Origin of the sequence: Bacillus sp. DNRA2 (assembly GCF_012843265.1) — a bacterium.
Taxonomy (GTDB): Bacteria; Bacillota; Bacilli; order Bacillales; family Cytobacillaceae; genus Bacillus_BU.
Window position 1 is genome coordinate 1 of sequence record NZ_JABAIT010000010.1, and the last position, 115,343, is coordinate 115,343.

107 protein-coding genes, 1 tRNA gene and 3 other annotated features (1 of these 111 running past the window's edge) are annotated in these 115,343 nt (G+C 39.2%); of the genes, 11 read left to right on the forward strand and 97 right to left on the reverse strand.

Annotated features, from left to right (window positions below; translation table 11 throughout):
* Nucleotides 1–152: 152 nt before the first annotated feature.
* From yihA to HHO41_RS10330, 25 genes are all read right to left on the reverse strand, one after another.
* Nucleotides 153–737: a ribosome biogenesis GTP-binding protein YihA/YsxC gene (gene yihA, locus HHO41_RS10210; protein WP_169098150.1), complete on the reverse strand. Its 585-nt coding sequence runs from the start codon at nt 735–737 to the stop codon at nt 153–155.
* A complete protein-coding gene (gene lon, locus HHO41_RS10215) occupies nt 724–3,060 on the reverse strand; it encodes an endopeptidase La (RefSeq protein ID WP_169098152.1) in 2,337 nt (778 codons plus the stop codon). The genes yihA and lon overlap by 14 nt, the downstream gene beginning before the upstream one ends.
* 238 nt (nt 3,061–3,298) lie before the next feature.
* Nucleotides 3,299–3,448, reverse strand: a complete 150-nt coding sequence (locus HHO41_RS10220; RefSeq protein WP_169098154.1) for a hypothetical protein — start codon at nt 3,446–3,448, stop codon at nt 3,299–3,301.
* 220 nt (nt 3,449–3,668) lie between these two features.
* A complete protein-coding gene (gene lonB, locus HHO41_RS10225) occupies nt 3,669–5,354 on the reverse strand; it encodes an ATP-dependent protease LonB (protein WP_169098156.1) in 1,686 nt (561 codons plus the stop codon).
* 162 nt (nt 5,355–5,516) lie between these two features.
* Nucleotides 5,517–6,782 carry an ATP-dependent protease ATP-binding subunit ClpX gene (clpX, locus tag HHO41_RS10230; RefSeq protein WP_169098158.1) on the reverse strand — a complete coding sequence of 422 codons (1,266 nt, stop codon included), beginning with the start codon at nt 6,780–6,782 and terminating at the stop codon, nt 5,517–5,519.
* A gap of 437 nt (nt 6,783–7,219) precedes the next feature.
* Nucleotides 7,220–8,518, reverse strand: coding sequence for a trigger factor (gene tig / locus HHO41_RS10235; RefSeq protein WP_169098161.1), 1,299 nt, complete (start codon nt 8,516–8,518; stop codon nt 7,220–7,222).
* Nucleotides 8,519–8,692: 174 nt separating this feature from the next.
* Nucleotides 8,693–9,718, reverse strand: a complete 1,026-nt coding sequence (locus HHO41_RS10240) for a tetratricopeptide repeat protein (RefSeq protein ID WP_169098163.1) — start codon at nt 9,716–9,718, stop codon at nt 8,693–8,695.
* 272 nt (nt 9,719–9,990) lie between these two features.
* On the reverse strand, nt 9,991–10,572 hold the full coding sequence (gene leuD / locus HHO41_RS10245) for a 3-isopropylmalate dehydratase small subunit (RefSeq protein WP_169098165.1): 582 nt from the start codon (nt 10,570–10,572) through the stop codon (nt 9,991–9,993).
* Nucleotides 10,573–10,626: 54 nt separating this feature from the next.
* Nucleotides 10,627–12,039 (reverse strand): 3-isopropylmalate dehydratase large subunit, encoded by a 1,413-nt coding sequence (gene leuC, locus HHO41_RS10250; protein ID WP_169098167.1) that lies wholly within the window; start codon nt 12,037–12,039, stop codon nt 10,627–10,629.
* A gap of 116 nt (nt 12,040–12,155) precedes the next feature.
* Nucleotides 12,156–13,268, reverse strand: a complete 1,113-nt coding sequence (leuB, locus tag HHO41_RS10255; protein ID WP_348981257.1) for a 3-isopropylmalate dehydrogenase — start codon at nt 13,266–13,268, stop codon at nt 12,156–12,158.
* Nucleotides 13,269–13,389: 121 nt separating this feature from the next.
* Entirely contained in the window at nt 13,390–14,937 is a 1,548-nt protein-coding gene (locus HHO41_RS10260) for a 2-isopropylmalate synthase (RefSeq protein ID WP_169098171.1), read from the reverse strand.
* Nucleotides 14,924–15,943 (reverse strand): ketol-acid reductoisomerase, encoded by a 1,020-nt coding sequence (gene ilvC / locus HHO41_RS10265; RefSeq protein ID WP_169098172.1) that lies wholly within the window; start codon nt 15,941–15,943, stop codon nt 14,924–14,926. Before ilvC ends, HHO41_RS10260 begins: the two co-directional genes overlap by 14 nt.
* A 38-nt stretch (nt 15,944–15,981) precedes the next feature.
* Nucleotides 15,982–16,500: an acetolactate synthase small subunit gene (gene ilvN / locus HHO41_RS10270; RefSeq protein WP_169098195.1), complete on the reverse strand. Its 519-nt coding sequence runs from the start codon at nt 16,498–16,500 to the stop codon at nt 15,982–15,984.
* Entirely contained in the window at nt 16,497–18,215 is a 1,719-nt protein-coding gene (ilvB, locus tag HHO41_RS10275) for an acetolactate synthase large subunit (protein WP_169098197.1), read from the reverse strand. Before ilvB ends, ilvN begins: the two co-directional genes overlap by 4 nt.
* An 82-nt stretch (nt 18,216–18,297) precedes the next feature.
* Nucleotides 18,298–18,554: a binding site (T-box leader), on the reverse strand.
* A 383-nt stretch (nt 18,555–18,937) separates the two neighbouring features.
* Nucleotides 18,938–19,011: transfer RNA gene (locus HHO41_RS10280), tRNA-Arg, on the reverse strand.
* A gap of 136 nt (nt 19,012–19,147) precedes the next feature.
* Complete coding sequence (locus tag HHO41_RS10285) at nt 19,148–19,660, reverse strand: metallophosphoesterase family protein (RefSeq protein WP_169098200.1); 513 nt, start codon at nt 19,658–19,660, stop codon at nt 19,148–19,150.
* Nucleotides 19,660–20,268: an XTP/dITP diphosphatase gene (locus HHO41_RS10290; protein ID WP_169098202.1), complete on the reverse strand. Its 609-nt coding sequence runs from the start codon at nt 20,266–20,268 to the stop codon at nt 19,660–19,662. The genes HHO41_RS10285 and HHO41_RS10290 overlap by 1 nt, the downstream gene beginning before the upstream one ends.
* Before the next feature lie 63 nt (nt 20,269–20,331).
* On the reverse strand, nt 20,332–21,072 hold the full coding sequence (rph, locus tag HHO41_RS10295) for a ribonuclease PH (protein ID WP_169098204.1): 741 nt from the start codon (nt 21,070–21,072) through the stop codon (nt 20,332–20,334).
* Nucleotides 21,073–21,200: 128 nt separating this feature from the next.
* On the reverse strand, nt 21,201–22,274 hold the full coding sequence (locus HHO41_RS10300) for a GerMN domain-containing protein (RefSeq protein WP_169098206.1): 1,074 nt from the start codon (nt 22,272–22,274) through the stop codon (nt 21,201–21,203).
* Nucleotides 22,275–22,417: 143 nt separating this feature from the next.
* Nucleotides 22,418–23,230 carry a glutamate racemase gene (gene racE / locus HHO41_RS10305; protein ID WP_169098208.1) on the reverse strand — a complete coding sequence of 271 codons (813 nt, stop codon included), beginning with the start codon at nt 23,228–23,230 and terminating at the stop codon, nt 22,418–22,420.
* A gap of 11 nt (nt 23,231–23,241) precedes the next feature.
* Nucleotides 23,242–23,691, reverse strand: coding sequence for a MarR family winged helix-turn-helix transcriptional regulator (locus tag HHO41_RS10310; RefSeq protein WP_169098210.1), 450 nt, complete (start codon nt 23,689–23,691; stop codon nt 23,242–23,244).
* A gap of 172 nt (nt 23,692–23,863) precedes the next feature.
* A complete protein-coding gene (locus tag HHO41_RS10315) occupies nt 23,864–24,088 on the reverse strand; it encodes a helix-turn-helix domain-containing protein (protein WP_042459328.1) in 225 nt (74 codons plus the stop codon).
* 241 nt (nt 24,089–24,329) lie between these two features.
* On the reverse strand, nt 24,330–25,091 hold the full coding sequence (sdhB, locus tag HHO41_RS10320) for a succinate dehydrogenase iron-sulfur subunit (protein WP_169098212.1): 762 nt from the start codon (nt 25,089–25,091) through the stop codon (nt 24,330–24,332).
* 7 nt (nt 25,092–25,098) lie between these two features.
* Nucleotides 25,099–26,856, reverse strand: a complete 1,758-nt coding sequence (gene sdhA / locus HHO41_RS10325; protein WP_169098214.1) for a succinate dehydrogenase flavoprotein subunit — start codon at nt 26,854–26,856, stop codon at nt 25,099–25,101.
* Between the two features lie 71 nt (nt 26,857–26,927).
* Nucleotides 26,928–27,536: a succinate dehydrogenase cytochrome b558 subunit gene (locus HHO41_RS10330; RefSeq protein ID WP_169098216.1), complete on the reverse strand. Its 609-nt coding sequence runs from the start codon at nt 27,534–27,536 to the stop codon at nt 26,928–26,930.
* Nucleotides 27,537–27,950: 414 nt separating this feature from the next.
* Here HHO41_RS10330 and HHO41_RS10335 point away from each other — a divergent pair, with 414 nt between their 5' ends.
* On the forward strand, nt 27,951–28,406 hold the full coding sequence (locus HHO41_RS10335; protein WP_248278422.1) for a YslB family protein: 456 nt from the start codon (nt 27,951–27,953) through the stop codon (nt 28,404–28,406).
* A 42-nt stretch (nt 28,407–28,448) separates the two neighbouring features.
* Here the strand turns inward: HHO41_RS10335 and uvrC are convergent, their stop codons facing one another.
* The 15 genes from uvrC to HHO41_RS10410 form a co-directional block, all read right to left on the reverse strand.
* The gene (gene uvrC, locus HHO41_RS10340) at nt 28,449–30,221 is read right to left on the reverse strand and encodes an excinuclease ABC subunit UvrC (protein ID WP_169098220.1); all 1,773 of its coding nucleotides are present in this window, start codon (nt 30,219–30,221) and stop codon (nt 28,449–28,451) included.
* A 177-nt stretch (nt 30,222–30,398) separates the two neighbouring features.
* Nucleotides 30,399–30,713 (reverse strand): thioredoxin, encoded by a 315-nt coding sequence (gene trxA, locus HHO41_RS10345; protein ID WP_169098222.1) that lies wholly within the window; start codon nt 30,711–30,713, stop codon nt 30,399–30,401.
* A gap of 196 nt (nt 30,714–30,909) precedes the next feature.
* Nucleotides 30,910–31,887: an electron transfer flavoprotein subunit alpha/FixB family protein gene (locus tag HHO41_RS10350; RefSeq protein ID WP_169098224.1), complete on the reverse strand. Its 978-nt coding sequence runs from the start codon at nt 31,885–31,887 to the stop codon at nt 30,910–30,912.
* 69 nt (nt 31,888–31,956) lie between these two features.
* Nucleotides 31,957–32,730 (reverse strand): electron transfer flavoprotein subunit beta/FixA family protein, encoded by a 774-nt coding sequence (locus HHO41_RS10355; RefSeq protein ID WP_169098226.1) that lies wholly within the window; start codon nt 32,728–32,730, stop codon nt 31,957–31,959.
* Nucleotides 32,731–32,823: 93 nt separating this feature from the next.
* Entirely contained in the window at nt 32,824–33,597 is a 774-nt protein-coding gene (locus HHO41_RS10360) for an enoyl-CoA hydratase (protein WP_169098228.1), read from the reverse strand.
* Between the two features lie 39 nt (nt 33,598–33,636).
* Nucleotides 33,637–34,221 carry a TetR/AcrR family transcriptional regulator C-terminal domain-containing protein gene (locus tag HHO41_RS10365; RefSeq protein ID WP_169098230.1) on the reverse strand — a complete coding sequence of 195 codons (585 nt, stop codon included), beginning with the start codon at nt 34,219–34,221 and terminating at the stop codon, nt 33,637–33,639.
* Nucleotides 34,222–34,391: 170 nt separating this feature from the next.
* On the reverse strand, nt 34,392–36,098 hold the full coding sequence (locus HHO41_RS10370; RefSeq protein WP_169098232.1) for an AMP-binding protein: 1,707 nt from the start codon (nt 36,096–36,098) through the stop codon (nt 34,392–34,394).
* Nucleotides 36,099–36,264: 166 nt separating this feature from the next.
* Nucleotides 36,265–36,672: a DUF350 domain-containing protein gene (locus HHO41_RS10375; RefSeq protein WP_169098234.1), complete on the reverse strand. Its 408-nt coding sequence runs from the start codon at nt 36,670–36,672 to the stop codon at nt 36,265–36,267.
* 31 nt (nt 36,673–36,703) lie between these two features.
* Nucleotides 36,704–39,061 carry an endonuclease MutS2 gene (locus HHO41_RS10380; RefSeq protein ID WP_169098236.1) on the reverse strand — a complete coding sequence of 786 codons (2,358 nt, stop codon included), beginning with the start codon at nt 39,059–39,061 and terminating at the stop codon, nt 36,704–36,706.
* 87 nt (nt 39,062–39,148) lie between these two features.
* Nucleotides 39,149–40,867 (reverse strand): DNA polymerase/3'-5' exonuclease PolX, encoded by a 1,719-nt coding sequence (gene polX, locus HHO41_RS10385; RefSeq protein WP_169098238.1) that lies wholly within the window; start codon nt 40,865–40,867, stop codon nt 39,149–39,151.
* 98 nt (nt 40,868–40,965) lie between these two features.
* Nucleotides 40,966–41,496: a CvpA family protein gene (locus HHO41_RS10390; protein WP_169098240.1), complete on the reverse strand. Its 531-nt coding sequence runs from the start codon at nt 41,494–41,496 to the stop codon at nt 40,966–40,968.
* A gap of 13 nt (nt 41,497–41,509) precedes the next feature.
* Nucleotides 41,510–41,761, reverse strand: a complete 252-nt coding sequence (gene zapA / locus HHO41_RS10395; protein WP_169098242.1) for a cell division protein ZapA — start codon at nt 41,759–41,761, stop codon at nt 41,510–41,512.
* 140 nt (nt 41,762–41,901) lie between these two features.
* Nucleotides 41,902–44,316 carry a phenylalanine--tRNA ligase subunit beta gene (pheT, locus tag HHO41_RS10400; RefSeq protein ID WP_169098244.1) on the reverse strand — a complete coding sequence of 805 codons (2,415 nt, stop codon included), beginning with the start codon at nt 44,314–44,316 and terminating at the stop codon, nt 41,902–41,904.
* Nucleotides 44,317–44,334: 18 nt separating this feature from the next.
* Nucleotides 44,335–45,378: a phenylalanine--tRNA ligase subunit alpha gene (pheS, locus tag HHO41_RS10405; protein ID WP_169098246.1), complete on the reverse strand. Its 1,044-nt coding sequence runs from the start codon at nt 45,376–45,378 to the stop codon at nt 44,335–44,337.
* Nucleotides 45,379–45,441: 63 nt separating this feature from the next.
* Nucleotides 45,442–45,709, reverse strand: a binding site (T-box leader).
* 117 nt (nt 45,710–45,826) lie between these two features.
* Nucleotides 45,827–46,585 carry a TrmH family RNA methyltransferase gene (locus HHO41_RS10410; RefSeq protein WP_169098400.1) on the reverse strand — a complete coding sequence of 253 codons (759 nt, stop codon included), beginning with the start codon at nt 46,583–46,585 and terminating at the stop codon, nt 45,827–45,829.
* 126 nt (nt 46,586–46,711) lie between these two features.
* Between HHO41_RS10410 and sspI the strand changes: the two genes are divergently transcribed.
* Nucleotides 46,712–46,921 carry a small acid-soluble spore protein SspI gene (gene sspI, locus HHO41_RS10415; protein ID WP_169098248.1) on the forward strand — a complete coding sequence of 70 codons (210 nt, stop codon included), beginning with the start codon at nt 46,712–46,714 and terminating at the stop codon, nt 46,919–46,921.
* A gap of 73 nt (nt 46,922–46,994) precedes the next feature.
* Here sspI and HHO41_RS10420 read toward each other — a convergent pair whose 3' ends face one another.
* From HHO41_RS10420 to HHO41_RS10440, 5 genes are all read right to left on the reverse strand, one after another.
* A complete protein-coding gene (locus tag HHO41_RS10420; protein ID WP_169098250.1) occupies nt 46,995–48,080 on the reverse strand; it encodes a M42 family metallopeptidase in 1,086 nt (361 codons plus the stop codon).
* Nucleotides 48,081–48,152: 72 nt separating this feature from the next.
* Nucleotides 48,153–48,647: a dUTP diphosphatase gene (locus HHO41_RS10425; protein WP_169098252.1), complete on the reverse strand. Its 495-nt coding sequence runs from the start codon at nt 48,645–48,647 to the stop codon at nt 48,153–48,155.
* Between the two features lie 21 nt (nt 48,648–48,668).
* Nucleotides 48,669–50,282, reverse strand: coding sequence for an aminotransferase class V-fold PLP-dependent enzyme (locus HHO41_RS10430; RefSeq protein ID WP_169098254.1), 1,614 nt, complete (start codon nt 50,280–50,282; stop codon nt 48,669–48,671).
* Nucleotides 50,266–50,838, reverse strand: coding sequence for a glycerol-3-phosphate acyltransferase (locus tag HHO41_RS10435; RefSeq protein WP_169098256.1), 573 nt, complete (start codon nt 50,836–50,838; stop codon nt 50,266–50,268). Before HHO41_RS10435 ends, HHO41_RS10430 begins: the two co-directional genes overlap by 17 nt.
* 139 nt (nt 50,839–50,977) lie before the next feature.
* Nucleotides 50,978–51,235, reverse strand: coding sequence for a DUF1294 domain-containing protein (locus HHO41_RS10440; protein ID WP_169098402.1), 258 nt, complete (start codon nt 51,233–51,235; stop codon nt 50,978–50,980).
* A 93-nt stretch (nt 51,236–51,328) separates the two neighbouring features.
* Here HHO41_RS10440 and HHO41_RS10445 point away from each other — a divergent pair, with 93 nt between their 5' ends.
* Nucleotides 51,329–52,240 carry a nuclease-related domain-containing protein gene (locus tag HHO41_RS10445; protein WP_169098258.1) on the forward strand — a complete coding sequence of 304 codons (912 nt, stop codon included), beginning with the start codon at nt 51,329–51,331 and terminating at the stop codon, nt 52,238–52,240.
* A 305-nt stretch (nt 52,241–52,545) separates the two neighbouring features.
* Here HHO41_RS10445 and rplT read toward each other — a convergent pair whose 3' ends face one another.
* From rplT to HHO41_RS10540, 20 genes are all read right to left on the reverse strand, one after another.
* Nucleotides 52,546–52,905 (reverse strand): 50S ribosomal protein L20, encoded by a 360-nt coding sequence (gene rplT / locus HHO41_RS10450; RefSeq protein ID WP_169098260.1) that lies wholly within the window; start codon nt 52,903–52,905, stop codon nt 52,546–52,548.
* Between the two features lie 31 nt (nt 52,906–52,936).
* Entirely contained in the window at nt 52,937–53,137 is a 201-nt protein-coding gene (rpmI, locus tag HHO41_RS10455) for a 50S ribosomal protein L35 (RefSeq protein WP_147532583.1), read from the reverse strand.
* 16 nt (nt 53,138–53,153) lie between these two features.
* Complete coding sequence (gene infC / locus HHO41_RS10460; protein ID WP_169098262.1) at nt 53,154–53,657, reverse strand: translation initiation factor IF-3; 504 nt, start codon at nt 53,655–53,657, stop codon at nt 53,154–53,156.
* A 154-nt stretch (nt 53,658–53,811) separates the two neighbouring features.
* Nucleotides 53,812–53,944 (reverse strand) — a sequence feature (ribosomal protein L20 leader region).
* Nucleotides 53,945–54,094: 150 nt separating this feature from the next.
* On the reverse strand, nt 54,095–56,026 hold the full coding sequence (gene thrS, locus HHO41_RS10465; RefSeq protein ID WP_169098264.1) for a threonine--tRNA ligase: 1,932 nt from the start codon (nt 56,024–56,026) through the stop codon (nt 54,095–54,097).
* Nucleotides 56,027–56,149: 123 nt separating this feature from the next.
* Nucleotides 56,150–56,281 (reverse strand): hypothetical protein, encoded by a 132-nt coding sequence (locus HHO41_RS22635; RefSeq protein WP_282434281.1) that lies wholly within the window; start codon nt 56,279–56,281, stop codon nt 56,150–56,152.
* A gap of 157 nt (nt 56,282–56,438) precedes the next feature.
* Nucleotides 56,439–57,311 carry a putative sporulation protein YtxC gene (ytxC, locus tag HHO41_RS10470; RefSeq protein WP_169098266.1) on the reverse strand — a complete coding sequence of 291 codons (873 nt, stop codon included), beginning with the start codon at nt 57,309–57,311 and terminating at the stop codon, nt 56,439–56,441.
* 135 nt (nt 57,312–57,446) lie between these two features.
* Entirely contained in the window at nt 57,447–58,379 is a 933-nt protein-coding gene (gene dnaI, locus HHO41_RS10475) for a primosomal protein DnaI (RefSeq protein ID WP_169098268.1), read from the reverse strand.
* 17 nt (nt 58,380–58,396) lie between these two features.
* Nucleotides 58,397–59,821 (reverse strand): replication initiation and membrane attachment family protein, encoded by a 1,425-nt coding sequence (locus HHO41_RS10480; protein ID WP_348981258.1) that lies wholly within the window; start codon nt 59,819–59,821, stop codon nt 58,397–58,399.
* A gap of 174 nt (nt 59,822–59,995) precedes the next feature.
* Entirely contained in the window at nt 59,996–60,454 is a 459-nt protein-coding gene (gene nrdR / locus HHO41_RS10485; RefSeq protein WP_169098270.1) for a transcriptional regulator NrdR, read from the reverse strand.
* Nucleotides 60,455–60,651: 197 nt separating this feature from the next.
* On the reverse strand, nt 60,652–61,686 hold the full coding sequence (locus tag HHO41_RS10490; protein ID WP_169098272.1) for a glyceraldehyde-3-phosphate dehydrogenase: 1,035 nt from the start codon (nt 61,684–61,686) through the stop codon (nt 60,652–60,654).
* A 187-nt stretch (nt 61,687–61,873) separates the two neighbouring features.
* Nucleotides 61,874–62,488 (reverse strand): dephospho-CoA kinase, encoded by a 615-nt coding sequence (coaE, locus tag HHO41_RS10495; protein WP_169098274.1) that lies wholly within the window; start codon nt 62,486–62,488, stop codon nt 61,874–61,876.
* A gap of 23 nt (nt 62,489–62,511) precedes the next feature.
* Nucleotides 62,512–63,147 carry a sporulation membrane protein YtaF gene (ytaF, locus tag HHO41_RS10500; RefSeq protein WP_169098276.1) on the reverse strand — a complete coding sequence of 212 codons (636 nt, stop codon included), beginning with the start codon at nt 63,145–63,147 and terminating at the stop codon, nt 62,512–62,514.
* 80 nt (nt 63,148–63,227) lie between these two features.
* A complete protein-coding gene (mutM, locus tag HHO41_RS10505; protein WP_169098278.1) occupies nt 63,228–64,061 on the reverse strand; it encodes a DNA-formamidopyrimidine glycosylase in 834 nt (277 codons plus the stop codon).
* A 74-nt stretch (nt 64,062–64,135) separates the two neighbouring features.
* Nucleotides 64,136–66,769 (reverse strand): DNA polymerase I, encoded by a 2,634-nt coding sequence (polA, locus tag HHO41_RS10510; RefSeq protein WP_169098280.1) that lies wholly within the window; start codon nt 66,767–66,769, stop codon nt 64,136–64,138.
* A 224-nt stretch (nt 66,770–66,993) separates the two neighbouring features.
* Nucleotides 66,994–68,766 carry a two-component system histidine kinase PnpS gene (gene pnpS / locus HHO41_RS10515; RefSeq protein WP_169098282.1) on the reverse strand — a complete coding sequence of 591 codons (1,773 nt, stop codon included), beginning with the start codon at nt 68,764–68,766 and terminating at the stop codon, nt 66,994–66,996.
* Nucleotides 68,747–69,484, reverse strand: a complete 738-nt coding sequence (locus tag HHO41_RS10520) for a response regulator transcription factor (RefSeq protein ID WP_169098285.1) — start codon at nt 69,482–69,484, stop codon at nt 68,747–68,749. The genes pnpS and HHO41_RS10520 overlap by 20 nt, the downstream gene beginning before the upstream one ends.
* Before the next feature lie 249 nt (nt 69,485–69,733).
* The gene (mdh, locus tag HHO41_RS10525; protein ID WP_169098286.1) at nt 69,734–70,672 is read right to left on the reverse strand and encodes a malate dehydrogenase; all 939 of its coding nucleotides are present in this window, start codon (nt 70,670–70,672) and stop codon (nt 69,734–69,736) included.
* Nucleotides 70,673–70,842: 170 nt separating this feature from the next.
* Nucleotides 70,843–72,111 carry an NADP-dependent isocitrate dehydrogenase gene (icd, locus tag HHO41_RS10530; protein ID WP_169098288.1) on the reverse strand — a complete coding sequence of 423 codons (1,269 nt, stop codon included), beginning with the start codon at nt 72,109–72,111 and terminating at the stop codon, nt 70,843–70,845.
* Nucleotides 72,112–72,292: 181 nt separating this feature from the next.
* Nucleotides 72,293–73,408: a citrate synthase gene (gene citZ / locus HHO41_RS10535; RefSeq protein ID WP_169098290.1), complete on the reverse strand. Its 1,116-nt coding sequence runs from the start codon at nt 73,406–73,408 to the stop codon at nt 72,293–72,295.
* A 481-nt stretch (nt 73,409–73,889) separates the two neighbouring features.
* Nucleotides 73,890–74,357 carry a DUF441 domain-containing protein gene (locus HHO41_RS10540; protein WP_169098292.1) on the reverse strand — a complete coding sequence of 156 codons (468 nt, stop codon included), beginning with the start codon at nt 74,355–74,357 and terminating at the stop codon, nt 73,890–73,892.
* A gap of 110 nt (nt 74,358–74,467) precedes the next feature.
* On the opposite strand from HHO41_RS10540, the gene ytvI reads away from it, so the two are divergent.
* The gene (gene ytvI, locus HHO41_RS10545; protein WP_169098294.1) at nt 74,468–75,586 is read left to right on the forward strand and encodes a sporulation integral membrane protein YtvI; all 1,119 of its coding nucleotides are present in this window, start codon (nt 74,468–74,470) and stop codon (nt 75,584–75,586) included.
* Nucleotides 75,587–75,634: 48 nt separating this feature from the next.
* Here ytvI and HHO41_RS10550 read toward each other — a convergent pair whose 3' ends face one another.
* From HHO41_RS10550 to dnaE, 8 genes are all read right to left on the reverse strand, one after another.
* Complete coding sequence (locus HHO41_RS10550; RefSeq protein WP_169098296.1) at nt 75,635–76,021, reverse strand: FxsA family protein; 387 nt, start codon at nt 76,019–76,021, stop codon at nt 75,635–75,637.
* A gap of 120 nt (nt 76,022–76,141) precedes the next feature.
* Entirely contained in the window at nt 76,142–77,902 is a 1,761-nt protein-coding gene (gene pyk / locus HHO41_RS10555; protein ID WP_169098298.1) for a pyruvate kinase, read from the reverse strand.
* A 29-nt stretch (nt 77,903–77,931) separates the two neighbouring features.
* Entirely contained in the window at nt 77,932–78,891 is a 960-nt protein-coding gene (gene pfkA / locus HHO41_RS10560) for a 6-phosphofructokinase (RefSeq protein ID WP_169098300.1), read from the reverse strand.
* 301 nt (nt 78,892–79,192) lie between these two features.
* The gene (accA, locus tag HHO41_RS10565; RefSeq protein WP_169098302.1) at nt 79,193–80,170 is read right to left on the reverse strand and encodes an acetyl-CoA carboxylase carboxyl transferase subunit alpha; all 978 of its coding nucleotides are present in this window, start codon (nt 80,168–80,170) and stop codon (nt 79,193–79,195) included.
* Nucleotides 80,155–81,033 (reverse strand): acetyl-CoA carboxylase, carboxyltransferase subunit beta, encoded by an 879-nt coding sequence (gene accD / locus HHO41_RS10570; protein WP_169098304.1) that lies wholly within the window; start codon nt 81,031–81,033, stop codon nt 80,155–80,157. The genes accA and accD overlap by 16 nt, the downstream gene beginning before the upstream one ends.
* A gap of 155 nt (nt 81,034–81,188) precedes the next feature.
* Nucleotides 81,189–81,824 carry a FadR/GntR family transcriptional regulator gene (locus HHO41_RS10575; protein WP_348981259.1) on the reverse strand — a complete coding sequence of 212 codons (636 nt, stop codon included), beginning with the start codon at nt 81,822–81,824 and terminating at the stop codon, nt 81,189–81,191.
* Nucleotides 81,821–83,059: an NADP-dependent malic enzyme gene (gene ystJ / locus HHO41_RS10580; RefSeq protein ID WP_169098306.1), complete on the reverse strand. Its 1,239-nt coding sequence runs from the start codon at nt 83,057–83,059 to the stop codon at nt 81,821–81,823. Before ystJ ends, HHO41_RS10575 begins: the two co-directional genes overlap by 4 nt.
* 140 nt (nt 83,060–83,199) lie before the next feature.
* Nucleotides 83,200–86,559: a DNA polymerase III subunit alpha gene (dnaE, locus tag HHO41_RS10585; RefSeq protein ID WP_169098308.1), complete on the reverse strand. Its 3,360-nt coding sequence runs from the start codon at nt 86,557–86,559 to the stop codon at nt 83,200–83,202.
* A gap of 148 nt (nt 86,560–86,707) precedes the next feature.
* Between dnaE and ytrH the strand changes: the two genes are divergently transcribed.
* Complete coding sequence (ytrH, locus tag HHO41_RS10590; protein WP_169098310.1) at nt 86,708–87,079, forward strand: sporulation membrane protein YtrH; 372 nt, start codon at nt 86,708–86,710, stop codon at nt 87,077–87,079.
* Nucleotides 87,076–87,582: a sporulation membrane protein YtrI gene (gene ytrI / locus HHO41_RS10595; protein ID WP_169098312.1), complete on the forward strand. Its 507-nt coding sequence runs from the start codon at nt 87,076–87,078 to the stop codon at nt 87,580–87,582. The genes ytrH and ytrI overlap by 4 nt, the downstream gene beginning before the upstream one ends.
* A gap of 88 nt (nt 87,583–87,670) precedes the next feature.
* Here ytrI and HHO41_RS10600 read toward each other — a convergent pair whose 3' ends face one another.
* On the reverse strand, nt 87,671–88,597 hold the full coding sequence (locus HHO41_RS10600) for a DHH family phosphoesterase (RefSeq protein ID WP_169098314.1): 927 nt from the start codon (nt 88,595–88,597) through the stop codon (nt 87,671–87,673).
* A gap of 109 nt (nt 88,598–88,706) precedes the next feature.
* Between HHO41_RS10600 and HHO41_RS10605 the strand changes: the two genes are divergently transcribed.
* A complete protein-coding gene (locus HHO41_RS10605; protein ID WP_169098316.1) occupies nt 88,707–89,012 on the forward strand; it encodes a YtpI family protein in 306 nt (101 codons plus the stop codon).
* Nucleotides 89,013–89,070: 58 nt separating this feature from the next.
* Here the strand turns inward: HHO41_RS10605 and HHO41_RS10610 are convergent, their stop codons facing one another.
* The 3 genes from HHO41_RS10610 to HHO41_RS10620 all read right to left on the reverse strand — a co-directional run bounded on the left by HHO41_RS10610 (nt 89,071) and on the right by HHO41_RS10620 (nt 91,550).
* Complete coding sequence (locus HHO41_RS10610) at nt 89,071–90,390, reverse strand: CBS domain-containing protein (protein WP_169098318.1); 1,320 nt, start codon at nt 90,388–90,390, stop codon at nt 89,071–89,073.
* 120 nt (nt 90,391–90,510) lie between these two features.
* Entirely contained in the window at nt 90,511–90,759 is a 249-nt protein-coding gene (locus HHO41_RS10615) for a hypothetical protein (RefSeq protein WP_169098320.1), read from the reverse strand.
* Nucleotides 90,760–90,869: 110 nt separating this feature from the next.
* Nucleotides 90,870–91,550 (reverse strand): metal-dependent hydrolase, encoded by a 681-nt coding sequence (locus tag HHO41_RS10620; protein WP_169098322.1) that lies wholly within the window; start codon nt 91,548–91,550, stop codon nt 90,870–90,872.
* A 171-nt stretch (nt 91,551–91,721) separates the two neighbouring features.
* On the opposite strand from HHO41_RS10620, the gene HHO41_RS10625 reads away from it, so the two are divergent.
* Nucleotides 91,722–92,810, forward strand: a complete 1,089-nt coding sequence (locus HHO41_RS10625) for a M24 family metallopeptidase (RefSeq protein WP_169098324.1) — start codon at nt 91,722–91,724, stop codon at nt 92,808–92,810.
* Nucleotides 92,811–93,122: 312 nt separating this feature from the next.
* Here HHO41_RS10625 and ald read toward each other — a convergent pair whose 3' ends face one another.
* Nucleotides 93,123–94,235: an alanine dehydrogenase gene (gene ald / locus HHO41_RS10630; RefSeq protein ID WP_169098326.1), complete on the reverse strand. Its 1,113-nt coding sequence runs from the start codon at nt 94,233–94,235 to the stop codon at nt 93,123–93,125.
* 113 nt (nt 94,236–94,348) lie between these two features.
* Nucleotides 94,349–94,507, reverse strand: coding sequence for a hypothetical protein (locus HHO41_RS10635; protein ID WP_169098328.1), 159 nt, complete (start codon nt 94,505–94,507; stop codon nt 94,349–94,351).
* A 117-nt stretch (nt 94,508–94,624) separates the two neighbouring features.
* Between HHO41_RS10635 and HHO41_RS10640 the strand changes: the two genes are divergently transcribed.
* Nucleotides 94,625–95,077 carry a universal stress protein gene (locus HHO41_RS10640; protein WP_169098331.1) on the forward strand — a complete coding sequence of 151 codons (453 nt, stop codon included), beginning with the start codon at nt 94,625–94,627 and terminating at the stop codon, nt 95,075–95,077.
* Nucleotides 95,078–95,127: 50 nt separating this feature from the next.
* On the opposite strand, the gene argH is transcribed toward HHO41_RS10640, so the two are convergent.
* Together argH and HHO41_RS10650 are read right to left on the reverse strand one after the other, a co-directional pair.
* The gene (gene argH / locus HHO41_RS10645) at nt 95,128–96,504 is read right to left on the reverse strand and encodes an argininosuccinate lyase (protein ID WP_169098333.1); all 1,377 of its coding nucleotides are present in this window, start codon (nt 96,502–96,504) and stop codon (nt 95,128–95,130) included.
* On the reverse strand, nt 96,501–97,706 hold the full coding sequence (locus tag HHO41_RS10650; protein ID WP_169098335.1) for an argininosuccinate synthase: 1,206 nt from the start codon (nt 97,704–97,706) through the stop codon (nt 96,501–96,503). Before HHO41_RS10650 ends, argH begins: the two co-directional genes overlap by 4 nt.
* Before the next feature lie 254 nt (nt 97,707–97,960).
* Here HHO41_RS10650 and HHO41_RS10655 point away from each other — a divergent pair, with 254 nt between their 5' ends.
* Complete coding sequence (locus HHO41_RS10655) at nt 97,961–98,281, forward strand: hypothetical protein (protein WP_169098337.1); 321 nt, start codon at nt 97,961–97,963, stop codon at nt 98,279–98,281.
* A 160-nt stretch (nt 98,282–98,441) separates the two neighbouring features.
* On the opposite strand, the gene HHO41_RS10660 is transcribed toward HHO41_RS10655, so the two are convergent.
* From HHO41_RS10660 to ezrA, 14 genes are all read right to left on the reverse strand, one after another.
* Nucleotides 98,442–98,957 carry a MogA/MoaB family molybdenum cofactor biosynthesis protein gene (locus HHO41_RS10660; protein ID WP_169098339.1) on the reverse strand — a complete coding sequence of 172 codons (516 nt, stop codon included), beginning with the start codon at nt 98,955–98,957 and terminating at the stop codon, nt 98,442–98,444.
* The gene (locus HHO41_RS10665) at nt 98,954–99,799 is read right to left on the reverse strand and encodes an EcsC family protein (protein ID WP_169098341.1); all 846 of its coding nucleotides are present in this window, start codon (nt 99,797–99,799) and stop codon (nt 98,954–98,956) included. Before HHO41_RS10665 ends, HHO41_RS10660 begins: the two co-directional genes overlap by 4 nt.
* A 102-nt stretch (nt 99,800–99,901) precedes the next feature.
* On the reverse strand, nt 99,902–101,107 hold the full coding sequence (locus HHO41_RS10670) for an acetate kinase (protein ID WP_169098343.1): 1,206 nt from the start codon (nt 101,105–101,107) through the stop codon (nt 99,902–99,904).
* A 258-nt stretch (nt 101,108–101,365) separates the two neighbouring features.
* Nucleotides 101,366–102,352 carry a class I SAM-dependent methyltransferase gene (locus tag HHO41_RS10675; RefSeq protein WP_169098344.1) on the reverse strand — a complete coding sequence of 329 codons (987 nt, stop codon included), beginning with the start codon at nt 102,350–102,352 and terminating at the stop codon, nt 101,366–101,368.
* A gap of 123 nt (nt 102,353–102,475) precedes the next feature.
* A complete protein-coding gene (gene tpx / locus HHO41_RS10680; RefSeq protein ID WP_169098346.1) occupies nt 102,476–102,976 on the reverse strand; it encodes a thiol peroxidase in 501 nt (166 codons plus the stop codon).
* Between the two features lie 143 nt (nt 102,977–103,119).
* Nucleotides 103,120–103,620: a GerW family sporulation protein gene (ytfJ, locus tag HHO41_RS10685; RefSeq protein ID WP_169098348.1), complete on the reverse strand. Its 501-nt coding sequence runs from the start codon at nt 103,618–103,620 to the stop codon at nt 103,120–103,122.
* Between the two features lie 17 nt (nt 103,621–103,637).
* On the reverse strand, nt 103,638–104,339 hold the full coding sequence (locus tag HHO41_RS10690; RefSeq protein WP_348981260.1) for a DUF2953 domain-containing protein: 702 nt from the start codon (nt 104,337–104,339) through the stop codon (nt 103,638–103,640).
* Nucleotides 104,340–104,415: 76 nt separating this feature from the next.
* A complete protein-coding gene (locus HHO41_RS10695; protein WP_248278426.1) occupies nt 104,416–104,880 on the reverse strand; it encodes an RDD family protein in 465 nt (154 codons plus the stop codon).
* A gap of 50 nt (nt 104,881–104,930) precedes the next feature.
* Nucleotides 104,931–105,941 carry a signal peptide peptidase SppA gene (gene sppA / locus HHO41_RS10700; RefSeq protein WP_169098354.1) on the reverse strand — a complete coding sequence of 337 codons (1,011 nt, stop codon included), beginning with the start codon at nt 105,939–105,941 and terminating at the stop codon, nt 104,931–104,933.
* A 248-nt stretch (nt 105,942–106,189) separates the two neighbouring features.
* Complete coding sequence (gene mbcS / locus HHO41_RS10705; RefSeq protein WP_169098356.1) at nt 106,190–107,776, reverse strand: acyl-CoA synthetase MbcS; 1,587 nt, start codon at nt 107,774–107,776, stop codon at nt 106,190–106,192.
* 162 nt (nt 107,777–107,938) lie between these two features.
* Complete coding sequence (locus HHO41_RS10710; RefSeq protein ID WP_169098358.1) at nt 107,939–108,145, reverse strand: alpha/beta-type small acid-soluble spore protein; 207 nt, start codon at nt 108,143–108,145, stop codon at nt 107,939–107,941.
* Between the two features lie 95 nt (nt 108,146–108,240).
* Entirely contained in the window at nt 108,241–109,464 is a 1,224-nt protein-coding gene (thiI, locus tag HHO41_RS10715; RefSeq protein ID WP_169098360.1) for a tRNA uracil 4-sulfurtransferase ThiI, read from the reverse strand.
* A gap of 1 nt (nt 109,465) precedes the next feature.
* Complete coding sequence (locus HHO41_RS10720; protein ID WP_169098362.1) at nt 109,466–110,608, reverse strand: cysteine desulfurase family protein; 1,143 nt, start codon at nt 110,606–110,608, stop codon at nt 109,466–109,468.
* Between the two features lie 316 nt (nt 110,609–110,924).
* Nucleotides 110,925–112,625, reverse strand: a complete 1,701-nt coding sequence (gene ezrA, locus HHO41_RS10725; protein WP_169098364.1) for a septation ring formation regulator EzrA — start codon at nt 112,623–112,625, stop codon at nt 110,925–110,927.
* A 304-nt stretch (nt 112,626–112,929) separates the two neighbouring features.
* Between ezrA and hisJ the strand changes: the two genes are divergently transcribed.
* The gene (gene hisJ / locus HHO41_RS10730; RefSeq protein ID WP_169098366.1) at nt 112,930–113,733 is read left to right on the forward strand and encodes a histidinol-phosphatase HisJ; all 804 of its coding nucleotides are present in this window, start codon (nt 112,930–112,932) and stop codon (nt 113,731–113,733) included.
* 25 nt (nt 113,734–113,758) lie between these two features.
* Here the strand turns inward: hisJ and refZ are convergent, their stop codons facing one another.
* Nucleotides 113,759–114,382, reverse strand: a complete 624-nt coding sequence (gene refZ / locus HHO41_RS10735) for a forespore capture DNA-binding protein RefZ (RefSeq protein ID WP_169098368.1) — start codon at nt 114,380–114,382, stop codon at nt 113,759–113,761.
* Between the two features lie 282 nt (nt 114,383–114,664).
* Nucleotides 114,665–115,343: the end of a sensor domain-containing diguanylate cyclase gene (locus tag HHO41_RS10740; RefSeq protein WP_169098370.1), read on the reverse strand. Its footprint extends 1,148 nt past the window's final position; 679 of the gene's 1,827 nt are visible here — the last part of the coding sequence; its start codon lies beyond the right edge, outside the window; it ends in the stop codon at nt 114,665–114,667.

The following is a 115,343-nucleotide window of genomic DNA, read 5'->3' on the forward strand; positions in this document are numbered from 1 at the left end:
TGGAATTTAAAAAAGATGACCCCTATTCAATTTAGGAATCATCTTCTAGTTGCTTAACCTCTTTTTTTATTGTGTCCTTGACATGGGTGCCATTTTAGATCCTTGTGATTCCAGCCCTCTTTGTTTTTGGTTGAGTTTTTATGAACTGATCACTAACGCATGTAGCTTTCTAAAATCGACCAAGCTTTGTCTTTCCCTTCACCTGTTTCAGAGGAAAACATCACCAAGTGATCATCCTCATGAAGCTCCAACGTTTCCTTGGTTACTTTTACATGCTTTTGCCATTTCCCTTTTGGGATTTTATCAGCCTTTGTCGCGACAATAATACAAGGGATATTGTAATGCTTTAGAAAATCATACATCATTCGATCATCAACTGTTGGTGGATGACGCAAATCAACAAGCAAAACTACTGCCCTAAGCTGCTCGCGTGACGTGATGTAGGTTTCAATCATCTTCCCCCATGCTTCTCGCTCTTTTTTGGACACCTTCGCATAACCATAACCTGGAACATCTACAAAGTAGAAGGACTCATTAATGATAAAAAAGTTTAATGTTTGTGTTTTTCCCGGCTTTGAAGATGTTCTCGCTAACGCTTTGCGGCCCAGCATTTTATTAATAAATGAGGATTTACCCACATTCGAACGCCCTGCTAAAGCAATTTCCGGAAAATCCCCCTCAGGATACTGCGCCGGCCTGACCGCACTTATTACTATATCTGCACTAGTTACTTTCATTTCCTTCTCCAATCAATGCATGCTTCAACACTTGATCAATGCTTGATACAAGCACAAATTCAAGTTCGCCTCGTACGCTTTCAGGTATATCATCAATATCCTTTTCGTTATCTTTAGGCAAGATGATTTTCGTTAAACCAGCGCGATGAGCACTTAATGTTTTTTCTTTTAACCCGCCAATCGGTAGAACCCGACCACGGAGGGTAATTTCACCTGTCATACCCACTTCTTTGCGAATTGGCTTACCAGTAAGAGCTGATACAAGTGCAGTAGCAATGGTTATACCAGCAGATGGTCCATCCTTCGGAACAGCGCCCTCTGGTACGTGAATATGGATATCATATTTCTCATGGAAATCATTATCAATTCCAAGCTCAATTGCTTTAGAGCGAATATAACTAAAGGCTGCTTGAGCTGATTCCTTCATGACATCTCCAAGCTTACCTGTAAGAACAAGCTTTCCTTTACCAGGTGACAATGATACCTCAATTTGCAATGTATCCCCGCCAACGGTTGTATAAGCTAAACCTGTCGCAACCCCAACCTGATCCTCAAGTTCAGCTTGCCCATAACGGAAGACTGGTTTTCCTAAGAATTCCTCAATCGTTTTATCTGTTACAACAACCTTTTTCTTTTCACCAGATACAATAATTCTCGCTGTTTTCCGGCAAATCGTTGCTAATTGTCGTTCAAGACTTCTAACCCCAGCTTCCCGTGTATAGAAGCGAATAACCTTTAATATTGCCTCGTCACGAAGCTGTAGTTGGCTTTTTGATAAACCGTGATCGACAACTTGCTTAGGCAATAAATGATCCTTCGCAATATGAAGTTTCTCGATTTCCGTATAACCAGCAATCGTAATGATTTCCATACGGTCACGTAATGGTCCTGGAATCGTTGCCAGATTATTTGCTGTTGCAATGAACATAACCTTCGAAAGGTCATATGTTTCTTCAATATAATGGTCGCTAAAATTATGATTTTGCTCAGGATCCAATACCTCGAGCATCGCCGCAGATGGGTCACCACGGAAATCACTAGACATTTTATCAATTTCATCAAGTAGGAACACTGGGTTAATCGTTCCTGCTTTTTTCATCCCTTGAATGATTCGTCCTGGCATCGCGCCGACATATGTGCGACGGTGACCGCGAATTTCAGATTCATCACGAACTCCGCCTAAGGAGATACGGACAAAATTACGATTCATTGAAGTTGCAATCGAACGCGCTAAGCTTGTTTTACCAACTCCTGGAGGACCTGCTAAACAAAGAATTGGACCTTTTAGTGAATTGGTAAGCTTTTGGACTGCAAGGTATTCTAAGACACGCTCTTTTACCTTTTCAAGGCCATAGTGATCTTTATTAAGAATTTTTTCGGCTTTGTGGATATCTAGGTCATCCTCAGTTGCTGTTGTCCAAGGCAACGAAATAAGCCACTCAATATAGTTGCGAATGACAGCACTTTCTGCAGAACTAGTTGGAACTTTCTCATAGCGATCGAGTTCTTTAAGAGCCGTCTCTTTCACTGCTTCTGTCATGCCTGCATTCTCAATTTTTTCAGTAAGTTCGGCGATTTCACCCGTTTTACCCTCTTTATCGCCTAACTCTTTCTGAATCGCTTTCATTTGCTCACGCAAATAATATTCCTTCTGAGTTCGTTCCATCGAGCGTTTAACACGCTGACCGATTTTTTTCTCTAAGTTTAATACTTCCTTCTCATTATGAATGATATCAATGACTCGATTCATTCTTTCCTTCACATTAATTGTTTCGAGAATCTCTTGTTTATCTTTCAGTTTTAACGGAAGGTGAGATGCAATAATATCAGCCATTCTTCCTGGTTCTTCGATATCAGTAACCGATGAATAAGTTTCCGCTGATATCTTCTTCGATAGTTTTATGTATTGTTCAAAATGTTCAAGCATCGTTCTCATTAATGCTTGGTCTTCAACATCCTTGGTCGGATTATCCTCATATGTTTTCAGGCTGGCAACATAGTGAGTCTCTTCGTCGTGTAAAAGAACGATTTCCGCCCGTTTTAGCCCTTCAACTAGCACACGAATCGTGCCATTTGGAAGCTTGAGCATTTGTTTAACCCGTGTCAATGTTCCAATATGGAATAAATCTTCTTCAGTTGGCTCATCAATTGATACATCTTTTTGTGTTGTCAAAAAAATCAAATGGTCATCTACCATTGCTTTTTCAAGGGCTTGCACCGATTTTTCCCGACCTACATCTAAATGCAGGACCATTGATGGATATACGAGTAACCCTCGAAGAGGCAGGAGGGGAACGATGAGCTCTTCAGTTTTGGTAGTCATACAATAACACCTCCAATTGCAATACTTAAACCCATACTTTTATCATAATTCAGTTGAAGTCTTTGTACAATCTTAACGTATTAAATAAATGGAATCAAAGAAAAACTTCGGTTCGTCACTTGTTGGCAAACCGAAGCCAAAAAATTTTTGAGTTGATTTGGTGAACTCCGTGTTTTTTTGTTTACTGTTACCGCTCTAATCTTTTTTTCTCAGGACAGGCACGATAGCTCGTTTCTCGTTACCGTGCGGCTCTTTTTTGAACGATATTGGGCACGTTAACTCGGCTATTGTTACCATTCGGGCCTTTTTCGTGCGAAATCGGGCACGATAGCTCGGCTTTCGTTACCACTAGCGCCTTTTTCGCGCGATATCGGGCACGATAACTCATTTATCGTTACCCTACGGCTCTTTCTTGAACGATATCGGGCACGTTAACTCGGCTATCGTTACCGTTCGGATTTTTTTCATGCGATATCGGGCACGTTAACTCGGCTATCGTTACCGTTCGAATCTTTTTCGTGCGATTTCGGGCACGATAACGATCTCATCTCGTCAATGATGACCATTCATGTCTTTTTCGTGCGATATCGGGTACCAAAACTTGCAACCTACACACTTTCCTTCTTCGATAAATCGATAGCTGCGGTAATAATTTGATCCCTAGTGCTTTCAATATCTTTAGCAACATCTTTCACAAACGTGTGTTCAAATACTTGATGTAAATGGGCCACAGGAATAATTTCAATACCCTTAATTTCATGAAGCATTGATTGCATATTTTCTTCAGGAATAATTACCGTCTTAGCACCGGCCTTCAACGCTGCCTTTACCTTTGGATAAACCCCGCCAATTGGCTTAACGTTACCATGGATACTTATTTCACCTGTCATCGCAACCGTGTGATCAACTGGAAGCTTGTAAATTGCTGAATAAATGCCTGTTGCCATCGCAATTCCAGCTGATGGGCCATCAACTGGGACACCACCAGGGAAATTCACATGAATGTCGTACTCATCCGCTGGTACACCAATCGAGCGAAGAACGGTAATAACATTTTCAATAGAGCCTTTGGCCATACTTTTACGACGAATGGACTTGCCCTGGTTCCCAATGCTCTCCTCTTCGACGATTCCGGTAATATTGATGGAACCTTTGTCCTTAGCAGGCATGACAGTCACTTCGATTTCTAATAAGGAACCAGAATTTGGGCCGTGCACAGCCAGACCGTTCACTAAGCCAATTATCGGATTTTTATTAATCTTTTTATCCATTCGCGGGCTAAGCTGACTTGATTGGATAATCCATTCAAGATCTTCATCCTTAATAAACTTTCGGTCCTCTTGAATCGCTATTCCAGCAGCAATTTGAATCATATTAACTGCTTCACGGCCATTTCGCACATATGTAGAAAGAATATCTAAACCTTTGTCGCTAATCGTTAAACTTACCTTATCAGCAGCTTTTTGGGCGACAGTTGAAATTTCATCATGGGTTAGCTCTCTAAAGAACACTTCCATACAACGAGAACGAATCGCCGGTGGTATTTCATTTGGCGTTCTTGTAGTAGCGCCAATTAAACGAAAATCAGCAGGAAGACCATTTTTAAAAATATCATGGATGTGGCTAGGTATTTGTGGATTTTCCTCATGATAATATGCACTCTCGAGAAAAACCTTACGATCTTCCAACACCTTTAACAATTTATTCATTTGAATTGGATGGAGCTCGCCAATTTCATCGATAAACAGAACACCACCATGAGCATTCGTAACAGCCCCTTGTTTTGGCTGAGGTATGCCAGCTTGTCCCATAGCACCGGCACCTTGATAAATTGGATCATGGACTGAACCAATTAATGGATCAGCAATTCCTCTCTCATCAAAACGTGCCGTCGTGGCATCGAGTTCGATAAATACTGCGGATTGATTAAATGGAGATTTCCCATTTTTCTTAGCTTCTTCAAGCACCAGTCTTGCTGCAGCTGTTTTTCCAATCCCTGGTGGTCCATAAATAATGACATGCTGCGGGTTCGGTCCACATAATGCTGCTTTCAATGATTTAATTCCGTCCTCCTGACCAACAATATCTTGAAAGCTGGTTGGGCGAACCTTTTCTGAAAGGGGTTCAGTTAATGAGATTGCCCGCATTTTCCGAAGCTGCTCCATTTCCTTTCGTGATTCCCGGTCTATCGAAACTTTTTGGCTCCGCTGATTTTTTAATAGGTTCCAAAAATAGATACCGATTATGACGCCGAAAAAAAGCTGTATGAATAAGGCAATCCCCGTCCAATTCATCGTATTCCCTCCTGGAGTTATTAGTAGCTTATAATAATAGCTAGTATTTCCGAGGGTAAGAAGTAATAAACAAGATTTTTTTTGAAATAAATGGATGGCATTTTAACGAAAAAACCAACCAATCAATAATCTGATTGGTTGGCTAGTTAGAGTTAAGTATTTTTATGCAGATGTTTTGCGTTGTTCTTCAACAACTGTACCGTCTTCTAGAACTAGCTTAGGAACGCTGTTTCCTATAACGGTTTCACTGGTGATGATACATTTTGTAATATCATCACGCGAAGGAAGATCAAACATAACATCTAGCATGATTCCTTCGATAATCGAACGAAGACCACGCGCACCTGTCTTACGCTCGATTGCCTTCTTAGCGATTTCCTTTAATGCATCTGGCTCGAATTCTAACTCAACGTCATCAAGCTCAAGCATTTTTTGGAATTGCTTAACAAGAGCATTCTTAGGCTTAGTTAAAATTTCGATTAATGCATCTTCGTCTAATTGCTCAAGGCTAGCAATGACTGGAAGACGACCGATGAATTCCGGAATGAGACCGAAACGTAATAAATCCTCAGGTAGAACCTTTGAAAGAAGCTCTTTTTGAGCAATTTCCTGCGTTTTTGGATCTGCCCCGAAGCCAATTACTTTTTGACCTAGACGGCGCTTAATAATTGGTTCAATACCATCGAATGCACCACCACAAATAAATAAAATATTAGTGGTATCAATTTGGATGAATTCTTGATGAGGGTGCTTTCTACCGCCTTGCGGAGGAACACTTGCAACCGTACCTTCTAAAATCTTAAGAAGCGCTTGCTGTACACCTTCACCGGAAACATCACGGGTAATTGATGGATTTTCCGACTTACGGGCAATTTTATCAATTTCATCAATGTAGATAATGCCTTTTTCAGCCTTCTCTACATCATAATCAGCTGCCTGGATTAATTTTAACAGAATGTTCTCAACGTCCTCACCAACGTAACCTGCTTCAGTTAATGAGGTTGCATCAGCAATCGCAAAAGGAACGTTTAGAATTCGCGCTAATGTTTGTGCTAATAATGTCTTACCGCTGCCAGTAGGACCAATCATACAAATGTTACTTTTTGACAATTCAACATCATCAATTTTGCTGTTGGAATTAATACGCTTGTAATGATTGTAAACAGCTACTGAAAGTGATTTCTTCGCTTGATCCTGTCCAATTACATATTCGTCTAATATATCGCGAATTTCCTTGGGCTTAGGTACGTCTTTAAACTCAACTTCTTCTTCTGTACCAAGCTCTTCTTCAACGATTTCAGTACATAACTCAATACATTCATCACATATATATACACCTGGTCCAGCAACTAACTTGCGGACTTGATCTTGCGTCTTACCACAGAAGGAACACTTTAATTGCCCTTTTTCATCATTAAACTTAAACAAATGACTTCACCCCTCGATAAAAACTTTTTCGTATATAGTTTGGATCAAATCAATCGAACTTAGATTAGCCTATTTTTTAAATATTCCTACAGTTATGTATATTGGATTGTAACACACTTTTCATACGGACAGGAAATGATAACACTTGAACTGCTAAAGTTTTCATTTCAGGGAGGCTAATCCAAGTTCACCAAAACAATAATATGTACTAATTAAGCATTTCCAGAAAACAGCCTCTTCAGTCGGGTTACAAAAAATCCATTAAAAAAATTTATGGGAAAACCCTGAATTATATTCCAATTTCCCATTATTCTGCAGAAGGGATTTTCACCATACCTCTATTATAATATATGTATGTGTATTTTGTATAAAACAAGGCACGATAAAATCGCGCCTTGTTTATTATTATATAATTTGTATGAAATTTACTTTTTTGATTACTCTTGTGTTGCAGCTACAGTTTTGCTGTTTTCAACTAAGAACTCAACAGTTTTTCTTAATGAAAGATCACCTTTGATTTCTTCAGTTCCACCAAGAGCTTTTTGGATGTCTTCTACAGACATTTTGTACATTTCAGCCATTTTTTCAAGCTCAGCAGTTACATCTTCTTCAGTTGCAGCGATGTTTTCTGCTTTTGCGATAGCTTCTAAAGTTAAGTTACCACGAACGCGTTGTTCAGCTTCAGGCTTCATTTGCTCACGAAGAGCTGCTTCATCTTGACCAGAGAATTGGTAGTAAAGGTCAAGATTCATACCTTGCATTTGTAAGCGTTGTTCGAACTCGCTTAACATACGACCGATTTCAGTGTTTACCATAACTTCTGGCACTTCCATCTCAGCATTTGCAGTTGCTTTTTCAACAATAGTGTTTTGGATGTAGTGCTCTTCTTGATGTTTTTTATCATGAGCTAAACGATCCTTGATTTTTGCTTTTAAAGCATCAAGAGTTTCCACTTCTTCATCAGCATCTTTAGCAAACTCATCATCAAGTTCAGGAACTACTTTACCTTTGATTTCATGAAGTTTTGTTTTGAAAACAGCTGGTTTACCAGCAAGCTCAGCTGCATGGTACTCTTCAGGGAATGTAACCTCAACATCTTTTTCTTCGCCAGTAGCTACTCCGACTAATTGCTCTTCAAATCCAGGGATGAATGAACCTGATCCAAGCTCTAATGAATAGTTTTCAGCAGTGCCGCCTTCGAATGCTTCACCATCAACAAACCCAGCAAAGTCGATAACAACTGTGTCACCAAGTTCAGCAGTACCTTCTTCTTTAACTACTAATTCAGCGTGACGCTCTTGAAGTTTCTTGATTTCTGCATCTACTTCTTCATCAGTTACGTTAGTATCAAATGCTTCGATTTCAAGACCTTTGTATTCGCCAAGCTTAACTTCTGGCTTAACTTGTACAGTTGCTTTGAAAATAAAGTTTTTGCCCTTTTCGATTTGTTCAACATCGATTTCTGGACGATCGATTGGCTCGATACCAGTTTCTTCGATAGCGTTTGTGTATGCTTCAGGAAGAAGATAGTCAACCGCATCTTGATATAATGATTCTACGCCAAAACGTTTTTCGAACATTTGACGAGGCATTTTTCCTTTACGGAAACCTGGTACATTAACTTGCTTTACTACTTTTTTGAATGCAGCGTCTAAACCTTGGTTTACTGTTTCTGCATCTACTTCAACTGTAAGAACCACTTGGTTCCCTTCTAATTTTTCTAACTTAGCAGACATACTGTTTTTTCCCTCCAACAATCTATTCTCATTTTTCATACGGAACGAATGGATATGAATTTTTCATGACTGGCAATCGAAATCCATAAAAATAAATTTTTTGTGTATTTTTTCGCACAATACAACCACTATATTATACCATAGGATGTTTTTGTTTCAACAGGCAAGCCTAAATTATGGGGAAGAAATTTCTTCAATCGTACTAATCTGCTCTATAGCACCAAGGATATCAGTGTCTTTAACCTCATAAAAATTAGCAATTTCTTCAAGTTCCAATTCTTGTCCAAAATAGGAAGATGCGACAAAATGGAAGGCTGAAGCCCAAATATGAGGCTCCTCGTTTTCAATACGGAACGGGTAAATTAGGAAGAAATACCGCTCCATTAATTGTTTAATACTATCAAGCAATATTGGATCGTCATTCTCCAGCTTTTCAGATGATATCTTTATACAAGCAAGAAAATCAGGATGATTATGTACTTCAAAAAGACTCTCCGGAATCAAAGCCAAATCTCGCGAATACTTTCTCACGATAACTTCTTTATCATATTCTTGTTCCTTTAACACAGTTAGCAGAATCGTTTTAAAAAATGGGTCCCCCTGGTCCGAAGATAGGAATTCACTGATTTCTAAAATGGATGCCCGAACATTACTATTCGCAAGTTGCCCTGCTACATGAACCTGCTCTCCTGGGTCCTTAATCGAAAACAATTCGAGCTGGAAATCTTTAATTGGGTTGGTTAGAGTTTCATTTGCTATTTGTGTTTCAGGTTGTGTTTCCGCCATTTTACGGCTAAAATGAAGCATTTTCATGAAGTGCTCCAGCTTTTCAGCAGGTACTTCTCTTTCCTCCAACAAAGCTTCTATTGTTATGACAATTTCTGCATAGTTATTTTGTTGAACGAGAATCATTATGTACATGTCAACGATTGTAAAGTATTCTCCAATTCCTAATTGAAGCATATGTTTTGCACGCTGGTTGGCCACGGCCAAATTGCCTGCTTCAAAATTCGCCACCACAAGGCCGAGATTAATATCCTCATCGTCTGGATTTAGTTCATTAGCCTGGCTAAGCAAGTTAATGGCTTCAGAAAAATTTTTACGCTGAAGTTGATCCAAGCCCTTTTCCAGTAGGCGCTTTTCTAAGTTCGGAAAAAGGATAATGTTATTGTCTTTATTTGACTGGTCCCTCTTATTCATGAAGGTTCTCCCTTAATTCACGTTTGAGGTTAGTGTAGCATGTGAAGTTAAAAATTACAAAAAGGAGCTTAGAAAAGCGCAAGGCGCCCGGTTATCGGCGACAAGCACAAGACGAGCCGGCCGGAAGGTTGCCTTTTACCTTCAGGACGGATTGGCTTGTGACCTCGAGCCGATGGCGCCTGGAGCTGGACACTAAAACTAGTTCAAAGCCACGCTTTCTTAAATAGTAAAAAAAAGACTCACAGACTCGGCTGTGAATCTTTTTTTGAATATTAATGTGCTGCTTCGTATTTGGAGATTTCTTCATCAAGTTGCAAGGTGATGCCAATTTCATCCCATCCATTTAGAAGCATGTGCTTCCAATATGGATGAATTTCAAATGATGCTGTAAATCCAGCTTCATCCTTGATTTGTTGTGAATCAAGGTCGATTGTTAGATTGTACGGCTGTTTTTTCGCAGCTTCTAACAAGTATTTAATTTCCTCTGGTGTTAGCTTAATAGGCAGCATTCCGTTTTTTAAGCAATTTTGATGGAAGATATCCGCGAAGGATGTTGAAATCACTACTTGGAATCCATAATCCAATAATGCCCACGGCGCATGCTCACGAGACGATCCGCAGCCAAAGTTTTCGTTTGTAATCAGAATGGAAGCTCCTTGGTTTTCAGGAAAATTTAATTCAAATTCAGGATTTGGTTCTCCATCCGATTTGAAACGCCAATCGAAAAAGAGAAATTGTCCGAATCCTGTTTTTTCGATTCTTTTAAGGAATTGTTTAGGAATGATTTGGTCAGTATCTACATTGACACGGTCAAGTGCAACGGCTTTACCTGTTAATTGTTTAAATCCGCTCAAAATAGCGCCTCCTCTCAGTCTATGCTCAAGTTAATGTTATTTTTAAAATAAGGCTTATTGTACTTCTGTTGCCGCGAGTTTGCGGACATCTGCGAAACGGCCATGAATTGCAGCATTAGCTGCCATTGCAGGGCTTACTAAGTGAGTGCGTGCTCCAGAACCTTGTCTTCCTTCGAAGTTACGGTTTGATGTGGACGCACAATGTTCTCCTGCAGGTACAATATCAGCATTCATGCTTAAGCACATTGAACAGCCAGCGTGTCTCCACTCAAAGCCAGCCTCTGTGAAGATTTTATCCAAACCTTCTGCTTCAGCAATTGCTTTCACTTGTTGAGAACCAGGTACTACCAGCGCTCTCACATTCTGATGTACATGTTTGCCTTGAACGACAGTAGCCGCAGCACGTAAATCTTCGATTCTAGAATTTGTACATGAACCGATGAATACGTGTTGAATTTCAATCTCCTCAATGGATTGACCTTCTTTAAGTCCCATATATTGAAGCGCACGTTCAACCGCTTTTCGATCGTTTTCTGTTTCACATTCAGTTAATAATGGAGTTCTGCCATCAACTGGAGCTGTCATAGATGGGTTTGTTCCCCAGCTTACCATCGGTGCAATATCCGCACCTTCGATTTCGATGACTTTGTCATACTCTGCATCCTCGTCAGAAGCAAGCGCAGACCATTTTTCAACTAATGCGTCGAATTCTTCGCCACTTGGAACATATTTTCTTCCTTTTAAATAGTTGAAAGTAATTTCATCAGGGCTTACAAGACCCGCTCTTGCGCCACCTTCAATTGACATATTGCATACTGTCATGCGCTCATCCATTGACATGCTGCGAATTGCTTCGCCGCAATATTCAATGACATAACCTGTCCCAAAATTAATGCCATATTTAGCAATAATATAAAGGATAACGTCCTTTGACGTTACGCCTGGAGTTAATTTTCCATTAACTTGAAGCTTTAACGTCTTAGGTTTTGTCTGCCATAATGTTTGTGTCGCTAATACGTGCTCCACTTCACTTGTACCAATACCGAACGCTAAAGCACCAAACGCGCCATGTGTAGAAGTATGGCTGTCTCCACAAACAATTGTTTTACCAGGCTGAGTTAATCCTAGTTCAGGACCGATAACGTGAACAATCCCTTGGTCTGGGCTGTTCAAATCGGCTAGTGTAATCCCGAATTCAGCACAGTTACGCTCTAATGTTGTAATTTGGTTTAACGCTACCTTATCCTTGATTTCAAACGGATTATCAGTTGGAACGTTATGGTCCATTGTCGCGAATGTTTTATCTGGTCTTCTTACTTTACGATTTTTTAATCTTAGTCCAGAGAACGCCTGCGGTGAGGTTACTTCATGAACAAGATGCAAGTCGATATAAATAAGATCTGGTTTTCCCTCTTCTTGATGAACGATGTGGTTTTCCCAGATTTTTTGAATGATTGATTTACCCATCTGCTTTCCTCCTTACTACGAAAAGCGCAAGCGCCTTCTATTTAAACTAGAAGCGCACTGACCCGGAATGTCAAAAGTCACTCCCAGGCCAGCTGCGCCAACCTTTTAACTTAGTCTTATGAATAGCAATTTTGGATTTTTAAAAGTGCTTCTGTGTCCATGATTGATGCTTTGATTTCATCGATCATTTCAGTTGTTGAAAGGCGTTTACAGCCTTCAAATGCAATGTCACCTGTACGATAACCGTTATCAAGCACTTGGTTTACAGCTGCTTCAACTGCATCTGCTTCTTCAGTTAAACCGAAGGAAACACGTAGCATCATCGCTGCAGACATAATCGCTCCGATTGGATTGGCAAGATTTTGGCCAGCAATATCAGGAGCAGTACCGTGAATTGGTTCAAATAAATATGGTCCATTTTCAGAAATACTTGCAGATGGCTGCATTCCTAGTGATCCAGTGATAACAGATGCTTCATCACTTAAAATATCACCAAACATATTTTCCGTTACTACAACATCAAATTGTTTTGGATTTCTAATGATTTGCATAGCGGCGTTGTCGACTAGCATATGCTCAAGTGTTACTTCTGGGAAATCTTTTGCAATTTCCTCAGCAACCTCACGCCATAATCTACTAGTTTCTAACACATTTGCTTTATCAACAGACGTAACCTTTTTCTTACGAGTGCTTGCTAATTCGAATGCTGTCCGGATAACACGTTCAATTTCACGACGTGAGTAGTAAAGTGTATCAAGTGCACCTGGCTCGCCATCGCGCATTGTTCGCTCACGAGGTGTACCGAAATAAATTCCGCCAGTTAATTCACGGACCATTAAAATATCAATATCTTCAATTACTTCTTTACGAAGCGGTGAAGCATCAGCTAAACTGCGATAATACATTGTCGGACGAAGGTTTCCGTACAATTCTAATTCCTTACGAATTTTCAATAACCCCTGCTCTGGACGAAGTTCAACCGCAATATTATCCCACTTTGGTCCACCAACTGCGCCAAGTAAAACAGCGTCGCTATCTTTACAAAGCTTAATTGTTTCTTCCGGTAATGGAGTACCGTCAGTATCTACTGCATTTCCACCAATTCTCCCAAACGAAAAATGGAATTGATGATTGAAACGCTCACCAACTGCTTGTAGTACAGCAATTGCACCGTTGGTTACCTCTTTTCCAATTCCGTCACCAGGTAAAACCGCAATACGTTTTTCCACGGTTTCCATCCCCCTCTAATAAAAATAGTAAAATATATGCTTAAAAGGATGTTTAGCTGCACAAAGATAACTTTGGCAGCTAAACGAATTGATACAAATAAGGCTCGCCAGCTGGCAAGTTTTATGAATGAGATCCTTCTGTCACTTGAGTTTGCTCTGCAAGATAGATCACACGGTTTACAGCATTTATATATGCCTTTGCAGATGCTTCAATAACATCTTGCGCTAAACCGCGTCCACTTGATTCCTTGCCTGCATAGTTCAATTTCACAAATACCTGTGCTAACGCATCACGGCCTGCACCAACAGATTGAATCCGATAGTCTAATAAATGGACTTGTTCCTTTACGCAACATTCCAATGTATTATACAGAGCTTCAACGCTACCAGCGCCACTACCAGATTCTTCAATGATTTCATTGTTACGACCCGATAATGTAACTGTCGCAGTATGAACCTGATCAGCTGTATTTTGAATTTGAACAGATTTTAGTTCATAGAATTGGTCTTGGTCCTTAGAAAGCTGATGATCAAGAACGATGGCGACTAAGTCATCATCTGTCATTTCTTTCTTACGATCAGCCAACTCTTTAAAAATCGTAAATAGTTGCGGAATTTCCTCTTCCGCTACATTTAAACCAAGCTCTTGCAAGCGTATCTTGAACGCATGGCGACCAGAGTGCTTCCCAAGAACTAATGAATTAGATTTCACCCCAACTAATTCAGGTGAAATGATTTCATAGGTTGATTTTTCCTTTAACACACCATCTTGGTGAATCCCAGACTCATGTGCAAAGGCATTTCGACCTACAACCGCTTTGTTTGGAGGAATTGGCATTCCAGTTAATTTACTGATTAACGTACTTGTTCTGAAGATTTCATTTAAAGTGATTCTTGTTTCTGCTTTATAAAAATCACCACGAATGTAAAGTGCCATAATGACTTCTTCAAGTGAAGCATTACCAGCCCGTTCACCGATACCGTTAAATGTACCTTCAACTTGTGTAGCCCCGTTTTCAACAGCTGCTAAAGAGTTAGCAACAGCCATACCTAAGTCATCGTGGCAGTGAGTAGATAAACTTACCTTATGAACAGAAGGCACATTCTCCATCACATATTTAAACATTGCACCATATTCAGCAGGTGTTCCATAACCAACAGTATCTGGCAAATTGATTACATTAGCACCCGCTTGAATGACAGCTTCAATTATTTCAGCTAAGTATGGTAACTCAGTACGGCTCGCATCTTCTGCAGACCATTGAATAATTGGGAATTTTTGAGCTGCATATTTTACAGCCGCAACAGCAGTTTCGATAACCTGCTCTTTTGATTGTCTTAATTTATATTCCCGATGAATCGGGGAGGTTGCAATAAATGTATGCAACCTCGGGAATGCTCCATCCTTAAGGGATTCCCAGGCAGCATCAATATCGCCAACCACTGAACGAGCTAATCCTGTGACAGAACAACCACGAATAGTTTGAGCAATTTTCTGAACTGACTGGAAGTCACCTTTGGAGGCAGCGGGAAAGCCGGCTTCAATTATATCCACGTTTACTCGCTCGAGTTGACGAGCAATCTCAAGCTTTTCGGATAGATTTAAATTCACACCGGCAGATTGCTCACCATCTCTTAGCGTAGTATCGAAGATTTTAATTTTTGGCACCGGCAACCACTTCCTTGTTTTTTGGGTTAACGAATGGCATCATTGCACGTAATTCTTTACCAACTTTTTCAATTAAGTGTTCGTTTTCAGCACGGTTGATTGCTGTAAATTCAGGACGACCTGCTTGGTTTTCTAAAATCCAACCTTTTGCGAAACGGCCTTCTTGAATGTCCTTTAATACTTCTTTCATTTCAGCTTTAACAGCGTCAGTTACGAGACGACGACCTGTTACGAAATCGCCCCATTGAGCTGTATCAGAGATTGAATAGCGCATGTTCGCTAATCCACCTTCGTACATTAGGTCAACGATTAATTTTAATTCGTGTAAAGTTTCAAAGTATGCCAATTCTGGTTGGTAACCAGCTTCAACAAGTGTTTCGAAGCCTGCTTTAACAAGTGCAGAAGTACCACCACAAAGAACTGCTTGCTCACCGAATAGGTCAGTTTCAGTTTCTTCTTTAAATGTAGTTTCAAGCCCACCCGCTCTTAATGAACCAATTGCATGTGCATAAGCTAAGGCTAATTCTCTTGCTTCACCAGTTACATCTTGATAAATTGCGAATAATGCTGGAACGCCGGCACCTTCAGTGTATGTACGGCGAACTAAGTGCCCTGGGCCTTTAGGTGCTACTAATAATACGTCACTTTCTTTAGGAGCAACGATTTGGTTGAAGTGGATGTTAAATCCGTGAGCAAACATTAATGCTTGCTTTTTAAGATTTGGTTTGATTTCTTCGTTATATACTTTTGGTTGAAGTTCGTCTGGAAGAAGGATCATTACTACATCAGCTTTAGCTGTTGCTTCACCAACTGATAATACTTCAAAACCATCTTCTACAGCTTTATCCCAAGATTTACCTGGACGTAATCCGATGATAACGTTAACGCCGCTTTCTCTCATGTTTTGAGAGTGTGCGTGACCTTGTGAACCGTATCCAATAACTGCTACAGTTTTTCCTTGTAAATATGATGGGTTTGCATCTCCGTTATAGTACATTTTTGCCATTGTAATCTTCTCCTTTTAATCTCTAGAATTTTTGTTTTTTAAAGAATAGAAATATTTCTTTGATTATTAGAGGCACGCTGTGTTCCGCGCGGGAATGCAGTCGTACCGGTTCTAGCTAATTCTTTAATACCATAAGGTCTGATTAATTCGATGAACGCTTCAATTTTGTCAGGTTCACCAGTAATTTGGATCACTAAGCTATCTTTACTAACATCAATAACAGATGCGCGGAATGGCTCAATCAACGAATAAATTTCACTTCTTGTACTTGGACTTGAAACCACTTTGATTAGCGCAAGCTCTCTTGACACGATAGATTGTTCAGACATATCGGTTACTTTAATGACATCAACCTGCTTGTTTAATTGCTTGGTAATTTGCTCGATTACTCCATCGTTATCAACATTTACTACACAGGTAATTCTGGAGATATCCTCTTGCTCAGAATGACCAACTGTAATGCTTTCAATATTGTAGTTACGCTTGGAGAACAGGTTAGTAATGCGGTTTAGTACCCCAGGTCGATTCAAAACGGTTAATGAAATAATTCGCTTCATTCTTTAACACCTACCATTTCGTGAAGTCCTTTACCAGGTGCAATCATTGGGTAAACTTTTTCCATTGGTGAAATACGGAAATCTAGTAGTACTGGTTCTGGGCTGACAAGTACTTCTGTCAGGATGCGTTCAGCTTCCTCTTCAGAGGTAATAGTGTAACCCTTAATGCCATAAGCATCTGCCAATTTTACAAAGTTTGGCTGTGCCGGAATTTGGCTGTAAGAATATCTTTCCTCATAAAATAATTCTTGCCATTGCTTAACCATTCCAAGTGACTCGTTATTTAAGACAACGATTTTGATTGGTAGCTTAAGTTCAGAAATAACCATCAATTCCTGTGAACACATTTGGAAGCCACCATCACCAGAAATCGAAAGAACGGTCGCTTTTGGATCAGCCAATTGTGCGCCAATACTTGCTGGAAGACCAAAGCCCATTGTGCCCAAACCACCAGAGGTAACCCAGCGATCCGCTTTATTAAATTTATAGTATTGAGCAGCCCACATTTGATGTTGACCAACATCTGTAACAACGATTGCTTCACCTTTTGTTTTTTCATAAAGCATTTCGATGATTCGTTGTGGCTTTAACTCTTTATCAGTTTCATAAAAATATGGATATTTTTCTTTCCATGTGTTAAGTGTATCCATCCATTCCTGATGTTCAGGTTTTTCACCATTCTGAGCAATCAATTGCTTTATGGCAGCCTTAGCATCGGCAACAATCGGAATCTCCGTTGGAACGTTTTTGCCAATTTCAGCAGGATCAATATCGATATGAGCTACAAGTGCATTTGGAGCAAAAGTAGCAAGATTACCAGTTAAACGGTCATCAAATCTCGCTCCGATATTAAGTAATAAATCCGCTTCATATAAAGCCATATTAGCTGTGTAACAGCCGTGCATTCCAGCCATACCCATAAATAATGGATGTTCAGCAGGGAAACCGCCAAGACCAAGTAGAGTGTGTACTACTGGAATTTGTTGTTGCTCTGCATATTGCTTTAAAAGCTCTGAAGCTTTTGAATGGAGGACACCAGCACCAGCCAAAATAACTGGCTTCTTCGCATTTGATACTGCTTCAACTAATTTGCGAATTTGCAAGTAATTCGGTTGAAGGTTTGGTTGATAACCTGGAAGATTCACCTCAACTTCTTCAGGAATATCACCAACTACAGTTGCTGCAATATCCTTCGGTACGTCAATGATAACTGGACCAGGACGACCAGTTTGAGCAATATAGAAAGCTTCTTTTATAATTCTTGGAATATCTTCAATATTGCGAATTTGATAGTTATATTTAGTTATTGGAGTTGTAATCCCTAAAATATCAGCTTCTTGGAATGCATCTGTTCCAATAACACTTGTTGCTACCTGACCTGTGAAAACCACGAGCGGCAAGGAATCCAAAAATGCATCTGCTAACCCTGTAACAATATTCGTCGCTCCAGGACCAGAAGTTGCAATGACAACACCAGGTTTCCCAGTAATGCGAGCGTATCCTTCAGCTGCATGAATTCCACCTTGTTCATGCTTAGGCAGAATATGACGAATATTAGCATCGTAAATTTTGTCGTAAATTGGAAGTACTGCACCGCCTGGGTATCCGAAAATGACTTCAACATTTTCCTTTTTTAACGCTTCTAGTAATAGATCAGCACCCGTTAAGGTTTTCTTGATTGCCTTCGATTCAGTAAAGGCTGCTCCTTGCAACATCGTGAGTTGACCTCCTCTTTTCAAATCCTTTTTTTCATATAAAAAAGCCTTCTCATCCCTCAATTCGCCTATTGATGCTAGGCAAAGGGATGAAAAGGCTTTGCAACCTGTTCCACGGTACCACCCTTGTTCACGCTTGTTACAGCGTGCGCTTATGAACGTAATTCTGTTCCTTTTTAATAACGAGTGTGTGTGACACCCGATCAGTCCTAATTGATTGCTCGTTCAGACCGATACTCAGAGGTGAGTTCATCCTATGCAGGATTACCGGCTTCCAGCTTTCCCGGCTCTCTGTAAATCCCGTTCCATAAAATTACTTATCCTCATCATCGTGATTAATTATTCAATTAATAATTAGTTTACTCAACTTGAGCCAAATAATGAAAAATTCAGAAAACAAAATTTGCGATAATTCCACAAATTTCGCACTTAATATTTTTAGGATTTGAAATATTTTGTTTATATATTTGAGGATAATGTTACCTTCATTTTTAGTCTGAGTCAATAACATTTTCAGTAATTTTTTGAACATTATAGTATGTTCAGAATAATGAATCCGCTTACATTGTTGGTATATTCACATTCTTCTGAGATTAAAATTTTTTACTATGATTTACATTAAAAGGGAATGTTGACGATAAAAGGCAGCTGATCTGGTAGAACTAGTTATTTTTAGACAAAAATTAAAAACGTCATATCGAGATGATATGACGTTTTGCTAGCGTCCCAGGAGAGATTCGAACTCCCGACCGACGCCTTAGAAGGGCGTTGCTCTATCCAGCTGAGCTACTGGGACATATTAAGTTTTCCTTTGCCTTTCAGCGAGGACATTTTTTATTATATTGTGTAGTAATTAAAAAGTCAACACAAAAATAAAAAAATCGGAAGAAAGGTAATCTTTCCTCCTTATTATATTAAAATTAACCATTATTTTAAAGAAGAAAACGCTGCTTTAATGCCGCTATTTCTCCTTTATCAAGATCATAAACAGAAACTTCAAGCTGATTTTCCACTTGCTCTAAAATACAATAAGTACGCTCCTTGCGGCCACGAGGTAGTCGGATACTTCCAGGATTGATAAATAAGATATCATCTATTTGTTCCATCCCAAGCATGTGTGAATGTCCAAAGCACACAATGTTCGCACCAAGCTCCTGGGCACGATAATACAGATTCATTAAGGTTGATTTTACCGAAAATAAATGGCCATGTGTGACGAAAATCTTCAGCCCTGCAAATTCAACGACTTGCTCATCTGGGTATTTCATCTCATAATCGCAATTTCCACGAACGGTGACAAACCCCTCTATTTCAGGCTGATCAAAAAAGAGCTCAGAATCCCCACAATGAATCATCACATCAACCTCATGTTGATGTTTTTTCTTAATATGATCAAGCTCTTCAACAAATCGATGACTGTCGCTTACAATTAGCGCTTTGGTCATTAGATTTCAGCCCTTTCAAATAAAGACTCAAATTGCTCATCCAGCTTCTTAAGAGCTTTACCGCGATGGCTGATTTGATTTTTCTCCTCACTCGAAAGCTCTGCCATACCTCGATTCGCTTCTAATGAAAAGAAAATAGGGTCGTAGCCAAATCCATTTGTTCCGATACGCTCATGAAGAATTCTTCCCTCGACCGTTCCGCTAACGGTTTTAGTAAGTTTGCCTGGAACAGCGATGGCAAGGGCACAATAAAATCTGGCAGTACGATTTTCGTCTGGTACATCTGCAAGTTCTGCCAGAACCTTATCATTATTTGCTTCGTCGCTTTTTGCTTCGCCAGCATAGCGAGCTGAATAAACACCAGGACGACCGTCTAAGGCATCAATAACCAGGCCGGAGTCGTCAGCAATGACTATTTTATCAAGCTGCTTTGAGATCGTCTCCGCCTTTAAAATCGCATTTTCTTCAAAGGTAGTACCCGTTTCCTCCACGTCCGCAAGTTCCGGAAAATCAAGCAAGGTTCGCACCTGATAACCTCTTTTAGCAAACATTTGTTGAAACTCTTTTGTTTTTCCCTTATTTTTTGTCGCAATAATAATTTCCTTCATTCCGCATCCCCTCCTATGCCTTAATACAAGGAATATCTCCTGTTAAATAATCAGCATTAGAAATTAACCTATTTTACTTACTATACTATCGCCAAGGGCTTGCTTCTGGATTTCAAACAATTCCATTAAGCCGCTTTGTGCTGATTCAATCATTTTTTGTAGTTGATGATAAGAGAAAGTGGACTCTTCACCTGTACCTTGTAACTCCACGAATTCACCTTTTCCAGTCATAACGACATTCATGTCCACATAAGCCTGTGAATCTTCTATGTAATTTAAATCGAGAACGTTACTTCCATCTGGTAAAACACCAACGCTTGTTGCTGCTAAGTAATCTTTGATCGGATAACTCGGCAAGCGCTTCTCTTCAACAAGCTTTTGAATGGCCAAAGTCATTGCCACAAACGCACCAGTAATGGATGCCGTTCGGGTACCACCATCTGCTTGAATCACATCGCAATCAATCCAAATTGTTCGCTCACCTAGAGCTTCCAAGTCTACAACTGCTCGAAGCGCACGTCCAATTAAACGTTGGATTTCCATCGTTCTACCGGTGACCTTACCTTTAGATGCTTCACGGATATTCCGCTGCTCTGTGGCACGGGGCAGCATTGAATATTCAGCCGTAATCCAGCCCTTAGCTTGACCCCTTAAAAACGGCGGAACACGTTCCTCGATGGTTGCTGTACAAATCACCTTGGTATCACCAACAGAAATCAGTACAGAGCCTTCTGGATGCTTTAAATAATTTGTTTCAATTGTTACTGGTCTAAGCTGCTTAGGTTCACGTCCATCAAAACGCACGTTTCTTCCTCCTTATTTCTCATCTGCTAGCTTTCGTGTCCTTTGGTAATTTCTATTGAAATAAATAGGAGTTGGCCAGATGCCAACCCCTTCACGATGCCAATATATAGTATATCAAAAATTGTTTTTTAGTAACTACCTGTATTCACATTTTCAGGACGAGTTACTGGTGCAGAAAGCTTTTCTCCTTCTTCCGTAACTAGTTCCGCCTTACCTTTTACAAGAATTGAGACACTTTCAATTCCCTTTTGTTCAGTCAAAGAAAGTACAAGGGAATTTAATAGATGGTTAGAAATAATTTTTTCCTTGAAGCCTCCGAAAATCGCTTCATTAAAGTTTAAAGTGACTTTGCCATTTTCGATTTTAGGCTTATCTAATAATTCTACTCCCGCTGCAAATTCTGATTGAAGATCTGTCGTATAGCTTGGTCCTTTTACTAGTTCATTTACAGCTGCCTCAATGTTATTCTTCACCTTGTTATCAACACGACGTGTTACTGGCACATAATAATAATTTCCTGTTTCACCACCAACAAAATATACAGTTACAGCTTTTGTATTAGAAATATCAACGACATCCTCGGCATCTATATTGATACCATTTGCTCGGCTTTGTTTTGCACTAATTGGTGTACCGTTAACTGGCATTTCCTTTAATACCTTGCCGTTCATTTGGAGTTTGACTGAATCGACAGAATCAAACTGGGTTAATGTCCAAGTAACTGCTTCAAGGATTTGTTGTTCCTGCTCTTTCTTATAATTAGCAAATTCCTTTGAGAAATCTACTACCGCAACCTTATCTTTAATATCTACTGATACTTGAGTATCTGCAGGAATTACCGCTTGGAATCCATTTGGCAACATCTCAGATACAGGTCCGTTGACAACTAGATATTCAAGAGCTTGCTTAGCAATCCCTTCTTTTTGCTCTAGCGCCATTGTTTGCGGAACTACATAGCCGTCTTTATCAATTAAATAGAGCTCGGTCATGACCGTTTTCTCAGCAGCTTCTTTTTTATCTTTGTCGTTCTTTTCTACTGAGGCCGATTCTTTTTTGACAGCTTTACCGCTGTCCTCATATGTGACCGTTTCCGGAGGATCGATTTGCTTTTTTTCCTCACCGCCCAACAAACCGCACCCAGTTAACGTTGTTGCTAATAGAATGACAGTAGAAAAGAATAACGTCCTTTTATTTAAAGACATCATAAATACCTCCTAAGACAGTTTGTACTAAATGTATACGAGCCATTTTTGTTTTTAGACCGTCTTAGCTAAGAATTTTTTACGACAGTGTTAATTTCATAAGTTGATTAGAGCGAAAATAAACCAAAAAAACGGCTTGAATACTATGATTCAAACCGTCTTCCTAATTTTATTGTTTCGACTACCTCAATTGGTCTTTCGAGCCATTCGGTCGCTATTTTAGCAAAAATCGTACTGGAACCTGTAGTATAAAATTCGTGCTGTGGCTCCTCGTCATTTGTATTCAAAATGTCTTTGTAAGAAAGAATCGTACTTACTTCTCGTGCTGTTTCTTGACCCGAACTAATGACACTAACCCCTTTTCCCATGACATTTTTTATAACAGGCTCAAGCAACGGGTAATGCGTACATCCTAAAATAAGCGTGTCCAAGTCACAATTTCGCAAAGGCTGTAATGTTTCAGCCACAATTTTTTTGGCGACAGGACCAGAGTACTCACCGCTTTCCACTAATGGAACAAATTTTGGACAGGCAAGACTTTTCACTTGAATTTGCTTATTTAACGCCTTTAAGGCTTTGTCATACGCTTTACTTTTTACAGTACCTTCTGTTCCGATAATCCCGACTTTATTATTATGGGTATGTTTTAGCGCAGCCCTTGATCCTGGAGATATAACGCCGATTACAGGAATAGTCAACTTATTGCTGATTTGATCCAGCACAACAGCAGTCGCAGTATTACAAGCTATAACCAACATTTTTATATTTTTTCGCAACAAAAAATGGGTCATTTGCCAAGTGAAAAGTTGTACCTCTTCGCTTGGTCGTGGCCCATATGGACATCTTGCTGTATCACCTAGATAGATGATTTTTTCATTCGGGAGTTGACGCATTACTTCCTTTACTACTGTTAAACCGCCGACCCCAGAATCTATTATACCAATTGGAGTATTCAAAACTTATCGCCTCATTCTTCGAGCATACCTTGGTGGAATTTCGTCATTAATTTTTTTAAGGTTTCAATTTCATCATACGTAAAATTGATTAATACTTGTCTCATATATTGCTGACGTTGTTCAAGGATTTCATTCATGATTTTCTTGCCACTATCAAGTAAATGAATCCTTACAACACGACGATCATTTTCATCTTTTATTCTTTGAACAAATTGATTTTTTTCAAGCCGATCAACTAAATCAGTAGTCGTACTGCAGGCTAAAAACATTCTACCTGATAATTCCCCAATCGTCATCTCCCCAGCTTCAAATAACCACTGCATAGCAGCAAATTGAGGTGGTGTAATTGAGTAATTATGAAGGATTTCTCTACCCTTTTGTTTGATGATATCACATATGTACCGAGATTCCTTTTCAACGTCTACAATAATTCCCAACTTTACTTTATCATCAAACTCCATATTATTCCTCTCCTATTGAAAAATTTGACGATTCGACGTTTTTCTTTAATTCTCTCTCTTTTATTATATAACTTCAAGATGCAATAAAAGGTAAAAAATGAAAAAATTTTTCGATCTCAGTCACTTTTTTAAATATGTTAACCGGCCCCCTGTGAAGGAAAGCCGGTCTTCATTAAAGTTCTAGCTCTCCCATACGAAGGAGCTCTACAACCGCTTGCGAACGCCCCTTAACGCCAAGCTTTTGCATGGCATTAGATATGTGATTACGAACCGTCTTTTCGCTTATAAATAATTCACTAGCGATTTCTTTTGTGGTTTTATCTTGAACTAACAGTTCGAACACTTCTCTTTCACGTTTGGTGAGTAATGGCTTGTGAGTATAATCATTCTCCTTCAAGTACTGTAACCCTCCTTGCCTTCGCCAGCTATGAACCGCGGGGTGGGTATATATTTAGTCACAATATCATATGAAATATAAAGTTATGGAGTGACTACAATTCTTGAAGAAGAATAGTTTTTATAAAAAATAATTATAACTAATAATATCCAAATATTACCATAATATTCTAGTACAATTGTCTCATATATTATTTTTAAGAAAAAAACCCTTTTCCATTTCTGGAAAAGGGTATCGTTTGTTAAACTTGATCGCTTCCGAAGAAATTACGGAATGCTTGAACAGTAGTGTCACGGTTCAATGATGCGATTGAAGTTGTTAATGGAATACCTTTCGGACAAGCTTGAACACAGTTTTGTGAGTTACCACAATTTGTTAAGCCACCTTCATCCATAATTGCATTCAAACGCTCTGCACGGTGCATTGCACCAGTTGGATGCGCATTGAATAAACGAACTTGAGATAATGGTTGTGGTCCGATAAATGCTGATTTGCTATTAACATTTGGACAAGCTTCCAAACAAACACCACAAGTCATACATTTAGATAATTCATAAGCCCATTGACGTTTCACTTCTGGCATACGTGGTCCAGGACCTAAGTCGTAAGTACCATCAATTGGAATCCATGCCTTAACCTTTTTCAAGGAATCGAACATACGGCTACGATCTACCTGTAAGTCACGAACGATTGGGAACGTACCCATTGGTGCAAGTCTTACTGGTTGTTCTAATTGATCAATTAGAGCTGTACAAGATTGGCGTGGTTTTCCGTTGATTACCATTGAACACGCACCACATACCTCTTCCAAACAGTTCATATCCCAAGCAATTGGAGTTGTTTTTTCTCCTTTTACATTGACAGGGTTACGACGAATCTCCATCAAAGAGGAAATAACGTTCATATTCGGACGGTAAGGAATTTCAAATTCTTCCGTATAAGGGGAAGAATTAGGCCCATCTTGTCGAGTGATAATAAACCGAACTGTTTTTTGATCTGCCATAATTTAATTACTCCCCTTTCTTTTTACTATAGTCACGCTTACGTGGCTTGATTAATGAAACATCAATATCCTCATAACTGATTTCCGGAGCAGAATTAGAATCCACAAACTTAGCTATAGTAGTTTTCATGAAGTTTTCATCGTCACGGTTAGGGAAGTCAGGCTTATAGTGCGCACCACGGCTTTCGTTACGATTCAAGGCTCCTAGCGTAATGACACGAGCTAGTTGTAGCATGTTTTCTAACTGGCGAGTGAACGCTGCGCCTTGGTTGCTCCATTTAGCTGTATCATTGATATTGATATTTTTATATCTTTCAAGTAACTCAACAATTTTATCATCAGTCTGTTGAAGTTTATCATTGTAACGAACAACAGTTACATTAGCTGTCATCACTTCGCCAAGCTCTTTATGGATAACATAAGCATTTTCAGTACCGTTCATAGACATGATGTTGTTCCATTTTTCTTCTTGTTCTTTAACATGTTTATCAAATACTGAAGAAGAAACAGAGTCAACACTCTTTTCAAGGCCATCAATGTATTTCAAAGCATTAGGTCCAGCTACCATACCGCCATAAATAGCTGATAGTAATGAGTTAGCACCTAAACGGTTTGCACCGTGCTGAGAATAATCACATTCTCCGGCTGCAAATAGACCAGGAATATTTGTCATTTGATCGAAATTAACCCATAATCCACCCATTGAATAGTGAACTGCTGGGAAAATCTTCATTGGGACTTTACGTGGATCTTCACCCATGAATTTCTCATAAATTTCAATGATACCGCCAAGCTTAATATCAAGCTCATGTGGATCTTTATGTGAAAGGTCAAGATAAACCATGTTCTCGCCATTAATACCAAGCTTTTGGTTAACGCATACATCAAAAATTTCACGTGTAGCGATATCACGAGGTACTAGGTTTCCGTAAGCAGGATATTTTTCCTCAAGGAAATACCAAGGCTTACCATCTTTATAAGTCCATACACGACCACCTTCACCACGAGCAGATTCACTCATTAAGCGAAGTTTGTCATCACCAGGGATTGCAGTTGGGTGGATTTGGATAAACTCACCATTTGCATAATGAACACCTTGTTGGTAAACAATAGCAGCTGCAGAACCTGTATTGATTACAGAGTTTGTTGACTTACCAAAGATGATTCCAGGACCACCTGTTGCTAAAATAACTGCATCAGCACCAAATGATTTAATTTCCATTGTAGATAGATTTTGCGCAGTAACACCGCGGCAAATTCCATCGTCATCGATAACAGCTCCTAGGAATTCCCAACCCTCGTATTTCGTTACAAGACCATCAACTTCGTGTCTTCTAACTTGCTCATCAAGAGCGTAAAGTAACTGTTGTCCAGTTGTTGCACCTGCGAATGCGGTACGGTGATGCTGTGTTCCACCGAAACGACGGAAATCTAGTAAACCTTCTGGAGTACGGTTGAACATTACTCCCATACGGTCTAGCATATTAATGATTCCAGGCGCAGCATCACACATTGCTTTAACTGGCGGCTGGTTTGCAAGGAAGTCTCCACCATAAATGGTATCATCAAAGTGAATGTATGGTGAATCTCCTTCCCCTTTTGTATTTACAGCTCCGTTAATACCACCTTGGGCACAAACAGAGTGAGATCGTTTAACTGGAACCAATGAGAATAATTCTACTGGTGTTCCATGTTCTGCTACTTTAATAGTTGCCATCAAGCCGGCTAACCCACCACCGACTACGATTACCTTTCCTTTACTCATCGTGGTTCACTCCCTTAAATCCTAGTAAAGTTGATTTCCATATTGGTCTACTAAACTATTAAACATTAACCTTATACGAAAGCTAGTAAAGCGCGTACACCAACAATGGATAAGGCAACGAAAATTCCGAGCGTTACATATGTAGAGATGCGTTGTGAACGTGGTGAAACTGTAATGCCCCAGCTAACAAAGAATGCCCATAGTCCATTAGCAAAATGGAAAATAGCTGAAACGACACCGACAATGTAGAATCCTAACATGATTGGATTTGATAAAATATCAGCCATCATGTCAAAATTTACCTTAGCGCCCATTGCAGCTGCAATGCGGGTTTCCCAAACATGCCATGCTAGGAAAATAAGGGTGATGACCCCGGATACCCGTTGTAGTACGAACATCCAGTTTCTGAAGAAACCAAAGCGTCCTACGTTATTTTGTGCTGTAAACGCAATATAAAGCCCGTAGATTGCATGAAATAATAATGGCAAAAAGATAACAAACGTTTCTAAAAACCACTTAAATGGTAGGTTTTCCATAAAATGAGAAGCATCATTAAATGCGTCTGCCCCTTTGGTTGCAAAATGGTTGACGATTAAGTGCTGCGTCAGAAAAAGACCTACCGGAATTACCCCTAGTAATGAATGCAATCTGCGATAAAAAAATTCTCGATTCTCTGCCATGAGCTTACCCCCCCTAATGATATATAATGGCGTTACGAGTTCTGAACCATTAAAAAAACGAAAAAGAAAGCAGAATATTGTCGTTTTCAAAAATGATTCAGGAATTTCTAACAATTTTGTAACAAATCTATTTTAACCCTGTCTTTACAAAGCGTCAAGAAAACGTATTCAATATTTTGTTGAAAAATAACTTTTTTTAGAATAATTTGTTTTTCAGAAATTTCAGAAAATGGATGAATGTTGTCTTAAAATGCAAAAACTTATCTGGTTTTCAGAAGCGCTCGGTATGCTTTATGTAGAATTGTGCGATGAGAGTGGTAGGAAAACGTTGGAACTCATATAAGTTGGGTTAAAATCTCATGACTGTGTAACCTAATAATGTATATAATAGACCTAGAGAAAGAGGGGAGAACATTGAGTGAACTTACAATTCAAGAAAAATTAGTCGAAAAAGAAACATTATCTGTCCCGGTTTTCGGATATAACTTAATACGGGAGGATTTACTAACGGATTTGCTCGGCAAGGATACGCCTGAGCATTTATACTGGGCCGGTAAAAGATTAGCACGAAAATATCCGCTGCAAACGATTGACGAAATTATCGCATTTTTTTATAAAGCTGGTTGGGGATCGCTGTCAATCAAATCAGAATCTAAACACGAAATGTTGTTTGAGTTGGAAAGCGTAGTGATTGCTGATCGGCTAAAAGCAAATCCCAATAGCACCTTCCATCTTGAGTCTGGTTTCCTAGCACAACAAATACAAGCGCAAAAGGGTGTGTTATCCGAAGCATTTGAACACCCGCGCAAAAAGGATGCAAAGGTCCAATTTACCGTAAAATGGGACTCGAAAGACAAAATCGATATGTAAACTCATATAAATAGGCTGACTTTTTGAGTCAGCCTTTATACTTTACGAATTTATCTTATCGAGTAGTTCTTTTGCGACAGGAGCAGGAATACCTAAGGCGACAATGGCTTCGATGCTGGTCTCTTTGATCTTCTTTACTGAACCAAAAGTTTTAAGTAGCAATTTTTTCCGCTTTTCACCGATTCCCGGTATATCATCGAGCAGCGATTGGAATGCATTTTTGCCGCGTAGCTGACGGTGAAATGTAATCGCGAAGCGGTGGACTTCATCCTGAATCCGTTGTAACAAGTAAAATTCCTGGCTATTTCGTTCTAGCGGGACAATTTGCAATGGCTGACCGTATAAAAGCTGTGATGTTCTATGCTTGTCATCCTTTACCAATCCACTAATTGGAATGTCCAAGCCGAGTTCATTTTCCAGGATATCTCGAACTGCCTCAACATGCCCTTTCCCCCCATCAATCATAATCAAATCCGGGAGCGGCAGATTTTCTTTCAACACTCTGGTATATCTCCGTCTTGTAACCTCTCGCATTGATTCATAATCATCTGGACCCGTTACCGTTTTAATTTTATATTTACGATATTCGCGTTTGTTTGGCTTACCATCAATAAAGACAACAAGTGCTGATACCGGATCTGTCCCTTGAATATTAGAATTGTCGAAAGCTTCAATTCTGTGCGGTGTATATATTCCCAAGCTCTCACCCAGATTTTCAACTGCTTTAATTGTTCTTTGCTCATCCCGTTCAATTAAAGCAAATTTCTCTTTTAAGGCAATGTCGGCATTTTTTTCAGCTAGCTTTACCAAATCCTTTTTTGGACCACGCTGAGGCACCAAAATCTTAACATTTAAAAGCTGTTCCGCAATATTCGTATCAACTGATTCCGGTACGAGGATTTCCTTAGGCTTGAAATGATTCGCTTTTGTGTAAAATTGCCCTAGATAAGTGAGAATCTCCTCTTCAGGTTTATCATAAATGGGAAACATCGAAACATCGCGTTCGATCAGCTTGCCTTGTCGGATGAAGAAGACTTGAACACACATCCATCCCTTGTCGACCCGATAGCCAAATACATCCCGATCGGTAAAATCGGTCATCGTCATTTTTTGCTTTTCCATAATCGTTTCAATGTGGATAATTTTATCGCGAAACTCCTTCGCTCTTTCAAAATCAAGCTGTTCAGCGGCCTCAATCATTTTTTCACTTAAATCCTTCTTTATGTCTTTATAGCCACCGTTTAAAAATCTGCTGATTTCATCTGTTAACGTTTTGTACTCTTCTTGACTGACTTCTTTTATGCATGGTGCTAGACATTGCCCCATGTGGTAGTATAAGCAAACCCTGTCAGGCAATGTCGAACATTTTCTGAGGGGATAAATTCGATCCAATAACTTCTTTGTTTCATTTGCAGCTTGCACATTCGGGTATGGACCAAAATATTTGCCTTTGTCTTTTTTTACCTTTCTCGTGGTAATCAGGCGAGGATGACGTTCAGCTGTTAGCTTGATAAATGGATAGCTCTTATCATCTTTTAACATTACGTTATATTTTGGATCATATTTCTTAATTAAATTGATTTCCAGTAAGAGTGCTTCAATATTGGAAGAGGTAACAATATATTCAAAATCCTCGATTTCATTAACGAGTCTGAGCGTTTTCCCATCGTGTGAACCGGTAAAATAAGAACGGACCCGGTTTTTAAGGATTTTTGCTTTCCCTACATAAATGACCGTTCCTTGTCTGTCCTTCATAAGGTAACATCCCGGTTGATCAGGCAGAAGGGTGAGCTTATTTTTAATGTTTTCGTTCATATTTGATTTTTCACCCCATGATTTTTTTCAATGATATCATGTTACCTCATCTTCTGCTTTTACAAAACCATTTTTCTTTTTATCTTGGAAAAGTGTATGGAGGAAATGGAAAAAAGCTAACCCATTGGCTGAAAACGACCTAAGGGTTAGCTTTTATGTTACAACCGATTGGTTAAATTAGATGTGCTTTTCAAGAACGCCTGCAAGTGCTTCTTTTGGTGAGAACCCAACTACTTTATCAACAGTTTGGCCATCTTTTAATACTAGTAACGTTGGAATACTCATGATTCCGTATTGACCAGCTGTTTCAGGGTTTTCATCAACATCAACCTTGACGATTTTTACTTTTTCACCAAGTTCTTGTGCAAGCTCTTCAAGTACTGGAGCAATCATTTTACAAGGGCCGCACCAAGGTGCCCAAAAATCAACCAGCACAACGCCGGAACCTGTTTCGTTTTTGAATGTTTCATCTGTAGCATGTGTAATAGCCATTTAAATATGCCTCCTATGGTAAACTAAAATCTAAAGTCAGTATAGCACCGTTTGTTTATAGTTGCGAATGATATGTTTCGTACGTACTTTTCCCAATTCATAAATGAAAAATACAAAAAATATGACAGACCAACCCGCATCGCGAATTGGTCTGTCATATAATGATTATTTTTCCAAAAATAGCATGTTTCTTCTATTAAGATAGTACTTTCAATTTCTTGAATTCTTCTGTTAAAAGCGGTACGACTTCGAATAGGTCACCAACGATGCCGTAGTCTGCTACTTTGAAGATATTTGCTTCTGGGTCTTTGTTAATAGCAACGATTACTTTAGAGTTTGACATACCAGCTAAGTGTTGGATAGCACCAGAGATACCGCAAGCAATATAAAGGTCTGGAGTTACAACTTTACCTGTTTGTCCAATTTGTAATGAGTAATCGCAGTATTCAGCGTCACACGCACCACGTGAAGCACCAACTGCTCCGCCAAGCACATCTGCTAATTCTTTAAGTGGCCCAAAGCCGTCTTCACTCTTAACGCCACGACCACCTGCAACAACTACTTTAGCTTCAGAAAGATCTACACCTTCACTTGCTTTGCGAACAACTTCTTTGATGATCGCACGAAGATCTTTGATTTCCGCAGCAAGTGTAGCAACTTGACCTGTTCTAGCTTCATCAACACCAAGTGGAGTGATATTGTTAGGACGGATCGTTGCGAATAAAATACCTTCAGTTACAATTTTTTTCTCGAAAGCTTTACCAGAGTAGATTGGACGAGTAAACACGATGTTACCGCCTGCTTCTTCGATAGCTGTTACGTCTGAAATTAACCCAGAATTTAATTTTCCAGCGATTCTTGGAGCTAAGTCTTTTCCTTGTGCAGTGTGACCAAGGATAATTCCTTCTGGTGATTCTGCATCAACTACTGCTAATAACGCTTGAGTGAAACCGTCTGAAGTGTATTGAGCTAATTTAGCATCTTCCACAACAACAACACGATCTGCACCATTTTCGATTAACGCTTGACCTAAAGCGTTTACTGAATCCCCAATTAAAACACCAACAACTTCTCCGCCTTCTGCAACTGTTTTTGCTGCAGCAATGGCTTCAAAGGAAACATTACGAAGTGAACCTTCACGTACTTCCCCAACAACCAATACTTTTCTTGACATTATTTAAACCTCCCGCTTGTGTTTTTCAATACGTGTTGAACGAACGAGCGCTCAATCAATGCGTTCCTATTAAACCACCTTAGCTTCAGTGTGTAGCAGTTGAACAAGTTCTTTCACTTGATCAGCAATTTCGCCAGATAGAACTTTCCCTGCTTCTTTTTGAGCCGGCAAATAAATTTCAATTGTTTTTGTTTTTGGAGCCACATCATCTTCATCAAGATCTAAATCATCTAGTTCAAGCTCTTCTAATGGCTTCTTCTTCGCTTTCATGATACCTGGTAATGATGGGTAGCGAGGTTCGTTTAAGCCTTGTTGAGCAGTTACTAGTAAAGGTAATGAAGTTTCGATTATTTCAGAATCTCCTTCAACATCACGTGTAACTGTTGCATTTGTTCCATCGATTTCTAATTTTGTAATGGTTGTTACGTATGGGATATCTAGCAATTCAGCAACGCGTGGACCAACTTGGCCAGACCCGCCATCGATTGCAACGTTACCGGCAATGATTAACTCTGCATCTTTATCTTTTAAATATTCAGCAATGATTTTTGCAGTAGAAAATTGATCAGACGACTCTAGATCATCTTCAGTGTTAATTAAAACAGCTTTATCAGCACCCATAGCTAATGCAGTACGTAATTGCTTTTCAGCTTCTTCATTTCCAACTGAAATGACAGTCACTTCGCCGCCTTTAGCATCGCGAACTTGAATGGCTTCTTCAATTGCGTATTCATCGTATGGGTTAATGATGAATTCTGCACCATCTTCGTTAATTTTCCCACCGGAAATGGTGATTTTTTCTTCAGTATCGAAGGTTCTTTTCATCAATACATAAATGTTCATTTAGTTTCCCTCCTGAAAATAATGTCGTTAATTGTCGGAACATTGTACAAGTTCCAAAGATTGCGAAAATTCTTATTAAAAAATTTTGCTGGATTATTTACCAACGAAATTTGGTTCACGTTTATCTATAAATGCAGTGATACCTTCTTGACCGTCTGCAGAATCAAACACTCGCCCGAATAACACAGCTTCACGTTCTACACCAGCATGGAATTTTTCTGGTTTATTGTAGCTGAACAGTTCTAAAATTGCTTTGACAGCAATTGGGCTCTTTTTCGCGATTTGACTAGCAATTTTATAAGTATTTTCCATTAAATCAGCTTCTGGATAAGCTTGGTTAGCAAGACCTGCTTGTACAGCTTCGACACCTGTAATTGGCGTGCTTGTTAAAAGCATTTGTGCAGCCTTAGCTGTGCCAACAAAGCGAGGAAGACGCTGACTTCCAGCGAACCCTGGAATTAATCCAAGCTGTAATTCTGGTAATCCTAATTTAGCTGTTTCAGTTACAAGACGGAAATGACAAGCCATTGCAAGCTCTAAGCCCCCACCAAGTGCTGCGCCATGAACAGCGGCGATGATTGGCTTATCGAAGTTTTCCATTCGCTCGAACAGATTTTGACCTAGACGAGCTAACTCGCTGAATTGTTCGCCAGTTTCAATCGTAGTGAATTCTTTAATATCAGCACCTGCTGAGAAGAAACGTCCTTCACCATGAATGACAATTACTCCTACATTTTCGTCGTGCTCTAATTCATCTAACACAAGCGCTAATTCTCTTAATACTTGTGAAGAAAGTGCATTTGCCGGACCCTTTGCAATTGTAATCGTTGCAATCCGATTTTCTGTGGACCATTTTAAAAATTCCACTTCTTTCCCCTCCTTGCTAGGTTTGTGTGCCATTTTTTTCTATTGCTTCCCACAACCATGTAACAATAAATGTTGTACTTTTGGGGCCAGCGCTTTGAGATCATATTTTTGCTCATTCATAACCCAAGTTGTAATCGTTTCATCAATCGTGCCAAAGATCATTTGTCGAGCTAGTCTGGTATCGAGGGTTGGTGAAAATTCGCCATTGTCGATGCCTTCCTGCAAAATTTGATCTACAGCCTTTAAATACCCTTTGAGTACATCACTAAGCTGCAGTCGTAGTTCAATATTAGCTTGTCTTAGCTCAAGCTGTGTGACCCTCGCTAAATGGTGATCTTTCGACAGCATGTCAAAATGGGACTCAACCAATACTAATAATTTCTCTGCTGCGGTTTGAAATCCTGCAATTTTTGTCTGAACATTTTCTACAAAATTCCCCATTTTTTCCTGAAAGAGAGAGATTAGAATATCATCTTTATTTTTAAAATAAAGATAAATGGTACCGTCTGCCACCCCTGCTTGCTTGGCGATTTTTGACACTTGCGCCTGGTGGTAGCCGTTTTCGGCAATCACTATTACCGCTGCATCAATAATCTGTCGATATTTCGGTTTATCTTTTTTCACGATAATCTCTCCTCTTAAGAGATGTATGTATTGGGGTCATTTATAGATTGAATGAATAACCATTCATTAGTTTTACTATAATATTCAGAAAATTATCTGTCAATAAAATCGGGGCTTTCATGACGATAAAAAAAAGCCGAAATTTCGGCTTTTTTTTACAAAACTAGCGATTATGCGTGCTTTTCATCATCGTGATTTTTGAGGCTGCGCAACCGTTCCTCCGTAACCAACGCCCTTCTTAAAATTTTGCCGATTGCAGTTTTTGGAAGCTCCTGTCGAAATTCATATAGCCGTGGAACCTTATAAGCTGCTAAATGGATACGGCTAAAATGATCCAACTCTGTTTCAGTGACTTTGGCATTCTCCTTCAGAACAATATAAGCCTTAACCGTCTCGCCGCGATAAGGGTCTGGCACGCCGCAAGCGACAACCTCAGCAATAGCTTCATGCTGATATAACACCTCTTCAATCTCACGCGGGTAAATATTAAAGCCACCAGCTATGATCAAATCTTTTTTGCGATCGACGACATAAAAGTATCCATTTTCGTCCATATAACCTAAATCACCTGTTAATAACCAGCCGTTGCGAAAAGTTTCAGCAGTTTCTTCTGGTCGATTCCAATACCCCTTCATTACTTGGGGACCTTTTATCGCAATTTCGCCAATTTCACCGATTGGTACTGGCTCACCCGTTTCGAGTGATTGTATCTGGGCATCAGTATCAGGAAATGGCACACCAATGCTACCTTTAACACGATTTCCCCAAAGAAAATTGGCATGAGTAACCGGAGAAGTTTCCGATAGCCCATAACCTTCAACAAGTTTTCCGCCAGTTACCCCCTCAAACTGCTGCTGAATTTCTACTGGTAATGGGGCAGAGCCGCTGATACAGGCTTCGATTGAGGAGAGATTATATTTTTTAATATCAGGATGATTGAGTAGTCCAATATAGATAGTTGGAGCACCTGGGAATAGAGTTGGTTTTTGTGATTGGATTGTTTTTAGGGCTGTAAGGGGATCAAATTTTGGGAGTAAGACGATTTTATGGGCATCGATTATTGCTAGGAGCATAACCGTCGTCATTCCATAGACATGGAAAAATGGCACAATCCCAAGCAAAGTTTCCTCTCCAGGCTTAGCTTTAAAGAGCCACGCCTTACACATAATTGTATTGGCAGCAAGATTTTGATGAGTGAGCATCACTCCCTTTGGCAACCCCGTCGTACCTCCAGTGTATTGAAGAACGGCTAAATCTTCTGCAATCTGTATTTCCGGAATCGTGATTTGATTCATTGGCATTTTAAGTATCTCCGTTAATAAGTGGTGATTCCCTTCATGCTTAACATGAACCACAAGACCATATTGTTTTTTTTGGATAAACGGATAGATGAGATTTTTCGGGAAGGGAAGAAAATCTTTGATAGCGGTTACAATGATATGCTGTATTTCGGTCCTTTGTCTGACTTTTGCCACGCGGGGAAACAAGATATCCAAACAAATAATTGCTCTAGCCCCTGAGTCCTTCATTTGATACTCTAGCTCCCGCTCTGTATAGAGGGGATTCGTTTGAACCACTACTCCGCCAGCCAGCAAAATTCCGAAAAAGCCAATGACAGCTTGTGGGGTGTTAGGGAGCATAATGGCGACGCGATCACCCTTTTTGATTCCAAGCTTCTGTAAATAACCTGCAAGATGCAACGCTGATTGGTAAAGCTGTTGATAGGTTAATTTTTTACCCATAAAATGAGTTGCGATTTTACTAGGATAATTAGCGGCTGCACGCTGTAAATATTCATGTATAGGAATACCATCATAGGTGAGATGTGCGGGAATTTCGTTCGGATACTGCTTCAACCACGGTCTAAAATCACTCAAACTTGTTCCCTCCTTGTTGTTTCCTTAGAAAAAAGGAGGCTGACCTATTTGTCATCCTCCCTAGATTCTTATGCAAAAAACAACAAATAAATGAGTCCAATCAATATGAATGCACCGCAAAGTACAAACAGTATCTTCGCCAAATTCTCCATTTGTTTCCCTCTCCTTACGAAATCCCTGCCCCAATTACAAAGGACAAACCAATTGAAATCATCATTGAAATGAAACCGACAGCACGGTTATCATTCTTAATTTCTTCATCTATTTTAAATGATGGAGTTAAAAATTCAAAAATAAAATAGCTTGCAAGGAGAAGGATAAAGCCAAAAATCCCCCAGCTGATCATCGTGATGAGAGAATCATGCTGCATGATTGTATGTCGAAAAATATTAGCGATACCAAAAATCTTCCCACCAGTAGCCATCGCCACAGCCAGATTTCCATTTTTAATTTCAACCCAGTTTTTATACTTTGTCACAAGCTCAAAAACGGCTAAAAAAACAACCAAACAAAGTATGACGACGCTATAATAAGCCGCAATTGCCACGTATTCATTTTCCCAAAACTGATTCATCCTTACCACTCATCCTTCTTGGCGCCTGACATTACTTAAATTCTACAATCGTCACACCTGTTCCACCTTCACCGGCATCGCCAAAACGAATGCTTTTAACAGAGCGGTGATTTCTCAAGTATTCTTGAACACCTTGCCTTAGCGCCCCCGTACCTTTTCCATGAATAATCGACACACGTGGGTAGCCTGCAAGCAAGGCGTCATCAATGTATTTTTCGACACGCATTAACGCATTTTCAAACCGTTCTCCGCGCAAATCTAGCTCAAGGCTGACATGATAATCTCTGCCCTTGACAGTGGCAAGATGACGCTTTTCCTCTTGCTTTGGTGTGCTCAAATACTCGAGGTCAGTTTCTTCAACTTTCATTTTTAAAATCCCGATTTGAACCTCCCAATGGCCATCAGACTTTTTAGCTAAAAGAGTACCTTTCTGACCAAAGCTTAACACCTTCACTTCATCGCCCGTTGTAAGTACATGCTTTTTACTTGCAGTCTTCACTGGAGACTTTTTCGCTGGTAATGCTGGTGAGGCTTCTTCGAGACGTTTGCGTGCTTCGATTAGCTCATGCTCCTTCACTTCGGCCTGCTTGTCAATCCGCAACTTCCGTAAATCGCGGATAATGTGCTCCGCTTCTGCCTTCGCTTTCGAGACAAGTTCTTGAGCTTCCTCAGCAGCTTTTTCAAAAAGTTGATCCTTGTGCTCGTAGAAAGAAATCATTTCCTTTTGCAAATCTTTATGAAGCATTTCAGCATTACGAAGTAAATCATTGGCCTCTTCTTCCTCTGTTTCAGCAAGACGTCTTGATTCTTCAAGTGAAGCAATCATGTTTTCAATCTGATTTGTATCTGCACTGATATGTGTTCGAGCGCTTTCAATTACACTCTCATCCAACCCTAGTCTGCGTGAGATTTCAAAGGCGTTGCTTCGTCCAGGTACTCCAATCAACAGTTTATAAGTCGGACTTAGCGTTTCTACATCGAATTCGACACTGGCATTGCTAACCCCTTCCCGATTGTAGCCATAGGCTTTGAGTTCAGGATAGTGTGTTGTAGCAATGACCTTGGCACCACGTTTATAAACTTCATCCAAAATCGAAATAGCTAGTGCAGCACCTTCCTGTGGATCGGTGCCAGCTCCAAGCTCATCGAATAGAACAAGACTGTTCGATTCGACCCGTTTTAAGATATCCACAATATTAACCATATGCGAAGAAAACGTACTTAAGCTTTGCTCAATCGACTGTTCATCACCGATATCTGCATAAACCTCATCAAAAACAGCCATCTCCGAGCCATCGAGTGCTGGAATCTGCAAACCAGCCTGGGCCATTAGTGTACACAACCCCACCGTTTTCAATGTTACTGTTTTACCGCCTGTATTTGGCCCGGTTATCACGATTGTCGAAAAATCAATTCCAATCATGATGTCGTTTGCCACCACTTCTTTGATTGGGATTAATGGGTGGCGTGCTTTATTCAACGAGATTTTTCCTTCATGATTCATTAATGGCTTTGAGCCCTTTATGCGTTTGCCATAACGGGCTTTTGCGAACATAAAATCAAGCTCAGCTAACACGTCAACAATTGTTTCTAGTTCAGGTTGATTTTCAGCCACTTTACCAGTTAATTGAATCAAAATACGTTCGATTTCCTGTTCTTCTTTTAGACGGATTGCTTGTAATTCATTATTTAATTCAACAACGGATTGTGGTTCGATAAATAATGTTTGTCCTGATGCACTTTGGTCGTGAATAATTCCGCCATAATGGCTGCGATATTCTTGTTTCACCGGAATGACAAAGCGATCATTACGAATGGTGATCAGGGCATCTGAAAGCATTTTTGCAGCATTAGAAGACCGAATCATGCTCTCAAGTTTCTCGCGAACGCGCGCTTCCTTTGAGCGAAGTTGATGTCTTAACGAACGAAGTGTCTCACTCGCACCATCCAATACTTCCCCATTGTCGTCAATCGCCATTTTTATCGATTGCTCAAGCTCAGCTAAAACGATCATTTGCGCGGCAAACTCAACGAGAATCGGGATAATAACCCCTTCCTCGGCTACATCATCAATAAACCGCTTCATTTGGCGGCTGGCATGGATGGTGCTTGCCACCTGCATTAATTCGTAAGGACTTAAAGTTCCACCAATTACAGCACGTTTAACATGCGCACGCACATCAAAAATACCCCCAAGTGGTACATTGCCTTTAAGCCTGAGCACATTTGCTGCCTCGTCTGTTTCTTCTTGAAGTCTGACTACCTCCGCAAAGTCTGATGAGGGGATGAGCTTTTCTGTTTTATCACGGCCTAACGAAGACGAAACATGCTCAAGTAATTGTTCTTTAATTTTATTAAATTCTAATACTCTCAGTACTCGTTCGTGCACGGAGCGAACCTCCTTTATCAAAAGCGTAAGCGCCTTGCTCAGGGGCGACAGGCACAAGACGCTAATCCATGTCTATTAGTAAATTATTTAATCATTTCGCTTTAAAAATGCCAGTAAGTCTTCAGTAGGTAAAGCGTTTAACACCGATGATTTCTTTACCCAGCCCTTTTTGGCTACAGCAGCTCCGATTTCCATATGATTTAACGTATCAATTTTATGTGCGTCTGTGTTTATTACCAACATGACGTGGGCTTCCTGTGCTTTTCGTAAATATTCAGGAGCCAGGTCCAGTCGATGTGGATTTGCGTTTAGTTCCAACGCAGTGTTGGTTTCCTTGGCTAATTGAATAAGCATCTCCATATCCACCTCATAGCCTTCACGTCGCCCAATTAATCTTCCGGTTGGATGGGCAATAATATCTACATGGGCATTTTTCAGGGCTGTCCGTAAGCGTTCCATGATCTTTTCCTTTGATTGTGAAAAAGAAGAATGAATAGACGCAATGACTATATCCATTTCCGCTAACAATTCGTCATCGTAATCGAGACTACCATCTGGTAAAATATCCATTTCGACTCCTGAAAGAATCGTGAAATCTTCGTATTGCTCATTTAAACGTTTTATCTCCTCACGCTGCTTCCTCAGACGTTCAGGTGATAATCCGTTTGCCACCTTTAAATATTGCGAGTGATCGGTAATTGCCATATATTGATATCCTCGAGCGCGACAAGCATTAACCATTTCCTCAATCGAATAGGCCCCATCACTCCATGTTGAATGCATATGAAGGTCACCCTTTATCTCCTCAACTGAAATGAGTTCCATATCCACGCTGTACTCATCAACCTCAGTTCCATCCTCACGTATTTCCGGTGGAAAATGCGGTAAGCCAAAATGCGCATAAAACTCCGCTTCGCTAGTAAAGGTGGTCATTTCACCTGTTTCGACATTTTCAACCCCATATTCACTGATTTTTTCACCACGCTCTTTGGCAAGCTGTCTCATTTTAATATTATGGTCCTTCGAGCCAGTAAAATGATGAAGTGTGGAGGCAAACTGTTCAGGTGTCACAATCCGAAAATCAACCGAAACATCATAGCTAAAGGCAAATGTTAACGACACCTTCGTATGACCGGCTGCAATGATTTCTTTAATATTAGCAAGCTTAAGCAACTGTTCCTTAATGACCTCAGGCTGATTTGTTGCGATGATAAAATCTAAATCCTTGATCGTTTCCTTCATGCGGCGCAGGCTACCAGCCCGTGAATATTGAACAATCCCTGCAAACTGGTCAAGTTGTGCTTCGATTGATTCCGCTATTGGCAGCATGTAAGCGATTGGTAGTCGTTCCGGTCTATTCCCCACCTCTAAAATAGAAGCGAGAATTTTCTCTTCTGTTTTTTTACCAAAGCCAGCTAAAGCCTGAACTTTACCGGCTCGGCATGCCGCTTCTAAGTCAGCGACATTCTCTATTCCCAGCTCCTTATAGAGCTTAGCAATCTTTTTCCCACCTAATCCTGGTAGCTGCAAAAGCGGAATTAGGCCTGTTGGAACCTCTTCCTTTAACTGCTGCAGGACGCTAGAAGTTCTCGTTTCTATGTATTCAGTAATCACAGCAGCCGTTCCCTTACCAATACCGGCAAGGGCGGTAAAATCAGCTATTTCTGTCAAACTGCGGTCATCTGCCTCAAGGGCTGCTGCTGCTTTTCGAAATGCGGCTGTTTTAAATGTATTTTCACCTTTAAGTTCCATATAGACGGCAATCGTTTCCAACAAACGAATAATATCCTTTTTGTTAGCTTCCAAAAAGCTCACCTACTTTCGAGTGGTACTGCACTTACGCTTTTCTTATTATCATATCCTTTACATAGAAAAACTTCTCTTGTGAAGAGAAGTTTGCCATTCTATTGAATCCAAAGCTCTTTAATATCTTGGGACAATATTGGTGTGTGCTTAACGATACTTTCAGCCAATACCGAATCTTGCAAGGCGGTTTGGATTGATTCGATTGGCACTAGCGCTGCAAAATAAAGTACGATAAACGCCAATAGAAAGACCTCCAAAAACCCTAAAACTCCACCTGCCAATGAATTAAACTGTTTTAAGATTGGTAGATGGGCAATAAAATCCAACATAGACCCAACAATTTGCAAAACAATTTTTACAATAAAAAAGATAATCAAAAAGGCAATGCCACGATAATAAGCATCTTCTAAATTACCGCTGCTAAAAATCATTTCCATTGGTGTATCGCCAGTAAAGCTTGGATACGGTATCCAAAGGATTAATTTTTCAGCAAGCTCATTCATATACACCTTCGCAACGATAAATGCAATAATAAAACTGGTCAAATGAATGAATTGTAAAATGAAGCCCCTTCTTAAGCCAATAAAAATACCGCTAATGAATAAAACTAACATGATCAAATCAAGCATGTGTTATAGACCTTTACCTTTCGATTTCTTTCTCTTGACGCTCATAAAAATCTTTTAATTTTATTAAATCATTAACAGCGTTGACAGCTGTTAAAACGGCAAGCTTGCTACTGTCGAGTGAAGAATTGGATCCGCCAATTTCGCGCATTTTCTCATCAACTAACGAGGCAACGAAACGGATGTGGCTCGCGCTTTCTGTGCCTACGATGGTATATTGTTGGCCATAAATTTCTACAGTTGTTCGATTTTTTCTAGGTTCTGACAATGCCATTGCCACCTTTTCCTTCAAATTCCTACTCTTTACTATAACACGAACAGTTTTACACGAAAAGGTCGAAATAGATAGAAAAATGGCTCATCGCGTGTTTTTCATTGCGATGAGCCATTGTTTATTTCTATTTAAAATTAACCTCGTAATACTGCACCAGCTTGTTCTTTAACAGCTGTTAGTACTTTTTCGTGAGCTTTCGTCACATCTTCATCTGTTAAAGTACGTTCCGGATCGAAGTATTTCAATGAGAAGGCAATCGATTTCTTACCTTGCTCCATTTTTTCACCTTCATATAGATCAAAGACATGTACTTCTTTTAATAGAGTACCGCCTGCAGCAACGATGATTTGTTGCAATTCACCCGCTGATTTTTCCTTATCTACCACTAAAGCAATATCGCGAGTGATGGATGGGAAGCGTGGAATCGACTCATAGCTAAGCGCTGGTGTTTCAGCTTCCAAAATCATGCTTAAAGACAACTCAAATACATAAGTATCTTTTAAATCTAGCTCTTTTTGAGTAGATGGATGAACTTGACCGATAAAACCAATTTCTTGGCCATTTAAAAGGATTGCCGCAGTTCGACCTGGATGCATATTTTCTAATACAGCTTGACGATACTCAATTTTGTCCGTTAAGCCAAGTTTTGCAAACAGTCCTTCCAATATTCCTTTTAAGACGAAGAAGTCAACCGGTTTCTTTTCACCCTGCCAAAGGTGTGAATGCCAAAGGCCAGTAATCGCTCCAGCAACATGCTCTTTTTCTGTCGGCAATACATCAGCATTATTTGCTAAAAATACTGCGCCAACCTCGTAAAGACCAATACTATCAGATTGTCTCGCTGTATTATATTTCAATGCTTCTAAAAGCTGAGGCACAATGCTCAAACGTAGCATGCTACGCTCCTCACTCATTGGCATTGCTAAGCGAATTGGCTCACGCTTATCAAGCGCAAATTGCGCCGCTTTCTCAGCACTTGTTAATGAATAGGTTACAGCTTGATAAAGACCAGCACCTTCTAAATAACGACGAACAAGTCGACGTTTTTGTTGGAAATCAGTCAAGTAACCAGGGTTAGATGATCCAACTGGTAACGTCATTGGCAGATGATCATAACCATATAGACGTGCTACTTCTTCAATTAAATCTTCTTCAATTGTAATATCACCACGTCTAGTTGGAACTGTTACCGTTAAGACATCTTGATCAACAGCCACATCAAACTGCAATCTTACAAAAATATTTTGAACTTCGTTAAGAGTTAGTTGCGTGCCAATCACGGAATTGATTTTTTCCAAAGAAATCGTCACAACTGCTGGATTTTGATCATACGTATCTACTTCAACAGTTCCTTCAAGAACTTCACCACCAGCATATTGAACCATTAATGAGGCTGCACGTTCTGCTGCGATACGAACACGGTTCGGGTCAACGCCTTTTTCATAACGTGTGCTTGCTTCACTTCGTAAACCATGATCCTTTGATGCCTTGCGAATTACACCACCTGTGAAATAAGCTGACTCTAATAGCACCGTTGTTGTATCAGCTTGTACTTCTGAATTCGCACCACCCATGACACCTGCCAACGCAACAGGCACAGTTCCATTGGTGATGACAAGATGGTCAGCTGTTAATGTACGCTTCGCATCATCTAGTGTTACGATTTCTTCGCCGTCATTTGCACGACGAACTAGTATTTCTTTCGAACCTAACCGGTCGTAATCAAACGCATGAAGCGGCTGGCCGTATTCAAGCAAAATGTAGTTTGTAATATCAACAACATTATTGTGTGGTCTGATCCCTGCAGCCATTAAGCGCGCCTGCATCCATAAAGGAGACGGACCAATTTTTACATTTTTAATAACTTTAGCCGTGTAAATTGGATTATCCTCATTTGCTGCGACACTTACTTTAATATAATCAGACGCTTTTTCTGATGATGCTTCAATTTGTGGCTTCGGAAGCTTTACTTCTTTTTCTAAAATAGCGGCAACTTCATAAGCCACACCAAGCATACTTAAAGCATCCGCACGATTTGGCGTTAAGCTTAGCTCAAGAATTTCGTCATCGCGATTTAGAAGTGCAAGAGCATCTTGACCAACTTCAGTATCACTAGGGAATACGAAGATTCCTTCCGAATATTCTTTAGCGATTAGCTTGCTTTCAATTCCAAGCTCTTGAAGTGAACAAATCATCCCATTTGACTCTTCGCCACGTAGCTTTGCTTTTTTGATTTTAAAATTACCAGGTAATACTGCACCAACTGTAGCTACTGCAACTTTTTGTCCTTGGGCGACGTTCGGCGCACCACAAATGATTTGTACCGGAGCTTCCCCACCAAGGTCCACCTGACATTTGCTTAATTTATCGGCATTTGGATGCTGAACACGTTCAACAACATGACCAACTACAACACCCTTCATACCTTCGTTTAAAAGCTCAACGCCTTCAACCTCAATCCCACTTTTCGTGATTTTTTCAGCGAGCTCCGCGGCCGTCATTCCATCAAGATCAACGTATTCCTGGAGCCATTTATATGATACGAACATATTCTTTTGTCCCCCTATTTATAATGATTCATGTAAAGAGAATTGTTTTAAGAAGCGAATGTCATTGGTGTAATAATGACGAATATCGTCCACACCGTACTTCAGCATCGCAATTCTTTCGGCTCCGATTCCGAACGCAAAGCCTGTGTATTTTTTTGAATCAAATCCAGCCATTTCAAGGACGTTCGGATGAACCATCCCTGCTCCTAATACTTCAATCCAACCGGTACCTTTACATACGCTACAGCCGTGGCCGCTGCAAATTTTACAAGAAATATCCACTTCAACACTTGGCTCAGTGAATGGGAAGAAGCTTGGACGAAGGCGAATTTCACGATCTTCACCGAACATTTTCTTCGCAAATACATCAAGCGTGCCCTTTAGGTCGCTCATGCGGATATTTTCATCGACAACAAGACCTTCAATTTGCATAAATTGATGGGAGTGTGTCGCATCATCGTTGTCACGACGGTAAACTTTACCTGGGCAAATGATTTTCACAGGGCCTTTACCTTGTTTCTTTTCCATCGTCCGTGCTTGCATTGGTGAAGTGTGAGTACGTAGCAGGATTTCTTCAGTAATATAGAAAGAATCCTGCATATCACGTGCTGGATGCCCTTTTGGAAGATTAAGTGCTTCAAAATTGTAAAAATCCGTTTCTACTTCGGGACCTTCAGCAACGGTATAACCCATTCCGACGAATAAATCTTCAATTTCTTCAATGATTCGTGTAAGCGGATGATGGTTACCAACCTTAACAGGTCTGCCTGGTAAAGTGACATCAATTGTTTCTGCAGCTAATCTTTCGTTGATTGCCGCTGCTTCAAGCTCCTGTTGCTTCGTTTCAATTTTAGAGGCAATCTCCTCACGCACTTCATTAACAAGTGCTCCCATTTTTGGACGCTCTTCCGCAGAAAGCTTGCCCATTCCTCTTAATACTTCTGTAATCGGACCTTTTTTCCCTAAGTATGAAACGCGAATGTCATTTAGTTCTTTGAGACCTGCTGCTTGCTCGATTTTTTGCAACGCTTCAGCCTGCAGCTCTGTTAATCTTTCCTGCATGTGATTTTTCCTCCTTCAATTTTAGGTCATGCATTTTTTGGCACAAAAAAACCTCGTGCCCGAAAAAGGGACGAGGTTTGGTTCGCGGTACCACCCTTATTAACAAGCATAATAATTCTGCCTGTTCGCTTGATTGGATAACGGCCTTTAAAGCCGGTGCATCTTTACTCTAGAAAAGCGGAAGCGGCTCGCTACACGCAATTCGTCAAGGTCCCGATGCCAACTCCGGAGGTGAACTTCACTATTACTGTTCCATAAAAATGCTTTCAGTCTACGGCATTTTCTCCCTTAATGGTAGTTTATAGTTACTTTTCTCCATCATTGTTTTTATTGTTCATGCAATTTGCAGTTAATTATAGTACATTTTACTAACAGATTCAAATATTTCTATAAAATTATTGTCCTATTTTTACTAGTGGTTGATTTGCGCTCCAATCAACCAATAATTTTATCCTTGTCTTAAATAATAAAGCAAGATTCCGGTTGCTACGGCTACGTTTAGTGATTCGCTTTTTCCGTAGATTGGGATGTAGAGGTTTTTGGTCGTTTGCTCGAGCAATTCTTTTGCGACGCCGCTGCCTTCATTGCCGACAATTAGGGCGAAGCCTGGTGTTGGTTGTACTTCTGTATAAACTTGGCCATTTTCCAAAGACGTGCCGTATACTGGAATTCCTTTTTGCGAAAAAGTTTCAATCCAGTCATGCAGATCCCCTGTGATAATTGGCAGGTGAAAATGACTGCCCTGAGCTGAGCGTAATACTTTCGGGTTATATATATCAACGCTACCTTTACCAACAATAACCGCATCGATCCCGCAAGCATCAGCTGTGCGAATCATCGTACCAACATTTCCTGGATCTTGAGCAGCATCTATTAACAGAAAAGTTTTGGCGGTCGCATCGTCTAAGCTAGTCCGTTCTTGACGGCAAACAGCAATGACTCCTTGGGGTGTTTCCGTATCCGACAATGTCTTTATGACTTCCTCGGTCACCTGCGTTACAGGAATCGAACCGTAATTCCACTGCGGCGGAAGCTCAGTTGTTTCATTCACAATCAAATCAATGATCGTATCCTCTCGCTTTAGCGCTTCCTCAACTAGGTGAAAGCCTTCAACTAAAAACGTCCCTGTTTTATCCCGTTCCTTTTTCGTCAGCAGCTTTTTCCATTCTTTAATTTGTGGATTTTTTGTAGAGTGAATGTACTTCACATTAGTCACACCTTTAATATTCAAATTCAGTTCCTCTATTATAACGTAAATCCCATACATAAAAAAATGATAATAGGTAAAAGATAAAAGTTGAAATGGAAATGGATAATAAAGGAGCGAATCTTAATGAATTTTAATTTACGAAATGCAATTATCCAAAATGTTTCTGGAAATTCTCAAGATGAATTACGTGGCACCATCGTTGACGCAATTCAAAATGGTGAAGAAAAAATGCTCCCTGGATTAGGAGTTCTATTTGAGGTAATTTGGCAAAATGCTTCTGAACAAGAACGCGTTGAAATGCTGCAAACGCTTGAAAAAGGCGTTAAAAGCTAAGTTTTTTAAGGACTTTTAGAAAAATAATAAAAGGGTACCGCCACGTAATGTTGGTCCGGTACCCTTTTTGATTTTAATTATAAGTAATGCGGTCAACCGTTTCTTTGTCTAAACGCTTAATCGCTTCAACAATCAGCTTCACTGCGTTTTCAAAATCATCGCGATGGAGCATCGCCGCATGTGAGTGAATATAACGTGTTGCAATCCCAATTGATAAGGCTGGCACTCCGTTATGAGATAAGTGGATCGCACCTGAGTCAGTCCCACCGCCAGGCATTGCTTCAAACTGGTATGGAATTTCCTGCTCATCAGCAATGTCAGTGATAAAATCTCGCAAGCCTTTGTGCGAAACCATCGAAGCATCATAAAGAACGATTTGCGGGCCTGCTCCCATTTTTCCTAATGCTTCTTTTTCCGATACCCCTGGAGTATCACCAGCGATACCAACATCAACGCCAAAAGCAATATCAGGTTCAATTTTATAAGAAGATGTTTTCGCCCCGCGTAAACCGACCTCTTCCTGTACGGTTCCAACACCATACACAACGTTCGGATGGTCGACACCTTGCAATCTTCTTAGCACCTCAATCGCAATCGCGCAACCAATGCGGTTATCCCATGCTTTAGCAAGCAGCATTTTTTCATTGTTCATCACAGTAAATTCAAAGTGAGGAACGACCATGTCACCAGGCTTAATGCCCCATTCTTTTGCTTCATCACGACTTGATGCACCTATATCGATAAACATATCCTTAATTTCAACTGGTTTCTTACGTGCCTCAGCAGAAAGAATATGCGGTGGCTTTGAACCGATTAAACCAGTTACTTCACCTTTATTTGTCACAATCGTTACACGCTGAGCGAGCATAACTTGCCCCCACCAGCCTCCGACGGTTTGGAAGCGAAGGAAGCCTTTATCGTCAATGTTCGTTATCATAAAACCGACTTCATCCAAGTGACCAGCAATCATAATCTTTGGTCCGCCAGCCTTACCTGTTTTCGTGGCAATCAAGCTGCCCAAATTATCCGTCGTCACTTCGTCAGCAAATGGTGCTATATATTTTTTCATTACTTCGCGAACTTCGCGCTCGTTGCCGGGAATTCCTTTGGCATCTGTTAAATCTTTCAGCATGACTAACGTTTCATCTAATTTCGCCATTTAGTTCGACTCCCTTAATATGTATTTGTTTTTCATTATACAAAACGCTATGTTCATTGTAAAAACTTATGGCTAATAGCCTTGCTGCTGTCTCTCATAATTTACTTCATTTTTCTTTATATATGCCTGTTCGATTTCGACAGCTGAAAAACCAAGTAATTGGGCAATTTGAAGACATTCTTGGAACATTTCCTGGTAGGCCTGTTTCGTTCTGCTTGAGCGGAACTGTTCAATTTTTGCATATGTAGTTAAAAATTGTTCAGTTAATGAGTTTGTTTGTGGTGGAGTCTCAGTTAGTTGAATCGTTTTCGCCGTAAAACCGGCGACAATCCCCAATGATAAAATAAAATGAATTCCATCTACAAACTCTTCAAGAATGACTTCCTTATCTGATGCCGGCTTCAGGCTCCAAAATTTGAAACAACGAGTTTCATTGGCAAGTTCCCCTAATTCCACTAACAAGGCAAGTACTTTGCGGTCGAATAAATCCTCATTTTGCAAATTGTGTTGTTCCTCTATATGTTGGTCTAATCCTTTTTGCATCTCAAATAGTTTTTCTAAGTTCATTACTTTTTCTCCTCATATAGATTATTTCGTTTCAAGTATTTTTCGTTCATATTGGATGGCTCTTGCTAAAATCCGGGCCATATTTTCAATTTCTTCATCCTGATAATCACCAATTGTTGCAATCTGAATCCAATTTCTCGCACGTAAATAGCTGCTTTGGTAATGAAGTTGATACCCGTGAAAGCGAACAATTTCCCCAATGACAGTTGCACTGATTGACTCAGGTATGACAACCGCCATGATAATCGGTGCTGCGTGATTTTTTGGGGCAAGAATCTCTAATTCCACTTTTTCCAAGTTTTCGCGAATCAAACGATAATGCTGATTTATTTTGTTGCATTGCTCATGAAAATCAAATTGTAAAGCTGTATGTAAGGCATTTATCAGATTTGATGAATGTGAAAATGGAATGCTGTCATGTTCCTCATACAAACCGAGATCCAAATAATTCGGCAGTCGCTTTGACGGCTTAACCTGATGCTGATGGAATACAAACGACAGCCCCGTGAAGGCACCAAGTGCTTTACCGCTAACACCAGACGCTAAATATACTCTACTTAAATCGATTGGCACCGTACCAATTGAGCTAATACAATCTACACAAACCTTAATATCATGTTCAGCAGCGATTGCCGTAATGGATTCCAGATCATTTAGGATTCCAGTTGAGGTTTCGCTGTGAACCATCCATATCCAAGTAGGCGTAGTATGACCTGTATTTATTTTTTCAAGAATCTCCCGAATTGAAAATAGTTGTCCCCAGTCCTTCTCGAGGGTATCAAAAGTGAGGCCAAAGCGTTCCGCTTGCTCCTTAAGCCTTGTGCCAAATTCGCCATTGATTAAGATCAGGCCAGTTCCGTTTAATAATGATAGTTGGGCTCCAATCATGTCATTCGCTAAAGTACCGGAGCCAAGGAGAATTTGCACGTGTTGACTATTCATTAATTCGCATAATCGCCTTTTCGTATCGGTGAGTTGTTCGATGAACGCTTCTGAACGATGGGAAATCGGCTCTTTTGCAAAAGCTTCTTTGATTGATGGTAAAATCGGAACCGGACCTGGCAGAAAATGAATCGGCGGTTTAATAATTCTCCCCGCGAGTGACTGGTCAAACGTAGTCTTCGTCAAATACATTGGTTGATATTGGGCATCCTCGCTGCCAATAAGGTGTGAAAATGGTTCAAATCCCATTTGACGATAAAGCTTAAGTTGCCGCGTCGTTCCCGAAATAACAGTTGCATCATAGCTTTTGTGTAAGCAGTAGCGAGCCAAAAATTGAGCAAGACCAAGAAACACCCGGCCCTGGCGATAATCTTTGTCAACAGACAGCAACCGAATTTCACATAGCTTATTAGTCTGAATATGGCTCGGGAGTGCGGCTTCAACTGGCCCGATTTTTTTATCTAAAGAGAACGGTCGCTTATCGCGCACTGCAATCATCCCGATTACCTGTGTTTCTTTTAAACAAATGATATATGTATTTTCATCATTAAATGGGTCGATTAACATTTCCTGCTCATTTTCATGGTGCTGTGGGATTTCCTTCACAAACGTTTGATAGTTCAACTGATGAATCTGCTGTAATTCATGAGGATGGGTGGCAATTTTAAATAAATATTCATGATTTTCGCTCATGTTTGCTCAACCTTTCCTTAATATTTTCACGGTGGGCAAAATAAAGAATAATTAAGATTCCAATAGTGATAATGCAGCTTATGTTTGAGTAGTGGAGAAAATAAAGCGTGATTGGGATTAACACAAACGAGCCAAGTCCGGCAAACGTAAAGCTCTTAATAAACAAATAGATAACGAGAAATCCAGCAATGATAATCGGAATAAGGAGTGGCTCAAACGTAATTATCCCCCCGATAAACGTCGAAATTCCCTTTCCACCCTGAAACCCCAACAAAATCGGTTTAATATGACCGAGGATGGCTAACGCTATTCCCACAAGGAGGATTTCGTCTGCGAATCCGAAATACTTCGCAATAAGAACAATAAGTGCACCCTTTAACGCATCACCAAGAAACGTGAGAATAAAGCCTTTCTTACCCAGGATGCGGCCAGCATTCCTCGCTCCGACATTCCCACTACCCTGCTTACGAATATCATCGTTTCCGATGAGCCTGACAACCAGAAAGCCAGTCATCATATTTCCTAAGAAATAGGCAAACAGCCAATACAGAAACATGCTAAGGCCTCCCTGTACATATTTAGACGTTTATATCCGTGACTCCGTCTCTATTTTTAATGATAATATTTTAGAATGTTGGTGGATATAAGACATTTTGTTTATTTTGTGTAAAAAATGAAGCAGTCTTAGGGTTTGGCTAAAAATTCGATGAAAAATAAATGATTAGTGCAGCATGTACAATTGCTAGGAATGGAAATCCTAGTTTAAAAGAAGTGTGCTTTGTTTTATGATGAAATACGTACATAGCAATCGTCATTGCAAAGGCGCCACCCATTGCCGCTGTGAGCCAAAGTGTACGCTCAGAAATGCGATATTCATGCTTTTTCGCCCGCCTTTTATCTTCCCCCATAATATAGAATCCAACTGCGTTAACGATTACTAAAAACCATGTCATGACGTTCAATGATTTAACCTCCTGGTTATTACTTGTATAATGTTTAAATTTTTTCTAAAATTAATATATTACAATAAAGAATGGAGATAAAATATGGAAATCCGAAAACAACGTCCTGTCCCTATATCTTTAAAGTATATGAGGTCGTTAAACACAAGATCAAAGTTAACTGACAAAGAACGACTTTACTATTCTAATTTAGAAAAAGGTTATGCCGGAGAACTCACCTTCGATCAACTACTACTCAAAAACCTCTCACTTAACTGCCTCATCTTAAATGATCTCTTACTTGAAGCGAACAACACCGAATTTCAAAACGATACTTTTTTAATCTCACAAAACACATTATACCTATTTGATGTCAAAAATTTCGAAGGGGATTTTTTTATCGAAGACAATAAATGGTATACCTTTCCAAAAAATGATAGGAAAAATCCCATGCTTCAATTAGAAAGAAGTGAAACAGCCATTCGCCAATTAATACGCGAGCTAGGCTTTAAAATTACTGTTAAACCATACCTTATTTTCGTTAACCCCGAGTTCCACCTATACCATTCTACACCAAATTTGCCTATCATCCATCCAACCCAGCTAAATCGATTCATAAATAAGCTAAATAAAACACCTTCGTCGTTGCACGAAATGCATTATGATCTCGCTGAACAATTGATATCTTTACATCAACCTGTGTCAAAGAATATGAAAATTCCAGCCTTTAGCTATCAAACGATTGATAAAGGAATGATGTGCGGGAGGTGTTTTTCGTTAGAAACAGTGGTGATTGAAAATAAATTCATTTGTAGGAAATGTGGTTGTATCGAAGTTGTAGATAATGCAGTTTTACGAAATGTGGAGGAATTGAGGTTTCTTTTTCCGGAGTTAAGAATTACTACAAAGTTGGTTCATGAGTGGTGTGGTATGGGGCTTTCTAAGAAAACAATTAGGAGGTTGTTGGCAAAAAAATATAATCTTGTTTTGTTCGGACCATCTTCTTACTATATTTAGGATAAGCGGTAAGGTGAGGGACTTCTTATCGTTACCACCCAATCATTTTTTGCACCGCCACGGGCACGATAGACTTCTTATCGTTACCACCTAATCATTTTTTGCACCGCCACGGGCACGATAGACTTCTTATCGTTACCTCCCAATCATTTTTTGCACCGCCACGGGCACGATAGACTTCTTATCGTTACCTCCCAATCATTTTTTGCACCGCCACGGGCACGATTCACACAAAAATTCCAAAATCAAAAAAACCACCCTCTCAACTCGAGAGGGTGGCCTACTACTTATCATACATTCAATGATTACTTATTGAATTGTTGTTTAGCAACGTCTGCTAATTGTGCGAATCCTTGAGCATCAGAGATAGCTAAGTCAGCAAGCATTTTGCGGTTAACTTCGATACCAGCAAGCTTTAATCCATGCATTAAACGGCTATATGAAAGACCGTTGATGCGTGCAGCTGCGTTGATACGAGTGATCCAAAGTTTGCGGAAGTCGCGTTTTTTCTGGCGACGGTCACGAAATGCATATTGTAATGATTTCATAACCTGTTGGTTAGCAACTTTGTATAATGTATGTTTAGAACCGAAATAACCTTTTGCTAATTTAAGAACTTTTTTACGACGCTTGCGCGTAACTGTACCGCCTTTTACACGTGGCATGTGTTTTCCCTCCTATATGAATCGTTCGAGATTACTTAAGATTAGTTAATAAGAAACGAATGCGTTTGAAATCGCCTTTTGAAACCATTCCACTTTTACGAAGCTTACGCTTAGCTTTAGTAGATTTGTTTGCAAATAAGTGGCTAGTATAAGCGTGGTCACGCTTTAATTTACCTGTTCCAGTTTTTTTGAAACGCTTAGCAGCGCCACGGTGAGTTTTCATTTTTGGCATTAGAGCTTCCTCCTTGTTACTTGTCGTTTTTAGGTGCTAAGACCATAAACATGCTACGGCCGTCCATTTTTGGATGTGATTCCACACTTGCAACCTCTGTGCAAGCTTCCGCAAAACGAACCAATACACGTTGACCGATTTCTTTATGAGTAATGGCACGTCCTTTGAAACGGATCGATGCTTTTACTTTATCGCCTTTTTCCAAGAATTTAATGGCATTTTTTAACTTTGTGTTAAAGTCATGCTCTTCAATGGTTGGGCTTAAACGGACTTCTTTAGTCGTAATAATCTTTTGATTTTTACGAGCTTCTTTTTCTTTCTTTTGTTGCTCGAAGCGGAATTTTCCGTAGTCCATGATACGGGCTACTGGAGGCTTAGCATTCGGAGCGACTAACACGAGATCAAGATTGACACGCGTAGCAATTTCTAACGCTTCAATTTTTGACTTAATCCCCAACTGCTCGCCATTTTGGTCAATGAGACGAACTTCACGGGCACGAATACCCTCGTTTAACAACATGTCTTTACTAATAGTTAGACACCTCCAAGGTTTTTTCAGCGAATACAACGTTTGAATCAAGAATTCGAATCGGATTAAAGCGGAAAGCTTCCCTCCAAATCTCACCAATTGATTAGCACAAAGTTGAATCGACAGATCATAAACCGCTTATAATGCAAATAAAAAAGTGTGGGCGCAATACACCCACACTTACGTTAACATACAATAATAAACATGTTTATCCGTAAACCTACCGACAGCTTCTATAGCGTCAATCAGGTGAGAAGCGGGTGCTTCTTCTTTTCTCAAACTCGTATTCAATTTACCTTGATAACTATATCATAAACCTAGACGATGTGTCAAACGATGTTTTTATAACAACAAAGAGAATCTTAACACATAGACTTGATTTTTGACAAGAACTTTTTTATTTTAACAAAAATCAAAAAGCGATTACGTTACCGAGATACTTCTGCTTTTATATCAGTTAAGAATTGCTCAAACGCTACTGTTTCTGAGTTTTGCTCACCATATTTACGCATGTTGACAGACTTAGATTCTACCTCTTTGTCACCAACAACAAGCATATATGGAATTTTTTGCATTTGTGCTTCGCGGATTTTGTAGCCGATTTTTTCATTACGACCGTCCAATTCCACACGGAAGCCTGCAGCTTTAAGTTGAGCTTGAACTTCTTTCGCATATTCAAAATGAACATCTGGTGAAACCGGAATCACTTGAACTTGAACAGGTGCAAGCCATGTTGGGAATGCTCCTTTATACTCCTCAATCAAGAAGGCAACAAAGCGCTCCATTGTTGATACAACACCACGGTGGATAACAACCGGACGATGTTGTTTGCCGTCTTCACCAACGTAAGTTAAATCAAAGCGTTCAGGTAACAAGAAGTCTAGCTGTACAGTAGATAGTGTTTCATCCTTACCTAGAGCAGTTTTGACCTGAACATCTAGCTTCGGACCATAGAATGCCGCTTCGCCTTCCGCCTCGTAATAGTCAAGACCTAAGTCATCCATTGCTTCCTTCAGCATGCTTTGCGCTTTTTCCCACATCGCATCATCATCAAAATATTTTTCAGTATCTTGTGGATCACGATAAGATAAACGGAAGGAATAATCACCAAGATTGAAATCCTTATAAACCTCTAAAATTAGATTTACAACGCGTTTGAACTCATCCTTAATTTGATCCGGACGAACGAATACGTGAGCATCATTTAATGTCATTCCACGGACCCGTTGTAAGCCGGATAAAGCTCCAGACATTTCATAGCGGTGCATTGTGCCTAATTCTGCAATACGAATTGGCAGTTCACGGTAGCTATGAATTCCATTTTTGTAAACCATCATATGGTGCGGACAGTTCATCGGACGTAAAACGAGCTGTTCATTGTCCATGTCCATAATCGGGAACATATCTTCTTGATAGTGGTCCCAGTGCCCAGAAGTTTTGTATAAATCTACACTTCCCATAATTGGAGTATAGACATGATCGTAACCTAGGCTAACCTCTTTATCGACGATATAGCGCTCGATGATACGACGGATTGTTGCGCCTTTTGGAAGCCACAATGGTAAACCTTGACCAACCAATTGCGAGTTTGTGAAAATGTTCAACTCTTTACCAATTTTACGGTGGTCACGTTCCTTTGCTTCTTCTAATAAACGTAAGTGCTCAGCAAGGTCTTCTTTCTTGAAGAAAGCTGTTCCGTAAATACGTTGAAGCATTTTATTGTCGCTATCGCCGCGCCAGTAAGCTCCGGCAATGCTTAACAATTTAAACTCTTTAATTTTGCCGGTTGAAGGTACATGTACCCCGCGGCAAAGGTCAAAGAAATCACCTTGCTTATAAATTGTTACTGTCTCGTCTTCAGGAATGGCTTCAATTAATTCTAGTTTATATTCGTCGCCAATTTCCTTGTAAAGTTTGACTGCGTCATTGCGACTTACTTCTTCGCGAACTACATCGACGTTTTCTTTTACGATTTTCGCCATTTCTTTTTCGATAAGTGGAAGATCTTCTGGAGTTAACGATTGCTCAAGGTCGATATCGTAGTAGAAACCACCTTCAATAACCGGTCCAACTCCTAGTTTTACGTCTTTATATAAGCGCTTGATGGCTTGTGCCATAAGGTGTGCCGTGCTGTGACGAAGCACCTCGAGCGCGTCCTGATGTTCTGGTGTAACAATTTCGATTGCTCCGTCTTCTTCGATAGCACGGCGAAGGTCAACCATATTTCCGTTCAGTTTACCGGCAATGGCTTTCTTTTTTAATCCCGGACTAATGGAAGCAGCAATATCTTCTGTTGTCGTTCCTTTAGGAAACTCCTTCACTGCTCCATCTGGAAACGCAATCTTAACAACATCTGCCATTGATAAATCCTCCTTTATAAATTGTAACGCTTTAACGCAGTGGGGGACTGTCCCCCACCGCTTTAAAGCATAAAAAAACCCGTCCCTATAAGAAGGGACGAGTTGTGTACACGTGGTTCCACCCTAGTTCACAATTTTCCGCGAAACACTTCCACCCGCGAAAAACGACTTTGGTTCTGGTAACGGCAGTTCGCCGTCAGCTATTACTAATGAAACTCGGGCCACAGTTAGCGCGATAATTTCCATCATATTCACAGCTGAAGCTCAAAGGTGGTAAGCATTCGATTCGTGCTAGGAAGCTTCCAGCCAAGTCTTCCCTCTCTAGAAACCGTAAAAGAATACCCATGTCCTTATCATCACAATAATGATTCAGTTATTATGTACGTAATTATAGTGTGTCAATTCAGGAAAATCAAGGGATTCTTTTATCAATTTCCGAACACTTATTTCTGCGTTCATAAAAGGCTGTCACGCTTTCAATCAAAACTCTTTCCTCAAAAATATTACAGATCGTGCGAATTAAAGGCTGTTCAGGTTCCTTGCTGTATAAATATATATTTTCAGGAGCTATCGATAATAGCGGTGCAATTGTCGTGGAATCTACATAAACAGGATGATTAAATAAGAGCTTACGATCAATCATTTTCGTTAATTGCATCCGCTTAATTTCCAAAAATTCACCATCAAAAAATAAAATATCCTCATCAATTAAGATGTGCAGACAATTGACTAACGCAGACCTCGTCGAAATAAATTCACGTAGCGTTTGAATAAACATTTGATAATCTTGTTCCATTTTGTACTCATCTATCGAAAGCTCGACATACCGTTCAAGTCTTGAGCAAAATTCCCGCAAGCGAAATTTAACAAACGAATCAAAGGAAAAAGAAATATTTCGTTTCATCATGTGATTGATGGCCTGCCTCAGCAGATTTTTCTCCTCGGAATCCTTAATCAACTCTGCCAGTTCACTGCGTTCGCCTTCTAAAATCGAATGGATAATATCAAGGATTTGTTGAATTTCTTCTTCATCATTATATAAAAAACGCTCTGTGAGGATGGTGCGGAACCAATCATCACATTTTGTATAAAGGATAAACTCATAAAAGAGATTTTTAATCTCATAAAAAGCCTGTTCAGTTAAAGCTTCCGTTATTATTTTAATAATCGGCTGGTCCTCTTCTAGAAGAATATGATTGTCAGGTTGAGAGGTTAGTAGATTGTTTTTGACTAATTGATAAAAAGGCATGGCATCCTCTCGGCACTGAAAGTGGATTTCAATCAACCAAATCCCCCCTTTTTGAAATCTCTGATTATATGTATATGGGGGGATGTCCAATTTTAGAAGCAGTCGAGTTAGAAGTAACAATAAAAAAACCAGTGAGAGACGACCAAATCGCTCACTGGTTTTAGAAACTATTTACAAACGGCGATTGGGGCCATCTAGCTGAATCGGTTCGGCTAAATAGCGAAGTCGTTCCATCACCCGAGCCGCCTTCATTTTCTCCTCTTCGCCGCGCTGCGTATAAGTCAAATGGTGCTCTAACTCATGAAAATCGAAATTAGATGTGAAAAATGTCGGAAGATTTTCAAGCATCCGATATTGAAGAATTGGGCCTAGTACCTCATCACGGGTCCAGCTTGACATCGTTTCCGCACCAATATCATCGAGCATTAACACCGGTTGTTTTTTTATTCCTTCAAGCTTATCGTTCAATGTGGCATCAGCGATTGAATTTTTTAATTCTCGGAATAACTCCGGTACATACACAATCATCGATGGAATCTTTTGTTCTGCTAACTCATTGGCGATTGCACCAAGCAAATACGATTTACCAACACCAAATTTACCATACAAATACAAACCCTTTGGTTTTTTTCCGGCAAGATAATTTTCTACAAACAGATAGGCTTTTTCGACCGCTTGCAATCTACCACTAGTGTTAACATCAATATCCTTAAAGGTTACATGAAGCATATCCTTTGGAAAATGCATACTTTGGATGAGCTTCTCGTTCTTCCTTTGCTCATCGTACATTACCTGACGCTGACAGCGATCGTACTGAATATCGATGGCATTCCTACGTATCAAAAGCTCCGGTTCATACCCCTTCATCAGATTCGCACAATTGTCGAGGCTCGAACAATTTTGGCAACCCTTTTTTTGCGTTGAATATTCATAAAGCTTCATTAAGCTTCTTTCGACCATATCATGAGTAATTTCATCTTGATGTTGTGCTAAAAAGGCGCGAACATCTGGATTGTTCATAATCTCGTGGCGCATTTTTTCATAGCGCTTTTGAAAGCTTTCGTTCGCACCTAACCGCTTTAAAGTATCTCTGATGTTTTCCATTCTGAGCTAGTCACCTCCTATTTCCGTAAATTTTTTATTTTCTCTTCTAAGGCACGTTTCTTTGCTTCAAAATCAGAGTCTACTACATCAGTTTGGAGCGGCTCTGTAGCAGCCTGATTTTCATTGCTATCTTTTTCATGAAACCAATCAGGTAATAGTTCAGTCCTAATTGGCTTTTTATTATAACTGGATTGTGGCTTTTTATTTGAATCCTTCTTAGACACCCATTGCTGCCTATCTTTATACTCTTTCCGTGCCAAATCCATAGCTTCTTTTACTGTTTTAACTTGCTTACGCCCCCATTGGCTTGCAATTTTCTCAGTAAAGGCTTTTGGCAATTTCATGTCATTGGTTCTCATGATAAAATCTATCAATACGTTAATAACACCAGGTTCAAGTCGTTGTTGAAACATAATTCCTTCAAGTAAGCTTAAATCAGCTCTTGAAGGCTCGCCGCCTCCTAGCTCGCGTAAAAATTCTCGGGGGGATTTCGTTTCAAAATAAGCAATCTGTTTTTCTTCTCTTGTAATCGGTTCATTATGGATGTCTTTGAATGGTAAGGCCTGCGTTTTATCAACAAGGGAAGGCAACCCGCCATGGTGAAATTCATACCAATCCTTCGCGCAAGTCCGCAATGCGTCAATATTGGTTACACCTTGGTCGGTGGCATCAATGACGATATTTTTCATTTGAATCGCATCAATCCCATATAAATAAGCTAGCTTACTGATCGCTTCCCGCACCTTATCAGTCAAAGCGCTCTTTGGAACAAGATTTTCTGATAACCCTGCCTCCAAAAGCTCAAAATTAAAAGAAAAATGCCTTAGTTCAAGGTCTGAAGCTGATTTTCTCCCGATAAATTCCTTCCCCCCATCGACTGTTAAATCATTTGACATGTCTGAATTGATTTTTAAAGCAGAAGGTGGAAGAATTTCATAAACATCATCAAAGCTTCTCGTCACGTTGCTAAACCCATTATAAACATCGACCCGCTTATGGCTAAAAAATTGTTTGAGGCGTTGATACTGCTTTGGTCCCAATTTTCGATATAATGGAATGCTAAGCATATCATCTAAGAAAAACTGTTCCGGAGTAAAAGGGGGTTCGAGCTGATAAATGAAGTTTCGCTCCTTTTCTTCGTTGCGAAGAAGCGTAGTCATCAACCCAATTCCTTCTAGCTTCAATCTTGCTTCATAAATATCATTAAGTTTTAAATCCATCAGAGTCATGAGTCGATGATGGGTGCTTGCCTCGGACCAAATTCGATTTTCCTCCAATTCAGCCCAAAGCGTCAAATATAAGCTTAAACTTTTTGCACCAATTAATGGTTGATATAAAAACGTCAATACTTTTCTGTCATAGTCATGAAGCAGTCCGTTCACGAATACAACATATCGATCGATTGGGATGAGCTCTTGCCAATGCTGGGCCATCTTGATCATACCTTTCCCTTATAAGAAAAGCGCAAGGCGCCCGTTTATCGGCGACAAGCATAAGACGAGCCGTCTAGAAGGTTGCTTTTTACCTTCTAGACGGATTGGCTTATGACCTCGAGCCGATGGCGCCTGGAGCTAGACAATAAAAAAAGAAGAGCTAATTGCTTCATTTAGCTCAGGTTATATTTCCTTCTTGATTAATTCCTTCAACTCTTCAATAAAGACATTAATATCCTTAAATTGACGGTAAACAGAGGCAAAACGGACATAAGCTACTTCATCGATTTTTGCCAGTCTATCCATTACCATTTCGCCAATCATATCACTCTTAATTTCAGATATTCCCTGGTTGCGAAGCTCCTTTTCAACTTCCATCGTAATTTCCTGGAGCTCTTTCAATGCAACCGGGCGTTTTTCACATGCCTTAATTAAGCCACGTAAAATCTTTTCACGATTAAACTCTTCTCTAGTTCCCTCTTTTTTCACCACGATTAAAGGGATTTCTTCTACTTTTTCAAAAGTCGTAAATCTATAACTGCATTGTTCACATTCTCTTCTGCGGCGAATCGACTTACCTTCATCAACAGGTCGAGAATCGAGAACACGTGTATTATGATGTTGACATGAAGGGCATTTCATTCGTCAGCGCTCCAATTCCTAATAATTTTTCTTCATTAAAATCTTTCCAATACTATCTTATAAAAAAGAGGGAACTTGGACAAGTAGCACTCCTAAAATAATACCATCAATCGCCATACTCAATGTACATAAATGCAAAAAAACTGCTTGCTGATCCCCCAATCAGCAAGCAGTTTTCATATTTCAAAATAATTTAGTTACCCAACTTTAACTTTAGAGTTATGATTAGCCATTGCGTTTGCAACATGCTTAAGAAGGTCAACTACACGACAAGAATAACCCCACTCGTTATCATACCATGCAAGTACTTTTACTTTGTTATCGCCGATTACCATAGTTGATAAACCGTCAATAGTTGCTGAGTTTTCATTTGTATTAAAATCAACCGATACTAACGGCTCATCAGTAATGTCAAGAATTCCTTTTAAAGGACCTTTCGCTGCAGCATAGAATACTGAGTTTACTTCATCCACAGTAACGTCCTTCTTTAAGTCCACAACTAAATCCACCAAAGAAACATTTGGTGTTGGGACACGCAACGCCATACCGTGTAGCTTACCAGCCATTTGTGGTAATACTAATGATAGTGCTTTAGCAGCTCCAGTTGATGTTGGAATGATGCTTTGGGCACACGCACGCGCACGACGCAAATCTTTATGTGGGTTGTCAATATTCTTTTGGTCATTTGTATAAGCATGAACTGTAGTCATTAAACCGTTGATGATACCAAACTCTTCTTCTAGAACTTTAACAACTGGTGCTAGGCAGTTTGTTGTACACGAAGCATTTGAGATAATATCGTGTTTCTCGATATCAAGCTTCTCATCGTTAACACCCATTACGATTGTCACATCTTCATTTTTACCAGGGGCAGTTAAGATTACTTTCTTCGCTCCTGCTTCCAAGTGTAATGCTGCTTTATCACGAGCATTAAATTTACCTGTTGCTTCGATAACGATATCGATACCAAGCTCTCCCCAAGGTAATTGTTTTGGATCGCGGTTAGCGTATAATTGTACGCGTTTACCATTTACAGTAAGTGCATCCTCACTAGGAATGACTTCACCAGGAAATTTTCCGTGTGTAGTATCATATTTAATTAAATGTGCTAACGTTTCGGCCGGATAGCTGGCATTAATCGCTACCACATCGATATCATTTTCAAGGATTGCCTTTCTAAATACCATTCTTCCAATTCGTCCAAAACCATTAATCGCTACTTTTGCCTTCATTGTATGGCTCCTTCCGCAATATGTTATACTTTATTCTTCGATTAGTTGTAATTAGTATAACATATTAAATTGGATTTGTGAGCATTAAATTGCGGATTTTTAAAAAGTTTTATACCCATTTCGGTTAAATCCCTTAATTATGCTAACATAATAAAAAAAAGAAGCCTATTTTAGCTTCTTTTTTAGGTCATACTAATTCATGATTTGTGTAGCCCCATTGCGATAAAATCTTTAATAACTGCTGCTTCGTATCTACAATTGAACCGTTGTTATTAATCACTTCATCAGCCCATTGCAGTTTATCACGTAATGGAAGCTGAGAGGCTATCCGTGATTTCGCTTCAGACTCAGTAAAATTATTTCGGGCCATCAGGCGATTAAGCTGTGTCTGTTCGTCAACAAATACGAGAATGATTTTATCAACCAAATAAGTTAACTTACTTTCAAACAAGAGCGGAATGTCTAACACTACAAGCTCATTCCCACCCGCAACATATTGCTCCTTTTTCCTAAGCATATTCTGTCTCACCGCAGGATGAACAATATGATTGAGGACCTCTCGTTTCTCTTCGTTCGGAAAAATAATACTTCCTAATTTCGGACGATCTATCGATCCATCCTCAAGTAAGATCTCTTTACCAAAATACGCAACAATCTCGTCGTATGCTTTTTCCCCTTTTTCAACTGCCAGGCGTGCCTCTTCGTCAGCATCAATCACTGGTATCCCCAGCTCCTTCAGCATATTAGACACGGTGCTTTTCCCGCTGGCAATTCCGCCTGTTAAACCAATAATAACTGCCATTTATACTACCTTCCCTATGCGTATTAAAATTTTAACAATCCAATAATAATTAAGATAACCCCCGGAATAAATAGAAACTTCTGAACCCATTCGTATTGGGCAAAAATACCACCCAAGCGCATTCCCAGAAATACAAATAATGAACTCATCACTGTCACAGAAGCGGCTAAAATCCAGGGAGAATATCCTAACATCGCTGCGCCAATTCCTGCTCCAAACGCATCAAGCGATAATGCCAGACCAAGCATGAACGCTTCAACGCCGGTAATCACACCCGACTGGTCAAAATCTGCAGAAAGTGGCTTTTTTAATATTTGAATCACGACACCTAACGATTTTATTTCAAAATTAATAATAGTGCCTTCAATATCTGTGGGCTCCGTCACCTTTTCCGGGCGGAAAAATTGAAACAACACCCAGGCACCAAGCACGATTAAGATCAGTCCTCCAAGACTTTCAGCCATCCTCGTTGAAAACAATCTTTCCAGGAAATGACCAACGCCCATGGCAAAAAATAAGATAACCGCTGAGCAGCCCGAAATAATCAGGATGGATATTAACGGGATGCGAATTTTTCGTAATCCGTAAGTTAACCCCACACTAAAACTGTCAAGACTGACAGCAAAAGCTAATAGAAAAAGTGAGATTGAATAGGCCATTTGATAAGCTCCTTCCTGCCAATCGCTATGATAGTATATGGAAGGAGCCTATCCATTGTTATATGGCGCTCATAAGATTATTAGCTTTTTAATTTCTGGCAAACCGGACAGAAATGAGTACCACGTCCACCAACGACTATTTTTTGTAGCTCGGTACCACAATTGATACATGGCTCTTGCTTTTTTCCGTAGACAAGAAGCTCTAATTGAAACATGCCAATTTGACCTTGCGAATTGACATAAGAGCGAATCGTACTGCCACCTTTAGCAACCGCTTCAGATAAAGTAGCCACAATCTCTTTGTGCAGCACGGTTATTTCCTCACTACTTAACGATGATGCCAGACGTTCAGGGTGAATGCGTGCCCGAAACAACGCCTCATCAACATAAATATTACCAAGACCAACAACGATGGTTTGGTCGAGGAGCAAAACTTTAATTTTCCGGTTTGACGCTGTTAGTTTTTCCGCTAAGTAATCCATAGTGAATTCCTTCGAAAATGGCTCTGGTCCTAATTGTGAAAGCGGAAGTTGCTCAAATTCAGTTCCTTTTAGAAATAAATGCATGGTGCCAAATTTACGGACGTCCTTATAGCGAAGCTCGGTTCCATCGGTAAAATAAAAGATAACATGGGTGTGTTTATCAACAGGTTCGCTACCTGCAAACAGCCCGTATTTCCCTTCCATTCTCAAATGGGAAACAAGCGCAAAATCATCACTATAAAAGATTAAAAATTTCCCCCGTCGCCCCATCTCAAGTAAGGTTTGCCCTTTTAACGCATCCTGAAATTGGACAACTTCATTCGGATATTTAATGATTTTGGGCCAAAAAACTTCAACCCTTTCAATCTGTTTAGATAAAATTAATGCTTCTAGCGTGCGTTTTACCGTTTCGACCTCTGGTAATTCTGGCAAAGGTCGCCCCACCTTTCTATATCGCTTTATTCGGCCTGTTAACTAGCTAAACAACCAATTTATGCAAATTCACTTTATTTAGCATCAAACCAAGTTGATCCATATGCATAATCAACCTTAAGTGGAACCTTCAGCTCGATGGCATTTTCCATCACCTCCGGAACAATCCGCTTCAGTACATCGATCTCATTATCTGGTACTTCAAAAATCAATTCATCATGCACTTGTAACAATAATCTAGATGCTAATTTTTCATCAGTTAATCTTGCAGCCATATCGATCATTGCTTTTTTAATAATATCAGCTGCGCTTCCCTGAATCGGTGTGTTCATCGCGGTTCTTTCTGCAAAACTGCGAATATTAAAATTGCGGGCGGTAATCTCCGGAATGTAGCGACGACGTTGTAGCAAAGTCGCTACATAGCCCTTTTGCTTTGCATCCTTTACGATTTCCTCCATGTACTCTTTCACCTTCGGGTAACTTTCAAGATAGCGTTCAATAAATAGACCCGCTTCCTTTCTTGAGATCCCAAGGGATTGTGAAAGCCCATAATCACTGATACCATATATAATTCCAAAGTTAACTGCCTTTGCTTGGCGACGCATATTCGACGTAACCTGATCCTCATTAACATGAAAGACGTCCATCGCTGTTTTCGTATGGATATCAAGGCCAGCATTAAAAGCATCAATTAATTTCTGGTCACCGGAAATATGTGCCATGACCCTTAATTCAATTTGCGAATAATCTGCCGCAAAAATATACCAGCCAGGCTCAGACGGCACGAATGCCTGGCGAATTTTTCGTCCTTCTTCCAGACGAATCGGGATATTTTGCAAATTGGGATCCGTTGAACTTAAGCGGCCAGTTTGTGTTAAGGCCTGATTAAATCTAGTATGAACTTTTTTTGTGACCGGATTCATCACCTTCAACAAGCCCTCGATATAGGTTGATTGCAGTTTTCCGAGCTGACGATAATGAAGGATTTCGTTAATAATGTCATGGCTATGTTCTAGCTTTTCTAACACATCAGCAGACGTTGAATAGCCCGTCTTTGTTTTTTTAACAGGAGGTAGTCCTAATTTCTCAAATAAAATACCACCTAACTGCTTCGGCGAATTAATATTAAACTCTTCACCCGCCAACATATGAATGTTTCGTTCAAGTCCAAGTAAAGCATGATGATTATCCTCACCCATTTTCCTGAGGCGCTCTTCATCTATTGTAATTCCTTGGAATTCCATATCAGCTAATATCAAGGATAGTGGCATTTCAAGTTCAGTAAACAACTCATACTGCTGGTTTTCTTTTAATTCACTGACTAGCCTTTCTGCTAAAATCTTCAGAGCATCTGCTTTACGAACTAGATGCTCAGCTACAATCTGCTCCTCAGGAATCTGGCGTTTTGCCCCTTTTCCATATATCTGTTCATCTGTATAAATATCACTGAAATTGTAACGCTTGGCAATTACCGCAACTTCATTAACGGCTTCAGCCGGATTTAAAATATATGAAGCAAGCAGTAGGTCAAACTCAATACCGGCTAAGTGAATACTTTTGTGCCGTAATGCCACTTCCGTCCGCTTCGCATCAAAAACAATCTTTTTCATCTGGTCATCTTCAGCCCATTTTTTAAATGCATTTGACTGTAGTGCATTCGCTAAAGAAACATAGTAATAGCCTGTTTCATTAGCAAATGAAATCCCAATAATCTCGGCATGATGATAATTTTCCTCCAGCATTTCTAAATAAAATGCAGTATTGTTCGTTAGCATATCTTCATGTATTTCTTCAATGATGCGAAAATCAAGCGGTTGCAAATCCGTCGCGACTTCCTCAGTTAATTCTCCTCCAAGTCGCTCCAGCAAAGTATGAAACTCCAGGTCTTTAAATAGCTGTGTGACTTTATCTTTATGGAGACCTTCATACTCTAGCTCAGATAGCTGTAATTCTACAGGAGCCTCCGTTGTAATCGTAGCAAGCTGCTTGCTCATTTTCGCCTGACCCTGAAATTCAGCTAATTTGTCCTTTAATTTTGCTCCGCTCACTTGATCAATTGATTCCAACAGTTTTTCTAACGAACTAAATTCTTTTAGCAGCTTGATGGCTGTTTTTTCACCCACTCCAGGAACACCTGGGATATTATCGGATGCATCTCCCATTAAGCCCTTCATATCAATGATTTGCTCTGGAACAAGTCCATATTTTTCCTGAATATGTTCTGGTGTATAAATCTCCATATCGGTGATACCTTTTTTTGTGATACAAACTGTGATCTTTTCCGAACTTAATTGAGTTAAGTCCTTATCTCCAGAAATGACCTTAACTTGATATCCATCCTGTTCAGCCTGACGCGAGTAAGTACCGATGATATCATCCGCTTCAAAATTTTCAAGTTCATATCGCGAAACGCCAAAAGCGTCTAGTAGCTCTTGAATAAACGGAAATTGCTCGGAAAGTTCAGGTGGGGTTTTTTGTCTCCCCCCTTTATACTCACTGAAGGTTTGATGTCGGAAGGTGGATTTGCCTGCATCAAAGGCAACCAAAATGTGGGTTGGTTTTTCTTCTTCGATTAATTTCATTAAAATCATCGCAAAGCCGTAAACGGCATTCGTATGTATTCCCTTTTGATTATTAAGTAAAGGTAAAGCAAAAAATGCTCGATAGGCAATCGAGTTACCATCTATTAATACAAGTTTTTTATCCAATTAAACGCCCTCCTTCTATGTAGCCCATAACGATTGTTTCTTTTACCATTTTATCATGACTTGTTTTTAAAATGAAAAAATGGCGAATGAGAAATGCAAAAAGACGAAGGGGGGATCGACCTTCGTCTTAACTGCCATGCATATAATTAGGGGGGGATTACGTTTTTAAGTGTAACAACGAATTATTAACAAATCATAAACAGATTATTAAAAGATATTTAAGTTTACCGTAACATAAGTTTCTTTTTCAAAGAAATGGTGAACACACTTCCAGTGCCAACTTCACTTGATACCGTAATTGTCCCTTGATGTGCTTCAATTAGATGCTTAACAATCGCTAGTCCAAGACCTGTCCCTCCTGAATTTCTGCTCCGTGCCTTATCAACTCGGTAAAATCGTTCAAATATCCTTGGAATTTCCTGCTTTTCGATACCAATCCCAGTATCTGAAATATGAACAAGTACCCGATCATCCTTCATTTCTGTCTCGATTTTAATACTTCCATTTTGCGGAGTATACATAATCGCATTGTTGATAACATTAATGAACACTTGCTTTAAGCGGAACAGATCACCTTGAATCACTACATTTTCGTTGTCCTCAAGATAGTTTAATGTAACGGACTTATCCTCAGCTTTTTTTTGGAGCATCGTGACGCTGTCCTTTAGCAATGTCCCCAGGTTGACTTCTTTTATATCAAGATTAAACTTATGTTGCTCGATTCTCGACAACTCTAATAATTCTTCAATTAATTGTTGCAAGCGATCGCTTTCCGTTAAAATTATATGTAAGAATGCCTCTAATGATTTGGGATCATCCTTTGCCCCATCGAGCAGTGTCTCCGTGAACCCTTTAATAGAAGTAACCGGAGTTTTCAACTCATGGGAAACATTAGCAACAAAATCTTTTCTTGTTTGCTCAAGATTTTTTAATTCAGTAATATCGTGAAAAACTAGCAGGGTGCCCTTCCATACATCATTTGTGCCAATGATTGGTGCACCAAATACTTCAAAATGTTTTAAATCTATTCCAATCGGAATCCGCAAATATCGCTTAACCTGTTGCTCAGTGATAAATATTTCTTCAACTAAATCGGAAATTTCCCTGTGTTCAATGACCTCATAGTACAACCTGTACAAATATACCTCCGGCTTCACATGAAAAACTTCCTTAAACGCACGGTTAATTAACGATACGTAGCCACGGTTATCAATTAAGATTAACCCGCTGCCCATGCTTTCTATCAAGGTAGTTAGTCGATCCTGTTGCATTTCCTTAGCTTTCATCATTTCTTGAAGATTCCTTGCTAAAATATTAATGGATGTACTGAGCATCCCAGTTTCGTCAACCTTATCTTCATACGTCCTGGCCCGATAGTTCCCTTTAGCAAGTTCCATTGCCACTTTTGTCGCTGATTCTATTGGCTTTGTATAACGCGAAGTAATACTTGTACCTAAAATAATAATGACAATAAGAGCAAGAATAAAGCTAATCGATAACAACCACCAAATTTGACCGTACGCTTCTTCTAACACATCCATTTTGGCGCTAAGAAACACAACGCCCTCAATTTTTCCGTCATTTTCGATTGGCTTCCAAAAAAAATGAAGTTCATTACCTTCTTTATTAATGACAACATCCTGATCATTATTTTGGGAAGAGATGATATCTTTTAAAGTTCGATAGTGCAGTTCATCAGATAACGTATCCGATAATTCACCACTGTCAAAGAGAATCTTGCCTTTCGGGTCAGTAATGGAGACCCTAGCATCAATCGTCTCGCTAAATTCTTGAACCCTTTGCTGATCAAGTGAGGCAATACCTCCAGTGTTCTCGATGAAAATAGACACTAAAGTATTTTCCTTTTGAAGCCGTTCATTAAATTGATTAAAATGATAATTTTTAAAAAGCTGACCTAATAGTAACCCTAATGCAATCATTACGATAAAAATTAACGTAATTAACGGAATTAACAGCCTAGTTCGGAATTTTATCATTTACCTTTGGCTCCTCTAATTTGTAGCCAAGCCCTCGGATGGTTTTAATATAAACTGGTTTTTTTGTATTGGGTTCAATTTTATCCCTTAAATGACTTATGTGTACATCAACGATTCGAGTATCACCGGCAAAATCATAATTCCAAACCGCACTTAACAGCTGATCACGTGTCAACACCTTACCCTTGTGTTTTCCAAGATGAACAAGTAGTTCAAATTCCTTTGGCGTTAATTCTAAGAGCTCACCTTTATAAAACGCTTCATAATGTTCGGGATAAATGGTCAAATCTTTAATCGCGATATTGGCGCCTTCTCCGTGTTCGTTAACAGTGGTCTGCAAGTTGTTTTGTACTTCAGTTCTGCGCAAAATTGCCTTAACCCTAGCGACTACTTCCCTCGGGCTAAAGGGCTTGGTCATATAGTCATCAGCACCAAGCTCAAGACCTAAAATCTTATCAAATTCATCATCCTTTGCAGTTAACATCAGAATAGGTGTTACCACCTTTTGCTGACGTAGCTGCTTACATACTTCTATTCCATCAAGACGTGGTAGCATTAAATCCAGAACAATGAAATCATATTCACCCTCAAGTGCTAAATCTCTCCCTGTTTCTCCATCCATTGCCGTCGTGACTTTATAGCCCGCTTGTTCTAAGTTATATTGAAGTAATGTAACAATGGATTGCTCATCATCCACTACTAGTACTTTTTTCTCCATAATACCCTCCGGATTCGTATCCCCATTTTTTCTAAATATTTTTTACACCTTACTACTATATTATTAGAAAAATTATACTAGCGCCAAAAATAACTCGATTCTTTACAAATTTTTTACACTTCTTAATATTTTTGTGTTGATTTCCGCTACAGGAGTCTTCGCTCCTTCCGCTCCAATCAATACAATAAAACTTTTGCCAAAATAAAAAGACCCGAAGGTAGCCTCCGAATCTTTTTGTAAGGAAATAAATTAAATTAACGCAGCCATGACGTTGCGGACAGCTGCTGCAGATTTATCAAGAGCGGTTTTTTCTTCGCCAGTCAATTCTAGTTCGATTACTTTTTCAATTCCGTTTCCACCAAGAATGGTTGGAACGCCAAAATAGATACCTTCATAGCCGTATTCACCTTCAAGGTAAGCGATTGCAGGTAGCACACGTTTTTGATCCTTCAGAATAGCTTCACACATTTCTACAAGTGAAGCAGCAGGAGCATAATATGCTGAACCATTTCCGAGAAGGTTTACGATTTCACCGCCACCTTTACGTGTTCGTTCAACGATTTGCTCAAGTCGGTCTTCTGGAATTAATGTTGATAATGGGATTCCGCCAGCAAAAGAATAGCGGATGAGCGGAACCATGTCATCTCCATGTCCACCTAATACGAAACCAGTAATATCTTTAACTGATAAATTTAACTCTTCGGCAATGAACGTCCGGAAACGGGCAGTATCAAGAACACCTGATTGACCGATTACACGATTTTTTGGAAAGCCGGATTCTTTGAAAATTGTATAAGTCATTGCATCAACAGGGTTTGTTAACACTATAATGAAAGCATTTGGTGAGTGCTTTGCAATTTCTTGAGCAACGCTCTTCATAATTTTTTGATTTGTTTGAACCAAATCATCACGGCTCATCCCAGGTTTGCGAGCAATCCCCGCAGTAACAACGACGATATCAGAATTTGCTGTATCAGCGTAGTTAGAAGTTCCCGTAACTTTAGCATCAAAACCTTGAACAGGACTTGCTTCTAACATATCTAAAGCTTTACCTTTAGTTGGATTTTCCATTTGTGGGATATCAACTAATACTACATCCGCTAATTCTTTTTGAGCTAATAAGAATGCAGTAGTTGCACCGGTAAATCCTCCGCCAATTACGGATACCTTTTTACGTTTGATTCTCATTAATATATCCCCCTTTGTTTTCCTTACAGAAAATTACGAAAAATCCACAATGCAAAACAAGGCTGTATTTTAAAATTTTGCCTAGTATTAGAAAAACACATAAAAGAACAAGGCGCAAGTATTTTGCTTGTACCGCAAAATACTAATACGCCTTGTCTCAATGGAATGAATTATTCCATATTCTTGATTAACTCATCACCGAATTCAGAACATTTAACTTCAGTAGCACCATCCATTAAACGAGCGAAGTCATAAGTTACAACTTTAGAAGCAATTGTATTCTCGATTGATTTAACAATCATATCAGCTGCTTCGTTCCAACCTAAGTGTTCTAGCATAAGAACGCCAGATAATAACTCAGAAGATGGATTTACTTTATCTAAACCAGCATACTTAGGTGCAGTACCGTGAGTTGCTTCGAAGATAGCATGTCCAGTTTCATAGTTGATGTTTGCTCCTGGTGCAATACCGATACCGCCGACTTGTGCAGCAAGCGCATCAGAAATGAAGTCACCATTTAAGTTCATTGTAGCAACAACATCAAATTCTTTTGGACGAGTCAGGATTTGTTGTAAGAAGATATCAGCAATTGCATCTTTTACGATGATTTTGCCAGCAGCTTCTGCTTCAGCTTGTGCTTTGTTAGCAGCATCTGCACCTTGCTCAGCAACGATACGATCGTATTGAGCCCAAGTGAATACTTTATCTCCGAATTCTTGTTCAGCAAGCTCGTAACCCCAATTTTTGAAAGCACCCTCAGTAAATTTCATGATATTACCTTTATGTACAATCGTTACTGATTTGCGTCCTTCTTTAATTGCATAGTTGATTGCAGCACGAACTAAACGTTTTGTACCTTCTTCAGATACAGGTTTAATTCCGATACCAGAAGTTTCAGGGAATCTAATGTTCTTAACACCTAGCTCAGTTTGTAAGAAATTGATTAATTTCTTTACTTCGTCTGAACCTTTTTGGTACTCAATACCTGAGTAGATGTCTTCTGTGTTTTCACGGAAGATGACCATGTCAGTGTCTTGAGGACGTTTTACTGGTGAAGGTACACCTTCGAACCAACGTACAGGACGTAAGCAAACGAATAAGTCTAATTCTTGTCTTAATGCAACGTTTAATGAACGAATTCCGCCACCAACTGGAGTTGTAAGAGGTCCTTTGATCGCAATTAGATATTCATTAATTAAATCTAAAGTCTCTTGAGGAAGCCATTCACCTGTTTTATTGAAAGCTTTTTCTCCCGCAAAAACTTCTTTCCACACAATTTTACGCTCACCTTTGTAAGCTTTTTCTACTGCCGCATCTAGTACGCGTGAAGCTGATGCCCAAATGTCCGGACCAGTACCGTCACCTTCGATAAAAGGGATGATTGGGTTATTTGGTACATTTAGTACTCCGTCTTTTACTGTGATTTTTTCTCCTAGCATATCTCTTTCTCCCTCCATGTCCATGAAAACGTGCAGACGACTCACTTAAGCAGCCCGGTTAAAAAATAGTAACTATTTTTTAACCGGACTGAAGTCGCTGCACTTTTCATAAATTAACAAAAACTTTCCCCTATATATTACATCAGTTTTTGTCTAAATTGTAAACTTTTCAAATATTTTTTTATCTTTGTTCAACTGGAACATACTTTTGTAAAGATGGACCAGTGTAATCCGCGCGTGGACGAATTAAACGATTGTTTTCGTATTGTTCTAGAATATGAGCTAACCAACCAGAAACACGGCTTACAGCAAAGATTGGAGTGAATAAATCGTGATCGATGCCTAAGCTGTGGTATACAGATGCTGAATAGAAATCAACGTTTGGCGGAAGTTTTTTCTCACCAGTAACGATTGCTTCAATTTTTGATGACATTACATACCATTGTGGTTCGCCAGTTAATTGAGTTAATTTCTCTGACATAGCTCTTAAGTGCTTAGCACGTGGGTCACCTAAACGATATACGCGGTGTCCAAAGCCCATGATTTTTTCTTTATTAGCAAGTTTGCCACGAATATATGGCTCAACATTATCTATTGTTCCAATTTCAGAAAGCATTTTCATAACTGCTTCATTGGCACCACCATGTAAAGGACCTTTTAGCGCACCAATTGCAGCTGTAATTCCAGAATAGACATCAGATAAGGTTGCCACACAGACACGTGCTGTGAATGTAGATGCGTTTAATTCATGGTCAGCATGAAGAACTAAAGCTTTGTTGAAAGCTTCAACAGCAATAGCCTCTGGCTCTTTTCCAGAAAGCATATATAAGAAGTTTTCAGCAATACTGAAATCCTTGCGAGGCGCAACAGGCTCCAAACCTTTTCTAATTCTAGAAAATGCTGTTACAATAGTAGGCAATTTTGCTTGTAAACGGATTGCCTTACGGTAGTTAGCTTCCTCATCCATTAAGTCAGCTTCTTCATCATAAAGACCTAATAGGGAAACTGCAGAGCGAAGTGCAGCCATCGGATGTACTTTATCAATTGGGTACATTTTGAAATGATCTAAAATTTCTTGTGGTAAACCTGCATTTTCAGCAAGTTGAGTTTTAAGTTCAGCTAGCTCTTGTGCATTAGGTAGTCTACGATGCCATAGCAGGTAGACAACTTCTTCAAAGGTAGCATTTTCTGCTAAATCATCGATATTGTACCCAACATAAGTTAGGGTATCATCAATAATTGAACTGATTGATGAAGTCGTTGCAACTACCCCTTCAAGACCACGTGTAACTGTCATAAATAATCTCTCCTTTTCTAAATAAGAATTCCCCAATACCCTTTGTCTGTCAAAATTTGCTCAAATATCTGAAAAATCAGTTATTAACAAGCGAGTCAGAAAGATACCTCTCTAGACAAATATACGGGTAGCTAAAAGCTATCCCTGGAAAGTTAGCTGTAACCAGCTAAACCACAGACCTATAATAATTATGATTTGAATGAGCGCTTGTTCATAGTTGCTCAAAATAGAAGAATAGAATGATAGGCTTCTATTTTGGAATATTACTAATATTACCTTGTCTTATCCTAATCTCCTACAGTTTCTCCTCTGTTTATAACCTTTTCTTCGATTTGTAAAAAGTGAAAAGGTTTTCATTTTTTACAAATTCATTATAAGGATGGTTATAATGTTTTTTTGATATGTTTGGACTTACAAATCTTATTATAAACAATTATCAGACTTTTGTGAACGGAAACGACTTAATTTGTAAAAAAATAAATTATTTTGCTATGAACATTTCAAAGATTTTCATTGCCATATAAGCTATTCCAGCCCCAATTAAAGGTCCAACTGCCACGCCTTGAAATAAGGAAATCGATAGGATCGTCCCTAACACAAGTGCTGTTGTAATATGCGGATCATCCGCTAACAACGTGACGCCTCCCTTCGCTAACAGAGCAACCGCCATTCCTGATAGCAAAGCAATCCATGCATAAGGTGACCTGAAGGCCTCGGTTAAATCTTTAAAGCCTATTTGACCTGCAGCAATAGGGGCAAGGACAGCAACCGTTATGACTGTAACCCCCCAATTTATCCCTTTCGCTTGAAGATAACCAAATGCCTTTGCATCTAAACCAACAATTTTCATTAAAAGCAAAACAACCACTGCCACCATCATCGATTGATTTTTCGAAAAATAAGCAATGACTAATAATATTGCTAAAAATGCATAAGCTTCATATTTCATTTGAGTTTGACTCCTTTAGTTGACTGAATTTACGTTTGACATGAAAATAAAGCAATAGTTTCTAAAAAATGTTAATATGATAGTATGTAAATACGTAAAGGAGGATCTATTTGAATAAAACAAATCTGTTACGATTTCTACGCCTTCTCTTCGTACTTTTTATCGTCTTAGCTTTATTGGTTGGACTTTATTTTTTATCAAAAGTAACCTATCCATTTATCATCGGCTTTATCATTGCCTTTATGATGAATCCGCTTGTTAATTTTCTAGAAACAAAAGCAAAAATACCTCGTGCTCTGTCTGTATTCATTACATTAATCATTATTTTTGCCACTTTCGCTGGACTCATGACTTTATTAATAGCTGAGATTGTCTCTGGAGCAAATTATATTGCTGCGGTGGTTCCAGACCATCTTGACACCATTATTGCTTACATACAGGAGATGTTAGCTGGTCAGATCCTACCGTTCTATCACCAAATTGCGAATTTATTTCAAAACCTCGATACAGGTCAACAAGAAACCATTATGAATAACATCGAGAACGTCGGAAAAACGTTTGGAACAACTGTTGGTACGTTTATCAAAAATTTCTTTGGCAATATCCCAAATGTCCTTTCTTGGTTTCCAAACGCTGCAACCGTTTTGATTTTCTCGCTGCTTGGAACTTTTTTCATCAGCAAAGATTGGTATCGTTTATCAAATCTAATCGGAAAATTCCTACCACATCGAGCCAAAACAAGCGGAAGAACTGTATTCATAGATTTAAAAAAGGCCTTATTTGGATTTTTAAAGGCCCAAGCAACACTGATTTCGATGACGACCATTATTATATTAATTGGCCTTCTTATCCTCCGCATTGACTATGCCATTACAGTTGCGCTCATTACTGGCATTGTCGATGTCATTCCCTATTTAGGGACAGGTGCTATTTTTGTACCATGGATTATTTACGAAATTATCACAGGTGACACGGGGATAGCGATCGGTTTAACGATTCTTTACATTGTTGTCCTTGTCCAACGCCAATTAATGGAGCCGAAGGTATTGTCGTCAAACATCGGTCTAGACCCGCTCGCCACCTTAATTGCTTTATTCGTTGGCTTCAAGCTTTTAGGCTTTCTTGGACTTATTGCTGGACCTGTCCTATTAGTGATAATCAATACCCTTAATCGTGCTAATGTATTTCGTGACGTATGGATCTATATTAAAGGGAATGAACAACCCTAAGCCATTCCTTCCAATATGAAAAGTGCTGACTGGTGACCAGTCAGCTTTTTATTTTATAATAGTAATTCTACCTTTATTAAACCAATTCATTAGAGCACTCCCAATCAGCTTTTTGAAAAACACTCTTGTAAAAGGAATTAGTAATAAAAGACCAGCAAAATCAGAAATGAAACCCGGTGTTAGCAATAGCGTTCCACCGATTAAAACGCATATTCCATCTAAAATGGCATCACCAGGCATGTTTCCGTAGCGCATCTGTTCCTCGGCTTTTCTGAGGGTCTCTAGGCCCTGTTGCTTAGCTAAATATGCACCGACTACTCCTGATAAAATAATCAAGGCAATCGTAGGCAAAATGCCAATCATTTTACCTGAAAACATTAAAAAGCCAATTTCAGCTGCAGGAATGATAATAATTAGTAAAAATAAATAACGCATCAACTGTACCTCCGTTTAAGCGAATAGATGCCAAAGGTTCTTAACTTCTTTTCCTACAGAAAAGGATGGGGTTCTCCCATCCTTTCCACAGTTTAAATTATCGCATCTTTTTCAACGTTTTTAAAGTACACTGGCATGGCCGTTGTAAATAACACCTCTTGAAGCATCAACGGTAATTTCTTGACCATCTTTAAGTAGCTTGGTAGCATGGTCAACTCCGATAATTACAGGAATTCCTAAGTTCAAGCCCACAACAGCACCGTGGCTGGTTAATCCACCTTCTTCAGTGATTAATGCGCTACATTTTTCAATCGCTGGGACCATATCACGATCAGAGCCAATTGTAACAAGGATTGAGCCTTCCTTCACCTTGTCCAGTGCCTCACTTGCATTTTGAGCTACAACTACTTTTCCGTATGCAGATTTTCTGCCAATACCTTGTGCCTTAGCAAGTACATCGCCAACGATATGAATCTTCATAAGATTTGTCGTTCCCGCCTCTCCTACTGGCACACCAGCAGTAATGACAACTAAATCACCATGCTTGACAATCGTGCTTTCTACACTTGCATCAACCGCAAAATCAAGCATTTCGTCAGTTGTCGTTGCTCTTTGACTAAATTGCGGATAAACTCCCCAAACGAGTGCTAAGCGACGGCAAACATAGTCGTTAGACGTTACTGCAACGATTGGAGCCTTAGGACGATATTTAGAAATCATTCGTGCCGTATGGCCACTTTCAGTTGGAGTAATGATCGCACTTACATCTAAGTTTAATGCTGTATGAGCTACAGATTGACCAATGGCATCTGTCATATTGTGCTCGGTGCTCTTACTTCTATTTGATAATATTTCTTTATGATCCAATGCAGATTCTGCCCGGGATGCAATATTGTGCATCGTTTTCACGGCTTCAACCGGGTATTGTCCTGCTGCTGTTTCACCAGAAAGCATAATTGCATCTGTTCCATCAAAGATCGCATTCGCAACATCGCTAGCTTCTGCGCGAGTTGGACGTGGATTTCTTTGCATGGAATCAAGCATTTGTGTAGCGGTAATAACAGGTTTCCCAAGTGCATTACATTTATTAATCAATGCTTTCTGAACAAGTGGTACTTCTTCAGCAGGGATTTCAACCCCAAGATCACCACGTGCAACCATTAATCCGTTTGAAACCATTAAGATTTCATCGATGTGGTCAACACCCTCTTGGTTTTCAATTTTAGGGATGATGTTGATGTAATTGGCATCATTATCCTCTAACAACTGACGAATTTCTAGCACATCTGTTGCACGGCGTACAAACGATGCGGCAATAAAATCAACCTTTTGTTCAATACCGAACAAAATATCCTGCGCATCCTTTTCAGTGATTCCCGGAAGATTGACGCGAACCCCAGGAACGTTGACACCTTTTTTATTTTTCAAAGTGCCACCATTAAGAACCTTCGTAACGATTTCGCCGATACTCTTTTCAACCTCTAGTACTTCTAGACCAATTAATCCGTCGTCTAAAAGAATTGTTGAACCAGGGTGAACATCATCAATTAAACCAGGATATGTAACCGAAAACTTATCTACTGTGCCTTGAACTTCAGTCATCGAGATGCGAACTTCCTGTCCCACTTTCAGGTCTATCGCACCATTTTCCATGTTGTTCGTGCGAATTTCCGGACCTTTCGTATCTAATAAGATGGCTACATTTTTCCCAGTAATTCTTGCTGCTTCACGAATGTTTTTTATTCTTTCTCCATGTTCCTGATGGTCACCATGTGAAAAATTTAAACGAGCTACATTCATTCCTGCTTCGATCAACTGGGTAAGTTTTTCGATACTTTCACTCGCTGGACCTATTGTACAAACAATTTTCGTTTTACGCATTTCGCATCCTCCTGCCGGTTATATATTACTTATATTGATAGCTCTTTTGATAATTTTAGCAAGCTGTAATCGACCTGATGCTTTTGTGCCAATGCTTCAATAATATCGTAATCAACTAATTGATTTTTTTCAATTCCTACTGCACGTCCGCCTTTTTTATTGATTAATAATTCAACAGCCTGTGCTCCTAAACGACTGGCAAGGACGCGGTCTGCTGCTGTAGGAGACCCTCCACGTTGAATATGACCAAGTACCGAAACTCGAACATCTGCATTCGTGGCTGCCTTTAATTCCTTACCAAATTCAACCCCACTAGTAACACCTTCGGCAATGACAATAATACTATGCTTCTTGCCACGCTCAGAGCCTTTCTTTAGGCGTGCAACAATTTCATTGATATCGTAATTTTCTTCAGGTATTAAGATGGTTTCTGCTCCGCCGGCTAATCCTGACCATAGGGCAATGTCCCCTGCGTCTCGTCCCATTACTTCAATCACAAAAGTTCTCTCATGACTTGTTGCTGTATCGCGGATTTTGTCAATCGCATCAATAACGGTATTTAAAGCTGTATCAAAACCAATTGTTAATTCTGTTCCTGGAATATCATTATCAATCGTTCCTGGTACACCAACACATGGAAAGCCTTGCTCTGTTAATGCCTTCGCACCACGATAAGAGCCATCGCCACCGATTACAACTAATCCATCAATTCCATGAGCCTTTAACTGCTCAATTCCCTTTTGTTGCCCTTCTTTTGTCTTGAATTCCAGACATCGAGCTGAATATAGCATCGTTCCTCCACGATGAATAATATCCCCAACTGAGCCTAATTCAAGCTTTTTAATATTTCCATTAATTAAGCCTGCATATCCACCATAAATGCCAAAAACCTCAAGATTATGAAAAATTGCCTTTCTGACAACTGCACGGACTGCAGCATTCATTCCTGGAGCATCTCCGCCACTTGTTAACACACCGATTCTTTTCATGTTGACATCACCTCATTAAAATAATAAGTCAAAGATATGTAAAATTTTTCAAAAATAACCGATAAATATGGATTGACTGTTTTTATTATGAACAATCAACCTATGGAATATTTCTAAAATAACACGATGATTGCGCGATAACAACTGTATCATTGCCATTCTTTACATAGACGGAATACTCCGCAAAATGCAACCGCTTTATTACGTTAATAAGGAGATGATTCATAAATAATTCGTGAAAATACCCACATTTTAACAATAAAAGCCTGTGTCTGAGATAGTCAGTCACAGGCTTTTATTATTACTTTACAACACTAAATTCTGAAGAAAAACTAACATCACCGATTGCTTTAAATTTATCGTAGCGATCATTTACAAGCTCTTCTTCTGATAAAGCATGTAATTCCTTTAATGATTTGATTAAGATTTTTTCAATTTCTTCCGCTTGTAGCTCGACATCTTTATGAGCTCCACCTCTAACCTCAGGAATAATTTCATCAATAATTCCTAATCGTTTTAAATCTGGAGCAGTAATCTGCATCGATTGAGCTGCTTGCTTTGCAAGCGCAGCGTCACGCCATAGAATCGACGCAGCACCTTCAGGAGAAATAACAGAGTAAGTAGAGTTTTCGAGCATATAGATTCGATTCCCTACACCAAGTGCTAAAGCACCACCGCTTCCTCCTTCACCGATGACAATACAAACAACCGGAACTTTTAGGCTGGCCATTTCAAAGAGATTTCTAGCGATTGCTTCACTTTGACCACGCTCTTCAGCTGCCTTACCAGGATAAGCCCCTTTTGTGTCAATAAAACACACAATCGGACGGCGAAACTTTTCCGCTTGCTTCATTAGTCGCAAAGCCTTACGGTAGCCTTCAGGATGTGGCATCCCGAAGTTCCGACGAATATTCTCTTTTGTATCTTTGCCACGTTGGTGACCAATAATCGTTAATGGCAAGCCCTTAAATTTAGCTATCCCACCAACTATCGCTTCATCATCACGGAAGGTTCTGTCCCCATGACATTCAAGAAAGTCTGTAAAGAGCAATGAAATGTAGTCTAGTGTTGTTGGGCGATTCTGGTGACGAGCAATTTGCACGCGATCCCAAGGATTCATATTTTCATATATCTCTTTTTCGAGCTTTTCCAATCTTATTTCGAGATTGTGAATTTCAGCTGATAAGTCTACATCGGTTGTTTTTGTAAATTCCTTAAGCTCCGTTATTTTTTTCCGAAGTTCGATAATTGGGCGTTCGAATTCTAGTTCTCCAGCCATTCAAGTTCACCTCCTGGATGATGAATATCGAGGATTGTCACAACTTGTTCTTTCAACTCAAGTCTTGAAATAACAGCATCAAGCTGACCACACTTTAACAAAAATTCAGCTGTTTGGAAATCCTCAGGAAGCTCCTCGCGAATCGTTTGCTCAATAATTCTGCGACCAGCAAAGCCAATTAAAGCGCCCGGCTCAGCCAAATTATAATCACCTAAAGACGCAAAGCTTGCTGAAACACCACCAGTTGTTGGATGGGTCATAATTGAAATAATTAAACCACCATGATCGCTAAACCGTTTTAATGCGACACTTGTTTTGGCCATTTGCATTAGGCTTAAGGCACCTTCTTGCATTCTAGCACCACCAGATGCAGTGAAAATGACAAATGGTATCGATAATTCATCTGCTTTTTCTATTGCTCTAGTGATTTTTTCACCGACAACTGAACCCATACTTCCCATTCTGAAAGTAGAATCCATGACAGCAATGGCAATCGGCATGTCATTAACCTTACCAGTACCTGTCACAACCGCTTCATTTATGCCTGTTTTCACCCGGTCACTTTCTATCTTTTCAAGATAATCAGGGAATTGCAAAGGATTAGTTGAAATCATGTTTTGATTAATTTCCTCAAAGCTTCCTTCATCTAGAAAGCTTTCAATTCGTTCTCTTGAATTCATCGAAAAATGATGGGAACAATGGAGGCAAACCTTCAAATTTTTATTTAACTCTTTTGTATACATGTTTTTTTTGCAATTTGGACATTTGGTCATAATTCCTTCGGGTACATCTTGATAAGCATGGTCCGATGGAACCGTAGCATATTTCTTCTTTTTCGACTTTGTAAAAAGCTCTTTAAGCAAGGTCGTACCTCCCTTGAATGATTCACTAATGTTTCTAAAAACATTATTTGGATAACCTGATTATAAGTATTTGAAGTGGCCAGACCACTAACATAAAAAACTACCTGTCCTTCATTATACGATGCCAGTAAGCAATTATTTGTAGTAATCCGTCGTTAATAACTCGACAGTTTACGCAATGAGTTAAATGAGGAAATAATTCCAGTTTGATCTTTATTAAGTAATGCTTCAATTAGAGCAATGTACTTTTCTTTTGGTGCTTCCGGCTTAACTAACTTTAATGCATTGTGATAGTCCTTCAAAATTAACCAGATTCTTAATATTAACCGATTTTCTGATAACGTGACAATATTAAAAAAGTACTCTTCGTCATTAAAATCGGTTGTTAATACTTTTTGATAAAAATTGTTCAACTTTTCATCATTATTTCTTTGTACAATTAGTCGTAAACAGTCCAGTTCAATTAAATATTTTAATTCATGTACATCTTTTTTCGCTTCTTCATCCTGTAGGATAAAAGTACTAAGTAATTCGACCAACCTATGACCTTTGAAATCTCTGATAAATGTTCCTTCGCCTCTTTTAGTCTCGATCAATCCGAGTAATTCTAAAGAGCGAAGTGCTTCTCTAACGGAAGAGCGCCCTACATTAAGGCGCTCCGTTAGTTCACGTTCAGATGGAATTTTATCTCCAGGCTTAAGGTTATCAGAATCAATCATATGTCTGAGTTGTTTAACTATTTCAAGATAAACCTTTGAATTCTCCTGTGAGGTATTCACGTTATTATTCACTCACTTTTTCCAGTCGACGCAAGTCTTTTTGTTTTTGCTTTAATTTCCTCAAGGTCAACTTTAATACGGGCTACTCCAGTTTCCATTGCAGCTTTTGCTACAGCACTAGCTACAGCAGGTGCAACTCGAGGGTCAAATGGCCCAGGAATGACGTAATCTGCACTCAATTCTTCTTCACTAACAAGGCTCGCAATAGCTTCCACTGCTGCCACTTTCATCTCTTCATTAATATGTGTCGCACGAACATCCAAAGCGCCACGGAAAATCCCTGGGAAAGCAAGGACATTATTTACTTGATTTGGGAAATCTGAGCGTCCGGTTCCTACTACAACGGCCCCTGCCTCTTTAGCAAGATGTGGCATAATTTCAGGGTTAGGATTAGCCATTGCAAAGATAATTGAATTTTCATTCATCGTTTTTACCATTTCAGGTGTTAATGCGCCTTCAGCTGATACACCGATAAATACATCTGCACCATGTATAACATCTGCTAGGCTACCTTTCTTGTTTTCACGATTTGTAAATTTAGAAACTTCGTCTTTAATATTATTCATACCTTCAGGACGACCTTCATAGATCGCTCCCTTCGTATCACACATAATAATATCGCGCACACCATATGTATACAGAAGTTTAATAATCGCGATACCAGCAGCTCCTGCTCCATTTGCGACCACTTTAATTTCATTAATTTTCTTACCAGTTAATTTTAGCGCATTAACCAATCCTGCAGCAGTAACAATTGCTGTTCCGTGCTGGTCATCGTGAAAAACTGGAATGTTGGCTTCTTTTTTCAAACGCTCTTCGATAATAAAACAATTTGGTGCAGCGATGTCCTCAAGGTTCACACCACCAAATACTGGTTCAAGTAATTTCACTGTTTCAATGATTTTTTCAACATCAGTTGTATTTAAGCAAATCGGAAATGCATCTACACCTGCAAAGCTTTTGAAAAGAACCGCTTTTCCTTCCATTACTGGTAAGGCAGCTTCTGGTCCGATATTACCAAGACCTAATACAGCTGTTCCATCAGTAACAACTGCAACCGTATTACCTTTCATTGTATAGTCATATACTGTTTCAGGACGATCGTAAATTTCCTTGCATGGCTCTGCTACTCCAGGCGAATAAGCTAAACTGAGGTCCTTTGCATTTTGTACCGGTACCTTCGTTACTGTTTCTAGTTTCCCTTTGTTCACACTGTGCATATGCAATGCTTCTTCTCTAATAGTCAACTTTTTCCACTCCCTCAATTATCCCAAGAAATAGCTTTAACGATTTGCTATTAAACTTCTCTAGTGGTCTGACCAGTTGTCTTTATTACTATATACCATACTATTGTACCTGTAAAGATTTTGATTATTTGAAAATTTGATTATTTTAATATTACATTATCAAAACCTAATAGCTCTTGTAATTCCTTTAGACAGGATTTTGAGCCATCGACTCGCTCTCCTTTAGCTAAGCGCACGGTCTTTTCCTGACCCTCGTAATATAGAACGACTTCGACATCGCCTGGGTACTGATGTAATAAAGTATGCAATTTATTAAGCAATTCTTGAGTTTGTTTTTCAGCCTCTACCTTCAGATACAGCTTTGACTTACTCTTATTCGACAAGAACTCTAAAATTCCTGTGCCACTTTTAATGATAAATTGCAATTTTCTGTCTCTTTCTTCAACTCCACCTTCGAAAACCCATATTGTCCCGTGCTGTAATAAGTGGCCAATTTTCTTGAAGGCTTGTGGAAAAATAACGGCTTCACATTCTGCACTTTGATCACTTACGGTTAGAAAGGCCATCGATTCGCCTTTTTTTGTACGGATTTTTTTTATATTAGAAATATAAACTGCTTTAACTGTATGACGATTACCAGATTGCAAATCTGCCAATGGCGTCATTCCCAAATCCTTCAATTCTTTTCGGAATACCGCTAAAGGATGATCAGACAAAAAGAACCCCAAAATGTCCTTTTCAAATTCTAGCTTTGCTTCAACTGTTAGTGGATCAACCTCTACATACTTTGGCTTCGGCATTAATTCATCAGCAGCGAAGAAATCAATTTGTGCTCCTTCCTCCGGCATAAACAGCTGAGCGTGCTCAATGGCAACATCCAGACTAGCCAACAAAACAGCACGATCTTGTCCAAATTCATCAAAGCTTCCAGAATGCACAAGGGCTTCAAGCGTTTTCCGATTAACAAGCTTTGATGATACTCTCAAACAAAAATCAAACAAATCCTGAAATCCTTTTCGCTTTCGGGCAGTAAACACAGCTTTTAATGCATTTCCCCCCACCCCTTTTAGTGCTAATAAACTATAACGGATTCCATTATTTTCAATTTTAAAAGTATCATCGCTCAGATTTATTGATGGGCCAAAGAGCGGTATTTCCATTTGCCTTAATTCATGAATATAACTAATGAGCTTCACTTCGTTGCCTATTGCCGCAGTTAACAGATTCGCCATAAAATAAACGGGGTAATTAGCTTTTAAATATGCTAACTGATAAGCAATCATACTGTAGGCAACCGCATGGCTTCGATTAAAACCATAGTTGGCAAACCGAACAATTAAATCATAGATTTCATTTGCAGTACTCTCACTATATTGATTTTTAATGGCGCCTTTGACAAAATGATTGCGTTCGCGATCAAGCGTTTCTTTTTGTTTTTTACTGACAGCACGGCGCAACAGATCAGCTTCACCTAATGAAAAACCCGCCATGCTTGAGGCAATTTGAATAATTTGTTCCTGGTAGACGATTACACCGTATGTTTTGTTTAAAATGGGCTCTAAATCGGGGTGCGGATAAACAATTTGCTCCCGGCCATGCTTTCGATTGATAAACAGCGGAATATTTTCCATTGGACCAGGCCGATAAAGTGCGTTAACCGCAACGATATCCTCAAAGGTCGTTGGTGCAAGCTGTTTTAAGACTTTGCGCATTCCCTCAGACTCCAATTGGAATACTCCCGTTGTGTTTCCTTCCGCTAGTAAGTTAAAGGTTTTTTGATCATTTAATGGAATATTACGTATGTCAATTCTTATCCCAGACTGACGGTAAATCGTTGCAAGAATAGCCTCAATAAAAGATAAATTCCTTAGACCAAGGAAATCCATTTTTAATAAGCCAACTTCCTCTAACGATTCCATTGCATATTGAGTTAAGAACACTTCGTTATGTCCAGACTGAATTGGAACAATTTCAACTAAAGGCTGTTCACTAATCACCACGCCAGCAGCATGTGTGGATGTATGACGTGGTAAACCTTCCAGCTTGAGCGCAGTTTCAAACAGCTTTTCATGTAGTGTTACTTCCGCTACAAATGCACGCAATCTTTCTGATTCTTGATAAGCGTCTTTTAAGGTGATACCCAACCTTGCAGGGATAGTCGAAGTAAGCTGGTCAAGCTCTTTAGGATTAAGTCCAAATGCTCGCCCTACATCCTTCAATGCGGCCCTAGCTGCCATTGTCCCAAAGGTGATAATTTGAGCCACATGAAGCTCGCCGTATTTTTCTGCGACATATTGAATCACCTCTTCACGACGTGTGTCTGGAAAATCAATATCGATATCTGGCATCGTTATTCTTTCGGGGTTCAAAAATCGCTCAAATAATAACTGATGCTCAATGGGGTCAATATCAGTTATTTGCAATACATAGGCAACCATTGATCCTGCTGCCGATCCACGACCTGGACCAGTAAGAATCCCTTGTTCACGGGCAAATTTCATAAAATCCCAGACGATTAAAAAGTAATCACTAAATTTCATTCTATTAATGATAGCAAGTTCATACTGTAGTCTTTTTTTATGTAATGTAGTCGGATTTGCGTATCGTTTCGAAAATCCAAGCAAACATTGCTGTTCAAGTAAGGTTTCCGCTGAAAGGCCGTTAGGAATAGGATATTTCGGTAGCTTTTGTTCTCGCAAATTCAAGTGCACCTGACATCTATCCACAATTTTTAAAGTGTTTTCCAAAGCATCAGGAAATTCCCCGAACAGCTCAATCATCTCGTTAGGGCTCTTTAAATAATACTCATCTGTTTCCAAACGGACTCGATTCTCATCACTAAGCTTTACACCATTTTTAATTGCGAGTAAGCATTCATGAGCAAACGCATCTGTCTTTTCCAAATATTGAACCTCATTGGTCACAACTAATGGAATGTTTAGCTCTTTCCCGAGCAATTGCATCTTCTCACTAAGGATATCTTCTTCTTTAATCCCATGGTTTTGCAGTGCCAAATAGAAATTCTCGCTACCAAAAATTTGCTGAAATCGCCCAGCTAACTGATAAGCCCTTTCAAGGTTACCTGTGAGTATGCTGGTCTCAATTTCCCCATTGCTTCCAGGTGTTATCGCAATTAATCCCGGTGCATAATGCTTCAACCACTTAACAGGAAGACCGGATTTTGATTTTGTTTGGACTGCGCTTGAAATTTTAAGTAGATTTTGGAAGCCAATATCGTTTGTAGCCAAAAGGACTAGCGGAAAGGAAGGAGTTTGCACTTCATCGTCGGCTTCAATGTCCACTGTTAAGCCGATAATGGGTTTAATGGATTGCTTTAGGCATTCCTTATAAAAAGTAATTGTCGCATACATAACATTTTTATCTGTTAAAGCAAGTGCAGTGTAACCCTTGCTCTTTGCATTTTGAACAAGCTCAGCGATATCTGCCGTACTTGATAATAGACTATAAGAACTATAAACCTGCAGGTGAACGTAAGCCAAATTTCCTCACACCCTCATCACTTCTATCTACTAGCTATTATACGTCGATTAATGAAAAAAAGAAAATATGTTCTGTTTTTGAAAAGCGGAGGCGGCTAGACATGAAAAGCGGAGGAACTATTCATATTTTGTCAGGATTGTCCATAAAATGAACTATGTCGAGAAAAAAGGTGGATTTACCTTGAAGGAAGCAACTTTTTTTCATTCTTTTCTTGAAAGTTACTTTATTGCGCTTGGCGTTATTTTGGGAGGCTCGATCATTGGCGGAATCGCAACATTCTTAACCGGAAATCCGCCCCTGACAGCTATCTATCGCCTCTCCAACCTCCTTAGAATTTGGGCGATTGTTGCTGCCATCGGTGGCACTTTTGATGCGGTATACAGCTTTGAAAGAGGCTTGCTCCAAGGTGAAACGAAAGACTTGTTTAAGCAATTCATGCTCATTCTGTCCGCTCTCGGTGGTGCTCAAACTGGCGCCTTGCTCATTAAATGGCTGACCCAGGAGCATTTATCTCCATGAGAATTCCACCTTATTATCACAAGCCATCATGGCAAGTTTTTTTTTCTGGAATGGCCATCGGCGGATTGATAAGCTGGGGAATATTTTTATATATTTTTGGCACCTGGCAGGAACAGCAGTCCGAGGAGATTCAGAAACAGAAAGATGTCATTAAAGAACTAACCGATGAAAAAAATATTTGGCAGGATGAGTTCAAGGAACTTAACAAGCGAAATCTTGAAAAAATGACGGTTCAGGAAATCAAGATTCAAGTAATCAATTCCGACAAATATGATTTAGATCCACTGAGCGTTTATCAAATTGAAGATGAAGTGAAGGAAGATCTCAACATGATTCTTCTCGCCAAAGAAATAGAGTCCGTTTATAAAAGCAGTGAGCTATTACGGAGGGCAGTTGAAAATAAGGTCGTTAAAGTCAACGATAAACGCTATCGACTCGTAATTAAAGAAATTTTCATTTATACAACGTTATCTATCAGTGTGGAAATGCATTTGGATGGTTAGAATGGAAGGAACGACGGAAGCTGCTTGACGCTTAGTTTAAACAATTCAAAAAGCAGAAGAGGCTTCCTAGATGGAAGCCTCTTTCCTTTTACTGAAGACATAGCTCTTCAAGATCTTTTACAACAGCGTCTACTTCATCCCATGAATAAATGGATGCACCTGCTGCAAGCGGGTGACCGCCACCTTTATACTTCTTAGCAATCCCGTTAATAACAGGCCCCTTTGAACGAAGACGAACGCGAATTTGATCATCTTCTTCAATAAAGAATACCCATGCAAGTAAACCTTCTACATTTCCGAGAACGCTGACAAGCTGTGATGCTTCAGACGGTCTTGCGTCAAATTTATTGAGAAGCTCCTTTGAAAGAATCATTGAAGCCACTCCGTTTTGTCTTAATTCAAAATTTTGCAGAACATAGCCATTAAGCTTAACGATATTAGCCTTTTGCTCGTACATTTTGTCATAAAGCTCAGTACGTGAAAAATGATAATGAATGAGTTCACTTGCATAAATAAAAGTTCGATCATTTGTACTAGGATATAAAAATCTTCCGGTATCACCGACAATTCCACCATATAAAAGTCTTGCCGCTTCATCCGAAACTTTTAAGTTAAGTTCTTTGGCAAATTCATAAATTAACTCACTGCAGGAACTAGATGTTGTATCCACCCAAACAATGTCGCCATACGGATCTTCATTAGGATGATGGTCAATTTTAATTATTTGATCTCCTGTTTTAAATCGGGAATCATCAATTCTTTCAACATTAGCTGTATCACAAACAATAACCAAAGCGCCCTGATAAGTCTCATCAGGAATCACATCTAATCTTTTCATAAAATTTAGCGTCTCTTCCTCTTTACCAACAGCATACACTTTCTTTTCAGGAAAGTTTGCCTTTAAAATCTCAACAAGTCCCCCCTGCGACCCATACGCGTCCGGGTCTGGACGAACATGACGATGAACAATAATTGTTTCATATTGACGAATAGTTTCTAGTATTTTTTCCTTCATTAAGCTAACTCCTTATTAAGAAAATTCAAATTTTGAAGCATGGCAATGGAAAATCACTTAAAATAAAGCTAAAATAGGAGAAGATTATCAAAGCTTGGAGGAAAGCGAAATGCCAATTTTAGTTTTTTTTATCATGCTCAGTTTTGCTTTTTATTTATTTTATAAAACAAAATATTTCCGCTCCAATAGACCTGCTGAAAAGCAATGGCTCGGAGCAAAATCTAGCATTGTGCTAGGACTTTTCGTCGGGTTATTCGGTGTCAATCAACTGATTTTGTTTCATACAACTGTAACCTATATCGTCGCTGCCATTTTTATCGCACTCGGTTTTCTAAGTGCCATTAATGGGTTTAAAGCGTATCGATTTTATCTTCCTTTTGTCGAAAAAGAAGCAAAGGAACTTGCACAAAATTGATCGTTATCTAACATTAGGCTGGTCTGACTGCAGTAAAATACTGCGTAGACCAGCCTATTTAATTTCGGTCAATAAGCTGGCAAACTAACAATGCTTTCCCAACCAAAGCACCCTGATTGAATACTTCCACGTCTACTTTACCCGATTTACGCCCAGCCTCTAATACCTTTGGTACGATTTCAATCGTGCTATCAATTTGCACAGGCTTGAGATAATAAATCGTCATATTTTCAACGACAAGATCACCCTTTTTCGAGCTTCGAAATATTCGATTTGACGCTTCGGTAACGATTGTAGTCATAACCCCGTAAGAGATAGTCCCCAAATGGTTGGTCATTTGCGGCGTAATTTCACATTGGTACGCCTCTTCTCCCTTTGGTTTCCCCTGAATAACGGAAAGTCTGCTCGTCACAGTGTCATCTAGCGTCTCACCAACTTGAGGCTGGCGCTGAATCATTTGCAATGCTTTCAAGACGTCCTGACGTGAAATCATGCCTTCTAATTTATTTGAATCATCAACAACAGGCAATACTTCAATTCCTTCCCAAACCATCATATGGGCAGATGAGGCAACGCTTGTTTTCCCACTGACAGTCATTGGGTTTTTCGTCATGATTTTTTCAATTAGGTCATCTAGTTCATGACCAATTACGTCCTTTGAAGTAATCATCCCTTGTATTTTTAAATTGTGATCAACTACAGGAAAACGGCTATGTAGAGTTTCACGATTTCGTTCGTACCATTCAGAGACGGTTGAATCCGTCGTTAAATAGACCGTGCTTTCAAGAGGCGTTAAAATATCCTCGACAAGCACAATTTCTTTTTTAATCAATTGGTCATAAATGGCCCGGTTAATCATCGTTGCAACCGTAAATGTATCATAACTTGTTGATATGATTGGCATTTGAAGCTCATCAGCTAGCTTCTTAACATGCTCATCGGTATCAAATCCTCCGGTAATCAATACGGCTGCTCCTGCTTTTAGTGCCAATTCATGGGCATTCGTCCGGTTTCCGACAATTAAAAGATTTCCGGCCCCTGTATAACGCATCATCGCCTCGAGCTTCATCGCCCCAATGACAAATTTATTCAAGGTTTTATGTAATCCCGCTCTTCCACCTAATACTTGTCCATCGACAATATTGATAACCTCAGCAAAGGTTAGCTTTTCGATATTTTCACGCTTTTTTCGCTCAATTCGAATTGTTCCGACCCGTTCAATAGTGCTGACATATCCTTTGTTTTCTGCATCTTTAATTGCCCGATAAGCCGTTCCTTCACTGACGTTCATTGCTTTGGCAATTTGTCTAACCGAAATCTTTTCACCCACAGGCAGTTCATCAATATATAGTAATATTTGTTCGTGTTTCGTAGCCAAGGCCTTCACCCTTTTTTCATGTATTTCTAAAATAATACTAATCCTAGCAATATTCTTATTCTTTTATTATAAAGTGAAAGGTGGCGGTATTCAATTTTATATATTGATGAACTGCCATATCTAGCTATGGAATGAACGAATTTTCTTATTTTGTCGCTTTTTATGACTAGAATGTCCATCATATTTTCGCGGTTTGGCAGTGTAAAGCAAACCGGTCAGATTTCCGGCTATCACCATCAGCGCAAACAAAAACCACGTGATGGCGAAGGTTCCCTCTATTCCAGCTTGAAAAACCTGTAACTTGGGGCCGGCATAGTAGATCATCCAGGCGCATAGTAGCAAACATAAAATATACCGATTTCGTTTCACGTGACCATTCCCCTTTTTTTGCATACTTGTTTCATTCTATGTTTCAAGGGGAGAAAAAAGTCATCCACAATAAGAAATCTGTCCGTATTTTCACATGAAAAACTTTTCTGTTAAAGCTGAATGCTTTCTCCTGGTTGAAGGATGATTCCTTGGTTATTTTTCAGCAATTTAACAAATTCTTGAGGGTCTTGAACAATTGGTGGGAAAGTATTGTAATGAATTGGAACAACTTTTTTCGCTTGTAAAAATTCAGCAGCGAGCGCCGCATCCTCTGGACCCATCGTAAAATTATCGCCAATCGGTAAAAACGCCAAGTCAATTGGATGACGCTCCCCAATCAATTTCATATCCGAAAACAGCCCTGTATCACCGGCGTGGTAAATCGTTTTTCCTTCTGCCATAATTAATACACCTGCTGGCATTCCTAAATAAATCATTTCATTATCCCCCGTCACAAGACCAGTGCCATGGAGTGCAGGTGTTAATTTTACTTTTCCAAAATCAAACTGATAGGAGCCGCCAATTGACATCCCGTGCGCTTTTACGCCTTGCCATCCCAAATAGGTAGCCAATTCAAAATTGCCGATGACCAATGAATTATTGCGTTTTGCAAGCTCGACGGTATCACCTAAATGATCTCCATGTCCATGAGTGACGATAATAACATCAGGCTTTTCTTCACTCGCATCCAAATCAGTTAATTGGTTTCCTGAAATAAATGGATCAATAAGAATTACTTTATTCTCTAATTCAATTTTGACAACTGAATGTCCATGAAATGATAATTTCATTTTTCCATCTCCTTTTATTTTGAAATAATATATATTTCCATACTAATCGAATTTTTCCTTTTTATACTTTCTGACAATTTTTATAGGAATTTACTTTTTCTGTTTTTGTTGCTAATCTGAAATGTGGGTAAACAAATTACTAGAAGGTATCAGACATTAGGAGGTTTTACTTTGAAATTAACTGAAGTTTCCAACTGGCTAAAGCAACAAGGAGCTGAAGTCTGCTTTCTCACTTCAAGCGAAAATGTATTTTATTTAAGTGGATTTTACAGCGATCCTCATGAGCGCTTATTAGGGCTAGCTATTTTTCAGGACGCAGAGCCCTTTTTAATTTGTCCAAGTATGGAAGAAAATGAAGCTAGAAATGCCGGCTGGCCCTATGAAATCATTGGATATAGTGATATTGAACAGCCTTGGGAATTAGTACATAAAGCCATTATGAAACGAGTCAATTCTGTTGCAACAATGGCCATTGAAAAAGAGCATATGATTGTTGAGCGCTATGAAACGCTAACAAATCTATTTAATGGTACACAATATATTTCCGCAGAGGAAAAGCTTCGCCAATTGCGAATGATTAAAAGTGATGATGAGCTTACCAAACTCCGTCAAGCTGGTGAACTTGCTGATTACGCCATTCAAATAGGCATGAATGAAATCTCTGAAGGAAAAACCGAGCTTGAGGTCCTTGCAGCGATTGAATATGCCTTAAAGAAAAAAGGCGTATCACAAATGTCATTCTCAACGATGGTATTAACAGGGGCAAACGCTGCAGCACCGCACGGAACCCCAGGTGGAACTAAAATTCAAAGAGGGGACCTCGTTCTGTTTGATTTAGGCGTAGTCGTTGATGGTTATTGCTCAGATATCACAAGAACAATTGCCTTTGGTGAAACATCTGAAAAACAAACGAAAATTTACGATACCGTCTTAAAAGCGCAGCTTGCTGCAATTGAAGCCATTAAACCGGGAGTGACTTGTTCTGCAGTTGATTTAACAGCTCGTGGAATTATCTCTGCTGCAGGCTTTGGCGAATACTTCCCACACCGTTTAGGTCATGGACTAGGTATCAGCATTCATGAGTATCCATCTGTAACAGAGAAAAATTCTTTAGTGTTGCAGGAGGGTATGGTGTTCACGGTAGAGCCTGGTATTTATGTACCAAATGTTGCCGGAGTTCGGATTGAAGACGATGTACTCGTGACTGCATCTGGTTACGAGTTATTGACGAAATTCCCGAAAGAGCTGCAGCGAGTATAATTTAATCATATGGAGGCACTTACTTGGATTTTCAAGTAAGTGCCTTTATTTATGTTATTTTTAATTGAGGTACCCTACAGCTTAGTGCCCTATTTTTATTAGGCCAGGCTAAATTAGGGCACTTAACATCCCTTTAAGTGAACTATTTTTTTGTGAATCTAAAAAATAGGGCACTTACACATCCTTTAAGTGAACTAATTTTATGTGAATCTGAAAAATAGGGCACTTACACATCCTTTAAGTGAACTAATTTTATGTGAATCTAAAAAACAGGGCACTTAAACGCCCTATAAGAATCAAAAAAACAACTATCTATAATAGCTCCCTCGCATCCCGATAAGGATACTGAAGCGCCTCGGCAACAGCTGGGTAAGTTACATACCCCTTTAAAGTGTTAATCCCCTTAAGCAAAGCTGGATTATCTAAACATGCTTGCCGATAGCCTTTATTAGCAATCTGCAAAGCATAAGGTACCGTCACATTCGTCAGAGCAATTGTCGATGTCCTCGGTACCGCACCAGGCATATTAGCCACTGCATAATGAACAACGCCATATTTCTCATAAGTAGGCTGTTCATGTGTTGTCACACGATCAGTTGTGGCAAAAATCCCACCTTGATCGATGGCAATATCAACAACCACCGAGCCGGGATCCATACTTCGAATCATGTCTTCGCTTACAAGCTTTGGTGCCTTTGCTCCCGGAATTAGAACTGCACCAATCACGAGGTCTGATTTTGCCACAGCAGCAGCAATATTATATGGATTTGAAATTAACGTCGTGACACTATTTCCAAATAAATCATCAAGCTGGCGCAGCCGCTCTGGATTCAAATCAATCATCGTCACCTTCGCACCTAGGCCAATTGCTATTTTTGCGGCATTGGTGCCCGCAACTCCTCCACCAATTATCGTTACTTTGCCGCGGGCGACACCTGGCACTCCAGACAGGAGAATCCCTTTCCCACCATTGACCTTTTCTAAAAATTGTGCACCAACCTGCGGCGCCATTCTTCCTGCGACTTCACTCATTGGCGTCAATAATGGTAAAGAACCATTTGCAAGCTGTACTGTTTCATAGGCAATACCAATGACCTTTGCGTCAACTAAAGCCTTCGTTAAGTCTGGTTCTGGTGCTAAATGGAGATAAGTAAATAAAATTAAATCCTCACGAAAATACTGATATTCATTTTGGATGGGCTCTTTAACCTTCATCACCATATCCACCGCCCAAGCATCGGCGCTATGATCAACAATGACTGCTCCAACCGCAGTATAATCATCGTTAGTAAAGCCTGAACCCATCCCAGCATTATTTTCCACAAATATTTCATGGCCGAACTTTTTTAAATTCATTACTCCTGCTGGTGTAATGGCAACCCGATTTTCATTGTTTTTGATTTCCTTAGGTACCCCAATCCTCAAAACCGAAAACCTCCCTAACCAGTGTAGTTACCTTTATCTTATCATTGTCACCGCAACAGTTGAAATTTTATAAAAAAAGACTGCCAATTGGGCAGCCGCATTGTATGCTTCTTTTAGAATAATGAGTCTAGAGTGTTTGGTTCGACTGACTCCGTTGAATATTGATTAATAAAACCACTGTTGTAGGCATCCATGATTTGCTCGCTAACTTCTTTTGTACCATTTTCATCGTAGAAAAACGTCGACTGTTGATTCTCAGGGTACTTTTTCAAGCTTCCACTCCCTTTCCTATTGCGCCATTATTGCGACAATATTAGTGTTCTTCTAATATAAACATATATACTAGGCAGTTAAATATTGTATAATAAAGGTAAAGGAGGAGAGGAAAAATGACATTAAAATATAAAAAAATATTAGTTGCTGTCGATGGTTCAAAAGAAGCAGAATGGGCGTTTAAAAAAGCTATAGAAGTGGCAAAGCGTAATAATGCGACACTTTTACTAACACATATCATCGATACGCGCACCTTTGCTACCGTAGAAGCATATGACAGAGCAATTGCGGAAAGAGCGGATTCCTTCGCAGCCGAGTTAATGCAAAACTATCAAAAACAAGCAGTTGATGCTGGCATTAAAGATGTCGATTATATTGTAGATTATGGCTCTCCAAAGGTAAAAATCCCTAAAGATATTGCTAAAAATAACGGTGTTGATTTAATCATGTGTGGAGCGACTGGTTTAAACGCTGTTGAAAGATTCTTTATCGGAAGCGTATCTGAACATATCACTCGTTACGCAAACTGCGACGTACTCGTAGTTCGTACACCAGAGACTGACGATTAATCCATAAAACAAATAAAAGGTTGACTCAAATGAGTCAACCTTTTATTTGTTTATTTTTCCAAGCAATGTTTTGCTTTTTCAAGAGCCAGTTTAACTTGCTTAAATCCTGTTCCACCTGCACTGTTACGGCGTTCAACAGCAGTATATGGATTAAGTGCATGATAAATATCCTCTTCAAATAAAGGATTTGCCGCTTTATACTCATCAAGTGATAAATCAGCAAGATAGCAGCCCTTATTAACACAGGTTAGGACAAGCTTACCAACGACTTCATGCGCTTCTCTAAACGGTAACCCTTTTTCAGCTAAATAGTCAGCTAACTCCGTTGCATTAGAGAAATCATTTTTTGTCGCTTTAGTCATTTCCTCTGTACGAACCTTCATGGTGCGGATCATTCCAGCAAAGATTTTGAGAGAACCTGTAACGGTCTTAACTGTATCAAACATACCTTCTTTATCCTCTTGCATATCCTTGTTATAAGCAAGTGGTAGGCCTTTTAATACAGTCAACAAGCCGACAAGGTTTCCATAAACACGTCCTGTTTTCCCGCGAATTAGCTCGGCCATATCCGGATTTTTCTTCTGTGGCATGATACTTGAACCAGTTGAAAAGCTGTCATCTAATTCGATAAAACGGAATTCTTGGCTCGACCAAAGAATGATTTCTTCACTTAAACGTGATAAATGCATCATTAAAATGGAGCTAGCAGAAAGAAACTCCAAAATAAAGTCACGATCACTTACAGCATCTAGACTGTTTTCATAGATGCCGTCAAACTCCAATAATTCAGCACTGTAGTGACGGTCGATTGGGAAGGTTGTACCCGCCAATGCCCCAGCGCCTAGTGGAGAAATATTCGTTCTCTTTTGGTTTTGTAAAAAGCGTTCTTTGTCTCGCTCTAACATCCAAAAATAGGCTAACAGATGATGAGCGAATGAAATCGGCTGAGCACGTTGAAGATGTGTGTAGCCTGGCATGATGGTTTCAACATGTTTTTCAGCTTGCTCAACTAAAGTGGATTGCATTTCTTCAATTAATTCAACAATCGCATCAAGTTGATTGCGCAAATATAAATGCATATCTGTCGCTACTTGGTCATTACGGCTTCGACCTGTATGTAATTTCCCACCTACAGGACCAATTTTTTCAGTTAAAAAGCTTTCATTATTTAAATGAATATCCTCAAGCTTTACTGAAAAAGGAAGCTTATTTTCTTTCGCCTCTTCCTTCAATTGTTCGAGGCCATTTTTAATCATCTCTCCTTCTTCAGGAGAGATGATTCCACATTTTGCAAGCATCGTAACATGGGCGATACTACCTTCTAAATCCTCAAACACTAATTGTTTATCAAAAGAAATGGATGCGCCGAATTCATCTACCCATTCTTCTGCAGATTTTGTAAAACGTCCGCCCCAAAGTTTTTTCACACTGTCACCTTCTTGTTTTGTTCCATTGATTGAACTTTTGTTGGAAGGCCAAATAATTTAATGAATCCAACAGCAGCATCATGATCAAAATTATCTTCAGTTGTATAAGTAGCTAATTTCTCATCATATAAAGAATATGGTGATTTTCTTCCTTCAACAATCGCATGACCTTTGAATAGTTTTACGCGAACTGTTCCGGTTACGAATTTTTGTGTTTCTTTCAAGAATGCTTTAAGTGCATCAGTAAGTGGTGAGAACCATAAACCGTTATAAATCACTTCAGAAAGTTTTTGTGAAATGATTGGTTTGAAGTGTGCCACCTCTTTAACAAGTGTTAAATCTTCAAGCTCTTTGTGTGCTTTAAGTAAAGTTAATGCACCAGGAATTTCATATACTTCACGGGATTTTATCCCTACAAGTCTGTTTTCAACATGGTCGATACGGCCAATACCATGCTTACCTGCTAGCTCGTTTAATTTAAGGATAATTTCAGAAACTAACATGGATTCACCATTTAGTGAAACTGGTACACCTTGTTCGAAACCGATTTCGATTACATCTGGAGTATCAGGAGCTTTTTCAAGGCTTACAGTCAGGTCATAAGCATCTTCAGGTGGAGCTGCCCATGGATCTTCAAGAATTCCACACTCATTAGCACGTCCCCAAAGGTTTTGGTCGATTGAGTATGGGCTATCTAAGTTAATTGGTACAGGAATATCGTGTTTGATTGCATATTCAATTTCCTCTTCACGAGACCATTTCCATTCACGCACTGGCGCAAGGACTTGTAAATCTGGATTTAAAGCTGAGAATGATACTTCAAAGCGAACTTGGTCATTACCCTTACCAGTACAACCGTGCGCTACCGCAACTGCACCCTCTTTTTCTGCGATTTCGACTAATTTCTTTGAAATTAATGGACGAGATAATGCAGAAACTAGTGGATATTTTTGCTCATAATATGCTTGAGCTTGAAGTGCTACTAATGCAAAATCTCTTGCAAATTCTTCTTTAGCATCAATAATATAGGACTCAACTGCACCCATATCTTTTGCTTTCTTTTGAATAAAATCAAGATCTTTTCCTTCACCGACATCAAGGCAACATGCTACAACATCATAACCTTTTTCCATTAACCATTTTATTGCTACAGATGTATCCAAACCACCGGAGTATGCTAGAACTAATTTTGGCTTGCTCATTAAATTGTTCCTCCTTCTATTGTATAAACATTCAAGTTTTTTAATTTTTATTCAACATGTATACACTTTAGCAATTTTTCTAGAAAATTTCAAGCGCTATTCTACAAATCTCGCAAAAAATGTTTTCGTGATGAATGTCACAAAACTGTCAATGGATAAGAGCGTTGATTTGTTGTAAAATTAAGACAATACAAAACATAGGAGCTTAGCTTTAGCGACAAGCACCTGATGTAAAACAAAGGAGGAGTTATACTATGGAAGGTTATTTTTTCCAAGATGATCGTTTAGGAATACCGGTACCCTCCTTGGAAAAGGATTGGGAAGAATACAACATGATGACACAGCAAGAAATTCTGTTTCACTGGGAAAATATTCGAGGTCAAATTCCCGACCGAATCTCGTCCTTAGAAAAGGAAATTGACAAGAAGCTTGGAGATTTAGCAAATGAAAATGACTTCATGCAATCTTGTCGCATCAATAATGAAATTGCTGAACTTGCCTCTGTAATTAATGATTTGTGGATCTGGTATCGTACATCGGAAGAATCCACGCAAGAATACAAATTAGATCAGTAATCACCTCATCTAAAGTTCTCCACTAAGGTGGCCATCGCGATCTACCAAAGTCGATAATTCCAAATGCCTTGTGTGTAAAGGATGGCTCCTACCAAAGAGTCATCCTTTTTTGTTGTCATAGCTAGAAATATTCGCTTAAAGCTTTTATGTATCTGCGGTTTTATTTTAAATCCTTCTGTAGCTCACCTACTACATGGCCAAGTTCTGGCAAGATTAGCTTATCCATTGCTAATCGAACAGCACCAGTTGAACCAGGAGTTGAGAATACTGCTTTATTTTTCACAACACCGGCAACTGCACGTGACAGAATGGCGGCAGAACCGATATCCTCCTGATAACTCAACAATCTAAAGAGCTCTCCGAAACCTGAAATCTCCTTATCAAACAACTCACGCACCGTTTCAATCGTAACATCCCGCAAGGCAATACCGGTGCCCCCGTTTGTTAATATTGCATCAATTTCTGGATTCTCACAGCCTGCTAATACTGCATCGCGAATTGCCGTTCTTTCATCCTTTACAATGACATAATCAGAAATCATATGCCCTGCACCAGTTAATAATTCAATCATCAATTTGCCGCTTTTATCCGTTTCAGTTGTTCTCGTATCACTTACAGTGATAATCTTACATTTTACGCTTCTTGGTGCTGATTTTTTATGTTCTGCTTTGCTCATTCTAGAGATTCCCCTCTTTTTTCAATCAAATATCTCATTTGATAGTATTTGTGGGCGAATTCAGTAACCCTTCTTGTAAACAGATAATTGGAACTGGCACCAATGCCCATTGCGATAACTGGAATGCCCTTCATTGTCTTCTTTTTAAATAAGGAGATAACTAATAATTTGAATAGCTGCTTGATTGGTTGTTCTAACCAACTGATATCAGAAATTTCTTCTTTTCCTTCATAAAAATATTTCGTATGATGACCTCTTAGGTCAGTGATTAACTCCTCCCAAGCTTTTGCCTGAAGTCTCGTCGGCAGTGATGAGCTATGAAAGACCTTTAATGATGTCATCATTTCAAATGGAGTATTGACTTCAAAGCCATAAGTCATCGCAATGAGTTGAACAACCCGCAAATTAATCACTGCCATCGCAGGAATATCCGAACCAAGCAGAAGTGCACCGCCAGTTCCTGATAAGCCACCTTGTATCATGGAATAAAAACGATGTCTGGAAATTTGCTGCTGGGCAATATATTGAAGCTGCTCAATTCTTAGGCTACGCAAATCTTCTAATTGTGTGATGTCTGGATTAAAGATGCGACCGGCAGTCAATATCCGCTCCTTCGCATCCATTTGTAGTTGTGCTCCTTGAATCATCGCATGAAGATGAAACAACCAACTATCGATGACTGAAAAAAACTGTTCTTGGATATTCTCCGGTAAAAGTGAAAACGTGCGGTCTATATATTTATCGAAAGTCAATTCAAAATCATTTGGATGATATTGATCGATTTGATTGTTCCATTCAACTATTGTTTGTAATACTTTTTCTTCGTACTCGGTAAGGCTCACGTACATTCCTCCCAATCAGCTTGCGTGTAAATCAAGTATAACATATCAAATTTGAGGTATAAAAAAACTGCCGAGAAATTTTCCCTCGGCAGTTGGATTGAATTAAACAGTTAGAAAGGCACCGTTTGCTAAACGAACAACGTCACGGGCAATCATTACTTCTTCATTTGTTGGAACGATAAGAACCTTTACAGGTGAATGAGGATAGTTAATGAATGTCTCTTGACCACGAACCTTATTTAATGAAGGATCCCAATAAACACCCATAAATTCTAAGCCTTTTAGAACACGAGCGCGAATAGCTTCACTATTTTCACCAATACCCGCTGTAAAGATAATCGCATCTACACCGTTCATACGTGCTGCATATGAACCGATATATTTGTGGATTCTGTTTCCAAAAACCTCTAGCGCAAGCTCAGCACGGTCATTGCCCTGTTCTGCTTGCTCTTCAATATCACGAAGGTCGCTTGAGAAGCCTGACACACCAAGCATACCACTTTCTTTATTTAATACATCTAATACTTCGTCAGCTGTCTTACCTGTCTTTTCCATGATGTATGGAATAAGTGCAGGGTCAATGTTACCTGAACGAGTACCCATCGTAACACCAGCAAGTGGAGTAAAGCCCATTGAAGTATCAATTGACTTACCACCTTCAATCGCTGCAATACTTGCACCATTACCAAGGTGACAGGAAATTAATCGTAAATTCTCGATTGGTCGACCAAGTAATTCTGCTGTACGTTCTGAAACGTATTTATGAGAAGTACCATGGAAACCATATTTGCGAATTCCAAATTTCTCATAATATTCATACGGTAAACTGTATAAATACGAGCTTTCTGGCATCGTTTGATGGAAGGCTGTGTCAAAAACAGCAACTGCAGGAACATTTGGCAATACATGTGAAAATGCCTTAATTCCGGTAATATTAGCCGGATTGTGAAGCGGTGCTAACTCAGAAAGTGCTTCGATCTTTTGTAATACTTCATCAGTAATTAAGACCGAATCATTAAATTCCTCTCCACCATGTACAACGCGGTGGCCCACACCTACGATTTCATTTAAAGATTTAATAATCCCTAGATCGGTCAATTTATTTACTAAAAGCTCAACTGCAACTTCATGGTTTGGAATATCAGTGATTTCTTTGATTTTTTCGCCATTAACTGTTATATTAAATATCCCATCATTAAGGCCAATCCGTTCGATTAACCCTTTTGTTATAACATCTTCACTTGGCATTTCAAACAATTGAAACTTTAACGATGAACTCCCTGCGTTTATTGCAATAATTTTTGCCATAAATCTTCCGCTCCTTTTTTCTTGTGCCACATCTAGGGTGAGACCGCAAACGTGTACATACTTATTTTGCACAGATTGAATAAATATATCTCTCAATTCCTCATTAAATCACTGGGAAATGCTCTTATCAAGTAATTTTTTAAAATGATAACGGTTACATTATAAAGTAAATATATTCAAAAAATGCAACAATTTTTATTTTTCTGAAATAATTTAACAGAACCAGTCAATGCAGACCATAGACTGGAACTATTGGAATTATTTGTTTCCTTTTAACCAAAGGTCGATTTGGGCAAAGACTTTTTCGACAGCTTGCCGATTTGCTAAAGAAGGCATGTTAACTAAAAGAGCTTGCTTTGGAGCTCGAACGTTTTCGCCCTTCTTTTGTAAAATCAGTATGCTTTTTGCTGAACTTTCAGTTTTAAACATTGACATCGGTAATTGCAGGATACCCTGAATATTAACATGATCCTTCAAAAATTGATGGAGTTTGTCTGCCTGTTCACTTTCAAATAAGCCATTTGGTATCATAAAAAATAAATACCCGCCATCCTTTGTATGTTGCACGCTTTGTTCAATCAATAGATGATGTGCATAAGTACGTCCTTGATCTGCTTTAACGAGAAACTCTGAAGCTCTCTCATCATTAGGATAAAACCCGACTGGTAAATCACAAATCACGACGTCTACGGGATCAACATATAGTGGCATAATACTATCTTGATTAAAAAACTCGATTGAATGCTGCTGAAGATTAGCATTCACAAAGGCCAACCGGATTAATAAATCATCTACCTCAATTCCAATTGCATCTATTTCTTTTTCTTGGAGGTGATTGATTACGGTCGCCATTAAATTTCCAGTTCCAACTGTGGGATCCAATAGCTTGAAGGACTGTTTTTGAACAAATTTATTAACTAGGAACCCCATTAACATCCCAATCGCGTCGGGAGTCATTTGGTGGTTTGCTTGTACGTTGTCCTTCATTCCTTTTAGAATAACCAACTGGAATGCCTTTCGAATTTCTTCTTTTTGGTACTTCATCATGTTCACCTGATCATAAAGCTTTTCGAGGCGTTTTCTATTTAATTGGCTAAATTCTTCCTGAACAATTGTTCCCTGGAATAAATTCTCACCCGTCTCTGCAAGTGCTTCTAAAAATGTACATGATATCTCTTCTTGTATGATTTGAGCTGTTTCATTTATTAATGTAAAGAGCTCTTCTACCGGCGAGATTTTTACCATGACTTTCCTCCTAATTTATCCTATTCGTCTATTTTACCGAGCAACAGTGCTAACCTCAAGCAATTTTCTACAAAAACGGACAAAAAAATAAGCCCTATTATTAGGGCTTACCTTTTTCATTCATTATTTTGCTTGCTTTGCTGCTTCGATTGCTGCTTCATAATTCGGATGATTTGTTGCTTCGCTTACGTATTCTGCGTATGTAACAACGTCATTTGAATCAATTACGAATACCGCACGAGCTAATAAACGTAGTTCCTGAATTGCAACCCCAAATGCTTCACCGAATGAAAGGTCACGGTGGTCAGAAACAGTTTGAACTTTATCAATACCTGCAGCTCCGCACCAACGCTTTTGCGCGAATGGAAGGTCGACACTTACAGTTAAGATTTGCACATTGCCAAGGTTAGCAGCTTCTTCGTTAAAACGGCGAGTTTGTGCATCACAAACACCTGTATCTAAAGAAGGAACAACACTAATTAATCTAACGCTTCCTTTTGAATTCTCTAATGTTACTGGTGATAAATCATTGGCAAGAACGGTAAAATTTGGTGCCTTTTCCCCTACTTTTATTTCTTGTCCTAATAATGTTACTGGATTTCCTTTAAATGTAATTGATGCCATATTCATTTCCTCCTCATTTATTACAACTTTCATAGTGTTAATCATAACTATTTATCATGTTTTTTTCAATTAAGAAGACTTTTAATAATCCAAAATCATTTGGACTACATAATAAAACTCGCCTCTGAGGCGAGTTTAAAAGATTATAATTCCTGCTTTTGCCCATTGCTTCCATCATTGTCATTTTGACCTTTATCTGATTTATTCTGATCCTTCTTATTCATCATTTGTTGAATTTTATCAACTGCTTGTGGGGCCAAATCAAGAATTTTCTCATATAGATGAGTACTTTCATCAAGATGGAGCATTTTCACGCCACTGGAGCTTACAATTAAGAAAGCAATCGGTGTAATAGAAACACCACCACCACTACCTCCACCAAACGGATGCTTTGGTCCACCTTGGCCTTTGTCTTTATCAGAACCTGAGCCGCTATTTCCGCCATTGCCCCCATTACTGCCACCACTGTCGATAATAAACTCACTACCACCAGCAGCAAAGCCAAACCCTACTTTGGAAACCGTTAAAATTACACTTCCGTCTGGTGTTTCAACAGGGTCACCAATAATAGTGTTTACGTCAATCATTTCTTTTAAATTTTCCATTGCGGTTGTCATAAGCCCTTGAATTGGATGATCAGACATTCGTTATTCCTCCTAAACTACACACTTTTTGATTTATCCTTCGAGAGTATTTTTAGGTGATTCGACTGGAATTTCGGTCTGCCGCCCTTCCAGTATTTCACTAGTTTAATACCTGCTAACATAGCATACCCGATTCGAAATTGAATCATACATTGAAACCGAGTTTGCGAAACAGGTCGAAGGAAGCTCGGAGTAATAGAAAGTTCAGGCATATTTTTCATACGAAAATAATTACTTAACACACCTAATAGTCCTCCCTTTACCGCCCATAGTCCTCCGGTCAAAGTACCGGTGATAGCTGCATCACTAATTCCAATCACAGATTGCCATTTGATGTCTTTTATAGACACCTTACGGAGAAAATTGCGCACAATCTTATGCAAGGAGACGACATGCTTAAGCAAAGTCTTCGTATCTTCAATTCCTTGAATTAAGTCCTTGGCAGAGAATTTTTTTTTCTTTTGTTCCGGTTCTACTTGTTCACCAGCCTGCGTTTTTTGTTCATAAACAATCGCAGCAGAATCATCATCAATTTTAATAATTGGAACGGAAATTTTATATTTTATAAGACCAAACCAAGCTTTAATTTTTACATCTAACCGATCATCATCCTGACTATGATGGTAATTTATTAAAATGGTTATTTTTGTTATAGCGATGAGAGAAAACAGGAGCAACAGAATGATGAGACAAAGGAGTAACCATTTCAATGAATTCACGACCTTTCAAGCTTTAAGTATTGGCTAATTTGACCAAAAATAAACCTGCCGATTGATGATCAGCAGGTTTTAAAAGTTAACTTTTATGAATGACACTTGTATCAACAAATAAATCATGAATTCCTTGTTTCTTCGGAAGAAAAGCAACAATGAGATACAAAACAAATATCGACACAGATATATAACGTCCAATTAACTCACGAAATAGGACTGTGTTCCAGGTTAAGGGGGAACCATCCAAGTTTACAACCCTTAAACCGAATACCATTTTTCCAAGCGTTTGACCAAAATATTTCGTCATCAAGACAAAATAGGCGTAGAATATTATGGCTGTGGCAATCGACATCGGTGCCAACATACTTGACTCGTATAGAGAAATATCTAGTGCGCGAAATACTGGGTTAATGATCATTCGGTTTATACTGCCAATCACGATTAAATCCAGTAAATAGGCCCAAAAGCGCATCCAAAATCCTGCAAACCGAATCGGCAGCATCTGCATAGGTGGCTGATGAATAGCATATTCCGGCAATGATTCCATTTCCTCTATTTTGTTATTAGAAAAATCGTCCATGCTCATACTCCCCCTCCTTATTCCGCATATAAATACATGAGTCTTGGGGAATTAGGCTGGGACATGAGCTTCATAATGCCTGCCACTTCTAAATCCTTGCCAATTAACTTATTTGCTTTCATATTCAAAAATGATTCGAAACCAAAACTGTCGGAAAACTGAACTACTTGGGCACCTTTTAGTTTATTGTCTGATTTCATCGCGGCTATGCAATCGTCAAAATAACCAAAATTATCGATTAAATTCAATTCCTTCGCTTGCAAACCATCATATATCCTGCCATCGGCAATTTGTTTGACTTGATCAGTTGACATTTTACGCCCTTCGGCTATGACTTTAACGAATCCTTCGTACGAATTATCAATCATTCCCTGAAGGATTTTTCGTTCCTCTTCAGTCATTTCCCTGCTTGGACTCATGATGTCCTTATAAGGCCCACTTTTTATCGTGACAAAATCAACCCCATATTTCTCTGCCAAACCTGCATAGTTAATATTCTGCATAATAACTCCCAGAGAACCGGTCATCGTTTCCTTAGTGGCAAAAATTTTATCTGCAGGTGTCGAAATATAATAACCACCCGAAGCTGCTATTGCGCCCATCGAAATATAAATTGGTTTTTTAGTCTCTTTCTTTATTTCGACTAACTTATCATGGATTTCCGCACTTTCCATGACCCCGCCACCGGGTGAATTAACACGTATGATAATTCCCTTGATGTCATCACTTTCAGCTGCATAATCGAGCTTTTCCATAAATAAGCGATGATTATAGGTAGGGCTTTCGAAAAATGAGGAGACATCCCCTGTATCCTGAATTACTCCATTCACATCAAGCACAGCAATTTGCTTAAAAGGATCTCCTTCTTTAATAACCTCTTCAGTAAATGGCTCATCAGTCATTGCAAAGAATTCTGACAAGCCTGTTTCAACATTGGTAAAAGCAAATGTGCTTAATACGTTAATAATGATTGAAAATATAAACAAGCCAGCGGCAATTCCCAGCGCTGCCCATCGTTTTCCATTCATATGTACAACCTCCTCATCAACCTCATTCCCTTAGTGTTTAGAATTATTGGTGGATATATTATGTTTCAATTGTACAAAATAATTGGCAGAATAGGTAAAAATATCAACTAATATCAAAATAAAAAAATAAAGACCGACACAAAGTCAGTCTTTATTTTTTGCTGTGTAAAACATAAATGTTGATTTCCGCTCCAATCAACCTGCAAAATCAATACTTAGGTTAACAAAGCCTATTTTTAATAAGCTTATTATTTCACGCTGAATGCTGCCAGTTCTTTTTGGCGTAGTTCTACGCGGCGGATTTTTCCTGAAGTTGTTTTTGGTAGCTCTTCTAGGAATTCGATTGCACGTGGATATTTATAAGGTGCAGTTAACTCTTTAACATGATCCTGAAGTGCAGGAATTAAGTTTGAGTCGTTTTGATCAACATCTTCTCTAAGAACAACGAATGCCTTAACAATACTACCACGAATTTCATCTGGGCTAGCAACAACCGCACATTCTTTTACGAATGGGTGTTTAACTAAAGCATCCTCAACTTCGAATGGTCCAATCGTATATCCAGAGCTGATGATAATATCATCATTTCGTCCTTCAAACCAGAAATACCCTTCTTCATCTTTCTTAGCTCTATCACCGGTAACATAATACTCACCACGGAATTGCATAGCAGTTCTTTCAGCATCCTTATAATACTCTTTGAATAATGCTGGTGTAGAAACATGAACTGCGATATCACCAACTTCACCAACTTGGCATGGTTGTCCATCTTCATTGATAATTTCTACTTTATTACCAGGAGTTGGTTTACCCATAGAGCCTGGTTTTAATTCCATTCCTTTTGTTACACCAATCAATAAGGTATTTTCTGTTTGTCCATATCCATCACGAACTTCAACATTAAAGTGACGGCTAAATGTCTCAACTACTTCGCGGTTTAATGGCTCACCAGCTGATACTGCGCTGTGTAAATGAGGTAATTTAAATTCATCAAGATTATCAACCTTCGCCATGATACGGTATTCTGTTGGAGTACAACATAATACATTCACTTCATTCTTTTCAAGAATCTGAAGATATTTTTGTGGTTCAAAACGTCCGTTATAAACAATACCAGTTGCACCTGAACCTAATACAGATAAGAATGGACTCCAAATCCATTTTTGCCAACCAGGGCTAGCAGTTGCCCAAACTTTATCGCCTTCTTCAATTCCAAGCCAGTTTTTAGCAGCAGTGCGTAAGTGTGCATATGCCCAACCATGTGTGTGAACAACGCCTTTAGGATTTCCAGTTGTACCTGAAGTGTAGGATAAGAATGCCATATCGCTTGCTAATGTATCAGCGTAGTCAAATTGATCCGATACATGCTTAAGCTCACCATCTAATTGAGTCCAACCTTCGGCCTCTGCACCAATTACAAATTTAGTAAGCTTTTCTGCTTCTTCAATACCATCAAATTGGTCTAAGTATGGGTGATAACAAACCACCGCTTTCACTCCGGCATGATTAATACGATATTGTAGGTCTTTCTTACGAAGCATTTCTGAACTTGGAATGACGATAATCCCAGCTTTTAATGCACCAAGGTAAACTTGGTATGCTTCGATTAAGCGAGGTACCATGACAAGAACTACATCGCCCTTCTGTAAACCGCTTTCATATAATAAATTACCAACTTTATTGGCATTTAAAATAAGTTGTTTGTATGTAACTTCTTGCACATCTCCAGCTTCATTTTCCCAATTGATAGCTAGCTTATGTTCATCTTGTGCATACTGCTCAACTTCACTTACAAGATTGTATTTTTCTGGTGCTAAAAGATCTTTTCTTTCCATTCTATTTCCCCCTTAGTAAATATTACGATAGTAATTTCGCTACAACCTTATTTTATACTAAATTTTCACAAAATTTTAAATTATTTTTCTATTTATTTTGACAAAAAAATATAAAGAAGCGAGCCGTTAGACTCGCTTCTTGTAGCCATTTGTATTTTTTTGTTATTTGCTGAAACCACCACTAAATTGTTGTTGTGCCATAGATACTAAACGCTTTGTAATTTCACCACCAACTGAACCGTTAGCGCGTGAAGTTGTGTCAGCTCCAAGATTCACACCAAATTCAGTAGCAATTTCATACTTCATTTGTTGAAGTGCTTGTTCAGCTCCTGGAACTAATAATTGGTTTGAGTTGTTGCTGTTAGCCATGTGATATCACCTCCTTGTGATTATAGAGTGTGTAGAATCACATGGCTTCATTCAAAACTTTCATTGGTAAATGTTAACAAATATTTAACAATTGATTAGAATAATTCACTGATTTCGTCTACTGACATATTATGGTTTGTATTTCCAATTCTTATGCGTATCATTTCTGTTTCTTGAACGGCTTTTTCAATATATGGCTCAAAATCAAAATAACTTTCATAATGAATTACTTTTTCACGCTTTGGTTTTGTTTTTGGTGATGACGGTACGAAAACAGTACAGCAATCATCAAAAGGTCTAATCGAAATGTCGTAAGTGTCGATTTGTTGGGCAATTTCAATCGTATCATGTTTGTCGATCGTTATAAGCGGTCGGATAATTGGCGTATTCGTCACTTCATTAATCGCATACATGCTTTCAAGAGTTTGGCTGGCAACCTGCCCTAGGCTTTCACCCGTTACAATCGCCAAGCCTTCCCGGTTTTTACGAATTTCATCAGTAATTTTAAGCATCATTCTTCGGGTTGTCGTCATTGAATAATTAGCAGGAACTTGTTTTTGAATGATCTGCTGGATTTCAGTAAACGGTACAATGTGCAAATTAACGGAACCGCTAACTTTCGCTAGTTTCTCTGTTAAATCGATAACTTTTTGTTTAGATCGTTCGCTTGTAAATGGCGGGCTATAAAAATGAACTGCCTCAATTTCCAGGCCGCGCTTCATGGACAAATATCCTGCCACTGGACTATCAATACCGCCAGATAGCATCAGCATTGCCTTCCCGCTTGAACCAACTGGCAAACCACCTGCCCCACGAATGGTTTCACATGATAAATAAGCCGCATCAGCCCGAATTTCGATTAATAAGTTGATATCAGGATTCTTTACGTTGACCTTTAAGCCTGAACCGTCCATACTTTTTAGGATATGGGCACCAAATTCCTGATTAATATCCTCTGCAGTCAATTCAAACGTTTTGTCAGAACGCTTTCCGGTAATTTTAAACGTATTACCTTCTTTATACACCTGTTGAAACAGCGTCAATGCCGCATCCTTCATCTTATCAAGCTCTTTTTCAACTTTCACGGCAGGACTGAAAGACTGGATTCCAAAGATTCCTCTTAACCCTTCAATAATTTCATCGCCATTTTCTCCGTTTAATAAAATATACATTCTGTCTCGAGAAGCATCGATTTTTGCTTTTGGTGTATTTTTTAATAATGGCTTAATACTTTTACGCAATTTGTCGATAAATTGTTTGCGATTTCGTCCCTTTGTAGAAATTTCGCCATATCGTATAATAATCCGATCATAATTCATCTTATTTCATTACCTCACCTAACTGATTTATTGTTGCTTTAATTGCCTTAACGGCAATTTGTGCTTCCTTCATCGTGTTTTGATATGAAAAGCTTAACCGAATCGCACTTTTTGCCTCATCCTGAGATATTCCCATCGCAATCAGTGTTTTACTTACCGCTGCTTGACGAGAGGAGCAAGCACTGGTCGTCGACACAAATACGCCCTTATCCTCTAGTGCATGCACAAACACTTCACCTTTAAAGCCTTTAATGGAAAAATTCAAAATGTGCGGTGCTGCATCTTCCATTGGTGAATGAATTGTAATTTCGGGAACTTGTCCCAATTCATTTTTCACATATTGCATGATTTCGTTTAAAGAAGACAGCTTTTCACGATAGCAATCCATCGTTAGCCGAAGTGCTTTGGCCATGGCAACTATACCCGGAACATTTTCAGTTCCGCTTCTGTGCTTAAATTCTTGATTCCCACCTGAAAAAAGCGGGCTAATTTGTAGCCCCTCGCGCAAATAGAGGACTCCCGTTCCTTTCAATCCGTGAAACTTATGTCCTGAAATAGAACAAAGATCAATTCCGCAACCATATATGTCTAAAGGAACCTTGCCAACCCCTTGGACGTGATCGACATGAAACAGAATTTTAGGATATTCTTTTAAAAGCATTCCAATTTCCTTAATGGGCTGAATTGTTCCTACCTCGTTTTGAACATGAATCATCGACACAAGAATCGTGTCATGGCAAATTGCCTTTTCGAGTTCTGCAACGGATATTCTTCCAGAGTGATCAGGTTGAAGGTATGTGATACGAAATCCAAGCTCTTTAAGCTGTTCCATTGCTTCACGGACAGAGGCATGCTCTACCTCGGTCGTGATGATATGCTTCCCTCTTCCTCGAAACATTAAAGCTGTTCCTTTAATAGCAAGATTATTACTCTCGGTCCCACCAGAGGTGAACAAAATCTCTGTATCCTTTACTTGTAAAAGCTTCGCTATTTGAGCCCGCGCCTGAGATAACAATTTTTCCGCCGTTCCCCCTAGTTGATGCAGCGAAGACGGGTTGCCAAAATATTCTGTTGCCACCTTTGCAAAGGAATCCACGACTTCCGGATACGGTTTCGTAGTGGCACTATTATCTAGATAAATCATTTTTTTCCCCTTTCAACGTTGAACACTTACACGATAAAGCATATTCACTCCGTATAAATTCGTTCGATTCCGTACGTTTTCTCCGAGATTTATTATTCCAAATGTCACGAGAAAAAACAAATAAAACGAAAAGCGGAGGCGGCTTGCTCAGCCCCGACAAGCTTAAGACGAGTCGGCCGAAAGGTTGTTCTTTAACCTTTTGGACGGCTTGGCTTAAGACCTCGAGGGGCTAGCCGCCGGAGCTGGACAATATCTTATATTGATGGAACAAAAAAAGAGGTTCCCCATGTAATTGGCGAACCGTCCGCATCTTAGCTTACAATATTTTTTCTGTCATCATCGCTTCAATTTTCTTTAATGCACCTGGCTCAACCTTTTCTATCGTTGTTGCAGCCTGCTCCAATGCTGTTTTGTAGTCGAACTCTCTAAAGGCAAGCTCCGCCTCGTTTAGTCCTTCTGCTACAGATGGATATTTACTCTTATATCGATTTCCGTATTGAATCACTTTCTCGGCTAATCTGACATTTTCAATCATTTCATTTGTGCCAGATGCCAATGTTTCAACCGATAGTTCGGAAAGTTCTAAAAAGTGATGAACCGCATTCATATCAAGTGGTTTCTCACCAAGCTTCTCAATCAAATCCTCAATACTATCCTCAGCATCATCCAACAAAAATTCATATTCCTTTGGTAATCCTGGAATTTTGCTCTTAGATACCATCCGAATCGTTTCGCCCATTTTCCGCTTCAATTCTATTACTTTCTCACGTGCAGCCAATTCATCTTTTCTAAGTGCACGTAATGTTTCTTGATAAGCCAATTGTTCTTGGGCAATTTCTTCAATCATTTCTTTTACTTCAGTAAGCTCTGCAGATAGCTGTGTTTGCGCATATCCCTGTTCACTAATTTTTTGCTCTAATATTTGATAACGATTCAAAAGCTTTGTAATTTGCTTTTCAGAATTCCGCTGTGTTTCGAGTTCCGCCTCTGCAAGATGGTAAATTTGTCTAACATAATCTGTTTCTTCATTCAACATTCTGCAATGTTCAGCTATCTCTTGAAGTGCCTCTTTAATTTCATCCTTATGCTTTTGAACATAGTGTTTAGCTAATACTTCTTTTTCCAATAGATCATAAAATTGATCAATGGTATCTTTCACCGCATCAATTCCTTGTTCTACTGCATTCACTTCAGTTTGACTTAGTTGTGCCAAGAATAACGCGATTTGTTGTTCTAAGTTATTTACTTCCTCTTCAAACTGTAGATGATCGAGCTTGTAGCCCTGCTCCACCATTTCACGATATCCATCCTTCAATTCGTTGATTTGCATCGGCAATCCCGATTCACAATCAACCAACAACTTTGGAATGGCACGCATTTTTTCTGAAATTACCTGCATTCTATCTTTGATTGTTAAAACAATTTCTCGAGCCTCTAAATAGTCACCATTTTCCGTTTTTTCCTCAAATAATTGGAAGGATCTAATCATTTCGTCCAATTGCTGTTCGAACGCTTCTACTGTATTCCCAAACGTATGGCGATGCGCTAGCAACGCTTTTTTTGATTCACGGTATAATCCTTTTAAACCTTCTGCTTCTTCACGATTTTTTTGTTCACTGCCGACAAGGTCGTGAAGTTCAGCAAGAATTTTTTTAATCTCCAATTCATTTTCTTCAAGAACTGAAGCTATTTCTACTTGAATGTTAGTGGCTTTTTTAAATTGCAATTTATCAATCGCTTCTTCTGCTTCAAATAACATCACATCTAATTCTGGAAGCTGGACAGTTACAATTTCATCCCATTGCTTTCGCCACTGTTCAAATAGCTGCTCCGTTTGACCAGTCATATTGAGTTGTTTAACCTTTGCCAGTTCATCATGTACCGGTCTGTTTGAAATATCAACCTTCCAATTTTCTAATCGATCTATCTCTTTAAAAAAGTTTTTTCTTTTAATATAGCCGAGCAAGGCTACTACAATTATTAATACGATCCCAATTCCACCGATCACAAAACCCATCTTACCCACACCTGCTCTCACTTAATACGAAGTTTATATCCGTTTTCCGTTGCTTTCTATGATTTCTTTACCCCATGTTTTAATCGATAATCATGGTCAGTAAAGTAAAATGGTATATAAATAATGAACAAAATTCACTTAAGAATGTCCTTTTCAATGTTAATATGATACCATGTAAACGACATTTTTTGACTATTAAAATCATATTTTTTTAGACAAATTCTGCCTTTCACGTATAAATGCAATGTTTTCATGACAATTATGTGACAACAAAAAAATCGATTATATCAGGAGGTGTTCCCTCATGTCAAAAGATGGACATATTCACTCCCATTACTGTCCGCACGGAACAAAAGACTCATTTCAAAGTTATGTTAAAAAGGCGATTGAACTGGGCTTTAAGGAAATCACGTTTACTGAGCATGCACCGCTACCAGAAGGTTTTATCGATCCAGCCCCAACGATGGATAGTGCCATGGTCTTAGATGATCTCCACACCTATTTGAACGAAATCGAGATGTTAAAGCAGCAATTTACTGGTCAAATTAAAATAAATGCTGGACTTGAAGTTGACTATATCGAAGGTTTTGAGAAGGAGACCAAGGATTTCCTGAATAATGTTGGTCCACATTTAGACGATGCGATATTATCTGTCCATTTTTTAAAAATGAATAACCAATATGAGTGCATGGATTATAGTCCAGACGTATTTGCTAAACTTGTTGACGGTTTAGGTTCAGTTGAAGCTGTCCATAAAAAGTATTATGACACATTGATTGCCTCTGTTCATAGTGACTTAGGACCCTATAAACCAAAACGAATCGGTCATATCACGCTTGCACACAAATTCCAGCTGAAATTTCCAATAACAACAAGATTTGATAAAGAAGTAACTGAGTTGCTTAAAGCAATTAAAGAGCACGACTATGAACTCGATTATAACGGTGCAGGCTGCGCCAAACCTCTATGTCGCGAACCTTACCCACCTCAGTGGGTTGTCGAAAAAGCTTTATCACTCGGTATCCCACTCGTATACGGATCAGATGCCCATCAAGTCAAGGATATGGGACAAGGGCGAGACCAAATGGTTCACATGAAAACATCCTAACCGTCCATCTGGTTAGGATGTCTTATTAACATGCATTCCGCTGATTGAGCGGAGTACATACAATTCCATCAATCCATCGGTTAATTTCCTGCAAATACTTATCAGCAAAATAGCGCTCGTGCGGGAACACATGGAGCACCTCAGTTAAATACTGTGTGTTTAAAAATGGTACAGACAAGAGTCCTTTGAATTGAATCAATATATATTGTATTGATACCGGATGAAACTCCTTTGCCTCTATCCCTTTTTCAACCACTGTATGAAAAATAAATCTTTCCTTTGCATAATAAGTCGTTAAAATCTCCCGAACAATTTGAGTGTCGATTGACATTTCCCGAAGCACAAATCTAGTCAAATGAATCTGATTGCACTGATAGCTCCACAGCTTACCTGCAATCTCCCGCAGGCATTGGGTAGCTCCCTTATCAAGACTGGTATATGCACTCTCCAATTCAGCCATATAGCCCTCAAAAAATCTGGTTAAACAATACTCTAGGAGGCCTTGCTTATTTCGAAAATAATAAGAAATGTTTGCGGCATTAATTTCAGCCTTTTTGGCAATATCGCGTATCGATGTTCCATCATAACCATTTGCATTAAATAAAGCCACAGCTGCATTAACGATTTTCTCCCGTGAGTTTTTTCTCATAAGCACTTCGCACTCCTTTTAGAGAATGGCCTTTTTATACTTTGCTATGTAAATATCATTCTGTGCAAAAAACGATTCTCCTTTTAAAATCTATCGACAAAGCTCACTAAATCATGCGATAAATGGCGAAATGCGTTGATTTTCACTTCATTTCTCCTTGCCCAAATGAACCTCGCTTGAAAAAATCAGTCGCACCCATAGATAAAAAAAGAATGACTAAGCGCAATCTAACTCAAGCCTCTTTAACGATTGAAGCCAGACTCTGCGCCGTCATTCTTATGATTATTGAATCATCTCGGTTTGGGTGATGACCCGGTTTTTGCCGGTACTTTTCGCAAAATATAATGCCTCATCCGCCCTGTTAAACAGCTGCTTAGCAGAATCCTCCTGATCTTTTGACCAATGAGAAACGCCGCAACTAACCGTAACAGATGGATTGGTTCCTTCTTTTACACGTTGAATCAATCGGTTAGCAATGTCCCTACCCTTTTCCATCGGAATTCGCGGAAGATAGATAGATAATTCCTCACCGCCCCAACGCGCAGCAATATCGCTATCACGTATACTGCTTCGCATTACATTAGCAACCTGAATTAAGATTTCGTCACCAACCTGATGCCCGTATGTATCATTCACCTTTTTAAAATTATCAATGTCGATCAGGATGAAAGTGCCTTGTCCCTCATCAATCATTGATTTTTGAATTTGACGATCTAAATAACTACGCGTATATAGCTTCGTCAAATAATCAGTTACAACCATTTTTTCCAATTCTTCCCTTAAGGTTGAATTGACAAAAGCTAATGTCGAATGGTGAACCAACGATTGCAGTAATTTATAAGAATCAAACGAAAAATGATACGGCGCACTGTGAAACACTAAAATAAATCCGACCATTCCACCTGTTTGAATCATTGGAATTGCCATAATCGAACGATAAGTTGATTCATCAAATTCTTTA

Excerpts from the sequence above, each read along its gene's own strand:
- pheS (WP_169098246.1), bottom strand. The coding sequence starts at position 45,378 with ATGCAGGAAAGATTAACAGAGCTGCAGGCTGAAGCGTTGCAAAAAATC.
- sdhB (WP_169098212.1), bottom strand. The coding sequence starts at position 25,091 with ATGGCAGATCAAAAAACAGTTCGGTTTATTATCACTCGACAAGATGGG.
- ilvC (WP_169098172.1), bottom strand. The coding sequence starts at position 15,943 with ATGGCAAAAATGTACTATAACGGAGATGCAAACCCATCATATTTACAA.
- HHO41_RS10640 (WP_169098331.1), top strand. The coding sequence starts at position 94,625 with ATGACATTAAAATATAAAAAAATATTAGTTGCTGTCGATGGTTCAAAA.
- HHO41_RS10540 (WP_169098292.1), bottom strand. The coding sequence starts at position 74,357 with ATGAAATATGAAGCTTATGCATTTTTAGCAATATTATTAGTCATTGCT.
- sppA (WP_169098354.1), bottom strand. The coding sequence starts at position 105,941 with ATGAATGGAAAACGATGGGCAGCGCTGGGAATTGCCGCTGGCTTGTTT.
- ytrH (WP_169098310.1), top strand. The coding sequence starts at position 86,708 with ATGAACTATGTCGAGAAAAAAGGTGGATTTACCTTGAAGGAAGCAACT.
- ezrA (WP_169098364.1), bottom strand. The coding sequence starts at position 112,625 with ATGGGTTTTGTGATCGGTGGAATTGGGATCGTATTAATAATTGTAGTA.
- HHO41_RS10650 (WP_169098335.1), bottom strand. The coding sequence starts at position 97,706 with ATGAGCAAGCCAAAATTAGTTCTAGCATACTCCGGTGGTTTGGATACA.
- HHO41_RS10480 (WP_348981258.1), bottom strand. The coding sequence starts at position 59,821 with ATGATCAAGATGGCCCAGCATTGGCAAGAGCTCATCCCAATCGATCGA.
- ilvN (WP_169098195.1), bottom strand. The coding sequence starts at position 16,500 with ATGAAGCGAATTATTTCATTAACCGTTTTGAATCGACCTGGGGTACTA.
- pfkA (WP_169098300.1), bottom strand. The coding sequence starts at position 78,891 with ATGAAAAGAATCGGTGTGTTAACAAGTGGCGGAGATGCTCCAGGAATG.
- HHO41_RS10660 (WP_169098339.1), bottom strand. The coding sequence starts at position 98,957 with ATGAGCAAAGCAGAACATAAAAAATCAGCACCAAGAAGCGTAAAATGT.
- yihA (WP_169098150.1), bottom strand. The coding sequence starts at position 737 with ATGAAAGTAACTAGTGCAGATATAGTAATAAGTGCGGTCAGGCCGGCG.
- HHO41_RS10375 (WP_169098234.1), bottom strand. The coding sequence starts at position 36,672 with ATGAATCAGTTTTGGGAAAATGAATACGTGGCAATTGCGGCTTATTAT.
- HHO41_RS10550 (WP_169098296.1), bottom strand. The coding sequence starts at position 76,021 with ATGCGTTATTTATTTTTACTAATTATTATCATTCCTGCAGCTGAAATT.
- HHO41_RS10520 (WP_169098285.1), bottom strand. The coding sequence starts at position 69,484 with ATGGAGAAAAAAGTACTAGTAGTGGATGATGAGCAATCCATTGTTACA.
- HHO41_RS10355 (WP_169098226.1), bottom strand. The coding sequence starts at position 32,730 with ATGAACATTTATGTATTGATGAAAAGAACCTTCGATACTGAAGAAAAA.
- HHO41_RS10285 (WP_169098200.1), bottom strand. The coding sequence starts at position 19,660 with ATGACCAAAGCGCTAATTGTAAGCGACAGTCATCGATTTGTTGAAGAG.
- HHO41_RS10695 (WP_248278426.1), bottom strand. The coding sequence starts at position 104,880 with ATGGAATCATTGCCGGAATATGCTATTCATCAGCCACCTATGCAGATG.
- ilvB (WP_169098197.1), bottom strand. The coding sequence starts at position 18,215 with ATGTTGCAAGGAGCAGCCTTTACTGAATCGAAGGCAATCAAGAAAACC.
- pyk (WP_169098298.1), bottom strand. The coding sequence starts at position 77,902 with ATGCGTAAAACGAAAATTGTTTGTACAATAGGTCCAGCGAGTGAAAGT.
- rpmI (WP_147532583.1), bottom strand. The coding sequence starts at position 53,137 with ATGCCAAAAATGAAAACTCACCGTGGCGCTGCTAAGCGTTTCAAAAAA.
- uvrC (WP_169098220.1), bottom strand. The coding sequence starts at position 30,221 with ATGAACGAAAACATTAAAAATAAGCTCACCCTTCTGCCTGATCAACCG.
- hisJ (WP_169098366.1), top strand. The coding sequence starts at position 112,930 with ATGTCAAAAGATGGACATATTCACTCCCATTACTGTCCGCACGGAACA.
- HHO41_RS10675 (WP_169098344.1), bottom strand. The coding sequence starts at position 102,352 with ATGGTAAAAATCTCGCCGGTAGAAGAGCTCTTTACATTAATAAATGAA.
- tpx (WP_169098346.1), bottom strand. The coding sequence starts at position 102,976 with ATGGCATCAATTACATTTAAAGGAAATCCAGTAACATTATTAGGACAA.
- thrS (WP_169098264.1), bottom strand. The coding sequence starts at position 56,026 with ATGGCAGATGTTGTTAAGATTGCGTTTCCAGATGGAGCAGTGAAGGAG.
- nrdR (WP_169098270.1), bottom strand. The coding sequence starts at position 60,454 with ATGAAATGCCCTTCATGTCAACATCATAATACACGTGTTCTCGATTCT.
- rplT (WP_169098260.1), bottom strand. The coding sequence starts at position 52,905 with ATGCCACGTGTAAAAGGCGGTACAGTTACGCGCAAGCGTCGTAAAAAA.
- HHO41_RS10310 (WP_169098210.1), bottom strand. The coding sequence starts at position 23,691 with ATGGAGTTTGATGATAAAGTAAAGTTGGGAATTATTGTAGACGTTGAA.
- icd (WP_169098288.1), bottom strand. The coding sequence starts at position 72,111 with ATGCTAGGAGAAAAAATCACAGTAAAAGACGGAGTACTAAATGTACCA.
- accA (WP_169098302.1), bottom strand. The coding sequence starts at position 80,170 with ATGGCTGGAGAACTAGAATTCGAACGCCCAATTATCGAACTTCGGAAA.
- HHO41_RS10720 (WP_169098362.1), bottom strand. The coding sequence starts at position 110,608 with ATGATTTATCTAGATAATAGTGCCACTACGAAACCGTATCCGGAAGTC.
- pnpS (WP_169098282.1), bottom strand. The coding sequence starts at position 68,766 with ATGATAAAATTCCGAACTAGGCTGTTAATTCCGTTAATTACGTTAATT.
- trxA (WP_169098222.1), bottom strand. The coding sequence starts at position 30,713 with ATGGCTATTACACATGCTACAGATGAAACATTCAAAAACGAAACAGGT.
- mbcS (WP_169098356.1), bottom strand. The coding sequence starts at position 107,776 with ATGGAAAGAAAAGATCTTTTAGCACCAGAAAAATACAATCTTGTAAGT.
- HHO41_RS10490 (WP_169098272.1), bottom strand. The coding sequence starts at position 61,686 with ATGAAGGCAAAAGTAGCGATTAATGGTTTTGGACGAATTGGAAGAATG.
- HHO41_RS10350 (WP_169098224.1), bottom strand. The coding sequence starts at position 31,887 with ATGTCAAGAAAAGTATTGGTTGTTGGGGAAGTACGTGAAGGTTCACTT.
- HHO41_RS10445 (WP_169098258.1), top strand. The coding sequence starts at position 51,329 with ATGGAAATCCGAAAACAACGTCCTGTCCCTATATCTTTAAAGTATATG.
- HHO41_RS10330 (WP_169098216.1), bottom strand. The coding sequence starts at position 27,536 with ATGGCAGAGAATCGAGAATTTTTTTATCGCAGATTGCATTCATTACTA.
- ytrI (WP_169098312.1), top strand. The coding sequence starts at position 87,076 with ATGAGAATTCCACCTTATTATCACAAGCCATCATGGCAAGTTTTTTTT.
- coaE (WP_169098274.1), bottom strand. The coding sequence starts at position 62,488 with ATGGCAGTTATTATTGGTTTAACAGGCGGAATTGCCAGCGGGAAAAGC.
- HHO41_RS10655 (WP_169098337.1), top strand. The coding sequence starts at position 97,961 with ATGGAAGGTTATTTTTTCCAAGATGATCGTTTAGGAATACCGGTACCC.
- mdh (WP_169098286.1), bottom strand. The coding sequence starts at position 70,672 with ATGAGAATCAAACGTAAAAAGGTATCCGTAATTGGCGGAGGATTTACC.
- tig (WP_169098161.1), bottom strand. The coding sequence starts at position 8,518 with ATGTCTGCTAAGTTAGAAAAATTAGAAGGGAACCAAGTGGTTCTTACA.
- citZ (WP_169098290.1), bottom strand. The coding sequence starts at position 73,408 with ATGACAGTTACACGTGGTCTTGAAGGGGTAGTTGCAACGACTTCATCA.
- HHO41_RS10620 (WP_169098322.1), bottom strand. The coding sequence starts at position 91,550 with ATGAAATTATCATTTCATGGACATTCAGTTGTCAAAATTGAATTAGAG.
- infC (WP_169098262.1), bottom strand. The coding sequence starts at position 53,657 with ATGTTGTTAAACGAGGGTATTCGTGCCCGTGAAGTTCGTCTCATTGAC.
- ytfJ (WP_169098348.1), bottom strand. The coding sequence starts at position 103,620 with ATGTCTGATCATCCAATTCAAGGGCTTATGACAACCGCAATGGAAAAT.
- lon (WP_169098152.1), bottom strand. The coding sequence starts at position 3,060 with ATGACTACCAAAACTGAAGAGCTCATCGTTCCCCTCCTGCCTCTTCGA.
- lonB (WP_169098156.1), bottom strand. The coding sequence starts at position 5,354 with ATGAATTGGACGGGGATTGCCTTATTCATACAGCTTTTTTTCGGCGTC.
- HHO41_RS10600 (WP_169098314.1), bottom strand. The coding sequence starts at position 88,597 with ATGAAGGAAAAAATACTAGAAACTATTCGTCAATATGAAACAATTATT.
- HHO41_RS10440 (WP_169098402.1), bottom strand. The coding sequence starts at position 51,235 with ATGACATGGTTTTTAGTAATCGTTAACGCAGTTGGATTCTATATTATG.
- ytaF (WP_169098276.1), bottom strand. The coding sequence starts at position 63,147 with ATGGCCTATTCAATCTCACTTTTTCTATTAGCTTTTGCTGTCAGTCTT.
- HHO41_RS10430 (WP_169098254.1), bottom strand. The coding sequence starts at position 50,282 with ATGAGCGAAAATCATGAATATTTATTTAAAATTGCCACCCATCCTCAT.
- HHO41_RS10420 (WP_169098250.1), bottom strand. The coding sequence starts at position 48,080 with ATGGCGAAATTAGATGAAACGTTAGTCATGCTGAAAGATTTAACAGAT.
- pheT (WP_169098244.1), bottom strand. The coding sequence starts at position 44,316 with ATGTTCGTATCATATAAATGGCTCCAGGAATACGTTGATCTTGATGGA.
- refZ (WP_169098368.1), bottom strand. The coding sequence starts at position 114,382 with ATGAGAAAAAACTCACGGGAGAAAATCGTTAATGCAGCTGTGGCTTTA.
- HHO41_RS10670 (WP_169098343.1), bottom strand. The coding sequence starts at position 101,107 with ATGGCAAAAATTATTGCAATAAACGCAGGGAGTTCATCGTTAAAGTTT.
- HHO41_RS10220 (WP_169098154.1), bottom strand. The coding sequence starts at position 3,448 with ATGAGTTATCGTGCCCGATATCGCGCGAAAAAGGCGCTAGTGGTAACG.
- HHO41_RS10605 (WP_169098316.1), top strand. The coding sequence starts at position 88,707 with ATGCCAATTTTAGTTTTTTTTATCATGCTCAGTTTTGCTTTTTATTTA.
- thiI (WP_169098360.1), bottom strand. The coding sequence starts at position 109,464 with ATGAATTATGATCGGATTATTATACGATATGGCGAAATTTCTACAAAG.
- dnaI (WP_169098268.1), bottom strand. The coding sequence starts at position 58,379 with ATGGAAAACATCAGAGATACTTTAAAGCGGTTAGGTGCGAACGAAAGC.
- HHO41_RS10290 (WP_169098202.1), bottom strand. The coding sequence starts at position 20,268 with ATGAAGGAAATTATTATTGCGACAAAAAATAAGGGAAAAACAAAAGAG.
- sdhA (WP_169098214.1), bottom strand. The coding sequence starts at position 26,856 with ATGAGTAAAGGAAAGGTAATCGTAGTCGGTGGTGGGTTAGCCGGCTTG.
- HHO41_RS10390 (WP_169098240.1), bottom strand. The coding sequence starts at position 41,496 with ATGCTTGATTTGATCATGTTAGTTTTATTCATTAGCGGTATTTTTATT.
- sspI (WP_169098248.1), top strand. The coding sequence starts at position 46,712 with ATGAATTTTAATTTACGAAATGCAATTATCCAAAATGTTTCTGGAAAT.
- leuC (WP_169098167.1), bottom strand. The coding sequence starts at position 12,039 with ATGGGTAAATCAATCATTCAAAAAATCTGGGAAAACCACATCGTTCAT.
- HHO41_RS10300 (WP_169098206.1), bottom strand. The coding sequence starts at position 22,274 with ATGTCTTTAAATAAAAGGACGTTATTCTTTTCTACTGTCATTCTATTA.
- HHO41_RS10240 (WP_169098163.1), bottom strand. The coding sequence starts at position 9,718 with ATGAATAAGAGGGACCAGTCAAATAAAGACAATAACATTATCCTTTTT.
- HHO41_RS10710 (WP_169098358.1), bottom strand. The coding sequence starts at position 108,145 with ATGGCTAACAGCAACAACTCAAACCAATTATTAGTTCCAGGAGCTGAA.
- HHO41_RS10425 (WP_169098252.1), bottom strand. The coding sequence starts at position 48,647 with ATGAACTTAGAAAAACTATTTGAGATGCAAAAAGGATTAGACCAACAT.
- HHO41_RS10435 (WP_169098256.1), bottom strand. The coding sequence starts at position 50,838 with ATGTTTCTGTATTGGCTGTTTGCCTATTTCTTAGGAAATATGATGACT.